At 69.5% G+C, this 112,032-nt stretch carries 99 protein-coding genes, 1 tRNA gene and 1 riboswitch (1 of these 101 only partly in view); of the genes, 36 read left to right on the top strand and 64 right to left on the bottom strand.

What is annotated here, in order from left to right:
- The 3 genes from H0B54_RS20815 to H0B54_RS20805 form a co-directional block, all read right to left on the bottom strand.
- On the bottom strand, positions 1-10 hold the beginning of the coding sequence (locus tag H0B54_RS20815) for an SH3 domain-containing protein (protein WP_188261911.1). Its footprint begins 452 nt before the window's first position; only the first 10 of its 462 coding nucleotides appear in the window; the start codon lies at positions 8-10; its stop codon lies off the left edge, out of view.
- 246 nt (positions 11-256) lie between these two features.
- Complete coding sequence (locus H0B54_RS20810) at positions 257-595, bottom strand: AzlD domain-containing protein (protein ID WP_211109467.1); 339 nt, start codon at positions 593-595, stop codon at positions 257-259.
- Positions 592-1,320, bottom strand: a complete 729-nt coding sequence (locus tag H0B54_RS20805) for an AzlC family ABC transporter permease (protein ID WP_188261910.1) — start codon at positions 1,318-1,320, stop codon at positions 592-594. Before H0B54_RS20805 ends, H0B54_RS20810 begins: the two co-directional genes overlap by 4 nt.
- A 225-nt stretch (positions 1,321-1,545) precedes the next feature.
- On the opposite strand from H0B54_RS20805, the gene H0B54_RS20800 reads away from it, so the two are divergent.
- Together H0B54_RS20800 and trhA are read left to right on the top strand one after the other, a co-directional pair.
- Complete coding sequence (locus tag H0B54_RS20800; protein WP_188261909.1) at positions 1,546-2,433, top strand: phytanoyl-CoA dioxygenase family protein; 888 nt, start codon at positions 1,546-1,548, stop codon at positions 2,431-2,433.
- Between the two features lie 70 nt (positions 2,434-2,503).
- Positions 2,504-3,163: a PAQR family membrane homeostasis protein TrhA gene (gene trhA, locus H0B54_RS20795; RefSeq protein WP_188261908.1), complete on the top strand. Its 660-nt coding sequence runs from the start codon at positions 2,504-2,506 to the stop codon at positions 3,161-3,163.
- A gap of 64 nt (positions 3,164-3,227) precedes the next feature.
- On the opposite strand, the gene clpB is transcribed toward trhA, so the two are convergent.
- Positions 3,228-5,858 (bottom strand): ATP-dependent chaperone ClpB, encoded by a 2,631-nt coding sequence (gene clpB / locus H0B54_RS20790; RefSeq protein ID WP_188261907.1) that lies wholly within the window; start codon positions 5,856-5,858, stop codon positions 3,228-3,230.
- 238 nt (positions 5,859-6,096) lie between these two features.
- On the opposite strand from clpB, the gene H0B54_RS20785 reads away from it, so the two are divergent.
- Together H0B54_RS20785 and H0B54_RS20780 are read left to right on the top strand one after the other, a co-directional pair.
- Complete coding sequence (locus tag H0B54_RS20785; protein ID WP_188261906.1) at positions 6,097-6,648, top strand: NUDIX domain-containing protein; 552 nt, start codon at positions 6,097-6,099, stop codon at positions 6,646-6,648.
- A gap of 57 nt (positions 6,649-6,705) precedes the next feature.
- The gene (locus H0B54_RS20780) at positions 6,706-7,500 is read left to right on the top strand and encodes an MOSC domain-containing protein (protein WP_188261905.1); all 795 of its coding nucleotides are present in this window, start codon (positions 6,706-6,708) and stop codon (positions 7,498-7,500) included.
- A gap of 82 nt (positions 7,501-7,582) precedes the next feature.
- Here H0B54_RS20780 and H0B54_RS20775 read toward each other — a convergent pair whose 3' ends face one another.
- Both H0B54_RS20775 and prmC read right to left on the bottom strand, forming a co-directional pair.
- Positions 7,583-8,020: a DUF4167 domain-containing protein gene (locus H0B54_RS20775; protein ID WP_188261904.1), complete on the bottom strand. Its 438-nt coding sequence runs from the start codon at positions 8,018-8,020 to the stop codon at positions 7,583-7,585.
- A 287-nt stretch (positions 8,021-8,307) separates the two neighbouring features.
- Positions 8,308-9,162, bottom strand: coding sequence for a peptide chain release factor N(5)-glutamine methyltransferase (gene prmC, locus H0B54_RS20770; RefSeq protein WP_188261903.1), 855 nt, complete (start codon positions 9,160-9,162; stop codon positions 8,308-8,310).
- Positions 9,163-9,308: 146 nt separating this feature from the next.
- Between prmC and H0B54_RS20765 the strand changes: the two genes are divergently transcribed.
- Entirely contained in the window at positions 9,309-9,581 is a 273-nt protein-coding gene (locus H0B54_RS20765) for an endonuclease domain-containing protein (RefSeq protein ID WP_246472651.1), read from the top strand.
- Between the two features lie 115 nt (positions 9,582-9,696).
- Here the strand turns inward: H0B54_RS20765 and prfA are convergent, their stop codons facing one another.
- The 7 genes from prfA to H0B54_RS20730 form a co-directional block, all read right to left on the bottom strand.
- On the bottom strand, positions 9,697-10,770 hold the full coding sequence (gene prfA, locus H0B54_RS20760) for a peptide chain release factor 1 (protein WP_094305560.1): 1,074 nt from the start codon (positions 10,768-10,770) through the stop codon (positions 9,697-9,699).
- On the bottom strand, positions 10,745-12,091 hold the full coding sequence (gene hemA, locus H0B54_RS20755) for a glutamyl-tRNA reductase (protein WP_188261902.1): 1,347 nt from the start codon (positions 12,089-12,091) through the stop codon (positions 10,745-10,747). The genes prfA and hemA overlap by 26 nt, the downstream gene beginning before the upstream one ends.
- A gap of 114 nt (positions 12,092-12,205) precedes the next feature.
- Positions 12,206-13,342: a flavodoxin-dependent (E)-4-hydroxy-3-methylbut-2-enyl-diphosphate synthase gene (gene ispG, locus H0B54_RS20750; protein ID WP_094305562.1), complete on the bottom strand. Its 1,137-nt coding sequence runs from the start codon at positions 13,340-13,342 to the stop codon at positions 12,206-12,208.
- A 133-nt stretch (positions 13,343-13,475) separates the two neighbouring features.
- Positions 13,476-14,846: a helix-turn-helix domain-containing protein gene (locus tag H0B54_RS20745; RefSeq protein ID WP_246472650.1), complete on the bottom strand. Its 1,371-nt coding sequence runs from the start codon at positions 14,844-14,846 to the stop codon at positions 13,476-13,478.
- Between the two features lie 229 nt (positions 14,847-15,075).
- Positions 15,076-17,376, bottom strand: coding sequence for a phosphoenolpyruvate--protein phosphotransferase (ptsP, locus tag H0B54_RS20740; protein WP_188261901.1), 2,301 nt, complete (start codon positions 17,374-17,376; stop codon positions 15,076-15,078).
- A gap of 1 nt (position 17,377) precedes the next feature.
- Positions 17,378-18,499: an NAD(P)H-dependent flavin oxidoreductase gene (locus tag H0B54_RS20735; RefSeq protein WP_246472649.1), complete on the bottom strand. Its 1,122-nt coding sequence runs from the start codon at positions 18,497-18,499 to the stop codon at positions 17,378-17,380.
- Between the two features lie 25 nt (positions 18,500-18,524).
- Positions 18,525-19,760, bottom strand: a complete 1,236-nt coding sequence (locus H0B54_RS20730; RefSeq protein ID WP_094305564.1) for an aspartate kinase — start codon at positions 19,758-19,760, stop codon at positions 18,525-18,527.
- 156 nt (positions 19,761-19,916) lie between these two features.
- Here H0B54_RS20730 and ubiG point away from each other — a divergent pair, with 156 nt between their 5' ends.
- Positions 19,917-20,678, top strand: a complete 762-nt coding sequence (gene ubiG, locus H0B54_RS20725; RefSeq protein WP_188261900.1) for a bifunctional 2-polyprenyl-6-hydroxyphenol methylase/3-demethylubiquinol 3-O-methyltransferase UbiG — start codon at positions 19,917-19,919, stop codon at positions 20,676-20,678.
- A 141-nt stretch (positions 20,679-20,819) separates the two neighbouring features.
- Here ubiG and ptsN read toward each other — a convergent pair whose 3' ends face one another.
- From ptsN to H0B54_RS20680, 9 genes are all read right to left on the bottom strand, one after another.
- Positions 20,820-21,278: a PTS IIA-like nitrogen regulatory protein PtsN gene (gene ptsN, locus H0B54_RS20720; protein WP_014198055.1), complete on the bottom strand. Its 459-nt coding sequence runs from the start codon at positions 21,276-21,278 to the stop codon at positions 20,820-20,822.
- Positions 21,279-21,312: 34 nt separating this feature from the next.
- Entirely contained in the window at positions 21,313-21,909 is a 597-nt protein-coding gene (gene hpf, locus H0B54_RS20715) for a ribosome hibernation-promoting factor, HPF/YfiA family (RefSeq protein ID WP_188261899.1), read from the bottom strand.
- Between the two features lie 123 nt (positions 21,910-22,032).
- Positions 22,033-23,610: an RNA polymerase factor sigma-54 gene (rpoN, locus tag H0B54_RS20710; protein ID WP_094305567.1), complete on the bottom strand. Its 1,578-nt coding sequence runs from the start codon at positions 23,608-23,610 to the stop codon at positions 22,033-22,035.
- Between the two features lie 16 nt (positions 23,611-23,626).
- Complete coding sequence (gene lptB, locus H0B54_RS20705; RefSeq protein WP_188261898.1) at positions 23,627-24,451, bottom strand: LPS export ABC transporter ATP-binding protein; 825 nt, start codon at positions 24,449-24,451, stop codon at positions 23,627-23,629.
- A 19-nt stretch (positions 24,452-24,470) separates the two neighbouring features.
- Complete coding sequence (locus tag H0B54_RS20700) at positions 24,471-25,358, bottom strand: LptA/OstA family protein (protein WP_094305568.1); 888 nt, start codon at positions 25,356-25,358, stop codon at positions 24,471-24,473.
- Positions 25,355-26,092, bottom strand: a complete 738-nt coding sequence (gene lptC / locus H0B54_RS20695; protein WP_094305569.1) for an LPS export ABC transporter periplasmic protein LptC — start codon at positions 26,090-26,092, stop codon at positions 25,355-25,357. The genes H0B54_RS20700 and lptC overlap by 4 nt, the downstream gene beginning before the upstream one ends.
- 26 nt (positions 26,093-26,118) lie before the next feature.
- Entirely contained in the window at positions 26,119-27,135 is a 1,017-nt protein-coding gene (locus tag H0B54_RS20690; RefSeq protein ID WP_188261897.1) for a KpsF/GutQ family sugar-phosphate isomerase, read from the bottom strand.
- A gap of 185 nt (positions 27,136-27,320) precedes the next feature.
- Positions 27,321-27,947, bottom strand: coding sequence for a ribonuclease D (locus H0B54_RS20685; protein WP_094305571.1), 627 nt, complete (start codon positions 27,945-27,947; stop codon positions 27,321-27,323).
- 123 nt (positions 27,948-28,070) lie between these two features.
- Positions 28,071-28,157: transfer RNA gene (locus H0B54_RS20680), tRNA-Leu, on the bottom strand.
- Between the two features lie 228 nt (positions 28,158-28,385).
- Between H0B54_RS20680 and H0B54_RS20675 the strand changes: the two genes are divergently transcribed.
- Both H0B54_RS20675 and H0B54_RS20670 read left to right on the top strand, forming a co-directional pair.
- Positions 28,386-29,375, top strand: a complete 990-nt coding sequence (locus tag H0B54_RS20675) for a complex I NDUFA9 subunit family protein (RefSeq protein WP_188261896.1) — start codon at positions 28,386-28,388, stop codon at positions 29,373-29,375.
- 189 nt (positions 29,376-29,564) lie between these two features.
- Positions 29,565-30,740, top strand: coding sequence for an MFS transporter (locus H0B54_RS20670; protein ID WP_188261895.1), 1,176 nt, complete (start codon positions 29,565-29,567; stop codon positions 30,738-30,740).
- 21 nt (positions 30,741-30,761) lie between these two features.
- On the opposite strand, the gene H0B54_RS20665 is transcribed toward H0B54_RS20670, so the two are convergent.
- A complete protein-coding gene (locus tag H0B54_RS20665) occupies positions 30,762-31,562 on the bottom strand; it encodes an undecaprenyl-diphosphate phosphatase (protein WP_188261914.1) in 801 nt (266 codons plus the stop codon).
- A 391-nt stretch (positions 31,563-31,953) separates the two neighbouring features.
- Between H0B54_RS20665 and H0B54_RS20660 the strand changes: the two genes are divergently transcribed.
- The 5 genes from H0B54_RS20660 (at position 31,954) to H0B54_RS20640 (ending at position 39,807) form a co-directional block, all read left to right on the top strand.
- Complete coding sequence (locus H0B54_RS20660; protein ID WP_188261894.1) at positions 31,954-33,402, top strand: NAD(P)-dependent oxidoreductase; 1,449 nt, start codon at positions 31,954-31,956, stop codon at positions 33,400-33,402.
- Positions 33,403-33,510: 108 nt separating this feature from the next.
- Entirely contained in the window at positions 33,511-38,058 is a 4,548-nt protein-coding gene (gene gltB, locus H0B54_RS20655) for a glutamate synthase large subunit (RefSeq protein WP_188261893.1), read from the top strand.
- A gap of 187 nt (positions 38,059-38,245) precedes the next feature.
- Entirely contained in the window at positions 38,246-38,719 is a 474-nt protein-coding gene (locus H0B54_RS20650) for a GNAT family N-acetyltransferase (RefSeq protein ID WP_188261892.1), read from the top strand.
- A 101-nt stretch (positions 38,720-38,820) separates the two neighbouring features.
- Positions 38,821-39,489 carry a glutathione S-transferase family protein gene (locus H0B54_RS20645; protein WP_094305577.1) on the top strand — a complete coding sequence of 223 codons (669 nt, stop codon included), beginning with the start codon at positions 38,821-38,823 and terminating at the stop codon, positions 39,487-39,489.
- Positions 39,490-39,636: 147 nt separating this feature from the next.
- A complete protein-coding gene (locus H0B54_RS20640; protein WP_167525482.1) occupies positions 39,637-39,807 on the top strand; it encodes a hypothetical protein in 171 nt (56 codons plus the stop codon).
- A gap of 42 nt (positions 39,808-39,849) precedes the next feature.
- On the opposite strand, the gene chrA is transcribed toward H0B54_RS20640, so the two are convergent.
- The 4 genes from chrA to H0B54_RS20620 all read right to left on the bottom strand — a co-directional run bounded on the left by chrA (position 39,850) and on the right by H0B54_RS20620 (position 43,716).
- Positions 39,850-41,241 (bottom strand): chromate efflux transporter, encoded by a 1,392-nt coding sequence (chrA, locus tag H0B54_RS20635; protein WP_188261891.1) that lies wholly within the window; start codon positions 41,239-41,241, stop codon positions 39,850-39,852.
- A gap of 92 nt (positions 41,242-41,333) precedes the next feature.
- On the bottom strand, positions 41,334-42,698 hold the full coding sequence (locus H0B54_RS20630; protein WP_188261890.1) for an ATP-binding protein: 1,365 nt from the start codon (positions 42,696-42,698) through the stop codon (positions 41,334-41,336).
- Entirely contained in the window at positions 42,695-43,354 is a 660-nt protein-coding gene (locus tag H0B54_RS20625; RefSeq protein ID WP_188261889.1) for a response regulator, read from the bottom strand. Before H0B54_RS20625 ends, H0B54_RS20630 begins: the two co-directional genes overlap by 4 nt.
- A 5-nt stretch (positions 43,355-43,359) precedes the next feature.
- The gene (locus H0B54_RS20620) at positions 43,360-43,716 is read right to left on the bottom strand and encodes a PepSY domain-containing protein (RefSeq protein WP_188261888.1); all 357 of its coding nucleotides are present in this window, start codon (positions 43,714-43,716) and stop codon (positions 43,360-43,362) included.
- Between the two features lie 168 nt (positions 43,717-43,884).
- Here H0B54_RS20620 and H0B54_RS20615 point away from each other — a divergent pair, with 168 nt between their 5' ends.
- Complete coding sequence (locus tag H0B54_RS20615; RefSeq protein ID WP_188261887.1) at positions 43,885-44,091, top strand: DUF6494 family protein; 207 nt, start codon at positions 43,885-43,887, stop codon at positions 44,089-44,091.
- 121 nt (positions 44,092-44,212) lie between these two features.
- Here the strand turns inward: H0B54_RS20615 and H0B54_RS20610 are convergent, their stop codons facing one another.
- From H0B54_RS20610 to H0B54_RS20585, 6 genes are read right to left on the bottom strand one after another with little or no spacing between them, the layout of a single operon-like run.
- On the bottom strand, positions 44,213-44,980 hold the full coding sequence (locus H0B54_RS20610; RefSeq protein ID WP_188261886.1) for a 3-oxoacyl-ACP reductase: 768 nt from the start codon (positions 44,978-44,980) through the stop codon (positions 44,213-44,215).
- Positions 44,981-44,997: 17 nt separating this feature from the next.
- Entirely contained in the window at positions 44,998-45,975 is a 978-nt protein-coding gene (locus tag H0B54_RS20605; protein ID WP_188261885.1) for an ABC transporter substrate-binding protein, read from the bottom strand.
- A gap of 7 nt (positions 45,976-45,982) precedes the next feature.
- Positions 45,983-46,729 carry an ABC transporter permease gene (locus H0B54_RS20600; protein WP_188261913.1) on the bottom strand — a complete coding sequence of 249 codons (747 nt, stop codon included), beginning with the start codon at positions 46,727-46,729 and terminating at the stop codon, positions 45,983-45,985.
- Positions 46,729-47,499, bottom strand: a complete 771-nt coding sequence (locus tag H0B54_RS20595; protein ID WP_188261884.1) for an ABC transporter ATP-binding protein — start codon at positions 47,497-47,499, stop codon at positions 46,729-46,731. Before H0B54_RS20595 ends, H0B54_RS20600 begins: the two co-directional genes overlap by 1 nt.
- Before the next feature lie 11 nt (positions 47,500-47,510).
- A complete protein-coding gene (locus H0B54_RS20590) occupies positions 47,511-48,959 on the bottom strand; it encodes an acyl-CoA reductase (protein ID WP_188261883.1) in 1,449 nt (482 codons plus the stop codon).
- The gene (locus tag H0B54_RS20585; RefSeq protein WP_188261882.1) at positions 48,959-50,053 is read right to left on the bottom strand and encodes a LuxE/PaaK family acyltransferase; all 1,095 of its coding nucleotides are present in this window, start codon (positions 50,051-50,053) and stop codon (positions 48,959-48,961) included. The genes H0B54_RS20590 and H0B54_RS20585 overlap by 1 nt, the downstream gene beginning before the upstream one ends.
- 76 nt (positions 50,054-50,129) lie before the next feature.
- Positions 50,130-50,259: riboswitch (TPP riboswitch) on the bottom strand.
- Positions 50,260-50,599: 340 nt separating this feature from the next.
- Here H0B54_RS20585 and H0B54_RS20580 point away from each other — a divergent pair.
- Positions 50,600-52,324, top strand: a complete 1,725-nt coding sequence (locus H0B54_RS20580) for a DUF5672 family protein (protein WP_188261881.1) — start codon at positions 50,600-50,602, stop codon at positions 52,322-52,324.
- A gap of 17 nt (positions 52,325-52,341) precedes the next feature.
- Here H0B54_RS20580 and H0B54_RS20575 read toward each other — a convergent pair whose 3' ends face one another.
- The 9 genes from H0B54_RS20575 to H0B54_RS20535 all read right to left on the bottom strand — a co-directional run bounded on the left by H0B54_RS20575 (position 52,342) and on the right by H0B54_RS20535 (position 61,277).
- A complete protein-coding gene (locus H0B54_RS20575) occupies positions 52,342-53,625 on the bottom strand; it encodes an acetylornithine deacetylase/succinyl-diaminopimelate desuccinylase family protein (protein WP_188261880.1) in 1,284 nt (427 codons plus the stop codon).
- Positions 53,626-53,699: 74 nt separating this feature from the next.
- Entirely contained in the window at positions 53,700-54,704 is a 1,005-nt protein-coding gene (locus tag H0B54_RS20570) for a formate dehydrogenase subunit gamma (RefSeq protein ID WP_188261879.1), read from the bottom strand.
- Between the two features lie 159 nt (positions 54,705-54,863).
- On the bottom strand, positions 54,864-55,499 hold the full coding sequence (fdh3B, locus tag H0B54_RS20565; protein WP_014198023.1) for a formate dehydrogenase FDH3 subunit beta: 636 nt from the start codon (positions 55,497-55,499) through the stop codon (positions 54,864-54,866).
- A gap of 25 nt (positions 55,500-55,524) precedes the next feature.
- On the bottom strand, positions 55,525-58,443 hold the full coding sequence (locus tag H0B54_RS20560; RefSeq protein WP_188261878.1) for a formate dehydrogenase subunit alpha: 2,919 nt from the start codon (positions 58,441-58,443) through the stop codon (positions 55,525-55,527).
- A gap of 43 nt (positions 58,444-58,486) precedes the next feature.
- The gene (locus H0B54_RS20555; RefSeq protein ID WP_188261877.1) at positions 58,487-58,702 is read right to left on the bottom strand and encodes a twin-arginine translocation signal domain-containing protein; all 216 of its coding nucleotides are present in this window, start codon (positions 58,700-58,702) and stop codon (positions 58,487-58,489) included.
- Positions 58,692-59,372, bottom strand: coding sequence for a TorD/DmsD family molecular chaperone (locus H0B54_RS20550; protein ID WP_188261876.1), 681 nt, complete (start codon positions 59,370-59,372; stop codon positions 58,692-58,694). Before H0B54_RS20550 ends, H0B54_RS20555 begins: the two co-directional genes overlap by 11 nt.
- Before the next feature lie 135 nt (positions 59,373-59,507).
- Positions 59,508-60,143 (bottom strand): DUF3306 domain-containing protein, encoded by a 636-nt coding sequence (locus H0B54_RS20545; protein ID WP_188261875.1) that lies wholly within the window; start codon positions 60,141-60,143, stop codon positions 59,508-59,510.
- Positions 60,136-60,675: a DUF3305 domain-containing protein gene (locus H0B54_RS20540; RefSeq protein ID WP_188261874.1), complete on the bottom strand. Its 540-nt coding sequence runs from the start codon at positions 60,673-60,675 to the stop codon at positions 60,136-60,138. The genes H0B54_RS20545 and H0B54_RS20540 overlap by 8 nt, the downstream gene beginning before the upstream one ends.
- A complete protein-coding gene (locus H0B54_RS20535) occupies positions 60,672-61,277 on the bottom strand; it encodes a biotin/lipoate--protein ligase family protein (protein ID WP_188261873.1) in 606 nt (201 codons plus the stop codon). The genes H0B54_RS20540 and H0B54_RS20535 overlap by 4 nt, the downstream gene beginning before the upstream one ends.
- 93 nt (positions 61,278-61,370) lie before the next feature.
- Here H0B54_RS20535 and H0B54_RS20530 point away from each other — a divergent pair, with 93 nt between their 5' ends.
- The 4 genes from H0B54_RS20530 to nadC all read left to right on the top strand — a co-directional run bounded on the left by H0B54_RS20530 (position 61,371) and on the right by nadC (position 65,465).
- Positions 61,371-61,718: a hypothetical protein gene (locus H0B54_RS20530; protein ID WP_246472647.1), complete on the top strand. Its 348-nt coding sequence runs from the start codon at positions 61,371-61,373 to the stop codon at positions 61,716-61,718.
- Positions 61,719-61,819: 101 nt separating this feature from the next.
- Positions 61,820-62,830 (top strand): quinolinate synthase NadA, encoded by a 1,011-nt coding sequence (gene nadA / locus H0B54_RS20525; RefSeq protein ID WP_188261872.1) that lies wholly within the window; start codon positions 61,820-61,822, stop codon positions 62,828-62,830.
- Positions 62,831-63,024: 194 nt separating this feature from the next.
- The gene (locus tag H0B54_RS20520) at positions 63,025-64,647 is read left to right on the top strand and encodes an L-aspartate oxidase (RefSeq protein WP_188261871.1); all 1,623 of its coding nucleotides are present in this window, start codon (positions 63,025-63,027) and stop codon (positions 64,645-64,647) included.
- Entirely contained in the window at positions 64,632-65,465 is an 834-nt protein-coding gene (gene nadC / locus H0B54_RS20515) for a carboxylating nicotinate-nucleotide diphosphorylase (RefSeq protein ID WP_188261870.1), read from the top strand. Before H0B54_RS20520 ends, nadC begins: the two co-directional genes overlap by 16 nt.
- A 51-nt stretch (positions 65,466-65,516) precedes the next feature.
- Here nadC and H0B54_RS20510 read toward each other — a convergent pair whose 3' ends face one another.
- The 6 genes from H0B54_RS20510 to uraD form a co-directional block, all read right to left on the bottom strand.
- Positions 65,517-65,684, bottom strand: a complete 168-nt coding sequence (locus tag H0B54_RS20510) for a hypothetical protein (RefSeq protein WP_188261869.1) — start codon at positions 65,682-65,684, stop codon at positions 65,517-65,519.
- Positions 65,681-66,934 (bottom strand): UDP-galactopyranose mutase, encoded by a 1,254-nt coding sequence (gene glf, locus H0B54_RS20505; protein ID WP_188261868.1) that lies wholly within the window; start codon positions 66,932-66,934, stop codon positions 65,681-65,683. The genes H0B54_RS20510 and glf overlap by 4 nt, the downstream gene beginning before the upstream one ends.
- Positions 66,935-67,091: 157 nt before the next feature.
- Positions 67,092-68,135: a GMP reductase gene (locus tag H0B54_RS20500; protein ID WP_188261867.1), complete on the bottom strand. Its 1,044-nt coding sequence runs from the start codon at positions 68,133-68,135 to the stop codon at positions 67,092-67,094.
- Between the two features lie 152 nt (positions 68,136-68,287).
- On the bottom strand, positions 68,288-69,520 hold the full coding sequence (locus H0B54_RS20495) for a M20/M25/M40 family metallo-hydrolase (RefSeq protein ID WP_188261866.1): 1,233 nt from the start codon (positions 69,518-69,520) through the stop codon (positions 68,288-68,290).
- A complete protein-coding gene (locus tag H0B54_RS20490) occupies positions 69,517-70,758 on the bottom strand; it encodes an allantoate amidohydrolase (RefSeq protein ID WP_188261865.1) in 1,242 nt (413 codons plus the stop codon). Before H0B54_RS20490 ends, H0B54_RS20495 begins: the two co-directional genes overlap by 4 nt.
- A complete protein-coding gene (uraD, locus tag H0B54_RS20485) occupies positions 70,755-71,252 on the bottom strand; it encodes a 2-oxo-4-hydroxy-4-carboxy-5-ureidoimidazoline decarboxylase (RefSeq protein ID WP_246472646.1) in 498 nt (165 codons plus the stop codon). Before uraD ends, H0B54_RS20490 begins: the two co-directional genes overlap by 4 nt.
- A 190-nt stretch (positions 71,253-71,442) precedes the next feature.
- Between uraD and uraH the strand changes: the two genes are divergently transcribed.
- Entirely contained in the window at positions 71,443-71,805 is a 363-nt protein-coding gene (uraH, locus tag H0B54_RS20480) for a hydroxyisourate hydrolase (RefSeq protein WP_188261863.1), read from the top strand.
- Here uraH and H0B54_RS20475 read toward each other — a convergent pair.
- Entirely contained in the window at positions 71,790-72,992 is a 1,203-nt protein-coding gene (locus tag H0B54_RS20475; protein ID WP_188261862.1) for a urate hydroxylase PuuD, read from the bottom strand. The genes uraH and H0B54_RS20475 overlap by 16 nt on opposite strands.
- Before the next feature lie 282 nt (positions 72,993-73,274).
- Here H0B54_RS20475 and H0B54_RS20470 point away from each other — a divergent pair, with 282 nt between their 5' ends.
- The 4 genes from H0B54_RS20470 to H0B54_RS20455 all read left to right on the top strand — a co-directional run bounded on the left by H0B54_RS20470 (position 73,275) and on the right by H0B54_RS20455 (position 77,743).
- On the top strand, positions 73,275-74,210 hold the full coding sequence (locus tag H0B54_RS20470) for a LysR substrate-binding domain-containing protein (RefSeq protein WP_188261861.1): 936 nt from the start codon (positions 73,275-73,277) through the stop codon (positions 74,208-74,210).
- Positions 74,211-74,297: 87 nt separating this feature from the next.
- Complete coding sequence (locus H0B54_RS20465; RefSeq protein ID WP_137141549.1) at positions 74,298-75,422, top strand: LacI family DNA-binding transcriptional regulator; 1,125 nt, start codon at positions 74,298-74,300, stop codon at positions 75,420-75,422.
- A 100-nt stretch (positions 75,423-75,522) separates the two neighbouring features.
- Entirely contained in the window at positions 75,523-77,382 is a 1,860-nt protein-coding gene (gene uvrC, locus H0B54_RS20460) for an excinuclease ABC subunit UvrC (RefSeq protein ID WP_188261860.1), read from the top strand.
- A 151-nt stretch (positions 77,383-77,533) separates the two neighbouring features.
- Complete coding sequence (locus H0B54_RS20455; protein ID WP_094305637.1) at positions 77,534-77,743, top strand: hypothetical protein; 210 nt, start codon at positions 77,534-77,536, stop codon at positions 77,741-77,743.
- Between the two features lie 88 nt (positions 77,744-77,831).
- On the opposite strand, the gene H0B54_RS20450 is transcribed toward H0B54_RS20455, so the two are convergent.
- From H0B54_RS20450 to H0B54_RS20440, 3 genes are all read right to left on the bottom strand, one after another.
- On the bottom strand, positions 77,832-78,056 hold the full coding sequence (locus H0B54_RS20450; RefSeq protein ID WP_246472645.1) for a hypothetical protein: 225 nt from the start codon (positions 78,054-78,056) through the stop codon (positions 77,832-77,834).
- A 50-nt stretch (positions 78,057-78,106) separates the two neighbouring features.
- On the bottom strand, positions 78,107-78,397 hold the full coding sequence (locus H0B54_RS20445; protein ID WP_246472644.1) for a hypothetical protein: 291 nt from the start codon (positions 78,395-78,397) through the stop codon (positions 78,107-78,109).
- Between the two features lie 166 nt (positions 78,398-78,563).
- The gene (locus H0B54_RS20440; protein ID WP_188261859.1) at positions 78,564-79,115 is read right to left on the bottom strand and encodes a YcbK family protein; all 552 of its coding nucleotides are present in this window, start codon (positions 79,113-79,115) and stop codon (positions 78,564-78,566) included.
- Between the two features lie 640 nt (positions 79,116-79,755).
- Between H0B54_RS20440 and H0B54_RS20435 the strand changes: the two genes are divergently transcribed.
- On the top strand, positions 79,756-81,486 hold the full coding sequence (locus H0B54_RS20435) for a hypothetical protein (protein ID WP_188261858.1): 1,731 nt from the start codon (positions 79,756-79,758) through the stop codon (positions 81,484-81,486).
- A gap of 46 nt (positions 81,487-81,532) precedes the next feature.
- On the opposite strand, the gene H0B54_RS20430 is transcribed toward H0B54_RS20435, so the two are convergent.
- Positions 81,533-81,721: a hypothetical protein gene (locus H0B54_RS20430; protein WP_094305612.1), complete on the bottom strand. Its 189-nt coding sequence runs from the start codon at positions 81,719-81,721 to the stop codon at positions 81,533-81,535.
- Between the two features lie 62 nt (positions 81,722-81,783).
- Positions 81,784-81,969 (bottom strand): hypothetical protein, encoded by a 186-nt coding sequence (locus H0B54_RS20425; protein WP_188261857.1) that lies wholly within the window; start codon positions 81,967-81,969, stop codon positions 81,784-81,786.
- A gap of 403 nt (positions 81,970-82,372) precedes the next feature.
- On the opposite strand from H0B54_RS20425, the gene H0B54_RS20420 reads away from it, so the two are divergent.
- Positions 82,373-84,364 carry a YgiQ family radical SAM protein gene (locus H0B54_RS20420; RefSeq protein WP_425490066.1) on the top strand — a complete coding sequence of 664 codons (1,992 nt, stop codon included), beginning with the start codon at positions 82,373-82,375 and terminating at the stop codon, positions 84,362-84,364.
- A gap of 160 nt (positions 84,365-84,524) precedes the next feature.
- Here the strand turns inward: H0B54_RS20420 and H0B54_RS20415 are convergent, their stop codons facing one another.
- Entirely contained in the window at positions 84,525-85,151 is a 627-nt protein-coding gene (locus H0B54_RS20415) for a hypothetical protein (RefSeq protein ID WP_188261855.1), read from the bottom strand.
- A gap of 114 nt (positions 85,152-85,265) precedes the next feature.
- Here H0B54_RS20415 and H0B54_RS20410 point away from each other — a divergent pair, with 114 nt between their 5' ends.
- Positions 85,266-86,057 carry a C40 family peptidase gene (locus tag H0B54_RS20410; protein WP_188261854.1) on the top strand — a complete coding sequence of 264 codons (792 nt, stop codon included), beginning with the start codon at positions 85,266-85,268 and terminating at the stop codon, positions 86,055-86,057.
- Here the strand turns inward: H0B54_RS20410 and cobA are convergent.
- The 4 genes from cobA to nirB all read right to left on the bottom strand — a co-directional run bounded on the left by cobA (position 85,980) and on the right by nirB (position 92,533).
- On the bottom strand, positions 85,980-86,933 hold the full coding sequence (cobA, locus tag H0B54_RS20405; protein WP_188261853.1) for a uroporphyrinogen-III C-methyltransferase: 954 nt from the start codon (positions 86,931-86,933) through the stop codon (positions 85,980-85,982). The two genes, H0B54_RS20410 and cobA, sit on opposite strands and share 78 nt — an antisense overlap.
- Positions 86,902-89,508 carry a nitrate reductase gene (locus tag H0B54_RS20400; protein WP_246472654.1) on the bottom strand — a complete coding sequence of 869 codons (2,607 nt, stop codon included), beginning with the start codon at positions 89,506-89,508 and terminating at the stop codon, positions 86,902-86,904. Before H0B54_RS20400 ends, cobA begins: the two co-directional genes overlap by 32 nt.
- 196 nt (positions 89,509-89,704) lie before the next feature.
- Positions 89,705-90,061, bottom strand: a complete 357-nt coding sequence (nirD, locus tag H0B54_RS20395; protein ID WP_188261851.1) for a nitrite reductase small subunit NirD — start codon at positions 90,059-90,061, stop codon at positions 89,705-89,707.
- Positions 90,062-90,067: 6 nt separating this feature from the next.
- Entirely contained in the window at positions 90,068-92,533 is a 2,466-nt protein-coding gene (nirB, locus tag H0B54_RS20390; RefSeq protein ID WP_188261850.1) for a nitrite reductase large subunit NirB, read from the bottom strand.
- A gap of 644 nt (positions 92,534-93,177) precedes the next feature.
- On the opposite strand from nirB, the gene H0B54_RS20385 reads away from it, so the two are divergent.
- From H0B54_RS20385 to H0B54_RS20370, 4 genes are all read left to right on the top strand, one after another.
- A complete protein-coding gene (locus H0B54_RS20385) occupies positions 93,178-94,566 on the top strand; it encodes a CmpA/NrtA family ABC transporter substrate-binding protein (protein ID WP_094305621.1) in 1,389 nt (462 codons plus the stop codon).
- 159 nt (positions 94,567-94,725) lie between these two features.
- Positions 94,726-95,817, top strand: a complete 1,092-nt coding sequence (locus H0B54_RS20380; RefSeq protein WP_188261849.1) for an ABC transporter permease — start codon at positions 94,726-94,728, stop codon at positions 95,815-95,817.
- A 13-nt stretch (positions 95,818-95,830) separates the two neighbouring features.
- Positions 95,831-97,495 carry an ABC transporter ATP-binding protein gene (locus H0B54_RS20375; protein ID WP_188261848.1) on the top strand — a complete coding sequence of 555 codons (1,665 nt, stop codon included), beginning with the start codon at positions 95,831-95,833 and terminating at the stop codon, positions 97,493-97,495.
- Positions 97,496-97,524: 29 nt separating this feature from the next.
- The gene (locus H0B54_RS20370; protein WP_188261847.1) at positions 97,525-98,127 is read left to right on the top strand and encodes an ANTAR domain-containing response regulator; all 603 of its coding nucleotides are present in this window, start codon (positions 97,525-97,527) and stop codon (positions 98,125-98,127) included.
- Positions 98,128-98,321: 194 nt separating this feature from the next.
- On the opposite strand, the gene H0B54_RS20365 is transcribed toward H0B54_RS20370, so the two are convergent.
- Positions 98,322-98,720: a RidA family protein gene (locus H0B54_RS20365; RefSeq protein WP_188261846.1), complete on the bottom strand. Its 399-nt coding sequence runs from the start codon at positions 98,718-98,720 to the stop codon at positions 98,322-98,324.
- Positions 98,721-98,822: 102 nt separating this feature from the next.
- Between H0B54_RS20365 and H0B54_RS20360 the strand changes: the two genes are divergently transcribed.
- From H0B54_RS20360 to H0B54_RS20350, 3 genes are all read left to right on the top strand, one after another.
- A complete protein-coding gene (locus H0B54_RS20360; protein ID WP_188261845.1) occupies positions 98,823-99,731 on the top strand; it encodes a LysR family transcriptional regulator in 909 nt (302 codons plus the stop codon).
- Positions 99,732-99,809: 78 nt separating this feature from the next.
- The gene (locus H0B54_RS20355) at positions 99,810-100,526 is read left to right on the top strand and encodes a YoaK family protein (RefSeq protein WP_188261844.1); all 717 of its coding nucleotides are present in this window, start codon (positions 99,810-99,812) and stop codon (positions 100,524-100,526) included.
- A gap of 52 nt (positions 100,527-100,578) precedes the next feature.
- The gene (locus H0B54_RS20350) at positions 100,579-101,115 is read left to right on the top strand and encodes a mismatch-specific DNA-glycosylase (RefSeq protein WP_188261843.1); all 537 of its coding nucleotides are present in this window, start codon (positions 100,579-100,581) and stop codon (positions 101,113-101,115) included.
- A gap of 40 nt (positions 101,116-101,155) precedes the next feature.
- Here the strand turns inward: H0B54_RS20350 and H0B54_RS20345 are convergent, their stop codons facing one another.
- On the bottom strand, positions 101,156-102,037 hold the full coding sequence (locus H0B54_RS20345) for a ParB/RepB/Spo0J family partition protein (protein WP_188261842.1): 882 nt from the start codon (positions 102,035-102,037) through the stop codon (positions 101,156-101,158).
- Positions 102,027-103,046: a ParA family protein gene (locus H0B54_RS20340; protein ID WP_014197973.1), complete on the bottom strand. Its 1,020-nt coding sequence runs from the start codon at positions 103,044-103,046 to the stop codon at positions 102,027-102,029. Before H0B54_RS20340 ends, H0B54_RS20345 begins: the two co-directional genes overlap by 11 nt.
- Before the next feature lie 1,082 nt (positions 103,047-104,128).
- Between H0B54_RS20340 and H0B54_RS20335 the strand changes: the two genes are divergently transcribed.
- Positions 104,129-105,100 carry a replication protein RepA gene (locus tag H0B54_RS20335; protein WP_014197970.1) on the top strand — a complete coding sequence of 324 codons (972 nt, stop codon included), beginning with the start codon at positions 104,129-104,131 and terminating at the stop codon, positions 105,098-105,100.
- A 142-nt stretch (positions 105,101-105,242) separates the two neighbouring features.
- On the top strand, positions 105,243-106,478 hold the full coding sequence (locus H0B54_RS30310; RefSeq protein WP_188261841.1) for a trypsin-like peptidase domain-containing protein: 1,236 nt from the start codon (positions 105,243-105,245) through the stop codon (positions 106,476-106,478).
- Between the two features lie 98 nt (positions 106,479-106,576).
- On the opposite strand, the gene H0B54_RS20325 is transcribed toward H0B54_RS30310, so the two are convergent.
- Entirely contained in the window at positions 106,577-110,344 is a 3,768-nt protein-coding gene (locus tag H0B54_RS20325) for an AAA family ATPase (RefSeq protein WP_188261840.1), read from the bottom strand.
- Positions 110,344-111,600, bottom strand: coding sequence for an exonuclease SbcCD subunit D C-terminal domain-containing protein (locus H0B54_RS30305; RefSeq protein WP_188261839.1), 1,257 nt, complete (start codon positions 111,598-111,600; stop codon positions 110,344-110,346). Before H0B54_RS30305 ends, H0B54_RS20325 begins: the two co-directional genes overlap by 1 nt.
- Positions 111,601-112,032: the final 432 nt, after the last annotated feature.

Here is a 112,032-nt window from a genome sequence, read left to right as displayed (position 1 = left end):
GTCTGGTCATCACGGACTCTGTTGGGTAGCCCTTTCGATCGGGCGACCATACAGGATGCGCCCCCACCCGCGCCACCGCGCCGCGGCAGAACGGCTATGCACTGTTTGTGGCAGGAAAGCGGCGCCGGCCCTGACGCCCAACGCCTAAAGCGGATTGCAATCCGCTTTGGACCGCGACAGCGGTCCCGGCCGCACATGCGGCCGAAGCCCGCCGGCAAGTGAGGCGATGTGAGTCTAAAGCGAACGGAAGTTCGCTTTAGGCGAGGACGCCCAGCTGCCAGGCGAAGAAGACCCCAAGCGCCACGGCGATGGTGAGAAGCTGCTTGCCGGTCGCCACGCAGGCCAGGACGGCGGCCAGCGCGCCGACGAGCTGCGGGTTCCTCCAGGTCAGCTCCAGCCCCTCGCCGTTCGGAGACAGGATCATCGGCACGATGATGGCGGTCAGCACCGTCACCGGGACGAAGCCCAGCGCCTGCTTCAGCAGCGGCGGGAAGACCACCCGGTCGCCCAGCACGAACAGCGCCGCCTTCACGAAGACGGTGACCGCCGCCATGCCCAGGATCATGACGGTGTTGGTCAGGACGGTCCCGGTCATGCCGCCTCCTCCTCCCGCCGTCCGGCCTCCAGCCCGCCGGAGCGCCAGCGCTGCAGGGCCATCCCCACGGCCACCCCGGCCACCACGGCGGCCATCAGCCCCAGCTTGTAGGGCACGTCCTGCCCCAGATAGGCCACGGCCCCCGCCGCCGCCGCCGCCGCGAAGTTGGGCAGGCTGGCGAGTTGCGGCACGACGATGGCGATGAAGGTGGCGACCATCGCGAAGTCCAGTCCCAGCGACTGGAGTTGCGGGAAGGCCGCGCCGAACAGCAGACCGACCAAGGTCCAGAACTGCCAGTTCGCGTACATCGACAGGCAGGAGCCCAGGAAGTACCAGTGCCCGAGCGGCGCCCGCGGGTGCCGGGCGTAGTAGCCGGCCATCACCGCGAAGGTCTCGTCGGTCAGGAAGAAGCCCAGCGTCCAGCGCCAGCGCGCCGGCAGATGGGCAACGTGCGGCAGCAGCGTGGCGGCGTAGAGGGCGTGTCGCAGGTTCACGATCAGGGTGGTCAGCCAGATCACCGCCAGCCCGGCGTGCCCGGCCACCAGACCCAGCGCGATGAACTGGCTGGACCCTGCGAAGACCGACAGGGACATGAGCTGCCCCTGCCACGCCGCCAGCGGCCCGGCGGCCACCAGCGTGCCGAAGATCACCCCGAAGGGCGCCGCGCCGATGACCATCGGCAGGGTGTCGCGGGCGCCGGCGGCGAAGCTGGATCGTCTGGTCATGATCGTTCTGAAGCGTCTTCTTGAACCGCTCCTTGGAACGGCGTCGGGTTGCGGACCATAGCGCTGCGACGAGCGCGCCGCCCGCCTTTTATTGTCCGGGAGACAAGTCCGTCCACACCACTCCGCGCAAAATGCCGCAGGCGAACGAGCAATAAGAATTTCCCGTATTTAGGGTATTCTTTCGGAACTCTCGCACTCGCTGCGTCTGCCGGGGAGCCCGCTCGCGTGAAGGTACCGTTCAACAACAAGGCCCGTTGGATCGACGACGTCATCTGGCATCAAATCCCGCGCCTGAAGATCGAGCCGCGGCGCAAGCTCGCCGCGTCGCTGGTCGCGCCCTTCCGGCCCCGCACCCCCGGCTTCAAACCATCCGAACAGACGTTGAGCCTCAAGACGCAACTGGAGACGCGCGGCTACACCGACGCGTTCCGCCTGATGACCGACGAGCAGGTCGCGGCGATGCGGCGCTATTTCGAGGAGCAGCCCTGCTTCGACGGCGGCCACCGGCAGTACGGCTCCTTCACCATCGACAAGGTGCCGTCGCCGGACATCCAGATGGCCCGCTATGTGGAGGAGCAGTTCCTGGCCGCCCCCCACCTGCTGGACACCATCAACCACCCGCTCGTCCTGGAGGTCGCGGAGGCGTTCCACGGCTGCAAGCCGACCATCGACGGCATGTCGGTATGGTGGTCGCTGGCCCGGCCCAACCCGCGGATCAGCACGCAGAACTACCACCGGGACTACAACCAGGTCCGCCACTTCAAGATGTTCCTGTACTTGACGGACACCGACATGGGCGGCGGGCCGCACATCTACGTCCCGGCCTCCCAGCACGGGCAGGAGCTTCTGGAGCGGCGCAATCATTCCGACGCCGAGGTCGAGGCGGTCTATGGCGCGTCGGCGCCCGTCGCGCTGACCGGGCGGGCGGGCGACTGCTTCCTGGCCGACAACATCGGGATGCACAAGGCTCTCCAGCCGACGCGCAGCGACCGGCTGATCGTCGTCACCGAATACACGCTGCTGCGCAACCGCTTCGGCCCGCTCCAGCCGGTGCTGCCGAATCCGGACCGCCGTTACGACCCCTACATCAACCGGGTCTATCTGCGGAGTTAACGATTCCGATGGGGCCGGCGTGCCGGGGGGAGGGCTTTCCATCCGCCCGCCTTTCCGGCAGGCTGGTCCCATGAAACCCGATTCCTGCTTCGAGTTTCCCGTCCACACGGCGGGGGAACGTGCGGCGGACGCGGTCATCCACGCCATCGGCGTGATCGCCGGCCTGATCGGCGCATCCTGGCTGCTGGCCGTGACGGCGGGCCATGTTTCCGCGACCGAGATGGTGTCGCTGGTCGCCTACGGCGCCGGGCTGGTCGGCATGCTCAGCGCGTCGGCCGCCTACAACCTGGCCCCGCCGGGCCGGCGCAAGGCGGTGCTGCGGCGGATCGACCATGCGATGATCTATGTGATGATCGCCGGCAGCTACACCCCCTTCACCCTGAACCGGCTGGACGGCGCCACGGGAATCCCGCTGGGCGTCGCGGTGTGGGTGGTGGCGCTGGGCGGGGTGGCGCTGAAGCTGTTCGCCTCCTGGCGGTACGAACGGCTGGGCTTCGTGCTCTATCTCGGGCTCGGCTGGGCCATCCTGTCGGTGGCCGAACCGCTGTGGCGGTCGCTGTCCCCGACGACGCTGCTTCTGCTGGCGGTGGGCGGGGTGGTCTACACGGTGGGCGCCTTCATCCACACGCTGGACCGCCTGCCCTACAACATCCCGGTCTGGCACGCGCTGGTCGTGGTGGCGGCCTCCTGTCACTTCGCCGCGGTGGCGCGGGAGTTCGTGGTGACATGATGAACGAGGGGCCTCGTGAAAGGCCCCTCGCCTGCATCATCCCTGCATCATCCGTGTACCGCCATCAATGAACCGTCGTCACCGGCTGGGTCGCCGCGCTGCGCACCTGGGCGGAGACGGGCAGGCCGTTGATGGTCAACTCGCCGCCTTCCGCCCCCACCTTGACCGTCTGGCCATCGGCGACGCGGCCCTCCAGGATCATGGTGGCCAGCGGGTTCTGCAGCTCCCGCTGGATCACCCGCTTCAGCGGACGCGCGCCGTAGACCGGGTCGTAGCCGGCCTCGGCCAGCCACTGCGTCGCCGCCTCGTCCACCTCCAGCGTGATGTCGCGGTCGGCCAGCATGCGGACCAGCCGCCCGAGCTGGATCGTCACGATCCCACCCATGTGGCTGCGGTCCAGCCGGTGGAACAGCAGGATCTCGTCCAGCCGGTTCAGGAACTCCGGCCGGAAGTGGGCGCGCACCACCTCCATCACCTCGTCGCGCACGGCGCCGCTGTCCTGGCCCTCCGGCTGGGCCGCCAGCACCTCGGAGCCAAGGTTCGAGGTCATGATGATGACCACGTTGCGGAAGTCCACCGTCCGCCCCTGCCCGTCGGTCAGGCGCCCGTCGTCGAGCACCTGGAGCAGCACGTTGAAGACGTCGGGATGGGCCTTCTCGACCTCGTCGAACAGGACGACCTGATAGGGCCGGCGGCGCACCGCCTCGGTCAGCGCTCCGCCCTCCTCATAGCCGACATAGCCCGGAGGCGCGCCGATCATGCGGGCGACCGAGTGCTTCTCCATGTATTCCGACATGTCGAGCCGGACCATCGCCGTCTCGTCGTCGAACAGGAACTCGGCCAGCGCCTTGGTCAGCTCGGTCTTGCCGACGCCGGTCGGCCCAAGGAACAGGAAGGAGCCGATGGGCCGATTGGGGTCCTGCAGGCCGGCGCGGGCGCGGCGGACGGCGTTGGACACCGCCACGATGGCCTCGTCCTGGCCGATCACGCGGGTTTTCAGGCGGGTTTCCATCGCCAGCAGCTTCTCCCGCTCGCCGGCCAGCATCTTGTCGACCGGCACGCCGGTCCAACGGCTGACCACGGCGGCGATGTCGCTGTCGCGCACCTCCTCGTTCAGCATGCGGTTGGCGGCGTGGGCCTCCGCCTCCTTCAGCCGCTTCTCCAGATCGGGGATGACGCCGTAGGCCAGCTCCCCGGCGCGGCCCCAGTTGCCGTCGCGCTGGGCCTGCTCCAGTTCGGTGCGGGCCTTCTCCAGGTCCTCCTTGATCTTCTGGGCGCCCTGGAGCTGGTCCTTCTCGGCCTGCCACTTGGCGGTCAGCTCGGCGGATTCCTGCTCCAGGTCGGCCAGCTCGCCTTCCAGGTTGGCAAGCCGGGCGCGCGAGGCCTCGTCGGACTCGCGCTTCAGCGCCTCCCGCTCGATCTTGAGCTGGATGATGCGGCGGTCCAGCTCGTCGATGGTCTCCGGCTTGCTGTCCACGGCCATGCGCAGGCGGCTGGCCGCCTCGTCGATCAGGTCGATGGCCTTGTCGGGCAGGAAGCGGTCGGTGATGTAGCGGTTCGACAGGGTCGCCGCCGACACGATGGCGCCGTCGGTGATGCGCACGCCGTGGTGCACCTCGTAGCGCTCCTTCAGGCCGCGCAGGATGGAGATGGTGTCCTCCACCGTCGGCTCGGGCACGAAGACGGGCTGGAAGCGCCGGGCAAGTGCGGCGTCCTTCTCGATGTGCTTGCGGTACTCGTCCAGCGTTGTGGCGCCGACGCAGTGCAGCTCGCCGCGCGCCAGCGCCGGCTTCAGCATGTTGGAGGCGTCCATGGCCCCGTCCGCCTTGCCGGCGCCGACCAGCGTGTGCAGCTCGTCGATGAAGACGATGACCTCGCCCGCCGCCGCCTGGATCTCCTGGAGCACGGCCTTCAGCCGCTCCTCGAACTCGCCGCGGTACTTGGCGCCGGCCACCATGCCGGCGAGGTCGAGCGACAGCAGCTTCTTGTTCTTCAGCCCTTCCGGCACGTCGCCCTTGACGATGCGCTGGGCGAGTCCCTCGACGATGGCGGTCTTGCCGACGCCCGGCTCGCCGATCAGGACGGGGTTGTTCTTGGTGCGACGGGCCAGCACCTGGATGGTGCGGCGGATTTCCTCGTCGCGCCCGATGACGGGGTCGAGCTTGCCCTCGCGCGCCGACTCGGTCAGGTCGCGGGTGTATTTCTTCAGCGCGTCGTAGCCCTGCTCGGCGCTGGCGGTGTCGGCGGTGCGGCCCTTGCGGACCTCGTTGATCGCGGTGTTGAGCGCCTGCGGGGTGACGCCCGCGCGCTTCAGCACGGCGGCGGACGGCGTGCCGTCGGCCATGGCGAGCGCCAGCAGGATGCGCTCCGCGGTGACGTAGCTGTCGCCGGCCTTCTTGGCGACCGCTTCGGCCTGCTCGAACACGCGGGAGAGTTCCGGGGTCAGGTACACCTGACCGGCGCCGGCGCCTTCCACCTTGGGCTGCTTGTCCAACTCGGCGTCCACGCCCGACAGCGCCAGGGCGGGGTCGCCGCCGGCCGCACGGATCAGGTTGGAGGCCAAGCCTTCCTTGTCGTCCAGAAGGGTCTTCAGCAGATGTTCCGGCGTCAGCCGCTGGTGGCCGCGCCGCAGGGCCAGGGTCTGCGCCGCCTGCACGAAGCCACGGCTGCGCTCGGTGTACTTTTCGAAATCCATGATGTGCTCCCTTCATCGCCGACCGTCCGCGAGGCAGCCCGGTCAGTCCGATCCACATTACCAGTGCGATCCGCAAGGATGCATGCGTCGCCGTAGATGTGGGTGAGGCCCATCCGTATGCAAGACCCCCCGGCACGCGTGGTTATTGCTTTTGTCGGACCCGCGCCGAAAGGGTGGCTTTCCGCGGCCCGCCGGAAGGGGCTAGGGTTTTCATTCAAAGCCACGGAACCCTTTTTTCATGACGGCGACGCCCACCAGCACCCCGCGCAACCCCTCGCCCACGGCCCTGCGGCCCGCCCTGACTTCCCCCCTGATGCGGCTGGCTTGGCACGGCCGCAACATGTGGCATTGGGTGGCGCGCCCGCTGACCATGGGGGTGCGGGGGATCATCCTGGACGACTCGGGCGCCGAGGAAGGCGCTGGCGGCATGGCCTCGGTCCTGCTGATCCGCCACAGCTACGTCGGCGGCTGGCATTTTCCGGGCGGCGGAGTCGGAAAAGGGGAGTCTCTGGTCGAGGCCATGCGCCGCGAGGTGCGGGAAGAGGTCGGGTTGACCGTGGAGAGCGGCCCGCAGCCCTTCGGCGTCTACGCCCGCTTCCGGCACGGGGCGAGCGACCATGTGGCGGTCTTCGTCGCGCGTGGGTGGTCGGGAACGCCCCAGGCCGACGGGGTGGAGATCCTGGAAGCGCGCTTCTTCCCGCTGGACCGGTTGCCAGAGGACACTTCCCCCGCCACGCGGCGGCGAATCGCCGAGTTCCAGGGTCGGGAGCCTTTGGCCGAGCGCTGGTGACGGTTTTCGATTGCGACGGTTGACAGAAGCGAACCGGTCCCACCATTGTGCGATGCAATGCCCGCGACCGTCGCCGCCATACGCCGCTACCCCGTGAAGGGGCTGAGCGGCCAGGATTTGCCCGCCGTTGACCTCGTCACCGGCCAACCCATCCCCTTTGATCGGCGCTTCGGACTGCTGCACGGCCCGGCTGCCCTGACCCCGGATGTCGAGGGCTGGCGCCCCAACGAGGATTTCTTCACGCTCGACCGGAACGAGAAGCTGGCGCTGCTCGACACCGAGTTCGACGAGGCCACCCAGTCGCTGATCATCCGGCGCGGCGGCAAGCAGGTGTCGCGCGGGCGCCTGGACCAGCCGATGGGCCGGATGCTGGTGGAGCAGTTCTTCGCCGCGTATCTGGCGGGGGCGGCTCCCGGCATGCCCAAGCTGGCCGAAGCCAGGAATCCGGCGCAGGGCGGCGGTTTTTCCTTCACCGACCGGGAAGAGGCCGCGGTTTCCATCCTCAACCTCGCCAGCGTGCGCGATCTGGAGGAGCGGGTGGCCAAGCAGCCGGTCGATCCGCGCCGCTTCCGCGCCAACCTGATGATCGACGGGCTGGAACCCTGGGTGGAACGCCAGTGGATCGGCGCGCTGCTGACGATCGGCGACGTCACCCTGCGCGTTTGCGACCACAAGGACTGCCGGCCCTCCAGCGAGGTCAATCCGGCGACCGGCGCGCGCGACCTCAACACGCTTCCCATTCTGGAACGCGGTTACGACCACACGCAGTGCGGCGTCTATGCCCGGGTGGTGCATGGGGGCCGGATCGCGGTGGGCGATCCGGTGGCGCTGGCCGAAGCCCTGCCGTCCTGAAAAACGCGCAATCCTGAAAAACGCGCAATCCTGAAGCCGGAACTCCCCGGCCTCAGGACTGACGGGCATCAGACTCTTTGTGTCAGGCGCTCATCGGGGTGCGTTCGTCGGTGGCGGCCTCGGACTCGTCGCCCATCTCGCCGCCATCCTCGTCCTCCGCCGAACCGCCCATGCTGGGCTGCGGGCCGAGGCCCGGGGCGCCGACGTTGCCGCGCTGGCGGTTCTCGGATTCCTGGATCTGGTTGATGATGCGGAAATAGTGCTCCGCATGCTGAAGGTAGTTTTCCGCCTGGACGCGGTCGCCGGACGAGGAGGCGTCGCGGGCCAGCGCCAGATACTTTTCATGGACCTGCCACGCGTTGCCGCGGATGCGCACGTCCGGACCATTGCTGTCGAAGGTCTGGTGACGCAGCGGAACGTTCTGCCGGCGGTTGCCGCCGCCCCCGCCGCCGCCACCTCCGCCACCACCGCCGCCGTTGCCACGACCGCGCGAGCGCCTGGAGTTCGGTCCTTGTCTCATTTGGCTCTTATGGCCCCATGTAAGAGAAGTGCAATCCCGCGAACGCCCTGGCTGACCATCCGGTCGCCGGGCCCGCCGCGGAACCAACCGCGGATGGGTCGCAGGGATCAAATCGACGCGCCCAACCGATCAACCGGTCTGCCTTCTCGGACGTCCGCCCAACCGCGCGGGGTTTCCGGAGGCCATGGGTACGCCCTGGGATGATCGTCCCTGGGCCATCGTCGTACCTGCACCCTACTGGGGACCGCGCGTCAATCCAACCTTTTTTTTGGGGGGATGGAGCGAAATCACGCGCCTCGCCGTCCAAGCACGCAACGTTCCACGCCGCCCAGATCCCGGAAAATGCCCGCCGGTTCCAGCCCGGCGGCGGCCAGCAGCCCCGCCACGTCCGCCGCTTGCCCCTGCCCGACCTCCAGCCCGGCCAGACCGCCCGGCTGGAGCAGGTCCGGCATCTGCGCGGCGATGATCCGGTAGGCGTCCAGCCCATCGGCGCCGCCGTCCAGCGCGCGCAGCGGGTCGTGTTCCCGCACCTCCGGATCGAGCGCGGCGATGTCGGCGCTGGGGATGTAGGGCGGGTTGGAGACGACGATGTCGAACCGCTCGGCCAGCCCGGCGCCCCAGTTGCCGGTCTGGAAGCGCGCCCGTTCCGCCAGCCCGTTGCGCGCCGCGTTTTCCGTGGCCGCAGCCACCGCGCCGGGGCTGAGATCGACGCCGAGGCCGGTGGCGTTGGGCAACTCCGCGAGCAGGGCGAGCAGGATGCAGCCGGTGCCGGTGCCGAGGTCGAGCAGCCGCAGCGGGGCGGTCCGGTCGGGCAGGGCCTTCAGCACCGCCTCGACCAGCGTCTCGGTGTCGGGACGGGGTTCGAGGGTGTCCGGGTTGAGGGCGAGGTCGATCGTCCAGAACTCGCGATGGCCGAGGATGCGCCCCACCGGCTCCCGCCCCGCCCGCCGGTCGACCAGGGCGAGGAAGCGGGCGGCATCAGACTCGGGGACGGGGTCGTTGGCCCGGGTGAACAGATCGTGGCGGGTGACGCCCAGCGCGTGTTCGACGAGAAGGCGCGCGTCGAGGTCGGGCGTGTCCACCCCGGCCTCGCGCAGGCGGGTCTCGGCGGTGCGGCGGAGTTGGTGAAGCGTGATGGTCATGGCTTGCCCCCACCCTCCCCATGCGCTGCATGGGTCCCCTCCCTCCCCCGCTGCGCAGGGGAGGGCGATCGATGCGACGTCCTGTTCCCTCCCCTGCGCAGCGGGGGAGGGTTAGGGTGGGGGCCTGTGTTGCCATACGAGCGCCTATGCGAAACTCCAAGCTGAAATACCGCGCTTGTGACCTGCGCACTCAGCCCACCGACGCCGAACGGACGCTCTGGCGCCAATTGCGCAGCGAACAGCTCAGCGGATGGAAATTTCGCCGTCAACACCCCATTCCCCCCTACATCGCCGATTTCGCCTGCATCCAAGCCAAGCTGGTTGTCGAAGTCGATGGCGGCCAGCATGCCGACTCCGCCTACGACTCCGCCCGGGACGAGCATCTTCGGCACCATGGCTGGCGGGTCCTGCGCTTCTGAAACAACGACGTGCTGAACAACGCGGAGGGCGTGGCGCGCATGATCGGCGACGCGCTCGGCCCCCTCCCCGACCCTCCCCCGCCGTTGGCGGTGGAGGGGGAATAGACAAACCGCCCTATTGCAGTTCCGACAGCCGGGCGGCCTCGTCCTCGGCCGTCAGCGCGTCGATCAGCTCGTCCAGCGCCTCGCCGGCCATCACCTTCTCGATCTTGTAGAGCGTCAGGTTGATGCGGTGGTCGGTCACCCGGCCCTGCGGGAAGTTGTAGGTGCGGATGCGCTCGGACCGGTCGCCGGAGCCCACCTGGCTCTTGCGGTCGGCGGCGCGGGCCTTGTCCTTCTCGGCGCGCTCCCGCTCGTAGAGGCGGGCGCGCAGCACCTTCAGGGCCTTGGCCTTGTTCTTGTGCTGGCTCTTCTCGTCCTGCTGGCTGACGACGAGGCCGGTCGGCAGGTGGGTGATGCGCACCGCGCTGTCCGTCGTGTTCACCGACTGGCCGCCGGGACCGCTGGAGCGGAACACGTCGATGCGCAGGTCCTTCTCGTCGATGTGGATGTCCACCTCCTCCGCCTCGGGCAGCACCGCGACGGTCGCGGCGGAAGTGTGGATGCGCCCCTGAGTCTCGGTCGCCGGAACCCGCTGCACGCGGTGGACGCCCGACTCGAACTTCAGCCGGGCGAAGACGTTGCGGCCGGTGATGTTGGCGATGGCCTCCTTGTAGCCGCCGATGCCGGTCTCGCTGACCTCCATCGTCTCGAACCGCCAGCCCTGAAGCCCGGCGTAGCGGCGGTACATCTCGAACAGCTCCGCGGCGAAGAGGGCCGCCTCGTCGCCGCCGGTGCCGGCGCGCACCTCCAGGATGGCGTTCTTCTCGTCCGCCTCGTCCTTGGGCAGCAGGGAAATCTGCACCCGGCGCTCCAGGGCGGGGATGCGGCGGGTGAGATCGGCGAACTCCTCTTCGGCCAGCGCCTTCATGTCGGCGTCGCCCGCCGGGTCGGCGATCATGCCGGCGAGGTCGGCGGCCTCGGCCTTGGCCTTCTTCAGCTCCGCGATGGCCTCGGCCACCGGGGTCAGGTCGGCGTATTCCTTCGACAGCCGGGCGAAGTCCGCCGGGTCCACCGTCCCCGCCGCCATCGCGTCCCGCAGCTCGTCATGGCGGGCCACGACTCTATTGAACTTCTCGTCCAGGCTCACGTCGCTCGTCCTTATCCAAATCACTCCCGGCGCCCAGACCGGTTTCGGCTGGGCCGGTGCCGGCGGGCTCGTCCAGCCGGAACAGCCGGAACAGCAACCGTTCCGCCGCCGCCCGCTCCGCCAGTCCGGCCCCGTCCGGGTCCGCCGCCATGGCGCGCAGCGCCTCCGACGGGCCGTGCAGCAGCCGGTTGACCAGCAGTCGCGTCGCCGACGCCGCGTCCAGCCCCCGCTGCTCGTCCAGCAGGCGCCGCCGCTCCGCCTCGAAATGCGTCCGCAGCGCCGCCACGGCGGGCACCGCGGCGCGCTCGGCCCGGTGGCGGGCGAAGGCCGCCAGGGCCTCGTCCACGATGCTCCAGGCCGCCTGGGTCGCCGCCTCGCGCCCCACCCGCCCCTGCAGCGCCACGCGCTCCAGGTCGGCGAGGTCGTAGACGAAGGCCTCGTCCAGCCCGGCGACGTCCGGGTCGACATCGGCGGGGATCGCCGCGTCCACCACGAACACCGGGCGGCGGCGGCGGCGCTTCAACGCCGCCCCCAACTGCGGTGCGGAGAGGATATAGCGCCCCAGCCCCGCCGCGGTCACCACGATATCCGCGCTCGTCAGCGCCGAATCGAGATCGGCCCAGGGCGCGAAGTGGCTGTCCATGCGCCGCGCCGCCGCTTCCGCCCGGCGGTCCACCGGGGCGGCGACGGTCAGCCGGCCGAGCCCGGCCTCGCGCAGCCCCTCCAGCACCAGGGCGCCCATGTCGCCCAGCCCCATCAGCAGGCCGGCGCAACGCTTCAGGTCGCCGTGCAGGTCGCGGGCCACCTGAACCGCCGCGGCGACCAGCGAGGTGGCGCCCTCGGCGATGGGCGTCTCGCGGCGCACCCGCTTGGCGGCGCCGTAGGCGGCCTGGAGAAGCCCTTCCAGCTCCGGCCCGGACAGGCCGGCGGCGGCGGCGTGGCGGTGGGCGGCCTTGACCTGCCCCAGGATGTGCGGCTCGCCGATGATCTGGCTGTCGAGCGAGCAGGCGACGGCGAAGACGTGGCGCACCGCCGCCGGGCCGGTCAGGGTGTAGAGCTGCCCGGCGAGGTCCGCTTCGGTCAGACCCACCCGCTCCGCCATGATGCCGGCGATGACCAGCGCCGCCTCGTTCGGGCGTTCATGGACGGCCTGGACCTCGACCCGGTCGCAGGTGCTGAGCCACATCGCCTGGGTGATGCCGGCGGCGCTCAGCCGCTCCAGCATCGCCGGCACCTCCGCCTCCTCCGTCGTCAGACGGTCGCGGATCGCGCCGGAGCAGGACCGGTGGCTGGCGCCGATGACGAAGTAGGAAGCGGTCACTCTGACTCTGGCCCAGGCCGCGGCACGGCCGACAAGGATGGTGGGATTGCCGCGGATTTAAGCACGGATGGCACGGGGCGTCCTTAGTTCAATTGTTTGCCCGTGCCGGTTCCGTCATTCGGCGGCCTTCTCCGCCGCTTTTTCCGCCGCCTTGGCGGCCTCGATCTCGGCGGCCTTCTTCTCGACCAGCCCGACGAGGTGATCCACGATGTTCTGGTCCTTCAGCCGGTGGTCGGTGACGCCGGACAGATAGACCTGATGAGTGTTGTTGCCGCCGCCGGTCAGCCCGATGTCGGTCTCGCGCGCCTCGCCGGGGCCGTTGACCACGCAGCCGATGACCGACAGGGTCAGCGGCGTGGTGATGTGGGCCAGCCGCGCCTCCAGCGTCTCCACCGTCTTGATGACGTTGAAGTTCTGCCGCGCGCAGCTCGGGCAGGAAATCACCGTGACGCCGCGCCGCCGCAAGCCCAGCGACTTCAGCATCTCGTAGCCGACCTGGACCTCCTCCGTTGGCTCGGCGGACAAGGACACGCGAATGGTGTCGCCGATGCCCGACCACAGCAGCATGCCCAGGCCGATGGAGGACTTCACCGTCCCGGCGCGCAGGCCGCCGGCCTCGGTGATGCCGATGTGCAGCGGATAGTCGCAGGCTTCGGCCAAGCCCTGGTAGGCGGCCACCGCCAGGAAGACGTCGGACGCCTTCACCGAGATCTTGAACTCGGTGAAATCATGATCCTCCAGGATCTTGGCGTGGTTGAGGGCGCTTTCGACCAGCGCCTCCGGGCAGGGTTCGCCGTACTTCTCCAGCAAGTCCTGCTCCAGCGAGCCGGCGTTGACGCCGATGCGCATGGAGCAGCCGTAGTCCTTGGCCGCCTTCACCACCTCGCGCACCCGCTCCGCCGAGCCGATGTTGCCGGGGTTGATGCGCAGGCAGGCCGCCCCGCTCTGCGCCGCCTCGATGGCGCGCTTGTAGTGGAAATGGATGTCCGCGACGATCGGCACCGAGACCTGCGGCACGATCTGCTTCAACGCCAGCGCCGACTCCTGATCGGGACAGGAGACGCGCACGATGTCGGCGCCCACCCGCTCCGCCGCCTGGATCTGCGCCACCGTCGCCGCCACGTCGGCGGTCGGCGTGTTGGTCATCGTCTGCACCGAGATCGGCGCATCGCCGCCGACGAGCACGTTGCCCACCCGGATCTGACGGGACTTGCGGCGAAGGATCTGGCGGTAGGCGCGCACGCTGCTCATGGGCTGTAGCCTCGGGGCATGGATCGGGTCCGGCGCGGTCTTATAGCGCAGCCGGCGTTACGCCTGAAGTGCGGTCCGCCGCGCCGGATTCAAGGGAAAAAGCCGTCGCTGGCTTGTCTTTGGCGAGCCGTCCTCAATGGGCGGGGGCGCTGCCGCGCAGGGTCGGGGCATGCTGGTCCAGCGACACGTCGCGCAGCACCTGCCCGACCGCGCCCATCGGCGCGCCGTCCACCCCGTCGGTGACGACGATGAGCCCGCCGGCGTTGCCGGTGCGGACGCGGATGCCGGAGCGGTCGGGCACGCGGTAGACGTCGCCCGGCTTCAGCACGCGGGTGAAGATGATCTCGCCGCTGTTGTCGCGCACCTGGATCCAGCTGTCCTGTGTGGCGCGGAGCTGGATGCGCGAGGCCGCGTTCTGCGTGCCGTAGACCTTCGACGGCAGCGCCCCGTCCACGGCGGGCGGCGGCGCCGTCGGAGCCGCGGGCGGCAGGCTGGCGATGGCCGGGGCGGCGGGCGTGAGCGGGGTCGGTTCCTGCGTGGCCCCCTCGGACTCGTCGTCCTCGGCCGGCGGCGGCGGGACGTTCACCATGGCCGATGGAGCGGGAGCCGGAACCGCCGCGGGAGCGTTCGGCTTGGCGGGAACGGCCGGCGCCGGCTGGGCAACCACCGCCGCAGGGGCCGGAATGGGCTTCGCCGGAGCCGCGGCCGCAGGGGCTTGGACGGTGGGAGCCTGGCCGGTGGTGGCCGGAGCGGCGGGAGCCGGTGTCACCGGAGCGGGAGCCGCCGCCGGGGCGGGCACCGCCGTGGACCCACCACCGGCCGCGGGCGGGGCGGCCACTGGGGAAGCCGCCGGGGAAGCCGCCGGAGCGGGCGGAGCCTCCGCCATCACGGTCGGGACCGACGCCGGGGCGGCGGGCGAGCCGACGGGGACCGGCGCCCCGACGTTCTGGCCGCCACCGTTCTGGCCACCCCCGTTCTGGCCACCCCCGTTCTGGCTGGCGTTGAAGGGCAGCGTGTCGAGCAGCGAGACCAGCCGGTCGGGCAGGGTCGGAACCAGATCGACCATCGACCGGTCGGTCGCCGACAGATAGTACCAGCCGCCATAGACGATGCCGGCCAGCACCATCGTGCCGAGCAGGACCGTGCCACCGGGGATGCGGCCTTCCGGCACCGGGGTCGGGAAATAAAGCTGCTGGCTGCGCGTGCGGCCCGCCGCCTCGTCCTTGTAGCGGGTGAGGATGGTGTCCGGGTCGAGCCCCAGGCATTCCGCGTAGGAACGCAGGAAACCGGCGGCGTAGGTGGTGCCCGGCAGGTCCTCGAACCGGCCCGCCTCGATGGCCTGCAGGTAGGGGTAGCGGATGCGCAGCATCGTCGCGACCTCGCGCAGGTCGTAGCCGAGGCTCTCGCGCGTCTCGCGCAGGGTGTCGGACACGCTGGGGCCGGTCTGCGCCGGGCCGTCCTGCGTGGGGTCGTAGGAGCCGAAAACCTTGCGCTTGCCCATCATCTCAACCGTACCGTCGCCTCGGAAGACTTATGGTCGCACCCCCGGCATGGGTACGCCAGCCGCGGGATCGGCGCAACCGGGAATGACCGTGATCCTGCCCTCTTGTATACGCCCTTCGTCCAAACCGCTGTAACAAAACGCCGCCGCGGCGAGAACCGGCGTCGGATATGGCTTCAGGGCGGACGAAGCGGGCTTGGGCGTGACCTTGGGCGCGGTCCCACATGCGGCCTCAGATGATGACGCCGTGGTCCTTGGCGAAGCTGCGCAGCTTGTCGCGCAGGCTGTGATCGCCGCGCAGATAGAGCCCGTTCATGTACTGGCGCAGCGCCGCCACGTCGAGCGAGCGCAGCATGGTCTTCACCGGCCCGACCGACGGCGGCGACATCGACAGGGTGCGGAAGCCGATGCCGATCAGCGCCATGGCGTCGAGCGGCCGGCCGGCCATCTCGCCGCAGATGCTGACCGGGACACCGACGTCACCGCAGGCCTCGACCAGCCGCCGCAGCAGGCTGAGCATGGCCGGCGACAGCGGGTCGTAGCGGCCGGAGGTGCGCGGGTTGCCGCGGTCGCTGGCGAAGATGTACTGGGTCAGGTCGTTGGAGCCGACCGACAGGAAATCCACCCGCGGCAGCAGGGCCGGCAACTGCCACAGCAGCGCCGGCACCTCGATCATCGTGCCGACGCGCACGCGGCTGGGCGGCTCGCCGCCCTGACCCTCCAGACGGGCGATCTCCAGGTCGAGCAGGCGGCGGGCGGCGTCGAACTCCGCCACCTCCGCGATCATCGGGAACATCACCGACAGCGGACGGCCACTGGAGGCCCGCAGCAGGGCGCGCAACTGCTGGCGCAGCAGCGACGGGTGGTCCAGCCCGATGCGGATGGCCCGCCAGCCGAGCGCCGGGTTCTCCTCCCCCTCGCTAGCCGCGATGTAGGGCAGCATCTTGTCGCCACCGACGTCGAGCGTGCGGAAGACCACCGGCTTGTCGTCGGTCTGGTCGAGGATGCGCGCATAGAGGTCGGTCTGCGCGTGGACGTCCGGGTAGGTGGAGCGCACCATGAAAGGGATTTCGGTGCGGTAGAGGCCGATCCCCTCCGCCCCGCTGGCCTTCAGATGCGGCAGGTCGATCAGCAGGCCGCAATTGAGCTGGATGGAGATCGGCACGCCGTCCCGCGTCACCGAGGGCAGCGCGCGGATCGCCTCGTACATCTGCTCCTTGCGGGCGCGCAGGGCCACGGCCTCCGCGAAGGCCATCTGGATGTCCTCCGCCGGGCGGACGAATGCCTGCCCGTGGTCGCCGTCGACGATCACCGGGTCCAGCGGCTCGATCCGGTTCAGCGCGTCGGGCGCTTGCACCACCGGGATGTTCAGCGCGCGGGCCACGATGCAGACGTGGCTGGAGGGGGAGCCCTCCTCCAGGATCACGCCGCGCAGGCGGCGCTGGTCGTAATCGAGAAGCTCCGCCGGCCCCATGGACCGCGCGACCAGGACGATGTCCTCCGGCAGCGTGCCGCCGTCCGCCTCCGACTTGCGCCCGGCGAGGTGCTGGAGCAGCCGGTTGGTCAGATCCTCCAGGTCGAGGAGCCGTTCGCGGATGTAGGGGTCGGTCAGGTGGCTCATGCGGGCGCGGGTGTCGTTCTGCACCTGCTGCACGGCGCCTTCCGCCGTCAGACCCATGCGGATCGCCTCACGGATGCGCGACAGCCACCCGCGGTCCTCCGCGAACATGCGGTAGGTTTCCAGGATGTCCTTGGGCTCGCTCAAGCCCGCCAGCGCCGCCGCGTTCAGCAGGTCGTCGATGGCGCTGTGCATGGTGGCGATGGCCGCGTTCAGCCGCGCCAACTCGCTCTCCGCGTCCTCGGACACCATCTGGCGGATGGTCAGCTGCGGGCGGTGGATCACCGCCAGCCCCATCGCCAGACCGCTGGCCAGCGACGTGCCCGACAGGCGGGCCGGCAGCAGCGCCGGATCGCCGGTGGAGGCGACCTCCTGCGGGTTGACCAGTTCGCCCTGGGCGACCAGCTCGGCCACCACCATGGCGATGGTCTGGAGCGTCTCGACCTCGACCTCGGTGTAGCGGCGGCGGTCCTTGTGCTGGATGACCAGGACGCCGCGGACCTTGCCGCCGCGCAGGATCGGCACGCCGGCCAGCGACAGGAAGGGGTCCTCCCCCGTCTCCGGGCGGTAGGCGAAGCTGGGGTGCGACGGGGCGTTGTCCAGCGCGATGGGCCGCGCGTGGCCGGCGATGTCGCCGACGATGCCCTCGCCCACGCGCAAGCGGGTGTTGTGCACGGCGTCCTGGTTCAGACCGAGGGTGGAGAACAGCTCCAGCACCTCGCCCGCCCGCATGACGTAGCAGGAGCAGACGTCCGCCCCCATCTCCATGCCGATCAGGGTGACGATCTTGTCCAGCCGCTCCTGGCCGGAGCCTGAGCCCGCCATGACGTCGCGCAGCCGTGCCAGCAGCCGCCGCGAGGCGGCGCCGTCGAAGCCCGGCGAACCGGCGGGGATGTCGCCCACGACGCCGTTCATCTCACGCCGCCCCCAGGATCGCCGATCGACCAACGGCCTTCGGATCGGTGGCCGGCCGCTCGCCCGCCTCGGGCGACCGGTCGGCCGATGGCGGGCAGCGGGCATCCAGCGCCGATTCGGCTTGGGCGATCAGATCGCCGATGATCTCGGCCACCGGCTGCTCGCGCGTGACCAGCCCGACGCTCTGCCCGGCCATCAGCGAGCCGCTCTCCACGTCGCCGTCGATCACCGCGCGGCGCAGCGCGCCGGCCCAGAAATGCTCGATCTCCAGGATGCCCGCGTCGCGCGTCGTCTCGCCGCGGTCGACGCGGGCGATGACCTCGCGCTGAAGCTCCATGAAGCGCTTCGACCCGGCGTTGGCGAGCGCCCGCACCGGGATCACCGGGAAACGCGGGTCGATCTGCACCGACGCCTGGGCGTCGCGCGCCGATGCCTTGATGAAGACCTGCTTGAAGCGCGGATGCGCGATGGATTCGGTGGCGCAAACGAAGCGGGTGCCGATCTGCACGCCCGCCGCCCCCTGCTCCAGATAGGACAGGATGGCCTCGCCGCGACCGATGCCGCCGGCGACGAAGACCGGGACCTCGCGCAGGTCGGGCAGGATCTCCTGCGCCAGGACGGTGGTGGAGACGGGGCCGATGTGGCCGCCGGCCTCCGTGCCCTCGATCACCAGGGCGTCGATGCCGAGCTTGACCATCCGCTTGCCGCTGACCAGCGTCGGGGCGAAGGTCATGGCGCGCGCGCCGCCGTCCTTGATGCGCTTGATGGTGGCGCCGCTGGGGAAGCCACCGGCGATCACCACGTGGCTCACCGCCAGCTCCCGGCAGACGTCGATCAGACGGTCGAGGTCCGGGTGCATGTTGATGAGGTTGACGCCGAAGGGCTTCGCGGTCAGCGCCCGCGTGGCGGCGATCTCCGCCGCCAGCAGGTCCGGCGGCATCGAGCCGCAGGCCAGCACGCCGAAGCCCCCGGCGTTGGAGATGGCGGAGACGAGGTGGCGCTCCGACACCCAGCTCATCGCACCGCCCATGATGGCGGTGCGCGTGCCGAGGAAGGCGCAGCCACGCTCCCACAGCCGGTCGAGTCGGGCGCCTGCGACCGCGTCGGACCTGGCGTCGGTCATCGCCGCCCCTCCCCCTTCACCCGGCTCAGGCCGCGTCCAGCCCGTAGGCGGTGTGCAGCGCGCGCAGCGCCAGCTCCGCATACTCCTCGGCGATCAGGACGGAGATCTTGATCTCGGAGGTGGAGATGACCTGGATGTTGATGCCCTTGTCGGCCAGCGCCTTGAACATGCGCTGCGCGACGCCGGCGTGGCTGCGCATGCCGACGCCGATCACCGACACCTTCACCACGTTGGCGTCGGAGACGATGCGCTGGTAGTTCAGCTCGGCCTTGGCGTCCTCCAGCACCTTCACGGCGCGGGCGATGTCGGCCTTGCCGACCGTGAAGGTCATGTCGGTGGACTTGCCGTCTTCCGACACGTTCTGGACGATCATGTCGACATTGACGGCGGCGTCGGTCAGCGGACCGAAGATGCTGGCCGCCACGCCCGGACGGTCGGCGACGCCGATGAGGGTGATCTTCGCCTCGTCGCGGCTGTAGGCGATGCCGCTCACAACTTCCTTTTCCACGATCTCGTCCTCGTCAACAACAAGGGTACCGGGAAGCGCGCTGCCGGCGGCCTCCTCGAAGCTCGACAGAACCTGCACGCGCACGCGGTGGTTCATTGCCATCTCGACCGAGCGGGTCTGCAGGACCTTCGCCCCCTGCGACGCCAGCTCCAGCATCTCCTCGTAGGTGATCTTGGAGAGCTTGCGCGCCTTGGTGACGATGCGCGGGTCGGTGGTGTAGACGCCGTCCACGTCGGTGTAGATGTCGCAGCGGTCCGCCTTCAGCGCCGCCGCCAGGGCGACTGCCGAGGTGTCGGAGCCGCCGCGGCCCAGCGTGGTGATGCGGCCGCCTTCGGTCACGCCCTGGAAACCGGCGACCACGGCGACCTCGCCGGTGTTCATCCGCTTGTCCAGCTCCGCCGTGTCGATGGACACGATGCGCGCCTTGCCGTGCGTCTCGTCGCTGTAGATCGGAATCTGCCAGCCGAGCCAGGACCGCGCCTGGATGCCGAGCGACTGCAGCGCGATGGCGAGGAGACCGGAGGTCACCTGCTCGCCCGAAGCGACGATGGCGTCGTACTCGCGCGCGTCGTGCAGCTTGTCGATGTCGTTGCAGTATTTCACGAGCTGGTTGGTCACGCCGGACATCGCCGACACGACGACGGCGACCTGATGCCCCGCCTTGACTTCCTGCTCGACCTTTCGGGCCACGTTCTTGATGCGGTCGATGTCGCCGACCGACGTGCCGCCGAACTTGAGGACGATCCGCGCCATACCTCACACCATGTCTGGGCCGGCGAGAAAGCCGGCAGTCCGCGCCCCCGCTCTACCGTTGCCGGCGCGGGGCGGCGTATCCATACTCTGTCGCTCACAGCGAGGCAAGTTCGCCCCGCAATTGTTCTCGCAATCCAAGCATACGGGATTTCTTTCATGACCGCGACCGCCGGAACCGCAGGCACCGCAGGCACTGTCGACCCCCAGGACATCGCCCGCTTTTCGGCCATCGCCGCGGAATGGTGGGACCCCACCGGCAAGTTCCGGCCCCTGCACCGGCTGAATCCGCTGCGGCTGGCCTACATCCGCGACACGCTGTGCCGCCGCCTGGGCCGCGATCCGCTGGCGCCGGAGCCGCTGAAGGGGCTGCGCATTGTCGACATCGGCTGCGGCGGCGGGCTGCTGTCGGAGCCCGTCGCCCGCATGGGCGCCACCGTGGTGGGCGTGGACGCGGCGGAGCGAAACGTCCGCACCGCCGCCGCCCACGCCGCGGAGACCGGCACCCCCGTCGACTACCGCGCCACCACCGCCGAGGCCCTGGCCGCCAGCGGCGAGCGCTTCGACGCCGTGCTGGCGATGGAGGTGATCGAGCATGTCGCCGACGTGCCGCTGTTCGTGAAGTCCTGCGCGGCGCTGACGGCACCGGGCGGCGCGCTGTTTCTGGCGACGCTGAACCGCACGCCGAAATCCTTCGCGCTGGCCATCGTCGGGGCGGAGTACATCCTGCGCTGGCTGCCCCGAGGCACCCACAACTGGCGCCAGTTCCTGCGCCCCGGCGAACTGGCCGCCGCCGTGCGCGCGGAGGGGATGGCGATCCGCGACCTGACCGGCATCACCTACAACCCGCTGTCCGACGAGTTCCGGCTGAACCCGCGCGATCTCGACGTGAACTACATGGGTTGGGCCGAGCGGGCCTGAACGTACGGCGCGGCGGCGAGCGTACGTACAAACGTACGCTCGCCGCTTCCGCGTGCGAAAGCGACGGTAGCGGGTGCCGCAAAACAAAAAACGGGAGAGCCGCCGGCCCTCCCGTTTTTTCGTGTTCGCAGAACGCGCGTCTTACGCCGCGTGGCTGGCTTCGTGCTGGGTCAGCAGCGCGTAGATCGCGTCCGCCGAGTCCGAACCGCGCAGCTTCTCGCACATGGACTGGTCGCGCAGCAGGCGCGACACACGGGCCAGCGCCTTCAGATGGTCGGCACCGGCATGATCCGGAGCCAACAGCAGGAAAATCAGATCGACCGGTTGCTCATCGATCGCATCGAAGTCGATGGGCCGCTCCAGCCGGGCGAAGACGCCGTGGACGCGGTCAAGGTTGGGCAGCTTGCCGTGCGGGATGGCGATGCCATGCCCCACGCCGGTGGTGCCCAACCGCTCGCGCTCCAGAAGGACGTCGAAGATCGCCCGTTCGTGCTGGCCGGTCAGCTCGGACGCCTTGCGCGCCAAGTCCTGCAGGGCCTGCTTTTTGCTGCCGGCCTTGAGGTTCGGGAGAATGGCGTGCGGCGTGATGAGATCGAGCATGACGCTATGGGTGTGGTTGGAACAGAGACCGGACTCAGGCGCCGGCCTTCTCCGCCGGGTCCACCCAACCGATGTTGCCATCGGCGCGGCGGTAGACCAGGTTCAGGCGGCCATGGGCGCCGTTGCGGAACATGAGGGCCGGGGCGTCGGCGAGTTCCATGCGCATCACCGCCTCGCTGACCGCCAGGGTCGCGATGTTGGTTTCCATCTCGGCGATCACGATGGGCTGCGCCTCTTCGGCAGCGGCCTCGTCGCTCTCCACATGGGCCTCGTCCTTCTCCGCTTCCAGGATCTGGTAGCGGGCCGGGAAGGCTTCCTGGGCGGGGGTTTCGACGCTGTGGTGGTCGCGCAGGCGGCGCTTGTAGCGGCGCAGGCGCTTGGCCAGCTTCTCGCACGCGGTGTCGAAGGCGGGATACGGCTCGGTGGCGTCGGACGCGCTCTGAAGGACGATCCCACGACCGACATGAACCTGAATGTCGGCCTTGAACAGATGCGCTTCGCGCGTCAGGACGACGTTGGCCTCGATCGGCTTGTTGAAATACTTGCCGACGATGGAGTTCAGGCTGTCCGCGACGTGGGTGCGCAGAGCGTCGCCAACGTCAAGCTGCTTGCCTTTGACGGTCAGTTGCATTTTGGGATGTTTCCAATCTGGTCCGCGGTAGACATAGGACGACGGAAGGCCGCCACGTGCGGACGGGGACCATAGTGACGGCAGTATGGGCTGTCAATCAAGGACGACCCCCTCCCGGCCCGGTTACATGCGTGACATCTTGGCACGGCGTCGCTGCACCGATGACGGAATGCGCATCGCTTCACGATACTTCGCGACCGTCCGGCGCGCAATGTCGATCCCTTCACCACGAAGGATTTCGACGATTTTATCGTCCGACAGCACGTCGTCCGGCTTCTCGGCGTCGATCATCGCCTTGATGCGGTAGCGCACGGCCTCGGCCGAGTGGGCCGCCTGCCCGTCGGCCCCCTGGATGGCGGAGGTGAAGAAATACTTCAGCTCGAACACGCCGCGCGGCGTCGCCATGAACTTGTTTGTTGTGACGCGGCTGACCGTGCTCTCGTGCATGCCGATCGCTTCGGCGATGTCGCGCAGGATCAGAGGCTTCAAATGCGAGACGCCGTGGATGAAGAAGGCGTCCTGCTGCCGGATGATCTCGCTGGCCACCTTCAAAATCGTGGTGGCGCGCTGGTGCAGCGACTTGACCAGCCAGTTGGCCGACTGGAAGCGCTCGGTGATGTATTCCTTGTCCGCCTTGTTGCGGGCGGTGCCGGAAATGCGCGCGAAGTAGCGGTGGTTGACCAGCACCCGCGGCAACGTGTCCGGGTTCAGGTCGATCAGCCAGCCGCCGCCGGGGTTGGCGCGCATCAGGATGTCGGGGGTGACGAGCTGCGCGGGCGTGTGGTCGAAGCTGAGCGCCGGCTTGGGGTTCAGCTTGCGGATCTCCGCCACCATGTCGGCGACGTCCTCGGCGTCCACGCCGCAGACCTTCATCAGCGCCGGCAGGTTGCGCGCCGCCAGCAGCTCCAGATGGTCGAGCAGGGCGGCCATGGCCGGGTCGAAGCGGTTCTTCTCGCGCAGCTGGATCGCCAGACATTCCTTCAGCGAGCGCGCGAAAATGCCCGGCGGGTCGAAGCGCTGGCAGGCGGCCAGCACCCGCTCCACCCGCTCCGGCGCGCAGCCGAGCTGCCCCGCGAGGCTCTCGACCTCCAGCCCGGTGATCCAGCCGGCCTCGTCCAGCATGTCGATCAGCGCCAGACCGATGAGCTGGTCGCCGAGGTCCGGCAGGTCGATCTTCAACTGCTCGGTCAGATGGTCGCGCAGACTCGTCTGACCGGTCAGAGTCGCTTCCAGGTTGGATTCGTCGTCCTCGAAGCCGCCGCGCCCGCCGCGCTCCTGCCAGGAGCCGTAGACGTCGCTGGACCCGTCGGTGCCGTCGGAAAAGCGGTCGTCGGAATAGACATTCTCGAAGTCGGTGTCGAGCGGCGCGTCGGACGCCGATCCCATGGTTTCCGACGCCGTCATCTCCACCGTGTCGCGGGTGCGCCCGTCGGTCATCGGCGGCTGGCGCTCCTCCGGCGCGGCGAGGTCCACCGCTCCCGGCTCGCCCCCGCCGTCACCGACCCCGTCGCCCCCCGCCTCGCCGCCGCCCTCGCCAGGACCGCCGTCGCGCTCCAGCAACGGGTTCTGCTCGATCTCGCGATCCACGAAGTCCGACAGTTCGATGTTCGACAGCTGCAGCAGCTTGATGGCCTGCTGCAGCTGCGGAGTCATCACCAGGGACTGGGTCTGACGAAGATCGAGGCGTTGGCTGAGCGCCATGGGCAGGGAAACCGCACTAGAGGCTGAACCGGTCGCCGAGGTAGACCCGGCGCACGTCCTCGTGCGCCACGATCTCGGCCGGCTCTCCCTCCATTAGTACCACACCATCGTGCAAGATGTATGCCCGATCGACGAGGTCGAGCGTTTCACGCACGTTGTGGTCGGTGATGAGCACGCCGATGCCGCGGTCGCGCAGGTGGCTGACCAGCTCGCGGATGTCGTTCACCGCGATCGGGTCGATGCCGGCCAGCGGCTCGTCGAGCAGGATGAAGTGCGGCTGGGAGGCCAGCGCGCGGGCGATCTCCACGCGCCGCCGCTCGCCGCCCGACAGAGCCAGCGCCGGGGCGCGGCGCAGGTGGGTGATCGAGAACTCCGCCAGCAGCTCGTCCAGCATCTGCTCGCGCGTGTCGCGGTTGGGCTCCACCACCTCCAGCACGGAGCGGATGTTGTTCTCCACCGACATGCCGCGGAAGATCGACGCCTCCTGCGGCAGGTAGCCGATGCCCAGCCGCGCCCGGCGGTACATGGGCAGCGCCGTGATGTCCTGCCCGTCCAGCAGGATGGTGCCGGAGTCGGCGGCGATCAGCCCGGTGATCATGTAGAAGCAGGTCGTCTTGCCCGCTCCGTTGGGGCCGAGCAGGCCGACCGCCTCGCCGCGCTGGACCGTCACGGTCACGTCGCGGACGACCGGGCGCTTCTTGTAGGCCTTGCCGAGATGCATGGCCACCAGCCCTTCGGTCGGGCGCACGTTGGTGGCGGGTTGACCCGCCGGGTGAACCGACGCGTTCGAGGCGGAGAGGGTCGGGCCGCCGAGGTCCCGGTCTTCGATGTCCATGGCCATTGATTCGCTGCCGGGTCGGTCAGGGCTTCGCCGCGGGATTGCCGCCCGATGGGGCTGTGGGCCGGCCGGGGGCGGCGCCACCCGGCGCGCCCGCCTCCTGGCCCGGGATCAGCAGGCCCATCACCCGCCCGCCGGTGGCAGGACCGGCGATCACCCGGTTGACCTTGGTCTTCATGTTCATTTCGGCGGCGTCGCCATTGAGCTGGTTGTCGTTGCGGGTGATCTTGACGTTGCCGAGCAGCACCGCGGTCTCGTCGGCCACCGAGTAGACCAGCTTGTCGGACAGTGCCACGTCGGTCGCGGTGGTCACCACGACGCTGCCGGCGCCGTCGATGCGCTCCATCTGGGTCGAGCCGTCCGGCATCTTCTTGAGCTGGCCGATCAGGATGTCGGCGCGCAGCCGGTCGCCGTTGGCGATGCGCACGGCCACGGCGTCGCCGCGGGCCACGGTCAGGTTCTTGGCCTCGTAATATTCCAGCGTGTCGCGCGCCGTCACGATGTCGGTGCGGGTGACCAGCTTCAGGTTGCGCCCGGTGACCACCGCCACCTGCTTGTCCACGTCGTAGACGCCGCGCTCGCCGAAGACCTCCTGGGTCGGGCTGACGATGCGCACGTTGCCCTCCGCGAGAAGCTGGAACACCTCGTTCCCCTTGCCCGGCACCTCGCGGTAGTAGGCGGTCAGCACGTCGGCGTAGACGGTGCTGTCGTTGCGCTTGGCCGAGGCGTTGCCGCGCGCCACATAGGCGCGCACGTCCTGATGCCATTCGATGGCTCGGTCGGCGTTGACCTCGACCGGGTTGGGGCCGCCGCCGAGGCCGGGCAGCCCCTGGGCCGCCGCCGGGACGGACACCCCCGACAGCAGGAGGAACGCGGCCAATAGCGGGGCCGCAAAGGTGGCTGCACTCAACGCGTCTTTCCTCCCGGGCTTTCGGCGGCCTGGACGTCGGCCTTGGACTGGTTCAGGAACACCATCGTCTTGCCACGGTCGGACAGGCGGAAGCCCTCGGCGTTGATGACGCCCTGCGGACCCTGGCCCACGACATGGACATCGCCCCAGGCGGTGCCCTTGCGGATGTCGGATTCCGCTTCCTCGGTGGTGAATTCGTTGCCGTCGTCGCGCATGACGCGGACATGGCCCCGCATCTTCAGGATGCCGGTGACCTGGTTGTACCAGCCCTTGTCGGAGCGGATGGTCACCCAGGTGCCGTCGGTCTGGGTCATCTCGGCCTCCGGCTGGTCGAGCAGGACGATGTCCGGCTGATCGGCGATGCGGTCGGCCTTGGCGGCCACCAGCGAGAAGGGCTGGTTGGCTTCGTCCACCGCGATGTAGCGCGGCTTGATCATCTCGAGCTGGCCCTTGTCGGCGGAGATGCGCAGGGTCGGCAGTTCGGTCAGCGAGGGCCAGACGGCGATCAGCGCCATCACCGCCAGCGCCAGCGCCGGGAGCGCGAACTTCATCCCGGTGACGAAGCGGCTGTAGACGCGGTTGACCGGGCGGATCTCCCGGCGCCGGTGGACACGCTTGGCCGCCTCGCCGTCAGGGTCCGCTCCCGGCATGGCCATAAGCCGCGCGGCGAGGGAAGGCGCATCGGCGCGCCGCTCCTGCGTGTTCACCGTCCGATCCTTCAGGTCGCTGTCCATGGCGTCAACCGTCCTCCGGCTGCCCGTCACGCCGCCCCGGCGCGCAGGCAATCGTGAATGTGCACAACACCAAGCGGCCGGTCCGCCTCCACCACGAACAGGCTGGTGATCTGCTTCGCGTTCATCTCCCGCAGCGCCTCCTCGACCAGCGCCTTGGGGCGGATCGTCTTGGGCCGCGGCGACATGATGCTGTCGGCGCGCTCCGCCCAAAGCTCCGGCGTCAGGTGGCGGCGGAGGTCGCCGTCCGTGATGACCCCGGCCAGCGCGCCCGTGGCGTCCACCACGCCGACGCAGCCCAGCCGCTTGGCCGTCATCTCGAATATGACGGTGGAAAGCGGCGTATCCAAGGCGCACAGGGGCATATCGTCGCCCTTGTGCATCACGTCGGTCACCTTCAGCAGCGCCCGGCCGAGCTGGCCGCCGGGATGGAACTGCTTGAAATCCGCCGCCGTGAAGCCGCGCCGCTCCAGCAGCGCCACCGCCAGGGCGTCGCCCAGCGCCAGCATCATCGTGCTCGACGTGGTCGGGGCCAGCCCCAGCGGGCAAGCCTCCGGGGCCGGCGGCAGCACCAGCGCCACGTCCGCCTGCTCCGCCAGGGAGGAGCCGGCGCGCCGGGTGATGCCGATCAGCGGGATGTCGAAGCGGCGGGTGTAGGCGACGATGTCCGACAGCTCGTGCGTCTCGCCGGAATTGGACAGGGCGATCACCGCGTCCTGCCGGGCGATCATGCCGAGGTCGCCATGGCTCGCCTCGCCCGGATGGACGAAGAAGGCCGGCGTGCCGGTGGAAGCCAGAGTCGCGGCGATCTTGCGCGCCACATGGCCGGATTTGCCCATGCCGGAGACGACGACACGCCCCGCGATCCCGGCCAGCCGGTCCAGCGCGCGCACGAAGGCACCGTCCAGCCCGTCCGCCAGCGCGGTCAGGGCGTCGGCCTCCATCCGCAGGACGCGCCGGGCGCTCGCGATGTCGCGGTCGGCCGCGGCGTCGGACGGGCATTCGATCAGGCTGGATGCCAGGCTGGATGCGGTCAGGCTCGTCAAGGCGGTGCTTGCCTCTTCTGGTTGGCCCACAGGGCCGAAAATGAGTACTCCGGCTGGCGACGCGCGTATCCGCAACAACGGGCCAGCCGCCGCGCGGGCAGTATGCCCACCCGCGCGCGTCCGGTCAAATCAACGTCCGGACGGCCCGGCCTATTCCACCGGCCCGTCCTTCAGGACGACGGCCATCAATGCGCCAGAATATCCGGCTGCTCCCAGCCGCCGAGGTCCAGTTCCCCGCGGGCCGGCAGGAAGTCGAAGCAGGCCCTGGCGAGATGAGTCCGCCCCTCGCGCGCCAGCATGACGTCCAGCTTCTCCTTGAGGTCGTGCAGGTGCAGCACGTCGGAGGCGGCGTATTTCATCTGCTCCGGGGTCAGTTCCGCGGCGCCCCAGTCGGAGGACTGCTGCTGCTTGGACAGCTCCACCCCCAGCAGGTCCTTCACCAGATCCTTCAGCCCGTGCTTGTCGGTGAAGGTGCGGACCAGCTTGGACGCGACCTTGGTGCAGTAGACCGGCTGGCAGGCGACGCCGAGATAGGCCCGCATCACCGCCACGTCGAAGCGGGCGAAGTGGAACAGCTTGGTGACCTCGGGATCGGCGAGCAGGCGCTTCAGGTTCGGCGCCTCGTACTGGCCCTTGCGGAACTGGACCAGATGGACCGTGCCGTCGCCGGGGGAAAGCTGGACCAGGCACAGCCGGTCGCGGTGGGGGTTCAGCCCCATGGTCTCGGTGTCGATGGCGACGGCGCCGTCGCGGGCCAGGGATTTCAGGTCGAGACCGTCCGGCAGGTCGCCGTCATGGAGGTCGATGGGCATTGGGTGGCTTCCCGCTCAGGTGGACGGCCCCCGGCCACGGACCCCAGAAACGACGAACGCCGCTCTGCTACTTCTCCGTCCCGCTGGGGAAGGTCCGTAGCATGCGGCGCAGCCGGGTAGATATGGTGCCCAGGAGAAGACTCGAACTTCCACGACATTTCTGCCACAGGTACCTGAAACCTGCGCGTCTACCAATTCCGCCACCTGGGCTCGGTGTGGGCCGCTTATGTAGCCGTCCGGCGGGGACCCGTCAACAGCTTTTTTTCACTTTCGCGCGGAAACGGCCGCCGGGCGCGAAATGGGCCGCGGGCGGCGCGTCAGGCCCTAGCCTCCCCAAGGAGGTTTCTATATAAGCAACCCCCGATCCGGTCGCCCCGCCCCTCTGGTGGGCGGCCCGGAGAGAAGAATTTGCGGGCCCAACGGCACGGGAGAAGGTCGATGTCCTATCGCTCTGAAGTGGTCACGGTGTTCGGCGGTTCGGGATTCGTCGGCCGCCATCTCATTCGCCGCCTCGCCAAGACCGGCGCCATCGTGCGCGTGGTGTCGCGCCATCCGAATCAGGCCAATTTCCTGAAGACCGCCGGCTCGGTCGGCCAGATCGTGCCGATGGCCGCCGACGTGAAGGACGACCAGTCCGTCGCGCGGGCCATCCAGGGCGCCGACACCGTCATCAACCTGATCGGCACGCTCTACGAGCGCGGGGCCTGGAATTTCCAGACCGTGCATGTCGACGCCCCGGCGCGCATCGCCCGCATCGCCAAGGCCAGCGGCGTGCGCCGTCTGGTCCATGTCTCGGCCATCGGCGCCGACGCCAAGTCCGCCTCGGCCTACGCCAAGTCCAAGGCGGCGGGCGAGCAGGCGGTGACGCAGGCCTTCCCCGGCGCCACCATCGTCCGCCCGAGCATCGTGTTCGGGCCGGAGGACGGCTTCTTCAACAAGTTCGCCGCCATGGCGCAGGTTTCCCCGGCGCTGCCTCTGATCGGCGGGGCGACGAAGTTCCAGCCGGTCTATGTCGGCGATCTGGCCGACGCCATCGCCGCCGCCGCGAACCTGGACTCGGCGGCCGGCCGGACCTTCGAGCTGGGCGGCCCGCGCGTCTACAGCTTCAAGGAGCTGATGCAGCTCATGCTGCGGGAGATCCGCCGCAAGCGCTTCCTCGTCCCGGTTCCCTGGAACGTGGCGGAGACGCTGGGCGGCCTGCTGGAGAAGGTGCCGCCGATCGTCGCCCCGCCGCTGACCCGCGATCAGGTGGAGATGCTGAAGACCGACAACGTCGCCGCCCCCGGCGCGCCGGGCTTCAAGGAACTGGGCATCACCAACCTGTCGAGCTGCGAGGTGGTCCTGCCGACCTACCTGTCGCGCTTCATCGTCGGCGGCCGCTCCAACACGATGCCGCGCGACGCCGGCAACCATTCCGGCGCGCACTGACCCCACAGGTCTCGCACCAGCGACGCGAAAGCCCCGGCCCACCGCCGGGGCTTTCGCCGTTTCGGGGGGCCGCCCCGCCCCGCATGAAAGCGCCGCGCAAGGGTGCCCTGCGGCGCGCGGCCTTGATTCCCGCGGCTTCCTGCCGCATCTGGCCCCTTCATCAGGACGACGGAAGGGGCACGGGACGTCATGCAGGCCGCAACGCAGGATTTCACCATACGGGAATTCGCCGACCGCGCGCCCGGCGCCCGGCTGGCCTCCCTGGCGGCCTTCTTCGTCAACGGGTCCGTCTTCGGCGTCTGGGCCACCCAGATTCCGGCGATCAAGGATCATCTGGACCTCAGCCCCGGCGTGCTCGGCGTCGCCCTGCTCTGCCTCGCCGCCGGGGCGCTGACGGCGATGGTCGGCACGGGACCGCTGCTCGGCCGCGTCGGCAGCGCGCCGGTGATCCGGCTCACCGCCATGGCCTTCGCCCTGATTCTGCCGCTGCCGGCGCTGATGCCGGACCTGCTGTCGCTGTGCGCGGTGCTGTTCCTGTTCGGGGCGGCGGGCGGCACCATGGACGTGGCGATGAACGCCCATGGCGCCCTGGTGGAGCGTCATCTCGGGCGGCCGATCATGTCGTCGCTGCACGGCATGTGGAGCCTGGGCGGCCTGTTCGGCGCCGGGGCGGGCGGTCTGCTGCTGCAAGTCCTGCCGCCGCCGGTCCAGGCGTCCGTCCTCGCGGCGGCGCTGCTCGCCCTGTTCTTCGCGCTGCACCGCCGCTTCCTGCCCGGAAGTGCCGATCAGCAGGCGGAGCCGACGGGCCTCGCCCTGCCCGACCGCGGCACGCTGCTGCTGGGCGCGCTGACCTTCCTGGCCTTCATGAGCGAGGGCGCGATCCTGGACTGGAGCGCCGTCTATCTGCGCGAGGATCTGGGGGGTGCGGCGTCGATCGCGGCGCTGGGCTTCGCCGTCTTTTCCGGCGCCATGGCGGTGGGCCGCTTCTGCGGCGACCGGCTGCGCCAGCGTTTCGGCGGGCCGGTGCTGGTCCGGGCGGGCGCCGTGCTGGCCTTCGCCGGGCTGGCGGTCGCGCTGACCGGCGGCGGGCCGGTGGTGGCGGTCGCCGGCTTCGGGCTGACCGGGCTCGGCCTGTCGAACGTGGTTCCGGTGCTGTTCAGCGCCGCCGGCGCCAAGGCGGAGGGGGAAGCCGGCCAGGCCATCGCCGCGGTGGCGACCCTCGGCTATGCCGGCGTCCTGACCGGCCCGGCCCTGCTCGGCTTCGTGGCGGAGGCCAGCACGGTGGGCTTTTCCTTCGCCCTGGTCGCCGCGCTGGCGCTGGTCATCGCCGCGGCCTCCTCGCGCGCCGTCGCCCAACAGGGCTGAGGCGCGCGGGAAACCGGCTCTTTACAGATAGAGGAACGCCAGCATCCCCGACCCGATGGCGATGCGGTACCAGGCGAAGGGCGCGAAACCGTAGCGCCCGACAAAGTCCACCAGCACCTTGACCACCAGCGCCGCCGCGATGAAGGCGGTGACGAAGCCGACCCCGATCAGCAGCGCGGAGTCGACGGTCATCAGGCTCCAGTTCTTGTAGAGGTCGTAGACCGTGGCGCCGGCCATGGTGGGGATCGCCAGGAAGAAGGAGAACTCCGCGGCGGTCCGCCGGTCCACCCCCATCAGAAGCGAGCCGAGAATCGTCGCGCCCGAGCGCGACACGCCCGGCACCAGCGCCAGGCACTGGCACAGGCCGATCTTCAGCGCGAGCGGCGCCGGGAAGCGCTCGATCTGGTGGTAGCGCGGGACCGGCACCAGCCGCTCCGCCATCAGGATCGCCACGCCGCCCAGGATCAGCGCGACGCTGACCACCGTCGGGTTGAACAGCGCCGCCTTGATGACCCCGTGCAGCGCCGCCCCCAGCACCATCGCCGGCAGGAAGGCCAGGATCACCGCCACCGCGAAGTGGCGGGCGCCCGGATCGTCCTTCAATCCGGTGACCACCTTCCACAGCCGGGTGAAATAGACCGTGCAGATCGCCAGGATCGCGCCGAGCTGGATCACCACCTCGAACACCTTGCCCGGCGGGCCTTCGAAGCCCAGCAGGGTGTCGAAGATGATCAGGTGGCCGGTGGACGAGACCGGCAGGAATTCGGTCAGACCTTCGATCAGGCCGAGCAGAGCGGCGTCCAGATATTGGTCGATCAACATGCGGCGCGGGGCCTCTGGCAGGATGGCGGTGGCGATGTCCGGCTTATAGCAGCGCAACATGGCGAAGGCGACGACCCATGGGGCGATACCCCGAATTGGGCGATAGTCCCGAATCGGACCTATTTTTCTTGCTTGTTTTTCAGGCACTCCCGACCTTTGCGGAGGTCTCCGCGACATCGAGTCACGGTTTGGTCAGCCATACTGTCCTAACGGTGAAAATATGCTCGCGCAGCGCCTTCTCTTGCGGTATATGACGTTCAGACCGCGTGACCGCGGGCTTTCGTTTTCACTGCGGCCACGCTCCCTTGGCATGCCCCACCGGCATAAGAAGGGTCGCCCGGCCGCCGGCGCCGTCCCCATGCACGGGACACGGGAAGAAGGAGCAGGCGTTATGGCGAACCAGAGGATGTTGGGCTTCGTGCACACCGCGCAGCGGATGCCCGACAAACGCCCGGCCACGGAGCGCCGCCAGGATTTCGCCGAGATCTACGCCCGCTTCAGCGACGAGCGCGCCAACGAGCAGGCCAACCGCTGCTCGCAGTGCGGCGTTCCCTTCTGCCAGGTGCACTGCCCGGTCTCCAACAACATCCCCGACTGGCTGAAGCTGACCTCCGAAGGCCGGCTGGAGGAGGCTTACGAAGTCTCCCAGGCCACCAACAACTTCCCGGAAATCTGCGGCCGCATCTGCCCGCAGGACCGCCTGTGCGAAGGCAACTGCGTCATCGAGCAATCCACCCACGGCGCCGTCACCATCGGGTCGGTGGAGAAGTACATCAACGACACCGCCTGGGATCAGGGCTGGGTGAAGCCGCGCAAGCCGTCGCGTGAGCTTGGCCTGTCGGTCGGCATCATCGGCGCCGGCCCCGCCGGCCTCGCCGCCGCCGAGGAGCTGCGCGCCAAGGGCTACGAGGTGCATGTCTACGACCGCTACGACCGCATGGGCGGCCTGCTGGTCTACGGCATCCCCGGCTTCAAGCTGGAGAAGTCGGTGGTCGAGCGCCGCGTGCAGCTGCTGGCCGACGCCGGGGTGATCTACCACCCGAACTTCGAGGTCGGCCGCGACGCCTCCCTGCCGGAGCTGCGCCGCAAGCACGTCGCCGTGCTGGTCGCCACCGGCGTCTACAAAGCGCGCGACATCAAGGCGCCGGGCTCGGGCCTGGGCAACATCGTGGCGGCGCTGGACTACCTGACCACCTCCAACAAGGTCAGCCTGGGCGACACGGTGGAGGCGTACGAGAACGGTTCCCTGAACGCCGCGGGCAAGCATGTGGTGGTTCTGGGCGGCGGCGACACCGCCATGGACTGCGTGCGCACGGCCATCCGCCAGGGCGCCACGTCGGTCAAGTGTCTGTACCGCCGTGACCGCAAGAACATGCCGGGCTCGCAGCGCGAGGTCGCCCACGCCGAGGAGGAGGGCGTGGAGTTCATCTGGCAGGCCGCCCCGGAAGGCTTCACCGGCGACAGCGTGGTGACCGGCGTGCGCGCCGTGCGCATCCATCTGGGCGTCGCCGACGCCACCGGCCGCCAGACCCCGCAGGTGATCGAGGGGTCGGAGTTCACGGTCCAGGCCGATCTGGTCATCAAGGCGCTCGGCTTCGAGCCGGAGGACCTGCCCGCCCTGTTCGGCGAGACGGAGCTGAAGGTCACCCGCTGGGGCACGCTGCTGGTCGACCACCGCAGCAAGATGACCAACCTGGAGGGCGTCTTCGCCGCCGGCGACATCGTGCGCGGCGCCTCGCTGGTGGTGTGGGCCATCCGCGACGGCCGCGACGCGGCGGAGGGCATCCACGCCTACGCCAAGGCGAAGGCCGAAGCGCCGCTGGCGCAGGCCGCCGAGTAAGCCAAGCAATCCATAATTCCGCGGGTTCCAGTGGGTCCATTTCGGCCCCTGGCGGGGGTGAAGGGGCGAAGTCCCCCTTCCGAACAGACTGATTGAAAGGGTCCACCGATGACCACCGAGTTGAACCAGGGTGAGCAGTTCGTCGCCGACTTCCGCGCCAACGCCGCGGCGCTGACCACTGCCAACGCCTACAACCCGGAGGATGAGCACGACGCCTGCGGCGTCGGCTTCATCGCCGCGATCGACGGCAAGCCCCGCCGCTCGGTGGTCGAGAAAGGCATCGAGGCGCTGAAGGCCGTCTGGCACCGCGGCGCCGTGGACGCCGACGGCAAGACGGGCGACGGTGCGGGCATCCACGTCGCCGTGCCGCAGAAGTTCTTCAAGGACCACGTGAAGGTCATCGGCCACCGCGCGCCGGACAACAAGCTGGCCGTCGGTCAGGTCTTCCTGCCGCGCATCAGCCTGGACGCGCAGGAAGCCTGCCGCTGCATCGTCGAGACCGAGATCCTCGCCTTCGGCTACTACATCTACGGCTGGCGCCAGGTGCCGATCAACGTCGACATCATTGGCGAGAAGGCCAACGCGACCCGTCCGGAGATCGAGCAGATCATCGTCGGCAACAACAAGGGCGTGTCCGACGAGCAGTTCGAGCTGGATCTCTACATCATCCGCCGCCGCATCGAGAAGGCGGTGAAGGGTGAGCAGATCAACGACTTCTACATCTGCTCGCTGTCCGCCCGCTCGATCATCTACAAGGGCATGTTCCTGGCGGAGCAGCTGACCACCTTCTATCCGGACCTGCTGGACGAGCGGTTCGAGTCCGACTTCGCCATCTACCACCAGCGCTATTCGACCAACACCTTCCCGACCTGGCCACTGGCCCAGCCCTTCCGCATGCTCGCCCACAACGGCGAGATCAACACGGTGAAGGGCAACGTCAACTGGATGAAGGCGCACGAGACCCGGATGGAGCATCCGGCCTTCGGCACCCACATGGCGGACCTGAAGCCGGTGATCGGCGTCGGCCTGTCGGACTCCGGCTCGCTCGACACGGTGTTCGAGGTGATGGTCCGCGCCGGCCGCACGGCCCCGATGGTCAAGATGATGCTGGTGCCGCAGGCGCTGACCAGCTCGCAGACCACGCCGGACAACCACAAGGCGCTGATCCAGTACTGCAACTCCGTCATGGAGCCGTGGGACGGCCCGGCCGCGCTGGCCATGACCGACGGCCGCTGGGTCGTCGGCGGCATGGACCGCAACGGCCTGCGCCCGATGCGCTACACCATCACCAACGACGGCCTGATCATCGGCGGGTCCGAGACGGGCATGGTGAAGGTCGACGAGACCCAGGTGATCGAGAAGGGTCGCCTCGGCCCGGGCGAGATGATCGCCGTCGACCTCCAGTCCGGCAAGCTGTACCGCGACCGCGAGCTGAAGGACCATCTCGCCACGCTGAAGCCGTGGGACAAGTGGGTGCAGAACACCACCCACCTGGACGAGCTGGTCAAGACCGCCTCGCTGAAGGGCGAGCCGTCGGACATGGACAAGGCCGAGCTGCGCCGCCGCCAGCAGGCCTTCGGCCTGACCATGGAAGACATGGAGCTGATCCTGCACCCGATGGTGGAGGACGGTAAGGAGGCCATCGGCTCGATGGGCGACGACAGCCCCATCGCCGTGCTGTCCGACAAGTACCGCGGCCTGCACCACTTCTTCCGCCAGAACTTCTCCCAGGTCACCAACCCGCCCATCGACTCGCTCCGTGAGCGCCGGGTGATGAGCCTGAAGACTCGGCTCGGCAACCTCGGCAACATCCTGGACGAGGACGAGACGCAGACCCGCCTGCTGCAGCTCGAATCGCCGGTCCTGACGACCGCCGAATTCCGTGCCATGCGCGACTACATGGGCGACACGGCGGCCGAGATCGACGCGACCTTCCCGGTCGACGGCGGCCCCGAGGCTCTGCGCGACGCGCTGCGCCGCATCCGCCAGGAGGCGGAGGACGCGGTGCGCGGCGGCGCCACCCACGTCATCCTGACCGACGAGGCGATGGGTGCGGCGCGCGCCGCCATCCCGGCGATCCTCGCCACGGGTGCCGTGCACACGCACCTGATCCGCTCCAACCTGCGCACCTTCACCTCGCTGAACGTGCGCACGGCGGAGGGGCTGGACGTCCATTACTTCGCCGTGCTGATCGGCGTCGGCGCCACCACGGTCAACGCCTATCTGGCGCAGGAGGCCATCGCCGAGCGTCACCGCCGCGGCCTGTTCGGTTCCATGCCGCTGGAAAAGGGCATGGCCAACTACAAGAAGGCCATCGACGACGGCCTGCTGAAGATCATGTCCAAGATGGGCATCTCGGTCATCAGCAGCTACCGCGGCGGCGGCAACTTCGAGGCCATCGGCCTGTCGCGCGCGCTCGTCGCCGAGCATTTCCCGGCGATGGTCAGCCGCATCTCCGGCATCGGCCTGAACGGCATCCAGAAGAAGGTGCTGGAGCAGCACGCCACCGCCTACAACGAGGAGGTCGTGGCCCTGCCGGTCGGCGGCTTCTACCGCTTCCGCAAGTCGGGCGACCGCCACGGCTGGGAAGGCGGTGTGATCCACACGCTGCAGCAGGCGGTGACCAACGACAGCTACACCACCTTCAAGAAGTACAGCGAGCAGGTGAACAAGCGCCCGCCGATGCAGCTCCGCGACCTGCTGGAGCTGCGCTCCACCAAGGCCCCGGTGCCGGTGGACGAGGTGGAGAGCATCACCGCGATCCGCAAGCGCTTCATCACGCCGGGCATGTCCATGGGCGCCCTGTCGCCCGAGGCCCACGGCACGCTGAACGTCGCCATGAACCGCATCGGCGCCAAGTCCGACAGCGGCGAGGGCGGCGAGGATCCGGCGCGCTTCCGCCCGGACAAGAACGGCGACAACTGGAACAGCGCCATCAAGCAGGTGGCCTCGGGCCGCTTCGGCGTCACCGCCGAGTACCTGAACCAGTGCCGCGAGCTGGAGATCAAGGTCGCCCAGGGCGCCAAGCCCGGCGAGGGTGGCCAGCTCCCCGGCTTCAAGGTGACCGAGATGATCGCGCGGCTGCGTCACTCGACGCCGGGCGTGATGCTCATCAGCCCGCCGCCGCACCACGACATCTACTCGATCGAGGATCTGGCCCAGCTCATCTATGATCTGAAGCAGATCAATCCGGATGCGAAGGTGACGGTGAAGCTGGTCAGCCGTTCCGGTATCGGAACGATTGCCGCGGGTGTGGCGAAGGCCAACGCCGACATCATCCTGATTTCCGGCAACAGCGGCGGCACGGGCGCTTCCCCGCAGACCTCGATCAAGTTCGCCGGCCTGCCCTGGGAAATGGGCCTGTCGGAGGTGCATCAGGTCCTGACGCTGAACCGCCTGCGCCACCGCGTGCGGCTGCGCACCGACGGCGGCCTGAAGACCGGCCGCGACATCGTGATCGCCGCCATGCTGGGCGCTGAGGAGTTCGGCATCGGCACGGCCAGCCTGATCGCCATGGGCTGCATCATGGTCCGCCAGTGCCACAGCAACACCTGCCCGGTCGGCGTCTGCGTGCAGGACGACAAGCTGCGCCAGAAGTTCGTCGGCACGCCGGAGAAGGTCGTCAACCTCTTCACCTTCCTGGCGGAAGAGGTGCGCGAGATCCTGGCCGGTCTGGGCTTCCGCTCGCTGAACGAGGTGATCGGCCGCACCGACCTGCTCCATCAGGTCAGCCGCGGTGCCGAGCATCTCGACGACCTCGACCTGAACCCGCTGCTGGCCCAGGTCGATCCCGGCGAGAACGCCCGCTACTGCACGCTGCAGGGCCGCAACGAGGTGCCGGACACGCTGGACGCCCGCATCGTCGCGGACGCCCGCCCGCTGTTCGAGGAGGGCGAGAAGATGCAGCTCGCCTACAACGCCCGCAACACGCAGCGCGCCATCGGCACGCGGCTGTCCTCGATGGTGACGCGCAAGTTCGGCATGTTCGGGCTGCAGCCCGGCCACATCACCATCCGCCTGCGCGGCACCGCCGGCCAGTCGCTCGGCGCCTTCGCGGTGCAGGGCATCAAGCTGGAGGTGATGGGCGACGCCAACGACTATGTCGGCAAGGGCCTGTCGGGCGGCACCATCGTCGTCCGTCCGACGACCTCCAGCCCGCTGGAGACCAACAAGAACACGATCATCGGCAACACGGTCCTCTACGGTGCGACGGCGGGCAAGCTGTTCGCCGCGGGCCAGGCCGGCGAGCGGTTCGCCGTCCGCAACTCCGGCGCCACCGTGGTGGTCGAGGGCTGCGGCTCCAACGGCTGCGAGTACATGACGGGCGGCACGGCGGTCATCCTCGGCCGCGTCGGCGACAACTTCGCCGCCGGCATGACGGGGGGCATGGCCTACGTCTACGACCTCGACGACAGCCTGCCGCTCTACATCAACGACGAGAGCGTGATCTTCCAGCGCATCGAGGTCGGCCATTACGAGAGCCAGCTCAAGCACCTGATCGAGGAGCATGTGGCGGAGACGCAGAGCCGCTTCGCCGCCGAGATCCTCAACGATTGGGCGCGTGAGGTGACCAAGTTCTGGCAGGTGGTTCCGAAGGAAATGCTGCACCGGCTGGAAGTGCCGGTCCACCTGCCGAAGGCCATCTCGGCGGAGTAAGCCCCAAGCAATAAGTCTCAAGTGGGATGTGCATACGCGAACGGCGGTCCGGGGCAACCGGGCCGCCGTTTTTCACGCCGACGGCGGCACGGGCGTCCTTTTCATGGCGCCGGTTCCTGGAATAATCTGGTGCGGAATGGGTTGTTAGGACCGCCTGGGGGCATCCGCAACCACACGGGAGGGCGTCATGCCGGCAGAGGACGGCTTGCGCATCAGCATTCGCTTCGCCACGGCGGCGGACGGGCCGCGCTGCGCCGACATCTTCCTGCACGGGCGCCGCAACGCCTTTTCCTGGCAGCCCGAGGACCGGTTCGGCCTGGACGACTATTACGACTGCGTGGACGGGGAAGAGGTGCTGGTGGCCGAGCTGGACGGTGCCGGGACGGCGACCCGGCTGATCGTCGGCTTCGTCTCCGTCGATGCCGGCGACCGCTTCATCCACACCCTGTTCATCGATCCGCTGTGGCGCGGGCGGGGCATCGGCAGCGCGCTGCTGCGCGAGGCGCTGGCCCTGCTGCGCGGCTCCGCCGAACTGGCCTGCGCCTCGCGCAACGCGGCGGCCCGCGCCTTCTACGAGCACAACGGCTGGACTCCGGTCCCCGGCGCCGGTCCGGAGGGCGACGCCGCCCCCCTGGTGGTCTACCGCAAATCCGCCCTTTGACACCCCCTCGGCACGGTTAATCCATAAGCCGAAGGAGCGGCGTCACAGGCCAAAGCGCAGACTGTTTTCCACGCTCCCCATACGCTACAGTCCGGCCCGGCATGCGGACACTCCATCACCACCCCCTCCATCCCTTGTCCCGCGTCGCGCGGGTGATGCTGGCCGAGAAGGGTCTTCCCTTCGACGCGGTCATCGAGAAGCCGTGGGAACGGCGCGAGGATTTCCTGATGCTGAATCCCGCCGGCGAGCCGCCGGTGCTGGTGGAGGAGGACGGAACCGTCGTGGCCGGCGGGCTGCCCGTGCTGGAGTATCTGGAGGAGGCCTATCCCGACGTGGCCCTGATGCCGCGGGAGGTGGCGGCCCGCGCCGAGGTGCGCCGGATCGTCGATTGGTTCACCCGGACCTTCGACCGCGAGGTGACCGAGAATCTGGTCGGCGAGAAGCTGATCAAGCGGCTGTCCGGCCAGGGCCACCCCTACGCCCCGGCGATCCGCGCCGGGCTGGCGAACATCCAGTACCACATGGAATACATCGCCTTCCTGTCGGAACGCCGTCCCTGGCTGGCCGGCTCCACCTTCACGGTGGCCGACATCGCGGCGGCGGCGGCGCTGTCCTGCGTCGATTACGTGGACAACGTGCCGTGGGACAAGGTGCCGGAGGCCAAGGACTGGTACGCCCGCATCAAATCGCGCCCCAGCTTCCGCGCCCTGCTGACCGACAGCATCCCCGGCTGCCCGCCGCCCCGCCATTACGCCGACCTGGACTTCTGAATTTCCCCACGATCTCTGCGGGAAAATTATAGACCAGGCTCTCCCGATCCGATCTGTCCGACCGGGATAGGCCCCGCCAAAAGACGGAACCCCATCCGTACCGGTCTGTTTCGCTTTGGTTGCAGAACGGCTGAGGAGGATGGGGGCATGGCCCAACACGACTACGTGCGTCACACGCTCGATTGCCTGGAGGAGGCGCAAGCGGCCCTGCGGCTTGCCCAACGCAAGGGCCAGATCGCGCCGGAGGACGAGGACCAACTGTCCCGCCGCCTCGACCGCATCACCGAACGCATCGCCCAGGTTCAGGAGATGCACTGATGCCGGCAGGGCCGCGCCGGTCCGGGCGCGGCCTTCGGCCCCCTACGCCACCCCCGCCATGCGCAGCGCCACGCCGGCCAGCGCGCAGGCGGCCAGGGTCGGCAGCATCCCCGCCTTGAAGCGGAACACCGCCAGCACCGCCGCCACGGTCAGCGCCAGGGCGGGCAGGTTGACGCTGGCGAGGATGGGCAGGTCCAGTCTCATCCCGGCGACGGACACCGGTTCCAGGCGGGCGAACAGCGTGTGCAGGGCGAACCACAACGCCAGATTCAGGATCACCCCGACCACCGCCGCGGTGATCGCCGACAGGGCAGCGCCGAGCATCCGGTTGCCGCGCAGCGCCTCGACATAGGGTGCGCCGAGGAAGATCCACAGGAAGCAGGGCACGAAGGTGACCCAGGTGGTCAGCAGACCGCCCAGCACCCCGGCCAGCAACGGCGGCAACGCCCCTGGATCGCGCAGCGCGCCAAGGAAGCCCACGAACTGCACGACCATGATCAGCGGCCCCGGCGTCGTCTCCGCCATGCCCAGCCCGTCGAGCATCTCGCCGGGATGGAGCCAGCCATAGGTCTCCACCGCCTGCTGCGCCACGTAGGCCAGCACGGCGTAGGCGCCGCCGAAGGTCACCACCGCCATCTTGGAAAAGAAGACGGCGATGCCGGTGAACGTGTTGTCCGGCCCCAGCGTCAGCAGCAGCGCCAGCACCGGCCCCAGCCACAAGGCGAGGCAGACCGCCCCGACCCGCAGCGACCATGCGGTGGAGGGGCGCGCGTGGTCCGGCATCCCCTCGCCCAGCAGGCTGGTCCGGTTGGCGGACGGACCCGGCAGATGCGGGGCCGGCCGGAAGGCGGAGACGCCCAGCCGCGCCCCGGCCAGCCCGATCAGGGCGGCGGTCAGGATGATCATGGGAAACGGGACGTTGAAGGCGAAGATCGCCAGGAAGGCCGCCGCCGACAGGGCGACCATCGCCCTGTTCTTCAGCGTGCGCCGCCCGACGCGGACGACCGCCTCCAGCACCACCGCGAGGACCGCCGCCTTCAACCCGAAGAACAGCCCCTGCACCGGGCCGGTGTTTCCCAGCGTCGCGTAGAGCAGGCTGAGCGCCATGATGGCCAGCGCGCCCGGCAGGACGAACAGGACGCCGGCGATCAGCCCGCCCACCGTCCGGTGCATCAGCCAGCCGATGTAAACGGCCAGTTGCTGCGCCTCCGGCCCTGGCAGCAGCATGCAGTAGTTCAAGGCGTGGAGGAACCGCTCCTCCCCGATCCACCTCTTCTCGTCCACCACGACGCGGTGCATCATGGCGATCTGGCCGGCCGGCCCGCCGAAGCTCAGCGCCGCGATCCGCGCCCAGACGCGCACCGCCTCCCACAGGCCCACCCCATGACCGGCGGTGTCGACGCCGGGGTCGTTGGCGCTGTCCGCCTGGGTCATGCGTCGTCTCCGGAGCACGCGAAGGGACGCCATTCAGACCACAAGGGACGGTCCGCCGCCAGCGCGGAGATGTGACGGAATTCTTGCGCCGGTCAGGACGCCGCCGGCAGCACCAGCTCCACCCGCAACCCGCCGAGCGGCGAATCGCCCAGACGCAGGTCGCCACCGTAGAGCCGCGCCACGTCGCGCACGACGGCAAGGCCGAGGCCGCTGCCCGGCGTGCTTTCGTCCAGCCGCACGCCGGGGGCCAGCACGGCATCGCGCCGGTCGGCGGGCAGGCCCGGCCCGTCGTCCTCGACCACCACCGCCAGCATCCCGCCCGCCTCCAGCCGCGACGCGACCTCCACCCGCGACCCCGCCCACTTCATGGCGTTGTCCATCAGGTTGCCCAGCATCTCGTCGAGATCCTCGCGCTCCCCGGCGAAGACATGCTCGCGCGGGGCGCGGACGGTGACCGTCACCCGTCCCCCACTCTGGCCCCCACCCTGGAGCTTCTCCATCACCCGCGCCAGCGCCCCGGCGCTGTCGGCCACCGGGGTGGCGACGCCGGGCAGGCCGCGGGCGGCGGCGGCGCGGGCGCGGGCCATGTGGTGGTCGATGTGGCGGCGCATCTCCGCCACCCGCCGGGCGACGGCCTCCCCCTCCGCCTCGTTCGCCAGCACGGCAAGGTTCGTCTTCAGCGCGTGAGCGAGGTTCCCGGCCTGGAGCCGCGCCCGCACCACGACCTCCTCCGAATGGTCCAGCAGGGCGTTCAGGTCGTCGAGCAGCGGCTGCACCTCGCGCGGAAAGTCGCCGCCGAAACGCTTGCTGCGTCCAGCCCGCACCGCGGCCAGCTCGGCGCGCAGCCGCACCAGCGGGCGCAGCCCCACCGACACCTGGACCACCGCCGCGGCGATCAGCGCCAGCGCCAGCGCCCCCAGCGACAGCCAGAGCACCCGGTTGAAGTCAGCCACCACCGCCCGCAGTTCCGCCTCGTCCTGCGCCACCGCCATGCGCAGGGGCGCCGTCCCGTTCGGGAAGGTCACGGCGCGTTCCAGCACCGACAATTGACGCCCGGCGGGGCCGACGACGCTGTGGCGGTGGATGTCGCCGTCCGCGACCTCGTCCGGCGGCAGGGGCAGCGCCTCGTCCCACAGCGAGCGGGAGCGCAGGACGGGCGCCTCCCCCGGCCCCACCTGCCAATACAGCCCCGACAGCGGCCGGCGGAAGCGCGGGTCGCTGAGCGGCTGGCGCAGCACCGGCGCGCCGTCCGCCCCCAGTTCGATCAGCGCGGCGAGCTGGTCGAGATGGTTGGTCAGCTCCGCCTCGAAGCGGCGGGCCACATGGTCGCGGAACAGGCCGGACAGCACCAGCCCGGCCAGAGCCAGGGCTAGCGCGATCCACACCGCCGCCCCGGCCAGCAGGCGGAAGCGCAGCGACCCGGTCAGCCGCCGCCCACCGTGGACAGGGCCGGTCACGGCGCCTCCAGCTTGTAGCCGAGCCCGCGCACGGTCTTGATCAGGTCGGCGCCCAGCTTGCGGCGCAGACGGCCGACGAAGACCTCGATGGTGTTGGAATCGCGGTCGAAATCCTGGGCGTAGATGTGCTCGGTCAGCTCCGTGCGCGAGACGAGCTGGCCCTTGCGGTGCATCAGGTAATCGAACACGCGGAACTCGTGCCCGGTCAGGTCGACCGGCCGCCCGTCCAGCGTGACCCGACCCGAGCGGGTGTCCAGCACCACCCCGCCGCAGGCGATCTCCGCCGAGGCGTGGCCCTTGGAGCGGCGGATCAGCGCGCGGATGCGGGCCAGCAGCTCCTCCATGCTGAAGGGCTTCGCCAGATAGTCGTCGGCCCCGGCGTCGATGCCCTGGACTTTCTCCGTCCAGGCGCCGCGGGCGGTCAGGATGATGACCGGTGCCGTGATCCCCTGCGCGCGCCAGGAGCGCAGCACCGTCAGCCCGTCCACCCGTGGCAGGCCGAGGTCCAGCACGATGGCGTCGTAAGGCTCGGTCTCGCCGAGGAACTGCCCCTCCTCGCCATCGGCGGCGCGGTCCACCGCGTAGCCCTCGCCCTCCAGCCGTTCGGCGAGCTGGCGGGCGAGCGCCGGATCATCCTCGACGACGAGCAGGCGCATGGCGCTCACCTCTTCCCATGATGGCCGCCCTCCCCTTTCCCGTTGCGCCCGCGCACCCGCAGCAGGTCGCCGGTGGCGGCGTCGTACTTCAGCTTCAGGACGCGGCCTTCGGCGGTGATGGTCTTGATCTCGTAGACGATCCGACCGTCCTCATCCTCGAACTCGACGTCCAGGATGTCACCGGGGAAATCGGCCTGCGCGCGGGCCAGGATGGCCTCCAGCGGCAGCGCCCGGCCCGAACGGAACGCCTCCCGCGCCCGCTCATGGTCGCGGTCGTCGTCGGCGCCCGCCGGCAGAGTGGCGCCAGGGAGGGCGGCGCCGAGGAGGATCAGGGACAGCAGGACGGCGCGGGCGGCGATCATGGTCGGAACCGGCGGGCGAATGGACGTTCCCAGTTAACACAAAGCCGCCTGAACGGCACCTGAATGGGCCGCAACCGGCGCCCATGGCCGGCGGGTGGCGACAGGGACGCGGGACAAAGCGTTGCCGCGACGGTTGTCTTCGGGAGCGATCAGAGAGGGAGGAGCATCATGGACCACGACACCTTCAACATGGGCATCCGGAAGTACCTGAAGGTCGTCGGCGTCACCTCGCAGCGCGAGATCGAGCGCGCCGTGACCGAAGCGATGGAAGCCGGAAAGCTGAAGGGCAACGAGACGCTCCAGGCCCGCGTCGTGCTGACCATCGAGGCCATCGGGCTGGAGCATGAGATCAAGGGGGAGATTGCGTTGGAGTAAGCGTCGGCACCGGTTGCCCCCACCCTCCCGCTTCGCGGGTCCCTCCCTCCCCCGCTGCGCAGGGGAGGGCCAGAATCCCCCTCCCCTGCGCAGCGGGGGAGGGTTGGGGTGGGGGCAAGGGTCACCCCATCACCAACCCGCCATCCACATACAGCACCTGCCCGGTCATGAAGCGGCTCCAGCCTGAGGCCAGGAACAGAACCGGGCCGGTCACGTCCTCCGGCGTGGCGATGCGGCGCAGGGGGGTCTGGGCCACGATGGCGTCCTTCACGTCCTCCTTCGTCGCCCGGCTGGCGTCGGTGGGATAGACCAGCCCCGGCGCCACGCAATTGACGCGGATGCCCAGCGGACCCAGCTCGGCCGCCAGATTGCGGCTGAATCCGACCAGCGCCGCCTTGGCCGTCGTGTAGTCGTGATAGGGCACGGTGGGCCGGGCCACGAGGTCGGTCGCCATGTTCACGATGCTGCCGCCCGGCCGCCGCCGCATCACCGGCAGCACCGCCCGGCAGACGTTGTAGGTGCCGAGCAGCGCCCCATCCACCTGCCCCCGGTAGTCCGCCCACTCGGTGTCCCAGAACAGCTTGCGCTTCTCGGGGTCGAAGGCGTAGGGGCGGAAGGCGTTGTTCACCACCACGTCGATCTTGCCGAATTCCTCCGCCGTGCGCTCCACCATGCGCGCCACCGCGTCGGAGTCGGTCACGTCGGCCTGCACCGCCCAGGCGTCGCCCCCGGCCTCCCGGCAGGCCGCCGCCACCGCCTCCGCGGCGTCCGCATTCTGGAGGTAGTTGACGGCGACCGCCGCCCCCTCCGCCGCGAAGGCCTTGGCGATGGCGGCGCCGATGCCGCGGCTGGCGCCGGTGACGAGGACGGTCTTGTCGCGGAAATCCATGGCCCGGCCCGCCTTCCTTACTCGGGGATCAGATCCGACTGGACCAGCTTACCCATGTCGAGGTCCGTCCCGATCAGGCCCAGCTGCTTGAAGGTGTCGGCGCCCTTCTGCATCAGCGCCGGATCGAAGTGGCCGAGGCCCTTGGCCTTGGTCGTCTCCGACACGCTGGATTCGTTGCGCAGCTTGATGATGGCGAGGTTGGTGGCCTCGTCACGGCCGTTGATGGCGCGGGTCACGGCGAGGCGGGCGGCTTCCTCCGGCTCGGCGATCATCCAGGCGGCGCTGTCGCGGTAGGCGGCGAGGAAGCGCTTCAGAACGTCCTTCTTCGTGCGGTAAGTCTCCTCCGTCACCACGAAGATGTCGGAGGGCAGGTTGAGCGTATCCTTGACCTCGATGACGTTGATGTCCTTCAGCCCCTTCTGCATCCCGACATACAGGCCGGTGTCGGTCGCCGCGGTGGCGTCCACCTGACCCTGGATGACGGGGGCGAAGTTCAGCAGGCCGGTCACCTCGATGGTCACATCCTTCTCGCTCAGCCCCACCTGATGCAGCAGCACCTGAAGGTTCTGGCGCGTGCCGCTGGACAGGCTGTAGACGCCGATGCGCTTCCCCTTGAGGTCTTCGGGCTTGGTGATGTTGCGCTCCTTCGGCGACACCACGTTGAAGACGTTCTGCGGGTAGATGTTGTAGATGGCGATCAGCTTCTCGCCCTTGTCGAGCGCAAGGTAGAAGGAGGCCGGGTCGGTGAAGGCCACGTCGGCCTGACCGGTCAGCATGTTCTGGATGGCCGAGCCGCCGCCGGTCCCCGGCACATAACCGAGATCGATCCCCTTGGCCTTGAAGAAGCCCTTGTCCGGCTCGGCCAGCAGGTTGGTGATCTCGCTGATCGGCTGGCTCCAGCCCGCCACGGTCACCTTGTCGAGCGCCAGCGCGGGAGAAGACAGGAGCAGGGCGGAAACGGCGACGGCACCCAGGGTGCGCAGGAACCCGAACATCGTGTGATTATCCTTTCCACGGACGGCGCAGCAGCCACCGCTCAAGCCCGGCGGCGGCCTGATAAACGATCATGCCCAGCACCGTGATGACGATGAACAGGGCGAACATCATGGTCGAATCCATCATCCCCTGCGCCGCGATGATCGAGGCGCCCAGCCCCTGCCGGCCGCCAATGAACTCGCCGACGACGGCGCCGACCAGCGCCAGCACCACGGCGACGCGCAGGCCCGCCAGGATCACCGGCAGGCCGGAGGGAATCTTGAGGCGCAGCAGGGTCTGCAGGCGCGTCGCCCGCAGCATCCGGAACAGCTCCCGCTTGTTGGGATCGACCTGCTGGAGGCCGGTCATGGTGTTTTCCAGCAGCGGGAAGAAGCAGATCAGCGCCGTGATGACGACGGTGGAGGTCGTGCCGAAGCCGAACCAGACGATGAACAGCGGCCCCAGCGCCAGCTTCGGCACCACCTGGCTGGCGAGGATGTAGGGGTAGAACAGGCGGCGCAGCACCGGCACCTCGGCCAGCAGCACCCCGGCGAGGAAGCCGACGGTGCAGCCGGCGGCGAGGCCCATCGCCATCTCCGCCGTGGTGACCCAGAGATGCGGCAGCAGATAGCCGCCGGCCAGCCCGTCCCACAGCGTGCGCAGCACCGCCGAGGGCAGCGGCACGACCAGCGCCGACACCCCCGCCACCCGGCAATAGACCTCCCACCCCGCCAGCAGCAGGACGAGCAACAGGGCCGAGGCGAGGCGCACCATCACGACGCGCGCTCCAGCGCCACGCCGGAGTCCGCGCCGTCCATGGCGTGGCGCAGCTCCAGGCACAGGGCGTTGAAACGGGGGCTGTAGCGCACGTCGCGCCCGCGCGGGCGGGCCAACGGCACCGGCAGGGCATGGCGCAGGTGCCCGCCCTCCATCACCGCCACCCGGTCGGCCAGATAGACCGCCTCCGCGATGTCGTGGGTGACGAACAGCACGGTGGTGCGGTGCCGGGCGCAGAGTTTCAGCAGGTCGTCCTGCAACTCCTCCCGCGTGATGGCGTCGAGCGCGGCGAAGGGCTCGTCGAGCAGGAGCAGCGGCGGCTCGGTGACCAGCGCGCGGGCCAGCGCGACGCGGCTCTGCTGCCCGCCGGACAGTTGGCTGGGGTAACGCCCTTCGAGTCCGGACAGGCCGACGAGGTCCAGCAACTCCTCCGCCTTGCGGCGGTCCGCCGGCTGCGGGCGGCGCTTCAGCGACACCGGAAGCAGCAGGTTGTCGAGCACCGTCCGCCAGTCCAGAAGCGTCGGCGCCTGGAAGACGAAGCCGACCTGGGCGCCCGGCCCCCGCACCGGCTCCCCCTGGATGCGGACGGCTCCGGTCGAGGGGGCGAGCAGCCCGGCGACCAGCTTCAGCAGGGTCGTCTTGCCGCAGCCGCTGCGCCCGACCAGCGCGTGGAACTCGCCTTCCCCGATGGTCCAGTCGATGCGGTCCAGGATGGTGCCGCCGCTCGGGACGCCGTAGCCGGCCTGTTCGATGCTGACGAAGCTCATGGCCGGGCGCCTCAATCCGTGTAGGGGGCGAAGGATTCCGCCGCCCGTTCCGCCGAGCCTTCGATCTCGGTCATGGTGACGAGGTCCAGCAGGTTGAACCGCCCGTCATGGTGCCAGCCCGCCTCCGGCGCGGTCATGCGGCCGAGCGCGCAGAGGCGCGTCGCTCCGACCGCCCCCAGCGCCCCGGCCAGCGCGAACAGTTCCTCCGGCGCGGCGGCGATGCCCACGGTCTGGAGGAAAGCCCGGTAGGGCGCCAGCCCCGGCACCGCGTCGGCCAGCCGGTCCACCGCCACCACCGTCACCGTGCGGTTCAGCCCGCAAGGGCTCAGGCCGTCCGCGGCGTCGGTGTAGGCGACGGCCCAGCTTCCCGCCGGATCGCCCAGCAGGGCGCGGCTGGGGTCGGCAAAGCCCTTCGTCTCCTCCGCGTTGCGCCAGGACGCGACGCTGCCCGCCTCGCCCATCGACAGCGGGCGGCGCGGGAATTTGCTGCCGAGGGCGCCCAGCTCGTGCGCCAGATAGCCGGCGAACTCGCGCGGCGACACCCGCCCGCCGCGCTCCACGAAGAAAGTCTGCGGCGAGTAGCAGCCCTGCTGGTCGTAGCGCGCCACGTCGTAGGCCGCCTGCCGCGCCGCCGCCCCCGCCTTCCCGGCGTCGAGCGCGGAGCGGGCGACCATGCCGAAGCTGATCTTGTGCCCGTAGGGCAGGAAGCGCGTGGTGATCGGCACCCGCGCCCGGATGGCCTCCAGCGCGTCGTTGCCGCCATAGGCGACCACCGTGTCGGCGCGGCCCAGCCACGCGCGCTCCGCCGCCTCGTCGCCGCCCTTCCACCAGACGATGGCGATGCAGCCGGCCAGTTCCGGGTCGATCTCCGCCAAAATCTGCGCGAACCAGCCGGCGAACAGCGGCTCGGCGCTCGGCAGCTTGCCGACCGTGCCGGCCTTCACCAGCAGGCCGGAGATCAGGCTCCACAGCGGCAGGCCCGGCACGTTGCCCGCCCAGACGTGCAGCAGAAGCTCCGGCCCGAAGGCGCGGGCGAAGCCGCCCTTGGGCATGGGCTGGAAATCGTCGAGCACCGCCGGGTTGGCGAAATCCTCGGCGATGAATTTCCGAAGCTCCGGCCCGCGGAAGGTCTTCAGATAGCCGGTCAGCCCCAGCCGGACCATCTCCGCGTCGTAGCCGGTGACCAGCGGCAGAAGCCGTTCCGCCTTTTGCCGCCACGGGTCGTCGCGATCGAGCAGCCGGGCGACGGCGCGGTCGATGGTGGCGGCGATCTCCGCGACCGTGCGGCTTCTCAGGTAAGTCCGCGCGTTCGTCCGCACCCGCGTTGCCAATTCAGCGATCTGCGCCTCGCTCAGCACCGGCACCGCCACGTCGAGCGTCTCGGCGCCGCGCCGGAAGGTCAGCGTCCGCCAGTCCACCGCGTCGGCGGACAGCCCCGGCAGATGCCCGGCGCGCTCCATCAGGAGGCCCGCGCCGCTTTGAGGAAGTCCTCGACCGCCATGGAGCAGCCCTTGGCGTCCGCGCCGTCGGCCCGGCCGAGAAGCTGGAAACCGCCCTCCACCTCCACCCCCGCGTCCTCGGTCAGGATGGCGGAGGCGCAGTTGAAATGGGCCAGATCGTGATGGACGAGCACGCCGACGCTGCCGCGCGGCACCTCCTGGCCGGTCAGCGGGTTGATGACCCGGCTGCGGATCCAGTGCGGGCCGGACTTCACCGACGGGCAGGTCTCGTTGCCGTCGTCGTAGAACTGGGTGCTCAGCTCGGTCATGCCGTACATGTTGATGCACAGCCGGCGCGGCACGCCGAAGGTCGCGGACAGGCGGCTGTAGAATTCCTCCGCCGCCATCTCGCGCGACTGGCCCTTGAAGCCGCCGGTGTCGAGGATGCGGCTGCCCGCCGGCAGGGCGAAGCTCCTCCCCCGCTCGGCCAGCGCGTCCATCAGATGCACGACGCTGAAGCTCGCCCCCAGCAGGGCGTAGGGTTCGCCGGTTTCCTCGGCGCGGGACAGCGCCTCGATCGCCCCGTCCACGTCCAGCCCGGCGTCGGAGACGAAATAGCGGCTCTCCGCCGTCCCGAACTCGCTCCTGGCCAGCGCCAGATAATGGGCGAGCGAGGAGTTGGGCATCGCCTGCTCGGTCGGGAACAGGATGCCCATGCGCAGCCGCTCGAAGTCACCCCCGTAAGGATTGGCCATGAAGCGGCGTCGGAAATTGACGGTCATGGAGCGGTCGTAGACCGCCAGCGTCGGATGGTGGCTCTTGCCCCGCACCCCCTTGGTGGTGCCGCTGGTCATGAAGACGTACGGGCATTCCTCCGGCGGGCGTCCGCTCAGCGTCAGGTCCTTGAAGGCGCTGATCGGCACGGCGGGCACGTCGCGCCAGCTCTTCACCGTGCGCAGGGTGCGCGCCCGCTGGGTGGCGAAGCGGCGGTAGGGGGCGTTGGTCTCGAACTGGTGGGCGAAGACGGCCAGCGCCATGCGGTTGAACGCCTCCTCGTCCGCCTCTCCGGCGGCGATGAAGGCCAGCAGGTCTTCGACAAGTCGGGCTTCGGTCACGTCCGCACACACCTTTTGCAGCGCCAACAAACTGTTGCCGGGACAAGCGGTGTCTGGATGGAATGGGGGTACGCCGTGCCGCCCTTCAGTCCCGTCCCTACGCCGGTATGACCCGGATCAGGTTCGATGGGTCACCGCGTTGTCCGGATGAAAGCGCCGGACCGGCGGAGTCTCAGCCTCCTAGCAAGGCCCCCCAGGGAACATTCGCAAGCTAAGGGACCGGCCCCCGCCCGTCAAGGAGGTCGGGCTAACGAACGGAGGCATTGCCTTTGGAGCCCCTCTCCCGTCCCGGGAGAGGGAAGGGGCCCACGCGAAGCGTGGGAAGGGTGAGGGTACCGCCGAGAATCAGCGCCTTGATCCTTGCATAACCCTCACCCGCCCGCTTCGCGGGCCCCCTCTCCCGGGACGGGAGAGGGATTTGACGTCGAATGCGACGCCCCCGCCCGTCAAAGGAGGACCGGCGCTCCGCCCGTGGCAGCCCCACAACCGCCGTGATAGGATCCGCGCCCGCGGGCGGCTGAAGCCGGCGGCAGAACGGGGAACGGCATGGTGAGGATCGAGGACTGCACGCTGGTGTTCGCCGACACGGCGAACCACGCCCTGGTCGAGATGGCCATCCGGGACAGCATCGCCGCCTGCCGCTTCTCCAGCGTCCTGCTGCTCTCCGACCGCGATCCGAAGATTCCCGGCGTCGATTTCCACCGCATCGCCCCGATCCATGACATCGACGACTATTCGGACACGATCAACGTCCGCCTGCGCCGGCTCGTATCGACCGGCCATGTCCTGATCGCGCAGTGGGACGGCTTCGTCGCCGATCCGCAGGCCTGGACGGAGGAGTTCCGCGCCTTCGACTACATCGGCGCCCGCTGGGGCTGGTACCAGGACGGCATGACGGTGGGGAACGGCGGCTTCTCCCTGCGCTCCGCCGCCCTGCTCGACCGGCTGCGCGACCTGCCCTTCGAGGCCGGCATTCCCGAGGATCACGTCATCTGCCGGACCGAGCGCCCGGCGCTGGAGAAGGCCGGCATCCGCTTCGCCCCGGAGGCCGTGGCCGACCGCTTCGCCTTCGAGCGGACGCCGGTGCCGGGACCGGCCTTCGGCTTCCACGGCCTGTTCAACTTCGGCAAGGTGCTGGGGGACCGCGCGCTGGAGGAGCGGATCGAGGTGATGGACGGCCCGCTCCTCGACAGGCGGGAGTACACGGACCTGATGACCAGCCTCGCGCTGTCCGGACGCAAGGCCCCCTTCGCCTCCATGGTCCGCAAGCTGGTGGCGCGGCGGGACGAGACGTTCCTGCGCTCCCAGATCACCGAATGGACGGCCGGTGCCGCGCGGGATTATGCGCTGGCCCTGGCCGACGCCGTGCAGACGACGGCGGCGCCGGGGTCGCGCTGGCCGGCGGTGGCCGCGCCGCAGCGCCGCCAGCCGAAAATCTACGACTGCTTCACCTTCCACAACGAACTCGACCTTCTGGAGCTGCGCTTCCGCGAGCTGTACGACACGGTCGACCAGTTCGTGATCGTCGAGGCCAAGCAGACCTTCGCCGGCGCGCCGAAGCCGCTGCACTTCATGGAGGAACGCCATCGCTTCCTGCCCTTCCTGGACAAGGTGAAGCTGGTCGTCGCCCCCGACTTCCCGGAAACCGACAATCCCTGGGTGCGCGAGCGGGCGCAGCGGAACGCCATCGCGCTCGGGCTGGACAAGGTGGAGCCGGACGACATCGTCATCGTTTCGGACGTGGACGAGATCCTGCGCGCGCGGTCGGTCGCGTCGCTGCGCGACAGTTCGGCGATGATCGCCGGGTTCCGCGTGCCGCTGTTCTACTTCAAGGTCAACTTCATGAACGTGGAAGGCGAGAATTTCTCGGTCTTCCCCGTCGCCGTCCGCGGGCTGATGGCTCGGATGACCACGCCGCAGCAGATCCGCGAAAGCCGCGGCACGCTGGACCGCTACACCCCCGAGACGCGTCCGCCCTATGTGGACATCCTGCCCCACGCGGGCTGGCATTTCTCCTACATCGGTGACGACGCCACCATCCGGCACAAGATCCAGAGCTTCTCGCACCAGGAGCTGAACCGCGACGACATCCTTGACGGCATTGACGTGCCCCGCTTCCTGGCGGAAGGCAGCGACATCTTCAAGCGTCCCGGCTACCGCTGGCAGTCCGTGGAGCTGAACGACTATTTCCCGGCGAACCTTCTGGGCGAACGCAAACGCTGGGCGGACTTCATCGCCGAGGAGGTCGGCGGCCGGGTCACCTGGAAGTAAGAGCGGCGTTTTTTCCCCTAGACCTCCCGCCGCAGCAGCGCCAGGGCGGCCATCGCCATAACCTGCGCGGAATGGACCATGTCGTCGATGCCCACATACTCGTCCGGCTGGTGGGCGAGGTCGAGGATGCCGGGGCCGTAGGCGATGCAGTCCTTGAGATGCCCGACCCGCGCGATGTGCTTCTGGTCGTAGGTGCCGGGCGACACCACCTGCGCCGCCGGACGGCCCAGCACCGTCTCGATGGCCGCCCCCACCGCCCGCACCACCGGCGCGTCGGTGTCGGTCAGGGTGGGCAGGAAGGCCAGCACCTCGCGCAGCTCGTAGTCGAAGCCGGGGCGCTCGCGGCGCAGATCCTCCAGAATGCCGGTGACCTCCGCCCGCACCTCCTCCGGGTCCTCCTCGATCAGGTAGCGGCGGTCGATGACCATGCGGCAGCGGTCGGGCACCATCGGGCTGGGCAAGCCGCCGTGATCCTCCGGCTGGCCGCCATGGATGGCGTTGATGTTCAGGGTGGACTGCCGCGCCCCCTCCGGGACCACCGGCATGGCGGTGCGCTTGGCGGCCAGCCGGGGGATCAGCTCCGTCTCGATCCGGTGCAGCACGGCGCCCATGTGGCGCACCGCGCAGTTGCCGAGGAAGGGCATGGAGCCGTGGGCGACGCGGCCCTTCGTCTCGATCTCCGCCCACCAGACTCCGCGGTGGCCGATGCACACCCGGTCCACGTTCAGCGGCTCCGGGATGATGACGTGATCGACCCGCGGGCGGGAAAAGTAGCCGAGCGTGGCGAGGTGCCCGACCCCGCCATAGCCGCCCGATTCCTCGTCCACGGTGCCGGAGATCTCCAGCGCGCCGGGGAAGGGAATGCCCGCCTCCAGGATGGCTTCCACGGCGATGATGGAGGCGGCGATCCCGCCCTTCATGTCGCAGGCGCCGCGGCCGTAGACGCGCCCGTCCTTCACCACGCCTTCGAAGGGATCGACCGTCCAGCCCTGGCCGGCGGGCACCACGTCGATGTGGCCGTTGAAATGCACGCAGGGGCCGGGCGCGCGCCCTTCGATCCGCGCAACGACGTTGGTGCGCGGGTAGCGGTCGCTGTCGCCGGGCGCCCCGTCCGCCCGCACATACTCCACGGCGAAGCCGCGCCCGGCCAGCCGCCGCCCGAGGAACTCCGCGCAGTCAGTGTAGACGTCGCCGGGCGGGTTCACGGTGGGGATGCGGATCAGGTCGCGGGTCAGCGCAACAAGCTCGTCGCGCCGCTCCGCGATCCGGCGGAACAGCGACTCCCGGTGGTCGAGCGGCATGCATCCCCCCTACGCACAATTCGTTGCGCGGAAGGATCGGTCATGCCGGCGCGCCTGTCGAGAGGTTCCGCGCCTCACTCCGCCGCATGATGCCGCAGCCGCTCGTCCTCGTTGGCCCGTCCGTTGCGGAGCTGCTCCTCGTACCAGCGGCGGTGATGGTCCTTGGCCCAGTTCTCGTCCACGACACCGCTGCCCATGGCGTCGAAGGCGCCCTCCATGCCGATGGTGCCGATGTAGATGTGCCCGATGATCAGCGCGATCATCAGCGCGGCCACCACCCCGTGCGCCACATGGAGGATCTGCATGCCGCCGATCCCGGTGACCGCGAAGGGCATCATCAGCAGGAAGCCGGTGAGCGACAGCGCGAAGCCGCCGAACACCACCGCCCAGAAGACGCCCTTCTGGCCGGCGTTGAAGCGCCCGGCCTCCGGATGCTCGCCGGATTTGTTCAGCACGCCGCCGAGCGTCTTCAGCCAGACGAGATCGGCCTTCTCCGGAATGTTGTCGCGCACCCACAGCACGAAGATCATCAGCAGCCCGAGGACGAAGGGCACGCTGAAGAAATTGTGCATGTACTTGCTGGCCTCGGCCAGCATCGTGAAGTTCGGATGGCCGATCAGCGGGATCAGCAGCATGCGCCCGAAGGTCAGGATCAGCCCGGTCAGCGCCATCAGCAGGAAGCTGACCGCCGTCGTCCAGTGGGCGAAGCGGTCCATGCCGCTGAAGCGCAGCACCGGACGCCCCGACCGGCCGCCCTGGATGCGGATGGTGCCGCGGATCAGGTAGAAGATCGCCAGCGCCGCGATCGGCCCCAGGATCAGCGCGCCGGCGATGATCTTCAGCCAGACCATGCGGAACTCGCGCCATTCCCGCCCCTCCGGCTGGACCAGGACGCCCAGCTTCGCGTCGGGAATGCTGACCCGCCCGGACAGCTTGCCGTCCGGCGTCTGGTAGAGCTGCACCTCCTCCTTCGAGGTCGGCGAGGTCGGCCCCGGCGTCTGGTAGAACTGCGCCTGCACCGCCGGGGCGGCGAGCAGCAGAACGAACAGGACCAGCAGGGGGCGCAGGAGCTTCGTCATGGCGCGTCCTTCCCTAGAAAATATGCGCTTTGCGGGGTGCGTGATCGGGGGACGCCTGCCCCCACCCCGGCCCTCCCCCGCTGGGCGGGGGAGGGAGTTTTGTCCCCTCCCCTGCGAAGCGGGGGAGGGTTAGGGTGGGGGCATCACTTCCCCACCCGCTCAGCTCCCGCCCGTGCCCTCGCGGCCCGGGCTGAACGCGTCGCCGCGGTCGTTCTGACCATAGGCGGTGGACCAGCCCCAGGCGCCGGAGCCGTAGCCGCGGCGCACCGTCCGCTCCTTATAGATGTCGGCCAGAACGTCGCCGTCACCGGCCATCAGCGCGCGGGTGGAGCACATTTCCGCGCAGAGCGGCAGCTTGCCTTCGGCCAGCCGGTTGGTGCCGTATTTCTGGTACTCCTCCATCGTGTTGTCCGCTTCCGGGCCGCCGGTGCAGAAGGTGCACTTGTCCATCTTGCCGCGCCCGCCGAAGTTGGTCGCCTGCGGGTACTGCGGCGCGCCGAAGGGGCAGGCGTAGAAGCAATAGCCGCAGCCGATGCACAGATCCTTCGAGTGCAGCACCACCCCGTCGGCCGTCTGGTAGAAGCAGTCCACCGGGCAGACCGCGGCGCAGGGCGGGTCGTTGCAGTGCATGCAGGCCATGGAGATGGAGCGCTCGCCCGGCACGCCGTCCTTCAGCGTGATGACGCGGCGGCGGTTGATGCCCCAGGGGATGTCGTGCTCGTTCTTACAGGCGGTGACGCAGGCGTTGCACTCGATGCAGCGTTCCGCGTCGCACAGGAATTTCATGCGGGCCATGGTCTTGTGTCCTCCTCGCGGCGCGTCAGGCCGGCTCGACGCGGCAAAGCGTCACCTTGGTTTCCTGCATGAAGGTCATCGGGTCGTAGCCATAGGTCGTCACCCCGTTGGCCGGCTCGCCCAGGACGATGGGGTCGGTGCCCGGCGGGTAGTTCTCCCGCAGGCTGTTGCCCTGCCAGTAGCCGGAGAAGTGGAAGGGCATGAAGACCGTGCCGGCGCCGATGCGTTCGGTCACCAGCGCGCGCATCCGCGCCTTCGAGTTGTCCTCCGGCCCGTAGACCCAGACCATGCCGCCGTCGCGGATGCCCAGGCGCTCGGCGTCCTTGGGGTTGATCTCCACGAACATCGACTGCTGCAATTCGGCCAGCCAGGGGTTGGAGCGGGTCTCCTCGCCGCCGCCCTCATATTCGACCAGCCGTCCGGAGGTCAGGATGAAGGGGAAGCGCTGGCGGATGTCGCTGTCCGCGATCTTGAACTGGAGCGAGCGGGCGAGCTGCGGCAGGCGGTAATCGCGCCGGTCCTCGATCGCCGGATACTCCTTTACCAGCTCCGGCCGCGGGGAGTAGATCGGCTCGCGGTGCAGCGGCACCGGGTCGGGCAGGTTCCAGGCGACGGCGCGGGCCTTGGCGTTGCCGTGCGGCACGCAGCCGTGCTTCATCGCGACGCGGATGATGCCCATGGACAGATCGGTCTGCCAGCTCACCTCGTCCACCTTGTCGCCGCCGATGGCCTGGATGACCCGCATCTCCTCGGCCGTCAGGTCCTTGTCCCAGCCCAGCTTGCGCAGCATCGCCATGGTGAATTCGGGATAGCCGTCCTCGATCTCCGACCCCTTGGAATAGGAGCCGTCGGCGAGCAGGCTGACGCCGTTGCGCTCCACCCCGAAGCGGGCGCGGAAGACGCCGCCGCCCTCCATCACGTGCTTGGAGGTGTCGTAAAGAACGGCGCAGCCGGGATGGCGAAGCTCCGGATGGCCCCAGCAGGGCCAGGGCAGGCCGTAATACTCGCCCTTCAGCGGGCCGCTGGTCGCCTGCATGGTGATCTTGTCGAAATCGGCCTGATGCTTCATGTGCATCTTCAGCCGCTCCGGCGACTGGCCGGTGTAGCCGGTGGACAGACAGCCGCGGTTGATCTCGCGCAGGATGTCCTCCGGCACCGGTCGGGTCTGCTCCACCGTGATGTGCTTGAACATCTCGTCGGCGAAGCCGAACTTGCGGGCCAGCAGATAGATGATGGTGTAGTCGTCCTTGGACTCGAAGATCGGCTCCACGACCTTCTCGCCCCACTGCACCGACCGGTTGGAGCAGGTGCGCGAGCCGTCCGTCTCGAACTGGGTGCAGGCCGGCAGGATGTAGGTGCCGTTCCGGCGCTCCTTGAAGGCGGCGAAGGTGGTCGGGTGCGGGTCGGCGATGACGAGCAGGGACAGCTGCTCCAGCCCCTTCAGCATCTCCGGCATGCGGGTGACGGTGTTGCCGCCGTGGCCGAAGACGACCATCGCCTTCAGCGGCGACGGCTGCTGGATCTCCTCCGGCTTGTAGGTGACTCCGTCGAACCAGCGGGTGGTCGGGATGCCCTTGGCCTCCATCAGCTCCTTGGAGGAGAAGCGGCTTTTCATCCAGTCGTAATCGACGTCCCAGACGCGGCAGAAATGCTTCCACGCCCCCTCGGCCAGCCCGTAGTAGGAGGGCAGCGTGGAGACGTCGAGCCCGAAATCGGTGGCGCCCTGCACGTTGCAGTGGCCGCGGTAGATGTTCGCCCCGCCGCCGGCCGTGCCGATGTTGCCGAGCGCCAGCTGCAGGATCGACAGGGCGCGGACGTTGGCGGTGCCGGTGGTCTTCTGGGTGATGCCCATGCACCAGATGACGGTGGACGGCCGGTTCTTCGCCAGCGCCTCGGCCACGCGGTAGAGCTGCTCGCCAGGGACGCCGCTGACCCGCTCCACCGTCGCGGGGTCCCACTTCTTCACCTCGGCGCGGACCTCGTCCATGCCGTAGACGCGTTGGCGGATGTACTCCTTGTCCTCCCAGCCGTTCTCGAAGATGTGCCAGAGGATGCCCCAGGTGACCGGGATGTCGGTGCCGGGGCGGATGCGCACATAGTCGGTGGCGTGGGCGGCGGTGCGGGTGAAGCGCGGGTCGATGACGATGAACGGGGCGCGGTTGTGCTCCTTCCCGCGCAGCATGTGCGGCAGCGAGACGGGGTGGGCCTCGGCCGGGTTGCCGCCGATGATCAGCAGCGCCTTGGAATTCTGGATGTCGTTGTAGCTGTTGGTCATGGCGCCGTAGCCCCAGGTGTTCGCCACCCCGGCGACCGTGGTGCTGTGACAGATGCGCGCCTGATGATCGACGTTGTTGGTTCCCCAGAAGGCCGCCAGCTTGCGGAAGAGATAGGCGCCCTCGTTGGAGAATTTGGCGGAACCCAGCCAGAAGGTGGCGTCCGGCCCGGACTGCTGGCGGATCTCCAGCAGCTTGTTCCCGATCTCCTCGATGGCCTGGTCCCAGGAGATGCGCTGCCACTGGCCGTCCACCAGCTTCATCGGGTATTTCACCCGCCGCTCGCCCTTGGTCAGCTCGCGGACCGAGGCGCCCTTCGCGCAGTGCGCGCCCTGGCTGATCGGGCTCTCCCAGCCCGGCTCCTGCCCGGTCCAGACGCCGTTCTGCACCTCGGCGATCACGGTGCAGCCGACCGAGCAGTGGGTGCAGACGTTCTTGCGGGTGACGACCTCGACGTTGGGCAGGGTCGGCCCGGCCTCGGCCTTCTGGATCATCGCGGCGGGCAGCGCGCCCAGCGCCGCCATGCCCCCGGCGGCGAGGCCGGAGGTCTTCAGGAAGCCGCGGCGGTCGACGGTTTCTCCAAGCCCGGCGGTGCCCGCCGACAGACCGTTCAGGCGGCGGGCGAGGGAGGCGCGGGTGGCGGCGGTTCCGGCGTTGCGCTTGACGAGCATGGGGCGGCCCTTTGAAAAGACGTCGCGGAAAAAGACGTCGCGGTCAGAGTCGGTTCAGCGCGTAGAAACGCTTCACATGGTCGGTTTCGCGGTAGCGGGACTTCACCTGCTCCTGCCGCGATTCCATCGCCTCCGCCGGAGCGGCGCGCAGGGCCGCGGCCGCGGCGGCGGCCCCCGCCGCACCCAGCCCGAGGCCCTTCAGCAGGCTGCGGCGTTCCAGTCCGGTCTTGGCGGCTTTCGGCTTCTCGTCACGGTGCATGGTTCGTGCCCTCCCGCTGGTCGGCCCCGCGAGCCGCACCCGGAGGGGCGTGCGCGATCATCGCGAAGGCGTTGGTCTCGATGTCCAGGAACAGCCGCCCGAAGGTGCCCAGGGGCCGGTAGAGATGCGCCGCCGACGCCTCCTCCAGATCCTGGAAGAAGCGGCCCGCCCATGGGGCGAGGTGGCGCTCGAAGAAGCGCTTCTGTCCCGGCAGGTTCGGTTCGCCGTCCAGCCCGCCGACGGTCCCGGCGGCGAGCGCGCCCATGATCTCGGCGATGGCGGCGATGTGGTCCTCCGGTTCGCTGACGCCGGGCGCGCGCTCGATGCCCAGCGCCTGCATGTCCTCGCGCAGGCGGGCGAGCGGGCGGTCGATCAGGAAGCCGGTGCGGTAGTAGGAGGCGAAGGGAACCAGCTCGCCCCGCGTCACCCCGATGAACAGCTCATGGTATTCGCGTTCGGCCCGCCGTTCGCCGTCCGGGTGGTCGGCGAGCGTACGGGCACGTACGGCCAGATCGCTGATGGCCCGGCCCAGCGGCGAGCCATCCCCGGCCAGAGCGCCGACCGTGGCCAACAAGTCGCGGGACGGCGGGCGCGCCAACAGGTGGGCCAGCAGGCCGTACGCCTGCGCCCGCAGCCGATCCGCGTCGTCGATGATGGCCGTTTCCGCCATGCCCTTGCCCCGCTGCGCCTTTTCCGTGGCCGGTTAAGGTCCGGCTCATCAGCGACAACAGCGGGAATGCCCAAAGGTTGCGCAGTTCAGGCGGGGAGGTGGGGTTGCCTGATTGCTTCAGCGCTTGCCCCCTCCCTAACCCTCCCCCGCTTTCGCAGGGGAGGGGACGGACGCCGCTTCGCAGGATTCTCCCTCCCCTGCGGAGCTTTCGCGCAAACCAAAGGTTTGCGCTGACGCGGCAGGCGGACCTTCGGTCCGCTGAGAGCGGGGGAGGGCCGGGGTGGGGGCAAGACCCTCACCTTCCTCAGACTCGCCCACCCCAGCAACCACCACCTCCTGCGGCTCCTCCTCCGGCGGTTTCTCGTCGGTGGCGATGCGGTCCAGCAGGTCGGCGATGCGGTCGGTGGCGAGCAGCTTGCCGTAACCGGGGGCGTTGCAGTCCCAGTCATACTCGGCGAAGCCACGGAAGCCCGCGATCACCGGGTCGCTGGTCCAGGCCTTGCGCAGGGCCAACCGTTTCAGCTCCTGCGGGACGTTGCTGGCGAGGAAACCGGTGTAGTCGCTGTCCGCACCCAGGCTCTCCACCGGGGGAAGGCTCTCCGGATCGAAGGGTTCCGGCGGCGGAGCGGCGATGGCCTGCGGTTCCTCCGCCGTGTCCCGCTCCTCCTGCGGTTCGGGGGCCTCGACGGGCGCCGTGCGCGCCTCCTGCTTGCGGCGGGACCAACGGGACAGGAAGCCTTCGGACCCGTCGTCCAAGGTGCGGTCATCCATGGCGCTGATCCTTTCCGGGGTGAGCACCTCCGGGTTGGACGGCCGGGGCACGGCGGGCCAGCGCCTCCGGGTCGGCACGGTCGCGCTGGCGCTTGTAGAAGGGGCGTTCGGTGTGATGGCGGGCCACGAAATCCCGCATCCATTCCGCAAGATCGGGCGGCAGGGGGATCGCTTCGATCAGGTCGTCGCCAGCGTCGGAATGGGCGTCGACCTCGCCGGGATCGACGGTGACGGCGAGCAGCCGCAGCCCCGGCTCCTCGGCGCAGCGGCGCAGGATGACGTAGAGCATCGGGTGGCCGCCCTTCAGATTCTCGACGTAGTTCTCCGTCTCGCCGGGATGGAGCACGATCTCGGTGGCGCCCGCGTAATAGCCGGTGCGCTCGCCGTCCTGAGCCAGCACGGTCCAGGGCGCGCGGTCGGGCAGCGCCGGCAGGGCGCCGGTCACCCGCCAGCGCGCGTCCACCCACGGGTTGTCGATGCGCTGGCGCTCCACCGCGATGCCGACGCCGCGCCGTTCGGCCTGTCCGGTCATGGCCGCGTCTCCTCTGCCTTGCGGATCAGCCGCTGTTCCCAGACCCGCCGCACCGGCTCGAATCCCGCGTCCATCCACCGGTCGATCCAGGTCAGGAAATGCCGGGTGAAGCTCTCCAGAACCGCGACGGCGTCGGTGTCGCCGAAGCCCTCCTCGCGCAGAGCCGTGCGGTCGGGACGCCGTCCGGGGTCGGGGTCGTCGGGGTCGCCCAGGACCTCCAGCTCCGCGCCGACCACGGCCCAGGCGGGAAGCCCGTCCTCGGCGCCGGGGCCGAGGGCGACGGTCACTCCGCCGGCCACCGCGCCATTCAGCAGCAGGCGGCCCGCGCCGTCGAAGCGGATGCTCTGGTTCGGCGGCCCCAGCGCCTCCAGCGCGTCGGCCAGCGCGACCAGGGTGACGGCGGCGAGGCCGTCCCCGGCGTCCGGACGGTCGGGAACCAGCACCACCGCCACGTCCAGCCGATCGCGCCGACCGCTGTGAACGAGCGTGCCGGGCGCCGCCCCTTCCGCGGCGAAGCGGCAGGCGGTGGCGAAGGGGCCGCCCGCCTCGGCGGGCCAGGGGCGGAAGATGGGCGGCAGAGTCGGAGCGTCGGTCGGGTCCATGCCCCTGATAACGCACGAACGGGAGGGTTGGTGCCCGCGCCTGTTGGTGGGGGACGGCCTTGTCATCCCCTTTGCCCAAAGGAGTCCGCCGCCTTGCTCGCCGTTCTCATTTCTTCCAGCCTCGTCGCCGGGCTGCTGATGACCGGCAACGTCATCGCCCAGGAAGCCACCAAGGAGTCGCTGTCCAACGACATCAAGGTGCAGCAAAGCCAGGAGCCGCCGCCCAACCAGCAGGGGGTCCGCGCGCCGAAGGCCACCACCAGCGGCGAAACCCAGGGGGCGGAGCTTCAGCAGGCGCTGGCCGACGTCCGCCGGGCACCGCCCGACCTGCAGGGCAACCCGGTGCCGCGCCCGAACCAGTGGGCCAGCGAACCCGACATGGGGCAAGAGCCGACCCGCTCCGAAAACCCGTCCGACCTGTCCAGCCAGGAAGCCAAATAGGGCGAATCACCAACGGTCCGCAGAGCGCATCCTTTTCCGCTTGATATGCTCCAATCGAGCATTTATGGTTTTGCTCACGACGAGCATTAAAGGAATGCGCCATGCGCGATACCACCGGCCTTGCCTACACGCCCGACATCGCCGCGGCGACGCAGCCGATCTACGAGCGCATGAAGCGCGTGGTCCCCGCCGTCGAATGGCCGTTCCACGCCCCGCTGGTCCATGAGATCAACCGCCTGAAGCGGGAGCGCAACGCGGTGATCCTCGCCCACAACTACCAGACGCCGGAGATCTTCCACGGCGTGGCCGACATCGTCGGCGACAGCTTGGCGCTCGCCGCCCGGGCGACCGAGACCGACGCCGACGTGATCGTGCTGGCCGGCGTGCATTTCATGGCCGAGACGGCGAAGCTGCTGAACCCGGCCAAGACGGTGCTGATCCCCGACACCGGGGCGGGCTGTTCGCTGGCCGAATCGATCACCGCCGCCGACGTGCGGCTGCTGCGCGAGCGCTATCCGGGCGTGCCGGTGGTCGCCTACGTCAACACCTCGGCCGACGTGAAGGCGGAGGTGGACATCTGCTGCACCTCCGGCAACGCGGTGGAGGTGGTGGAATCGCTGGGCGCGCCGCGCGTCATCATGCTGCCCGACGAGTATCTGGCGAAGTACGTCGCCACCCAGACCAGCGTCGAGATCATCGCCTGGAAGGGCCATTGCGAGGTGCACGAGCGCTTCACCGGCGACGAGATCCGCGAGTTCCGCGGGCGCTTCGACGAGTTGATCGTCATCGCCCACCCGGAATGCCCGCCCGACGTTCTGGAGGCCGCGGACTTCGTGGGCTCAACCGCGCGCATGGTCGATTTCGTGGCGGACCGCCGCCCGCCGCGGGTGCTGATGGTCACCGAATGCTCGATGAGCGACAACGTCGCCGCCGCCTCGCCGGAGACGGAATTCGTGCGGCCCTGCAACCTGTGCCCGCACATGAAGAAGATCACGCTGGCGAACATCCTGGACAGCCTGCGCACGCTGGAGCCGCAAGTGGCCATCGCGCCGGGGGTGGCCGACCGCGCCCGCCGTTCGGTGGAACGGATGCTCGCCGTCAAACCGCGCTGATCCGCCATCGCCCATTCCCTCTCCCGTCCCGGGAGAGGGTGGCCCGAAGGGCCGGGTGAGGGTCGCGCGAGGATCAAGGCGCTGATCCTTGCCGGTACCCTCACCCTCCCGCCGCGTCGCGGCGGGCCCCTCCCTCTCCCGGGACAGGAGAGGGGATGCTCTCGTCATAATTCCCTCTCGTCGGGAGGCTTCCCATGCCCACCCCTTACACGGTCCGCGATTCGGAGGTGGTCGTCATCGGCTCCGGCATGGCCGGGCTGACCGCCGCCCTGCATCTGGCGCCGCGCGCCGTCACGCTGCTGACCAAGACGCCGGACCTGCCGGGCGGCTCCAGCAACCACGCCCAGGGCGGCATCGCCGCGGCCATCGGACCCGGCGACGGGCCGGAGGCGCACGCCGCCGACACCGTGGCCGCCGGCGCCGGCTTCGTGGACGCGGGCCGCGCCCTGCTGCTGACCCGCGAGGGGGCGGAGCGGGTGCGGGCGCTGCTCCTCGCCGGACTGCCCTTCGACCGCGGTGCCGACGGCGCCCCCCTCCTGGGGCGGGAGGCGGCGCACGGGGCGGCGCGCATCGTCCATGCCGGGGGCGACGCCACCGGGGCGACGCTGGTCGCGGCCCTGGCCGAGCGGGTGCGCGCCACCCCGTCGATCCGGGTGGAGAGCAACGCCTTCGCCGTCGATCTCGCGGCGCGCCACGGGCGGGTCTGCGGCGTGCTGGCCTGCCATTCCGAAGGCTGGGTGTTCCACCGCGCGCCGCGCGTGGTGCTGGCGACCGGCGGAGTCGGCGGGGCCTACGCCCGCACCACCAACCCGCCGGAGGCGACCGGCGACGGGCTGGCGTTGGCCGCGCGGGCCGGGGCGCTGCTCGCCGACGTCGAATTCGTGCAGTTCCACCCCACGGCGCTCGCCGTGGACGCCGACCCCGCCCCTTTGCTGACCGAGGCGCTGCGCGGCGCCGGGGCGGTGCTGCTCGACCGCCGCGGCACCCGCTTCATGGCGGCGGAGCACCCGCTGGCCGAGCTGGCTCCGCGCGACGTGGTGGCCCGCGCCATCGGCGCCCGCGTCGCGGCGGGGGAGCCGGTGCGGCTCGATCTGCGCCCGGCGCTGGCCGCCAAGCCGGACGGCTTCCCCACCGTGCTGGCGCTGTGTGCCGCCCACGGGCTGGACCCCTGGCGGGAGCCGGTGCCGGTCGCCCCGGCGGCGCACTATCACATGGGCGGGGTGGTCACCGACCATGCCGGTCGGACCAGCCTGGACGGGCTGTGGGCCTGCGGCGAGGTCGCTTGCACCGGGGTCCACGGCGCCAACCGGCTGGCCAGCAATTCCCTGCTGGAGGCGCTGGTGTTCGGCGCGCGGGTCGCCCGCGACGTGGTCGGGCGGGACCTGCCCCCCCTGCCGCCCTTCGCCCTGCCCGACGTCCCGGCGGTGGCCGGGGAGGTCGGGGCCGGCCTGCTCGACGCTGTCACCGACGAGGCCCGCCGCACCCTCTACCAGGGCGCCGGGCTGGTGCGCGACGGGGTGGGGCTGTGGACCGCCCGGCGCAAGCTGGACCGGCTCGCCGTGGCGCTCGACGCGCTGTGCGGTTACGGCCCGGCGGACCTCGCCGCCGTCCGCCGCTGGGGCGAGGCGCGCAACCGCCTGCTGGCCGGGCGGCTGATCGTCCACGCGGCGCTCGCCCGCAGCGAAAGCCGCGGGGCGCATTTCCGCACCGACTTTCCGCAGGAAGACCCGGCGGCGCAGCGCCACCGCTTCACCCTCACCGACCTGACCGGGGCCGCCGGCCCCCTTTCCGGAGACGCCGCATGCTCCATCCTCTGACCTATGAACCGATCGTCCGCGCCGCCCTGGCGGAGGACCTCGGGCGGGCCGGCGACATCACGACCGACAGCATCGTCCCGGCGGACGCCGTGGCGACGGCGCGGGTGGCCGCGCGCAAGGACGGGCGCGTCGCCGGGCTGGAGGTCGCCCTGTCCGCCTTCCGCATCCTCGACCCGGCGGCGGAGCTGCGGGTGGAACACGGCGACGGCGCCGACGTGGCCCCCGGCGCCACCATCGCCACCGTGACGGCCCGCGCCCGCGCCCTGCTGACGGCGGAGCGCACGGCGCTGAACCTGCTGGGCCGCCTGTCCGGCATCGCCACCGCCACCCGGGCGCTGGTGCGCGAGGTCGAGGGAACCCGCGCCCGCATCGTCTGCACCCGCAAGACCACCCCCGGCCTGCGCGTGCTGGAAAAGCACGCGGTGCGGCTGGGCGGCGGCTTTAACCACCGCTTCGGGCTCGACGACGCGGTTCTGGTCAAGGACAACCACATCGCCGTCGCCGGCGGCATCCGCCCGGCGGTCGAGCGCGTCCGCGCCGCCATCGGCCACATGGTGAAGGTGGAGGTCGAGGTGGACACGCTGGCCCAGCTGGAGGAGCTGCTGACCCTGCCGGTCGACGTCGTTCTGCTCGACAACATGGACCCGCAGACGCTGCGCCGCGCCGTCGCGCTGGTGGACGGCCGCATGGTGACGGAGGCGTCCGGCAACGTCACCCTGTCCACCGTGCGCGCCATCGCGGAGGCGGGCGTCGACATGATCTCGGTCGGCTGGCTGACCCACAGCGCGCCGAACCTGGACGTCGGGTTGGACATGTAGCGACCCGGATGGGGAGGGGACGCGCTGTCCCCTCCTCCCGGAACGAGGTCGTCAGTGCCCCGTGAAGTTCCGATGCTGCACGGTGTTCTCCTCGCTCAGCCGGACTGAGGGGGCGGCGTAGGTCTCGTCGGCGGTGCGGCCCAGCGTGCCTTCCAGGATCACGCTGGCGCCGATGGCGAGGACGACCGCGGTGGCCAGGGCCATTCCGAACGCTTTCATGACGCTTCCCTCCTGCTGTGGACCGGAGCGGACGATGGAGCGGCCGGTGGAGCGGCGCCGATCCCGGAAATGCCGCGCGCGCCCTCCGCCACGGCACCTTCGGCCTTGGCGATGCGGGTGTAGAGCGCCAGCGCCTGCGCCACCACCTGATCCATGTTGTAGTATCGGTAGGTCGCCAGCCGCCCGACGAAATGGACGTTCGGCGTGGCGTCGGCCAGTTCCTGGTATTTGCGGTAGAGGGCCGCATTCTCCGCGCGGGGGATCGGGTAGTAAGGGTCGCCCTCCGCCGCCGGGTACTCGTAGGTCAGGCTGGTTTTCGGGTTCGTCTGGCCGGTCAGATGCTTGTATTCGGTGATGCGGGTGTGCGGCACCTCCTCGCCGGGGTAGTTGACCACGGCGACGGGCTGGAACCACTCCTGGTCGACCGTCTCGTGCCGGAAGGTCAGGGAGCGGTAGGGCAGCTTGCCGAAGCGGTGTCCGAAATACTCGTCCACCGGGCCGGTGAAGATCAGGTTGCGGTAGCGCACGTCGCGCACCACCTCGCGGAAATCGGCGCCCAGGCGGATGGTGATGTTCGGGTGGTCGAGCATGTTCTCGAACATCCGCGTGTAGCCGTGCAGCGGCATGTTCTGGAAGCTGTCGCCGAAATAGCGGTCGTCGTCGTTGGTCCGCGTCGGCACCCGCGCCGTCACCGCCTTGTCGAGCTGCGACGGGTCGAGGCCCCATTGCTTGCGGGTGTAGCCGCGGAAGAACTTCTCGTACAGCTCCCGCCCGACCGCGCCGACCACCACGTCCTCCGAGGTGCGGACGTCGGCCACCGGTTCCGCCCGGCTTTTGAGGAACTCAGCCACCCCAGCCTCGTCGAGGTCCAGCCCGTACAGCCGGTTGACCGTCGTCCGGTTGATCGGGATCGGAACCAGCTGCCCGTCGACATGGGCGAGCACCCGGTGCTCGTAGGGACGCCACTGGGTGAAGCGGGACAAGTAATCCGCCACCGGCTGCGAGTTGGTGTGGAAGATGTGCGGGCCGTAGCGATGGATCAGCACGCCCGCGTCGTCATGATGGTCGTAGGCGTTGCCGCCGATGTGCGGGCGCCGGTCGATCAGCAGCACCCGCTTGTTCAGCCCGGCCGCCAGACGTTCCGCCAGCACGCTGCCGGCGAAGCCCGCCCCGACGATCAGGTAATCGAAGACCGCCGGCCCGTCCGTCCGCCCCACGTAAGCCGGAGCGGCTCCATCGAAATCACGCATAAGCTCTGCCTTCCTCGTCCCGCCGAAAGGCGGACGAGCGGGGCAAGCCGTCCGGCGCCCCACCCGTCCGCACATCCTGCGAACGGTGGAAGCCGCCGGTGGTTCCGGACGAAGGCGGTGGGGAAGGAGGTACCGATGCAGGGTACCTCCCGTGGCATCACCCCCCGAAGACGGTGTTTAGCTGCGCGCCGACGCGGACGAAGGTGGTCCGCTTCGACACCTCCTTCAGCTTGGTGGCGCCGATGTAGGTCATCATGCTGCGCACGCCGCCCATGATCTCCTGCATCGTGCCGTCGATCGGTCCACGGTAGGGCACCTCCACGGTCTTGCCCTCCGACGCGCGGTAGGAGGCGACGCCGCCCGCGTACTTGTGCATCGCCGTGTCGGACGACATGCCGTAGAAGGTCATCGCCACCGGCACCTTCCGCCCGCCGCGCTCCTCGTAGCGGATGTCGCCCTCGCACTCGTCGTGGCCGGCCAGCATGCCGCCGAGCATCACGAAGTCCGAACCGGCGCCGTAGGCCTTGGAGATGTCACCCGGCACCGTGCAGCCGCCGTCGCCGCAGACCTGCCCCTTCAGCCCATGGGCGGCGTCGGCGCATTCGATGATGGCGGAGAGCTGCGGGTAGCCGACGCCGGTCATCTTGCGCGTCGTGCAGACCGACCCCGGCCCGATGCCGACCTTGATGATGTCGGCCCCGGCGAGCAGCAGGGCCTCGGTCATGTCGCCGGTCACCACGTTGCCAGCCATGATGACCATGTCCGGGTTCTCCGTCCGCAACCGGCCGATGACACGCACGAAGCGCTCCGTGTAGCCGTTGGCGACGTCCAGGCAGAGCTTGGCCACCGGGGCCTTGGCCTTCACCGCCTGGAACTTGTCGTAGTCGGCCTCGGTGGTGCCCAGCGAGTAGAAGACGTTGGCCGTGTCCTCGTCGCGGAAGAAGGGGATCAGGGCTTCGGCCGGGTAGTGCTTGTGCAGCGCGGTCATGGCGCCGAAGCGCGACAGGGCGCGGGCGACGGCCATGGTGCCGACCACGTCCATGTTGGCCGCGATCAGCGGGAAGCCCGTCCATTCCAGCCCGCTGTGGACGAAGCGGAAGGTCCGCTCGATGTCCACGTCGTTGCGGCTTTCCAGGGTGCTGCGCTTCGGGCGGATCAGCACGTCCTTGAAGTCCAGCTTCAGATCGTTCTCGATGATCACCGGCGGGTCGTCCTTGTCGTTCTTATCGTTATGGGAGCGTCATTGCCCCCACCCCGGCCCTCCCCCGCTTCGCAGGGGAGGGAGAATGAAGTCCCCTCCCCTGCGTCAGCGGGGGAGGGTTAGGGTGGGGGCAGGTCAGCAGCAGTGCAGCCTCACCCCTCGCCCAGCAGTTCCAACAGCGACAGCGCCACAACCTCCGTCGCCTTGAACAGGTCGGACAGCGGCAGGCGCTCGTCGGCGCGGTGGGCGTTGGCCTCCTCGATGGTGTGAGGGCCGGCGCCGAACAGGGCGATGGGCACGCCCGCGTCGGAGTAATGGCGCGCGTCGGTGTAGAGCGGCACGCCCTTGGTCTGCACCGGCTCGCCCATCACGCGGCTGGCGTGGGCGCAAAGGACGGCGGCCAGCCGGTCGGTGCCGGGCAGCGGGGTCAGCGGGCGGGCCAGCAGGATGCGGCGGACTTCGACGCGGGCCTTCGGGAAAGCCTTGGCCGCCTCGGCGATGACCGCGCGCAACGTCTCCTCCACCGTTTCCGGCGCCTCCTCCGGGATCATGCGGCGGTCAAGACGCAGCGTCACGCGGTCCGGAACGACGTTGGTGTTGATGCCGCCCTTGATCAGCCCGACCGTCAACTGCGGCGAGCCGATGCCGCCCACCGCCGACACGGTGTCCGCATAGCCCTTGCGGTGCTCATAGAGCGCGCCGAGGATCGCGGTGGTCGCCTCCAGCGCGTCGATGCCGGTCATCGGCAGGGCGGCGTGGGCGGACTTGCCGGTGACCTCGACCTCCAGATGCAGGCAGCCGTTGTGCGCGGTGACGACGCCGTAGCTGAAGCCCGCGGCGATGGCGAAGTCCGGCTTGGTCAGCCCCTCGTCGAGCAGCCATTTCGGACCGATCTCGCCGCCGGCCTCCTCGTCGTAGGTCAGGTGCAGTTCCACCGTGCCGCGGTCCAGCCCGGCCTTTTCCAGCGCCAGCAGCGCGTAGGTGTAGGTGACGAAGTCGGACTTCGAGACGGCGACGCCGCGCCCGTACATCCAGCCGTCCACCACCTCCGCCCCGTAGGGGTCGCGGCTCCAGCCCTCGCCCGGCGGCACCACGTCGCCGTGGGCGTTCAGCGCCACGGTCGGCCCGTCGCCGAAGCGGCGGCGCACGATCAGGTTGGTGGCGGAGATCATGCCGTTGGCCCGCACCAGCTCCGCCGGAACCGGGTGGCGCTCCACCGTCAGGCCCATGGCCTCCAGCAACGCGGCGGCGCGCTCGGCGTGGGGGGCGCAGTCGCCGGCCGGGTTGTCGGAGGGCACCTTGACCAGTTCGGCCAGGAAGCGGACCTGCTCGTCGCGGGTCTGCTCCAGGAACGCGCGGATGGCCTTTTGGGCAATGTCGGTCATGGTGTCGGGGTCTCGTGCTCGAAGTGGCGGATGATGTCCAGGAGGATCCGCACCGACAGGTCGGCGTCCTCCGCGGTGATGGATTCGGCGGGGTTGTGGCTGATGCCGCCCGCACAGCGGACGAACAGCATGCCCATCGGCAGCACGCCGGCGAAGGCCATGGCATCATGCCCGGCGCCGCTGGGCAGCGGCAAGGGACGGACGCCGGCACGGATCACCGCCGCCTCGATCTGCCGCCGGATGCCGGGGGAGCAGGGGGCGGCGGCCGCGTCGTGGGTGGTTTCCACGGCCAGCTCAATCCCGCGGCGGGCACCGATTTCCTCGAACGCGCCGAGGATGGCGGCGCAGGCGTCCCGCCGCACGGCGTCCTCCGGCGCGCGGACGTCGAGGGTGAAGGCGACCTCGCCGGGGATGACGTTGACCGCCCCCGGCTTCGCCTCGATCCGGCCCACTGTCGCCACCAGCCCGGCGTCCGAAGCCGCGGCCACCCGCTCCGCCGCCAGCGTCATCTCGGCGGCGGCGGCCAGCGCGTCGCGGCGCAGCGCCATGGGCACCGTGCCGGCGTGGCCGGCCATGCCGCGCAGCCGGACGGCGAAGCGCGTGGCGCCGTTGATCGCGGTGACGATGCCGACCGGCAGCCCTTCGGCTTCCAGCACCGGCCCCTGTTCGATGTGGACCTCCAGGAAGGCCAGCGCCTCCCCCGGCTTGCGGGCCGCCGCGGCGATGGCCTCGGGGTCGCCGCCGAAGGCGCGCAGGGCATCGGCCATGCGCACGCCGTCGCGGTCGCGCGTCTCCAGCGCCGCCGGGTCGAAGCGCCCTGCCACGGCGCGGCTGCCGGTCAGGGTCACGGGGAAGCGCACCCCCTCCTCGTCGCCGAAGCCCAGCACCTCGATGGCGAAGGGCAGGCGTTCGCCGCGCCGGTCCAGCTCCGCCACCGCGGCGACGGCGGCGAGCACGCCGAGATTCCCGTCATACTTGCCGGCGTTGCGCACGGTGTCGATGTGGGAGCCGATCAGCAGGGCCGGCGCACCCGGCGCGGTCCCCTCGTAACGGCCGACCACCGTGCCCGCCGGGTCGAGCCGGGCGTTCATCCCGGCCTTGCCCATCAGCTCCATCAACCAGTCCGCGGCGGCGCGGTGCTGCGGGGTCAGGAACAGGCGGGTCAGCAGCCCCGGCTCCTCTGTGAAGCCGGCGAAGGCATCCAGCCGCGCCATCAGGTCCGCGCCGAAGCCGGTCATGGCTCGATGTCCTTGGGAAGCAGCTCCTTCAGGCGCAGCCAAGTGATGCGCTCGACCTGGGCCAGCGCCGTGGCGAACTCCTCCTCCGGGCCGTTGGACAGGCGGGTCTCGAACGCCTCCAGGATGTCGGCGCGGCTGCGGCCCTTGACCGCCAGTATGAAGGGGAATCCGAAGCGCGCCTTGTAGGCGTCGTTCAGCTCGGTGAAGCGGGCGAACTCCTCGGGCGTGCAGCGGTCCAGTCCGGCGCTCGCCTGCTCCGCCGTGCTGTCGGCGGTCAGCTCGCCGCGCAACGCCAGCCGGCCCGCCAGATCGGGATGGGCGTTCAGCAGCGCCAGCTTCCGCTCATGGCCGGCGGCGCGCAGGACGGCGACCATCGCGGCGTGCAGCCCGTCCGCGTCGTCGGGCAGGTTTCCGGCATCCCAGGCGCCTTCGGCGACCCAGGGCGAATGTTCGAACACGCCGCCGAATCGGGCGACGAAACTTGCACGGTCCATCTCGCTCGGTCGCATCCCGGCCTTCCCTGATCGGTCCCCTGCCCCGCAGCATAACCGCAATCGCCGAGGTCCGCTTTTTCGATCCGTTTGAAAGTCTTTTTGCGCAGGCCCCGTTCGGACCGCGCGGCGGTGCGGCATGGGGTGCGGTATAAGGTCTCTTCGCGGCATTCCACGGCGAGGAGAGAGACCCATGTCCGGAAGCGGGCGCCTGACCACCCATGTTCTCGACACGACGCACGGCCGGCCCGGCGCCGGGATCGCCGTCACCCTCTACCGCATCGACGGAGACCGGCGGGAGCGGCTGACGCAGACCCGCACGAACGCCGACGGGCGCTGCGACGCGCCGCTCCTCGCCGGGGCCGACCTGACGCCGGGCGTCTATGAGCTGGTGTTCGAGGCCGGCGACTATTTCCGCGCCTCCGGCCTGGAGATCGTTGAACCCGCCTTCCTCGACGTGGTGCCGGTCCGCTTCGGCGTCGCCAACGCGGACCAGCATTATCACGTGCCGCTGCTCGTTTCCCCCTACAGCTACTCGACCTACCGGGGAAGCTGATCGGTCCAGGCGGCGAGCAGGCGGCGCTCCTCCGGCGTGATCCCAGTGACGTTGCCAGGGGGCATCGCGTCGGACAGCGCCGCCCAGTTGCGGATCTGCGGCGCGTGGCGGCTGATCGCCTCCGCGCTGTCCAGCATGACGCCGCGCGGCGCCACGCCGATCCCCTCCCACACCGGCTGCGCCGCGTGGCACATGGAGCAGCGGGAGAGCACCACCTCCTCCACCTGCGCGAACTCCACCTGCGCGAACTCCACCCTGGCCGGTGCGGCGGCGCTCTCGGTCCGCGTGCCGGCGGCGCTCAGGCCCACGATGACGGCGACGCCCGCGGCGGCCACCGCCCAGGTCCACCAGGGCGTCGGCTTGCCGGCGTGGCGGCTGTTGAAGAAGTGGCGGATCACCGCCCCCACCACCAGCACCACCGCCACGATTACCCAGCTGTAGCGCGTGCCGAAGGCCAGCGGGTAGTGGTTGGAGATCATCAGGAAGACGACCGGCAGCGTCAGGTAGTTGTTGTGCAGCGACCGCTGCTTGGCCTGCTTGCCCAGCGCCGGGTCGGGCACCTGACCGGCCTTCATGGCGGCCACGGCCTTGGTCTGGTTGGGGATGATGATGCGGAAGACGTTGGCCGACATCATCGTGCCGATCAGCGCGCCCACATGCAGCATCGCCGCCCGCCCGCTGAAGAGATGGCTGAGGCCCCAGGCGACCAGAACCAGGAAGACGAAGCCCGCCGCCGCCAGCTTCACGTCGTCCTTGCCCAGCGGCGACTTGCACAGCCGGTCATAGACGTGCCAGCCCAGCCCCAGCGCGCCCAGGCTGAGCAGCACCGCCCCCCACCAGGGGATGTCCAGCACCGCCGGGTCGATCATGTAGAGCGCGGCGCCGTGGTAGTAGAGCACCGACAGCAGCGCGAAGCCGCTGAGCCAGGTGGCGTAGGCTTCCCATTTGAACCAGGTCAGCTTCTCCGGCAGCTCCGGCGGGGCGACCGTGTATTTCATCATGTTGTAGAAGCCGCCGCCGTGGACCTGCCACGCCTCCCCCGCCACCCCGTTGGGCAGGCCGTCGCGCCGCCGCAGGGAGAGGTCGAGGTGGATGAAATAGAAGCTCGACCCGATCCAGGCGATGGCCGTGATGACGTGCAGCCAGCGCACCAGAAAGTTGACCCACTCCCAGACGATCGGCTCCATGCGTCGCGGCCTCTTCCGTTCGGTGATCCTCACCCTGAACTCTACGGTTGCCGCAGCGCAGCGGGGAAGCGGATGCGTGCGCCAGCACTTTCAAAAAAAACGGAAAGGTGGGAGGATTCCTCCTCTTATCCCCTCGCCCCCCTGGGGAGAGGGTTAGGGTGAGGGGGCGCCCGCCAGGGCGTCCAATGCACTGCATGGGGCCGGCGTGGTCGGCCTTACGGCCGCCCCCTCATCCTGACCTTCTCCCCAGGGGGGAGAAGGAATTCTTGAAAAGGGCTGGGCGTGGCGCTGCTGGAGAACATGCGGGTGTTCGTGCGGGTGGTGGAGCTGGGCAGCCTGTCCGCGGCCGGGCGCAGCCTGCGCCTGTCGCCCGCCGTGGTCAGCCACCGGCTGCAAAGCCTGGAGGAGCATCTGAACGCCCGCCTGCTCAACCGCACCACCCGGCAGGTGCAGTTCACCGAGGCCGGAAAGGTCTTCTTCGAGCATTGTCTGGAGGTGCTGGAGGCGGCCGAGCGGGCGGAGAGCAGCGTCGGCGCCATCGGCGGGGCGCCGGTGGGCAGCCTGCGGGTGACGGCGCCGCTGGGCTTCGGGCGGCGCATCCTGGCCCCGATGGTGCCGCGCTTCCACGCCGCCTACCCCCAGGTGGATTTGCGGCTGCGCCTGTCCGACCATCTGCTGGACCTGCTGCGCGAGGCGACCGACGTCGCCATCCGCATGGCGCCGCTGAAGGATTCCAGCTTCGTCGCGCGCAAGATCGCCGACCTGCCGCGCGTGCTCTGCGCCGCCCCCGCCTATCTGGAGCGGCGGGGCGTGCCGGCCCGGCCGGAGGACCTGCTGTCCCACCATTGCCTGCTGCTTCGCTTTCCCGGCTCGCAGCAGTTCCAGTGGACGCTGAACTCCCCGCAAGGCCCGATGACCCTGCCGGTGTCCGGCCAGTTCGACGCCGACGATGGCGACGTGCTGACCGGCTGGGCGCTGGCCGGGGAAGGAATCGTGCTGAAGCCGCTGTGGGAGGTGGCCGACCATCTGCGCCGCGGGGCCTTGCGCGTCGTCCTGCCGCACTGCCCGCCGGAGCCGGTGACGCTCGCCGTGCTCTACCCCCACCGCAACCTGCTGCCCGCGAAGATCCGCGTCTTCATCGACTTCTTCGCGGAGCAGGCGCGCGCCGCCCTGGCGGATACGGAAATGGCCGGAGCGGAACCGAATGCCGCGCCCTGACCGTTCCCGCTTTTCCCCCGCTTTTCCAACGGCGTGCTATGATGCCGCCACGCCGCGCGGCGGGGTTCGCCGCAGGGAAGGACGAGAATGACCGCACAGCCGCCCGCCAAGCCGATCCCGCCGAAGCCCGCCAAGCCCATTCGTAAGAAAACCCGCCGCGCCACCCAGCGGCTGACCATGACGGACGTGGCCAACGCCGCCGGCGTGTCGCCCAGCACCGTCTCGCTCTATCTGCGCAAGCCGGAGGCGGTGTCGGAGGAGCTGGCGACCCGCGTGCGGACGGTGATCGACCAGCTCGGCTACGTGCCCAACCTCGTGGCGGGCAGCCTTGCCGCGGCGAAGAGCCGGACGGTGGGAGTGATCCTGCCCTCCATCACCAACTCCTTCTTCGCGGAAACCTACAACACGCTGCAAAGCGCCTTCCAGACCGCCCATTACCAGACGCTTCTGGGCGTCAGCGAGTTCGATCCGGAGCGGGAGGAGGAACTGATCCGCGCCTTCCTCGCCTGGTCGCCCGCCGCGGTGGTGGTCACCGGCCTGCACCACACCGAGCGGACGCGCGCCATGCTGCGCTCCTCCGGCGTGCCGGTGGTGGAGATGTGGGACATCCCCTCCGCCCAGACCCCGGCGGTGGACATGACGGTCGGCTTCTCCCATTTCGAGGTGGGGCGGCGGCAGGCCAGCCACCTCTACGACCAGGGCAGCCGCAAAGTCGCCTACATCGGCGCCGCCGTGCATCAGGACATGCGCGTGCGCAGCCGCACCGACGGCTATGAGGACGAGGTGCGCCGCCGCGGCCTGCACGAGCCGATCGCCTTCACCGCTCCGGACACCGCCTCCACCCCCGTCGGCATCTGGCTGATCGACGAGGTGTTCGCCCTGCATCCCGACATCGACGGGGTGGTCTGCTCCAACGACGCCATGGCGCTGGGCGTGCTGTTCGAGGCGAACCGGCGCGGGCTGAGCGTGCCCGACGATCTGGCGGTGATCGGCTTCGGCGACCTGACCTTCAGCGCCGCCTGCCTGCCGCCGCTGTCCACCGTCCGCCCGCCGCAGCGCGAGATCGGGGAGCTGGCCGCCGGCCAGATCCTGGCCCGGCTGAACGGCACCACGGTGGCCCAGCCGCACCATGGGCTGGATTGCGAACTGGTCGTCCGCGACAGCACCCGTCCCGACGCCGATGCGGGCGTGGAGCGGCAAAGAGCGGGGTGAATCCTGCCCTGAAGGACAGGGCTGACGATTGTCCCTTGTCCATGGTTCGTTCCCCTGCTTCCTTCCGCTCCATCGTGGTTAACACACCGGGTTAGGGAGCATGGCCGGCTTGGCTGTAGATGGAGCCGCGGTGATCCGCGCCACCCTGCCGACGCTGCCGGACACGCCCGGCGTCTATCGGATGATCGGGGCGGACGGACGCATCCTGTATGTCGGCAAGGCGAAGAACTTGAAACGCCGGGTGGCCAGCTACACCCGGACGGACGGGCTGCCCAACCGCACCCGCCGCATGGTGGCGCTGACCCGCTCCATGGAGTTCGTCACCACCCACACCGAGGCGGAGGCCCTCCTGCTGGAGGCGAACCTCATCCGCCGCCTGCTGCCCCCCTTCAACGTGCTGGTGAAGGACGACCGGTCCTTCTCCTACATCGCGCTGGGCCAAGGGCACGAGTTCCCGCGTCTGATGCATCATCGCGGCAGCGCCGACCGCCATGGGAAGAAGCGCGACCTGTTCGGCCCCTACGCCTCCCCCGCCCTCGTCGGCATGACCATCGGGGCGTTGCAGCGCGCCTTCCTGCTGCGCAACTGCGACGACGCCACCTTCACCGCACGCACGCGGCCCTGCCTCCAGCACCAGATCAAACGCTGCTCCGCCCCCTGCGTCGGCCGCGTCTCGGCGGAGGACTACGCCGCGCAGATGCAGGGCGTGCGCGACGTGCTGTCCGGGCGCAGCGCCGCCGTCCAGGCGGAGTTCGCCCGCCACATGATGGACTGCTCCGACCGGCTGGCCTACGAGGACGCCGCCCGCTGGCGCGACCGCATCCGCGCCCTGACCGCCCTGCAGAGCCGTCAGGACATCAATCTGGAAGGCGTGCTGGAGGACGCCGACGTGCTGGCCGTCCATGCCGAGGGCGGGACCGCCTGCGTCCAGGCCTTCTTCTTCCGCGGCGGGCGCAACCAGGGCACCCGCGCCTTCTTCCCCCGGCACGACGGAGAGGAGGAGCCGGCCGCGATCCTGGCCGCCTTCGCCGCCCAGCTCTACGAAGGCACGCCGCCGCCCCGCCACCTGCTGCTCAGCCACGCCATCCCGGAGCGCGCCCTGCTGGCCGAGGCGCTGACGCTGGCCGCCGGGCGGCGGGTGGAGGTGGAGGTTCCCCAGCGCGGCCCCAAGCGCCGCGTCGTCGAACACGCCCTGACCAACGCGCGCGAGGCGCACGGGCGGCGCATGGCCGAACGCTCCGCCCAGGGCAAGCTGCTGGCCGGGGTGGCGCGCGTCTTCGGCCTTCCGAAATCACCGGCCCGTATCGAAATCTACGACAACTCGCACATCCAGGGTGCCTTCCCGGTCGGCGCGATGGTGGTCGCCGGGCCGGAGGGCATCCAGCGCAACGCATGCCGCCGCTTCCACATCAAGGACCCCGCCGCGGCCGGCGACGACTACGCCATGCTGCGCGAGGTGCTGACCCGCCGCTTCGGGCGCGCGCTGCGCGAGGACCCGCAGCGCAGCGGCGGCCAGTGGCCCGATCTGGTGCTGATCGACGGCGGGCTCGGCCAGTTGAACACCGCCCGCGCGGTCCTGGACGGGCTGGGCATCGCGGGCGTGCCGCTGGCCGCCATCGCCAAGGGGCCGGACCGCGACGCCGGGCGCGAGCGCTTCTTCCTGCCGGACCGCGAACCTTTTCGCCTGGAGCCCAACGACCCGGTTCTGTACTTCCTGCAACGGCTGCGCGACGAGGCCCACCGGACGGCCATCGACGCCCACCGCACCCGCCGCCTGAAGGCGATGGACCACACCCGCATCGATGGCATCCCCGGCGTCGGCCCGTCGCGCAAGAAGGCCCTGCTGCACCATTTCGGCAGTTCCACCGCGGTGGCCTCGGCCGGGCTGAAGGATCTGGAGGCCACACCCGGCATCAGCGCGGCGCTGGCCAGGCGGGTGTTCGAGCATTTTCATGGATAGGGGACGAACGCGGCCGAATTATTCCAAGGACACCGATGCAGCCGCCGCTCATCAGTCCTGCGTTCGCGCGATTTTTGGTTAGTGCTTCCTTAACCCGGTGGGGTCATGGTCCGCCCACCACAAACAGAGCATGCACGCAGGGCGCCTGACCATGGGCCAGAAGATCATCAAGTTCTCCGACAAGAACGGCTACCGCGACGTCGAACTCGACAGCCTGCCGCGCAACGTGCGCGCCGCGGTCACCGACATGGCGGCCAAGAACCCCGTCGCCAGCATCATCGTGGACCAGATGGGTATGCTGTACCGGATTCACCTGACCGAGCCGGCGAACGTCTATCTGGACGTGCTCTCGGTCGCCTGAACCGCGGCACTCCGCAAGGTTCAGGAACAACGGCGGCGCACCCGATGCGCCGCCGTTTCCATTTCAGCGTGCTGTCACGATCATGCTGTCACTCGGGCAGAACGGTGACGGTGCGGTCCAGCGCGGCACGCGGAACCGTCGAGCCGAAGCCGGACAGGATCGCGCGGGCGTGCCCCGGCGCCAGCCCCGTCATCCGGGCCAGATCGCCGGCGTCCAGCCCCTGCTGTTCGGCGGCGTGGCGGATGCGGGTGATGGCGTCGCGTTTCTCCGTGCGGTCCATGGCGCTGCTCCGTTTGCGGACGTGGTGGGTCATGCGGTCCTCCTGTGCCGGTGGGCGGAGGGAGAGGCGTGGTTCGCGGCTGCTCAGTGCGGGCGGCCTTCCAGGCGGCGCAACGCGCGATCGAGCGTGCTCACGGGCATCATGAACACGGTGCCGTCGAGAACCGCCCGGACATCCTCGATGCCCAGGCCGGTCGCCGCGGCAACGCCCCGCTCGTCCAGACCGCGGTCTTCGGCGATCACGGCGATCCAGCCCGCCAGCGTACGGGCCTGGGCGATCCGGGCCGGGTCGGCAAGGGAGAGATCGGTCAGCGGGTGACGACCCGCCGATAAACTGCGGCCACGGGGGTCCGCAAGGTCGGTTGGGGTTCGCATGGGCTCCTCCCAAAGAGCGTTGGCCTGATCGTATGGCCTTCTTTTTCGGGCTATCGTGCGCTTCCTCCGTCCTGCGCACAATCCATCCATCGGCGTAATGCCCTTCGCCCGATGTCCCCTGGCAAAAGGTTCTGCGACGAAAAGTCCCGATTCCGCGCCTCCACGCTCAAGCTCCCATCCAGCGCCGCGTCGGCCCGGTGTCCACATGGACGAAGTTGCGCTTGGCGTAGCAGCCCGCCCCGCCGTCGCCGAAGGAGAGGGCGCAGCGGTAGAGGTCCACGGCGCGCCGCCCCTGCAGGCGCAAATCGACCGCCCGTCCCTGCAAATGCAGGCTGCCCGTCGCCGCCCCCTTCACGCGGCGGTTGGTTTCCTGGGACCGGAAGGCCGACAGCACTTCGAACGGATGCTGGCTGTCCATCTTCTCCTGCATCTCCGACAGGCGGTTCAGCAGGGCGAGATCGATGCGGTGGCAATCGTCGCTGCGATGGTCGCGCAGGACCCAGTCGATGCGGGCCATCGCCTCCACCACCGGGCGTCCTTCCGCCCAGTAGACGCCGTCGAAGCTCTCCCCTGTCAGGCAATTGTAAATCCGCAAGCTGCGCTCCGGCGCCGGTTCCCACGCTGCGGCACTGCGGCTGTTGCAGACGCCGACCGCCACCGCGGCCCCCAGTCCGAAGATGCCGCGGCGCGTCAGCGCGGCTGCGGCGGGTTGGTGCATTCGTGATTTCTGAGGAGATGTGTGAAGGGGATGAGGCGGACAGTGGCGGGACGGATCCTTCAGCGAAGACAAAAAGGACGACGACAAAAAAGACATGGAACCACCGGTGCGTTGCGTTACCGAAGCCGAGAACAGGGAAAACCGGGAAATGTCGGCACGCCTTATCGACGGCGGGGGATGCGCGTCGGTGAGCCGGGCGTGCCGCGGGGACGGGAAGGACCTTCAGCCATTGTTCGGGTCCTCCCCTGTCGAGTCCCCTGTCCGGCGGCGGGAAAACCGGTCAAGCCGCCGACCGTTCCGCCGTGGCAGGTAGCATACGGTAGTTTACGCCCCGTTCGGCGGAGGTGGTCCTCACCGCTTTCGGTCGGGCATCCCCAGCCTTTGGATGGGCGGCTTACTCCAACGAACAGAGAAGCCAACGGACTTCGGGAATATGATCCAGCCTAAAAGCACAGGGCCGATGGACATCAGTTTTTCCCGATGGAAGAATGCCGCCAACACATCGACCCACCCCTTTTGAGAAGGATCGCACATCGTCTTTCTCAACTTTCGGGAGATGTCACGAATGACCGAGGAAACGCCGCCCGCGCAGGAGAGGTTATTGAATGATCGTGCTGTCCGGACTCAGCTTGAGCGGATTTTGGCAAGCGATCACTTCGACGCGTCGGACCGGAATCGCCGCTTCCTGCGCTATGTGGTCGAGGAGTGCCTGGAGGGGCGGGCGCAGCAAATCAAGGCCTACTGCATCGCCGTCAGCGTCTTCAACCGGGAGCCGAGTTTCGACCCGCAGTCCGATCCCATCGTGCGGCTGGAGGCCGGGCGGCTGCGTCGCAGCCTGGAACACTACTATCTGACCGCGGGCCGCAACGACCCGATCCGCATCGTCGTGCCGAAGGGCGGTTACGCTCCCCGCTTCGAACGGTTGAGCGACGCGCCATCCCCCGACCTGCCCAACCCTCTCACCGTTCCGGCGACGGAGACATCCCGGCGCCCCGTTTCCCTGCGCATCGCCGGCTTGGCCGCCATGGTGCTGATCGCGGTCGGGTTGACGGGCCTGATGATCGGTCGGAACCTCGCCACACCGCTTGACGTGGAAGAGGCATTGGCACTCGGCCCCCACCCGGTCGTGGCCGGCGCGGAGCCGAGGGGGACGGAGCCGACGCCGCCTCTGTCCGCTGCCTTATCCTCGGCGGTCGACGCACCGATGAGCATCGTTGTCGGCCCCTTCCGGACCACCGGCCAGTCGGTGGAGGACGGCGCTCTCGCCGCCATGCTGACCGACGAGATCGCTGGCGGCCTCGCCAACCGGATCGACCTGCCGGTGAGGATCGATCCGCCGCAGACCGCCACCCTGCCCCATCAGGGTCTTCGCCTGTCGGGAAGCCTTCAAGGGCACGACGCGGCCGTGCGTCTGGTCGTGCACTTGACCGACCTCGCCACCGGGACGGTGCTCTGGTCCACCAGCCTGGACCGGCCGTCCGGACCGGAGGGCATGCCAATGCCGCAAAGTTTGGCGGCTGGCATCATCGATCCCCTCACCGCTGCGCAAGGCCCCCTCCTGCCGGTTGCCGCCGCTCGTCTGCGTGCCAAACCGACCGCCAGCCTGTCGCCGCGAGAATGCGCCTTCCTCGCCTCCGGCCGGCATGAGGTCCCGCCAGCCGAGCGGTCCGCCTTGAGAGGTTGCTTGACCTCCGCGGCCAGCGTTCTGACCACCAGCACCGGGGAGGCCGCCCGCCTCTGGTCGGCGCTGTCCCTGCTTCAGTCAGACGCCTATCGGGCGGAACGGAACGACGACGCCTTGAACGATGCCCTGGCCGCCGCCCTGCGCGCCACGGAGCTGGAACCGGCCTCGCTGCGCCCATTGACGGCGCTTTACACCGCCTATTGCCTGCGCGGGCAGTACACCCCCTGCTTCGCCGCCGGGCAACGCGCGCTGCAGGCATCACCCGGAAACGCCCATGTGCTGGGTGACCTCGGCCTGTGGCATGTCGAAGCCGGGCAGTCCGCGAAAGGCCTGCCCCTGCTGGAACAGGCGATGGAGCGCGATCCCGCGCAACGGGAACGGCTTCTGCCCGCCTACAGCCTCGCCCTCCAGCGCCATGGGCATCCGGACAGCACGAAGCTGGAGTTCGAGGTGACCGCCGCCGCGCCGGCCCAGGCCGCCCTGGCCGTCGCCTTCGTGCAGATGGGCCGGATGGACGAGGCCAAGGCCGCCGCCACGCGGGCGCTAGCGGCTGACCCCGATTTCGCCCGCCGCGCAGCGCGGGAGCAGCGCATCCAACCCCTGCCCCCGACGCTGGACGCGGCCATCCGCAGCAGCTATGCCATGGTCGGATTGGCCGCGCCCGCGAGCGAGAGCGTCACCCGGTAGCTCTCATACGACGTCGTATGATGACATCGACGATGGCTTTCAGGGCTCAGCCGGTGCCCGGCTGGACGGAACCGTCATCCTCTTCCGCTCGCCGCCGCAGCTCGTCCGACGTCGTTCCGGCGGGAACGGCGTCCTGCAGCGTCCCATCGCCGGGCGTCTTGCTCTTGTCCTCCAACGGGGAGTCCTTGCCCGGCCCCGCGTCGGCAGGGCTGTCGGGTGTCTTCTCTTCCGCCATGGCAAACCTCCGGTCTGTTGTGGTTCCAGCGAACAACGTCCGCAGCGCCTGCGGGGTCCGCGTTACGGCCGGGGTGCGCTGTCCGGAGAGTCGTCCGCGCTTGGTGCCTTATCCTTTCTGCTCTCGGCGCCCGGCCCTTCGATGTTCTGAAACCCCATCTTTTCCTCGTCGATCGCGGGGTCGGCGCGGGTGTTCTTGATGTCGAGCGGTTCGTCGCGCTGGTCGCCGTGACGCTTGTCGGTGCTCATAATGACCTCCTGTCGATGGGAAAGGCTTGCGCTTCCGTCCCTCCCAACAGGGTCTCGGGAGACCTGTTGCGGAAGCCCCCTTGCCGCGGACGCCCCGGCTGCACACATCACGGCGTCATAAACGCGTATAAAGTTGACCCCGACGGTCAGGCAATCCTTGACCGCGCCGCGGCACTTCCGTAGGGACTCGCGCGGTGGACCATGCCGGACATTGCCGGTATGAAACCGGCACCCGACCATCAAGCACCCCGCCCCGGCAGCGCACCGCGCACCGGCGGCCCGAACGGAGAGCGTCATGCTCAACGAACCCACGCCCACCGCCGCCCTCGTTCCGGCGGCGCGGGACATCTTCTCCCTCCCCCGGCACCGGACGGAGGCCCGGCGCCCGGCGCCCTTCCTGCCGATGACGCGGGCGGAGATGGACCGTCTGGGCTGGGATTCCTGCGACATCGTTGTGGTGACGGGCGACGCCTACGTGGACCATCCCAGCTTCGGCATGGCGATCATCGGGCGGCTGCTGGAAGCGCAGGGCTTCCGCGTCGGCATCATCGCCCAGCCGGACTGGAGCAGCGCGGAGCCGTTCAAGGCGCTGGGCAAGCCGAACCTCTTCTTCGGGGTGACCGGCGGCAATATGGATTCGATGGTGAACCACTACACCTCGGACCGCCGCCTGCGTCACAACGACAGCTACACCCCGAACGACGAGGGCGGCAAGCGGCCCGATCGCGCGGTGATCGTCTACAGCCAGCGCTGCCGCGAAGCCTACAAGGACGTGCCCATCGTGCTCGGCGGCATCGAGGCGAGCCTCCGCCGCATCGCCCAGTACGATCATTGGAGCGAGAAGGTCCGCCGCTCCATCCTCGTGGACTCCAAGGCCGACATCCTGTGCTACGGCAACGCGGAACGCGCGATCATCGACGTCGCCCACCGCATCGCCGCCGGGGAGAAGGCGCGGGAGATCGACGACGTCCGCGGCACCTCCATCGTCCGCAGCCGCGTGCCGGACGGCTGGACCGTCATCGACAGCAGCAGCATCGACGAGCTGACCCCCGCCGCTCCGCGCGCCGCCGGGGCCGACCGCACCGTGGTCCGCCTGCCCTCCTTCGAGCAGGTCAGCGCCGACAAGGTGCTCTACGCCCACGCGTCGCGCGTGCTGCACCAGGAGAGCAACCCCGGCAACGCCCGCGCTCTGGTGCAGCGGCACGGCGACCGCGAGGTCTGGCTGACCACGCCGCCGATCCCGCTGACCACGGCGGAGATGGACGGGGTCTACGGCCTGCCCTACGCCCGCGCGCCCCACCCGTCCTACGGCGACGCGCGCATCCCGGCCTGGGAGATGATCCGCTTCTCGGTGAACATCATGCGCGGCTGCTTCGGCGGCTGTTCCTTCTGCTCGATCACCGAGCATGAGGGGCGCATCATCCAGAGCCGGTCGGAGGGGTCGATCCTCAAGGAGATCGAGGAGATCCGCGACAAGGTGAAGGGCTTCACCGGCGTCATCTCCGACATGGGCGGGCCGACCGCCAACATGTACCGCATGGCCTGCAAGGACCCGGAGATCGAAAAGGTCTGCCGCCGCCCGTCCTGCGTCTTCCCGGACATCTGCAAGAACCTGAACACCGACCACAGCGACCTGATCCAGCTCTACCGCAAGGCCCGCGCCATCCCCGGCGTGAAGAAGATCAACATCGCCTCGGGCCTGCGCTACGATCTCGCCGTCCGCAGCCCGGAGTATGTGAAGGAGCTGGTGACGCACCATGTCGGCGGTTACCTGAAGATCGCACCGGAGCACACCGAGCCCGGCCCGCTGTCCAAGATGATGAAGCCGGGCATCGGCACCTACGACCGCTTCAAGGAGATGTTCGAGAAGGCGGCCAAGGCGGCGGGGAAGAAGCTCTACCTGATCCCCTACTTCATCGCCGCCCACCCCGGCACCAGCGACGAGGACATGATGAACCTCGCCCTGTGGCTGAAGCGGAACGGCTTCAAGGCCGATCAGGTGCAGACCTACCTGCCCTCCCCCATGGCGCTCGCCACGGCGATGTACCACAGCGACCGCAACCCGCTGCGCCCGATCCGCCGCGAGGGCTCGGAAACGGTGTTCTCCGCCAAGGGGCTGAAGCAGCGCCGCCTGCACAAGGCCTTCCTGCGCTACCACGACCCGGAGAACTGGCCGGTGCTGCGCGACGCGCTGAAGGCGATGGGCCGCAGCGACCTGATCGGACCGGGCGAGCATCAGCTCGTGCCCGCTTGGCAGACGACGGGGGGTGTGGGCAAGGCGGACAAGCCCAAGGCGGATAGGCCGAAGCCGGGCAAGACCTTCTACACCCAGCAGGCCGGCAAGGGCCGCCGGGCGCCGGCCAAGGCCGGCAAGCCGACGGGACGGGCAAAGTAGCCATTCACCCCCTCTCCCGCCCCGGGAGAGGGAAGGGGCCCACGCGCCAGCGTGGGAAGGGTGAGGGTACCGGCAAAGACCAGCGCCTCGATTCTCGCACGACCCTCACCCGCCCGCTTTCGCGGGCACCCTCTCCCGGGGCGGGAGAGGGGATTGAGGCTCAGCAGCCGTTGAGCGCCTTGATCCGTTCGATCAGCGCCAGCCCGTCGCGCTCGGCCAGCGCGACCTCGGCGGCGCCGTCGCAGACGCGGCCGTTCACATAGACATAATGGTAGCGCACGCGCACGGTGTCCCGGCCGATGGGCTCCGCGGCCAGCAGGCGGACGGGAACGCTCATGTTGCCGTAGAAGCGGGTCATCGACGCAATGTCGTAGGCTCCGCTGCCCCGCTTTTCGGGAATGACGTAGGTGTTGGCCCGCGCGGCGTCGGCCTGCCCCAAGGCATCATAGAAGGCGCGCACCGCGGCGATCCCGTCGGTCGGTTGGGGGCGCGGCGTGGGCGGATGGGATTGGGCCGGGTCAGCGCTCGGGGCCGGCTGCGGGATGGACGCAGGGTTGGCCGCGGGCTGACCCGGCCGGACCACCGTGGCCGCCGAGGACGGCTGCGGTGGAACAGGGATCGGCGGGGCAGGGGGCTGCTCCACCGCAGGAGAGGGAATGGACTTCGGCACGAGCCGCAGGGGACCTTCGGTCGCCGTCTCGGGGGCCGTCTGGGCGGCGGCCGCACCAGCCAGCAGACATGCCCCAGTCGCCGCCGCGAGCCCCAGACGCCTCACACGGTTGCCCATCGCACTCTCCTGTCGAAAAGCGTCAAATCCATAGCAAATCCCCATCTCCCGGAGGATTGTTCGGAACGGTCCTCTGGCTTGCATTCCGGCGGGGCGGGCTCTAGCGTGACCGGCATGACCGATGCACAGACCACCCCGATCCGACGCCTCGCCGCCCCGCAGGCCGTTCTTCTGGAACAGCCGAGGCACGGCGTCCCGCAAACCAGCGAGATGCTGTTCGGTGAAACATGTACGCCGCTCGACCGGGATGGCGACTGGGTGAAGGTGGAAAACCGCACCGACGGCCATGTCGGCTGGCTTCCCCCCGGCACGGAGACCGCGGAGCCGGTCGCCCCGACCCACCGCGTGTCCGGACGGGTGGTGAACCTGCACCCGGCACCCACCCACAAGGCGGTGCCGGTGGCGGCGCTGAGCTTCGGCAGCCTCGTCAGGGTGGCGGAGCAAGCCGACACTCAGTGTCCAGGGGGCTGGGTCCGGCTGGACAACGGGCTGTGGACCTTCGGCAAGCTGCTGGAGCCGGTGACCGTGCCGCTGAACCGCGTTCCGGTCGAGACGGCGCTGCGCTTCCTGGAGACGCCCTATGTCTGGGGCGGGCGGAGCGCCTTCGGCATCGACTGTTCCGGGCTCGTCCAGGTGGCGCTGCGCGCGGCGGGGATCACCACCCACCACAGCAGCGGGATGCAGCGCAACGACGACCGGCTGGGGCCGATGCTGTCCACCGACGGGCGGGGGATGGACTATCGCCGCGGCGACATCGTGTTCTTCCCCGGCCATGTCGGCATCATGCTGGACGGCGCCACGCTGCTGCACGCCACCGTCTTCACCATGTCAGTCGTGACCGAACCCCTGGCCGACGTGGCCGCCCGCGCGGAGGGCATCACCGGCGTGCGCCGCCCCGTCTTCTAGCACCCGGGCCTCCAGCGCCCATCCGATCAGGAGCAGAGTTGGCCCGTCGCCCGCCGCCACGCCCCGTTCGGCCATGGCGCCCAGCGTCGTGCGGTGGTGGCGTTCGTCGGGGCGGCAGCCGTTCTCCACCGCCAACACCGGCGTGTCGGGGGACAGCCCGCCCGCGGTCAGGCCGCGCCCGACACGCCGGGCGGCCTCGCGGCCCATGTAGATCGCCAGCGTGCCCTTCGGGTCGGCCAGCCGCGCCCAATCCGGCTCGGTCGCGTCGCCCTCGCGGGCGTGGGCGGTGACGAAGGTGACGGCGCGCGACACGCCGCGTTTGGTCAGCGACAGCCCGGCGCTGGAGGCGCAGCCGAGCGCCGCGGTGATACCGGGGATGACCGACACGCTGATTCCGACACGCTCCAGATGCTCGATCTCCTCGCCGGCCCGGCCGAAGATCATCGGGTCGCCGCCCTTCAGCCGGACGGTGCGCCGCCCGCTGCGGGCCTGCGCCGCGATCAGCGCGTTGATGGCCTCCTGCGAATGGGAATGCTGGCCCGACCGCTTGCCGACGCAGATCAACTCCGCCCCCGGCGGCGCCAAGGCGAGGATGCCCGGCCCGACGAGGTGGTCGTAGAGGATCACCTCGGCCTGAGAAATGGCCCGCGCCGCCGCGACGGTCAGCAGGTCGGGATCCCCCGGCCCGGCGCCGACCAGAGTGACGTGGGGCGTCCGCTTGCCCGCCTCCGGGATGGCGCGGGCGACGCGGCGGGTCGTGCGTGGGCGCAGCGCGGAGCCCAGCGCGGCGCGCAAGGCGACGATGAAGTTGAAACGCTTGTCCCCGGACCGCGAGACAAGACCGTCAAGCCACATGGCTGCGCTGGGCATCGGCAAGGATCTCCTTGAGTTCGGGGATGCAGGAGCCGCAGTTGGTCCCGGCCCGCAGGGCCGTTCCGACCTCCTGGACCGTGGTCAAACGTTGGCTCCGGATGGCGGCGATCAGGCGGTTGACGCCGACGCCGAAGCAGGAACAGACCGTCCGCCCTTCGTCGGCCGTGGGAACCGGCGACCGGCCGGAGAGCAGAGCGCGGCGGGCGGCACCGTCCAACGCCTCCGCCGACAGCAGGTCGACCAGCCAAGCGCGGCCCGGCAAATTATTTACTGGCAAGCCGCCGGAGGTGGACAGGAACAGGCAGGCTTCCAGCCGGTCGTGGGTCACCCAGGCGCGGCGCAGCACGCCGCGGGCCGCGTCGCTGTAATCGACGGTCGCCCCGGCGAAGCCGAACGCCAGCGCCTCCGGGGCGGGCAGGGCGCCCTCGCCGGCCAGCTCGATCAGGTGGCCGCCGGGGACGGCGCGGCGCGACCAGTAGCCGCCATGGGCGGGCTCCACCGGCTCGCGGGCGATCAGGAAGCCGGTCCAGGCGGCGCGGTAGGGGGTGACCGTGACCGGCATCCGCTTCAGGTCGGGCTGGCCGGACACGGGATCCACGGCCATGTCGTCCACCAGCCGCCCGACGACGCAGGAGGCGGTGAAGCGATCGGTCCAATGCATGGGCAGGAAGGCCTCCCCCGCCCGCTGTGCCTCGGTCACGCGCAGGCGGGCCAGCGCCGTGCCGATAGGGCTGGAGAGACTGACCAGGGCGCCATCGGTCAGGCCGCGCGCCGCCGCGTCCTGCGGGTGGAGGTCCAGGCAGGGCTCCGGCGCGTGGGATGAGAGGCGCGGCGACAGGCCGGTGCGCGTCATGGTGTGCCACTGGTCGCGCAGGCGGCCGGTGTTCAAGATCAGCGAACCCGGCTCCACGCTGCGGGGCAGGGGACGGGAGATGACCGGGACGAAACGCGCCCGCCCGTCTTCGGTGAAGAAGCGCCCGCCGGTGTAGAGACGGCGCGTCGGACCCTCGCCGACCCGCCGCGGCCAGGGGGCGGGAGCGAGCGTTTCAAATTCAGCGTCGGACAGCCCGGCGAGGCCGCCGATGTCGAAGGCGCGCGTGCCGTCGTTCTCGAAGGCGGAGAGGGCGGCGTGCTCGCGGAAAAGGTCGGCGGGCGTCTCGAAGGGGAAGGCGTCGGCGAAGCCCATGGCGCGGGCGACCTGGGTGACGATCCACCAGTCGGGCCGCGCCTCGCCGGTCAGGGGACGGAAGGCGCGCTGGCGGGAGATGGTGCGGTCGGAGTTGGTGACGGTGCCGTCCTTCTCGCTCCAGCCGGCGGCGGGCAGGCGGATGTGGGCCAGCCGTACCGTGTCGGTGTCGGCGATGCAGTCGGAGACGATGACGGTTTCGCAGTTTGCCAGCGCGCGGCGGACGCGGGCGGCGTCGGGCATGCTGACCGCCGGGTTGGTCGCCATCACCCAGACGGCGCGTACCGTGCCCGCCTCCACGGCGCGGAACAGGTCCACCGCCTTCAGGCCGGGCTTGTCCGCCACGCGCGGCGCGTTCCAGAAGCGGCGCAGCCGGTCCACCGACTCCGGCTCGAACCCCATATGCGCGGCGAGCTGGTTGGCGAGCCCGCCGACCTCGCGCCCGCCCATGGCGTTGGGCTGGCCGGTGACGGAGAAGGGCCCCATCCCCGGCGCGCCGATCCGCCCGGTCAGGAAATGGACGTTCAGGATGGCGTTGACGGTGTCCGTCCCCTGCGAGGATTGGTTCACCCCCTGGGAATAGACGGTGACGGTGCGGCGGACCGTTGCGACTTCAGCGTAGAAGGCCTCGATGTCGGCCAGCGGCAGACCGCAGCGGGCGGCGACATGGGCGGGGGAGGGCGCGTCGGCGCGGGCGGCATCCAGCGCCTTCGCCAGACCGGCGGTGTGCTCGGCGACGAAACGGGCGTCGAGCAGGCCGTTGTCGGCGAGATGGACGAGCAGACCGTTGAACAGCAGGGCGTCGGTGCCGGGCCGGATGGGCAGATGCCGGTCGGCCCCGTCCACCGCGGCGGTGCGGCGCGGGTCGATAACGACGATGCGGGTGCCGCGCGTGTGCTTGGCCGCCTGCAGCCGCTGGTTCAGGATCGGGTGGCACCAGGCGAGGTTGGAGCCGACCAGCAGGACCAGATCGGCCTCGTCGATGTCCTCGTAGGTCACCGGCACCGCGTCGGCGCCGAAGCCGCGCTTGTGGCCCGCCACGCTGGAGGCCATGCAGAGGCGCGAATTGGTGTCGATGTTGGCGGTGCCGAGGAAACCCTTCGCCAGCTTGTTGACGGCGTAATAGTCCTCGGTCAGCAACTGGCCGGAGACATAGAAGGCGACCGAGTCCGGCCCGTACTTCGCGATGGTGTCGGACAGGCGCGTTGCGACTTCCGCGATCGCCTCGTCCCAGGCGACGCGCCGCCCGTCCACCTGCGGGTGGAGCAGCCGCTCGCCGAGGCCCAGCGTGTCGGGCAGGTTCGTGCCCTTGGAGCAAAGCTTCCCCCGGTTGGCCGGGTGATCGGGGTCGCCGGAGATGGTCACGGTGCCGTCGGCGGCGACGGAGGCCAGAACGCCGCAGCCGACACCGCAATAGGGGCAGGTGGTGCGGACCGTTCCCTTCCCAAATTCCCTCTCCCCTCTGGGGAGAGGGGAGGGTGAGGGGGTTGCACGTGGTGGTGCGTCCGGCAAATGCGCACCCCCCTCACCCCAACCCTCTCCCCGGGGGGGAGAGGGGGAAGAAGGAGGGGGAGAGGGGCTTTCAGCGTCACCCATGGCCGCACCCTCCACGTCCCGGACGGAAGGCCGCCAGCCCGAGCTGCACCGCGCCGTCCACCACCCGCACCGGGCAGTGGCCGGCGCAGCCCTCGTCGGGGCCGACCGCTTCGCCGCTGGCAAGGTCGATCACCCAGCTGTGCAGCGGGCAGGTCACCCGCGCCCCGTGGACGATGCCCTGCGACAACGGGCCACCGGCGTGCGGGCAGCGGTCCTCCAGCGCGTAGACCTCGTCCGTCACGGTGCGGAACAGGGCGATGTCGCCGAAGTCGGTCCGCACCACACGGGACCCCTGGCGGGGGATGTCCTCGACCGAGCCGACGGTGATCCAGGAAATGCTCTGATCCATCTGTCGTTACCCCACCTGAGCGAGCGGCGCGAATTCATGACGGTCCACCGACCCGTTGGCCCGCTCGGCCCAGGGATCGTCCTGCGAAAAGCTCTGGGAGAAGAGGAAGCGGGCGTTGAGGGCCGCGCGGCCTTCCGCGTCGTCGACCAGCCGGCGCTTGATGTGGTCCAGCCCGACGCGCTCCAGCCACGGGGCGGTGCGCTCCAGATAGCGGGCCTCCTCGCGGTAGAGCTGCATGTAGGCGCCGGTGTATTCCAGCACCTCCGCCTCGGTCTCCACCTTCACCAGCAGGTCGCAGGCCCGGACATGCATGCCGCCGTTGCCGCCGACATGCAGCTCGTAGCCGCTGTCCACGCAGACGACGCCCAGGTCCTTGATGGTGGCCTCCGCGCAATTGCGCGGGCAGCCGGAGACGGCCAGCTTCACCTTGTGCGGGGTCCAGGTGCCCCAGGTCATCCGCTCCAGCTTGACGCCGAGGCCGGTGCTGTCCTGCGTGCCGAAGCGGCACCATTCCGACCCGACGCAGGTCTTCACCGTGCGCAGCCCCTTGGCGTAGGCGTGGCCGGACACCATGCCGGCGGCGTTGAGGTCCGCCCACACCGCGGGCAGGTCCTCCTTCTTCACGCCGAACAGGTCGATGCGTTGGCCGCCGGTGACCTTCACCGTGGGGATGGCGAACTTGTCCACCACGTCGGCGATGGCCCGTAGTTCCTTGGCGCTGGTCAGCCCGCCCCACATGCGCGGGACGACGGAGTAGGTGCCGTCCTTCTGGATGTTGGCGTGGACGCGCTCGTTGATGTAGCGGGACCGGCTGTCGTCCTTGTATTCGCCCGGCCATTCGCAGAGCAGGTAGTAATTCAGCGCCGGGCGGCAATGGTGGCAGCCGTCGGGCGTGCGCCATTCCAGCCGCTGCATCACGTCGGGGATGGATTTCAGGGTCAGCGCGGTGATGGCCCGGCGCACCTCGTCGTGGGTGCGGTCGGTGCATTTGCACATCGGCTTGGCCTTCGCCTCGCCCGCGTAGCCGTCGCCCAGCGTCAGGGCGAGGAGCTGCTCCACCTGACCGGTGCAGCTTCCGCAGGAGGCCGAGGCTTTGGTATGAGCCCGCACCTCGTCCAGGTTGGACAGGCCCTTCTCGGTGATCGCCGTGACGATGGTGCCCTTGCACACGCCGTTGCAGCCGCAAATCTCCGCACTGTCGGGGAGCGCCGCAACGGCGGCCTTAGGGTTTGCCGCCCCCTCGCCTCCAAAGCTCTGGCCGAAGATCAGCGTGTCGCGGACCGGCGCCACCTCGGTCCCGTCCTTCAGCATCTGGAAGTACCAGCCGCCGTCCTTGGTGTCGCCGTAGAGCACGGCGCCGAGGATGCGGTTCTCCTTGACCACCACGCGCTTGTAGACACCGCGGGCGGCGTCGCGGAACACGATGTCCTCGCAATCCTTGCCGCCGGTGAAGTCGCCCGCCGAGAAGACGTCCACCCCCGTCACCTTCAGCTTGGTCGAGGTGACGGAGCCGGTGTAAATGGCCTCGCTGCTCCCGGCCAGCCGGGCGGCGGCGACCTTGGCCATCTCGAACAGCGGGGCGACGAGGCCGTAGGTCTGGCCGCGATGCTCCACGCACTCGCCGACCGACAGGATCGCCGGGTCGGAGGTGGTCATGGCGTCGTCCACCTGGATGCCGCGCCCGCAGGCCAGCCCCGCCGCCTTGCCGAGTGCCATGTTCGGGCGGATGCCCACCGCCATGACGACCAGATCGGCGGGAAGCTCCTGCCCATTTTTCAGGCGAACCGCCGAAACGCACTCGTTGCCCACGATTTCAGCAGTGTCGGCGCCGGTCAACACGGTGATGCCGCGACGCTCCAGCTCGTGCCGCAGCAGCGCCCCGGCGGAGCGGTCGAGCTGCCGTTCCATCAGCGTGTCCATCAGGTGCAGGACCGTGACGTCCATGCCCTTGACCTTCAGGCCGTTGGCCGCCTCCAGCCCGAGCAGGCCGCCGCCGATGACCACGGCGCGCCCGCCCTTGGCCGCCGCCTCCAGCATCGTGTCGACATCGGCGAGGTCGCGGAAACCGACGACGCCGGGCAGGGTGGAGCCGGGAACCGGGATGATGACGGGGGTGGAGCCGGTGGCGATCAGCAGCCTGTCGTAGGGAACGGTCAGGCCGGACATCGCCGTGACGGTGCGGTGCGCGCGGTCGATCACCTCCACCCGGTCGCCGGTCAACAGCTTGATTCCGTTGGCCTCATACCAGTCGCGCCCGTTCAGCACGATCTGCTCGAAGGTCTTCTCCCCGGCCAGCACGGGGGAGAGCATGATGCGGTTGTAGTTGGGGTGCGGCTCGGCGCCGAAGACGGTGATGTCGTAGCGGTCCGGCGCCTTGGCCAGCAGCTCCTCCAGCGTGCGGATGCCGGCCATGCCGTTGCCGACGACGACCAGCCGTTCGCGCGGAGTGGATGGATTGGTGTGCGTGCTCATGCTGTGTGCCCTCTTGCGAGGCCGCGAGGCCGAAAAGAAAAAGCGCCCGAAGCCCTGGGGACTCCCGCGGGATTCCCAGGGTTTCGGACGCCGTTGTCCGGGTGGTTCGCCGTCGAACCGGCCATGGCGCCGTTGCCCTGGCCCTGATCTGCCCGTCCTTCTGGCAAGCCGCGTGCCAACACTGGCACTAAGGTATGAGAAAGGGGCCAGAATGGCGGATTTCCGCCGTTTGCACGGCCCCGCCCCCGCTGGCGCGTGGCGGGAATGCCGAGACCGAAACACGCTCTTTTGTCCTGCTTCGAACAAAAAGCGGTCCGAAAGCCGACAAATTGTGCAATGCGTCACCACCAAGGTACTAGCACAAACAATAGGCAATTCGCGTCAAAGCCGCAGAAACAAAGACCTTTGGCCCGTTTCAGAGGGTCATTCAGCCTTTGGCATGGTCCTTGCGAGAGGAACGGCGGGACGCGCCAACGGCGGTGCGTCCATCCCATACGCCCAAGGTTGGGCCCCTCGGCACCGTCGCTGACCCGGTTCGACAGCCCTTCATGGCTGGAGAGCCCTCAACGGCGCGTCGCCGGTGGGGCGTTGGATCGAGGTCGGGCGTGCCGCGGGGTTCCGGAACGAGAGATGGAGCGACCGACGTGATCCGACTTCCCACCTCCCCGCGCACCGCCCTGCTGTCCGCCGCCGCCACGCTGGCGCTGACGCTCGGGTCCGCCCAGGCCGCCCCGCTCGACGTGGAGAAAGACCAGCTCAAGCTGGGCTTCATCAAGCTGACCGACATGGCCCCGCTCGCCATCGCCGCGGAGAAGGGCTTCTTCGAGGACGAGGGCCTGTCGGTGACGCTGGAGCCGCAGGCCAACTGGAAGGTGCTGCTCGACCGCGTGATCTCCGGGGAGCTGGACGGCGCCCACATGCTGGCCGGCCAGCCGCTGGGCGCCACCATCGGCTTCGGCACCCAGGCCAACGTCGTTACCGCCTTCTCGATGGACCTCAACGGCAACGGCATCACCCTGTCCAACGAAGTGTGGGAGCGGATGAAGCCCAACCTGCCGAAGGGGCCGGACGGCAAGCCGCTGCACCCGATCAAGGCCGACGCGCTGAAGCCGGTCATCGCCCAGTACCGGGCGGAGGGCAAGCCCTTCACCATGGGCATGGTCTTCCCCGTCTCCACCCACAATTACGAGCTTCGCTACTGGCTGGCCGCCGGCGGCATCAACCCCGGCTACTACGCGCCCAACGACGTGTCGGGCCAGATCCAGGCCGACGCCCTGCTGTCGGTCACCCCGCCGCCGCAGATGCCGGCGACTCTGGAGGCCGGGACCATCTTCGGCTACAGCGTCGGCGAGCCGTGGAACCAGCAGGCGGTGATGAAGGGCATCGGCGTGCCGGTCATCACCGACACCGAGATCTGGAAGAACAACCCGGAGAAGGTCTTCGGCGTCACCGAGGGCTGGGCCGCCAAGAACCCCAAGACCCATCTGGCGCTGGTCAAGGCGCTGATCCGCGCCGCCATGTGGCTGGACGAAAACGGCAACGCCAACCGCGCCGAGGCGGTGAAGATCCTGGCGAAGTCGGAGTATGTGGGGGCGGACGCCAAGGTCATCGCCAACTCGATGACCGGCACCTTCGAGTATGAGAAGGGCGACAAGCGGGCGGTTCCCGACTTCAACGTCTTCTTCCGCTACAACGCAACCTATCCCTTCTACTCCGACGCCGTCTGGTACCTGACGCAGATGCGCCGCTGGGGCCAGATCGCCGAGGCCAAGCCGGACAGCTGGTACGACGAGACCGCCCGCAAGGTCTACAAGCCGGACATCTACCTGAAGGCCGCGCGGCTGCTGGTGGAGGAGGGCAAGGCCAAGGAGGCCGATTTCCCCTGGGCCAGCGACGGCTACAAGCCGCTGGACGAGGGCTTCATCGACGGCATCGCCTACGACGGCCGCAAGCCCAACGACTACCTGACGAAGCTGCCCATCGGCCTGAAGGGCGGGCAGGCGGTGCAGGGCGGCCAACTGGTCGGCGGTTGAGCGCTTTTTCCCCGGATGACCTGCGCCGTGGTCGCGACGGGCCCCCTCCCTAACCCTCCCCCGCTGACGCAGGGGAGGGGACAGACACCCTCCCCTGCGAAGCGGGGGAGGGCCGGAGTGGGGGCATCGGCGCCCCGCGCCAAACAGAAAGATCACCCCATGACCAGCGTGACCGAAGCCTCCACCCTCTCCACCGCCGAGGCGATGCGCGCCCGGCGCAAGGCCCGCCTCGCCCATGGCCTGAACCGTGCCGCCGCGACCCTGCAGATCGTCGGGCTCGGCTGGCTCAGCCCGTTGCTCCGCATGGCCGCCGGGGACAGCCCGCGCCAGCAGGGGCGGGAGCTGTGGCAGCAGATGGGCGTGCCGCTGACCGCCCTGATGCTGTTCCTCGCCGCCTGGGCGTGGCTGGCGCCGCAGGTGAACACCAGCCTGGGCGCCATCCCCGGCCCGGCCCAGGTGTGGGAGCAGGTGGGCGTCCTCCACGCCGACCATAAGGCGGAGCGCGCCAAGGAGGCCGCCTTCTACGACCGGCAGGCCAAGCGCAACGCCGAACTGCTGGCCAAGGACCCGACGGCGGAGGTGAAGACCCGCCCCTACGCCGGCAAGCCGACCTATCTCGACCAGATCGTCACCAGCCTGAAGACGGTGTTCACCGGCTTCCTGCTCGGCGCGCTGGTGGCGGTGCCGCTGGGGGTGGCCTGCGGCCTGTCGCGCACGGTCAACGCGGCGATGAACCCGCTGATCCAGATCTTCAAGCCGGTGTCGCCGCTGGCCTGGCTGCCGCTGGTCACCATGGTGGTCAGCGCCACCGTGTCGAGCGACAACCCGACCTTCGAGAAGTCCTTCCTCACCTCGGCCATCACGGTCACGCTCTGCTCGCTGTGGCCGACGCTGATCAACACGGCGGTCGGCGTCTCCTCCATCGACAAGGACCTGATGAATGTGGGCAAGGTGCTGCAGCTCTCCGGCCCGACGATGGTGCGCCGGCTCGTGCTGCCCTCGGCGCTGCCCTACATCTTCACCGGTCTGCGGCTGTCGCTGGGCGTGGGCTGGATGGTGCTGATCGCGGCGGAGATGCTGGCCCAGAACCCCGGCCTGGGCAAGTTCGTGTGGGACGAGTTCCAGAACGGTTCCTCCTCCTCGCTCGCCCGCATCATGGTGGCGGTCTTCACCATCGGCCTGATCGGCTTCCTGCTCGACCGCGTCATGCTGGCCTTCCAGGCCGCCGTTTCCCACACCGGCACCCGCTGAGGAGTCCCCGAGCATGGTCATCCTTGAGCTGAAGAGCGTCGCGAAGTCCTACGGCGGGGCCGAGGTGCTGCGCGGAATCGACCTGTCCATCGCGGAGGGCGAGTTCGTCGCCATCGTCGGCTTCTCCGGCGCCGGCAAGACCACGCTGGTCAACCTGATGGGCGGTCTGGCCGAACCGGACGCGGGCGAGGTGTTGTTCCGCGGCGAACCGGTGCGCGGGCCGGGGGCGGAGCGCGGCATCGTGTTCCAGAGCTACTCGCTGATGCCCTGGCTGAGCGTGAAGGACAACGTGGCGCTGGCCGTGGACGCCGTGCACAAGGGCAAGCCGTCGCCGGAGCGCGGCGTGCTCACCCGCCGGGCGGTGGAGACGGTCGGCTTGGGCCACGCCACCGACCGCCGCCCCAAGGAGCTGTCGGGCGGCATGCGCCAGCGCGTCGGCTTCGCCCGCGCGCTGGCCATGAGCCCGGAGATGCTGCTGCTCGACGAGCCGCTGTCGGCGCTGGACGCGCTGACCCGCGCCAAGCTCCAGGACGAGATCGAGGCGATCTGGCGCAAGGACCGCAAGACCGTCGTCCTCATCACCAACGACGTGGACGAGGCGATCCTGCTGGCCGACCGCATCATTCCGCTGACGCCGGGTCCTGGGGCGACGCTCGGCCCCGCCTTCGCGGTGAATCTGCCGCGCCCGCGCGACCGCACCGCCGTGAACCACGACCCGGACTTCAAGCGCCTGCGCGCCGAGGTCACGGCCTGGCTGATGGAGGCCGGGGCCAGCCGCGCAGCCGCCGCGGTGGACGAGACCCTGACCCTGCCGTCGGCGACGCCGATCACCGCCGCGCCGCCGCCAAAATCCTATCTGGCCGGGCAGCCCGGCGGTCTGTCCGACGACCGCTACGTCGAGTTCAGCCGGGTCACCAAGACCTTCGCCACGCCGAAGGGACCGCTGACCGTGGTGGACGGCTTCGACCTGAAGATGCGCAAGGGGGAGTTCATCTCCCTGATCGGCCACTCGGGCTGCGGCAAGTCCACGGTGCTGTCGATGGTCGCCGGGCTGGCCGACGTGTCCAGCGGCGGCATCGTGCTGGACGGCAAGGAGGTCGTCGGCGCCGGCCCCGACCGCGCGGTGGTCTTCCAGGCACCCAGCCTGTTCCCCTGGCTGACCGCGCTGGAGAACGTGATGCTGGGGGTCGACCGCGTCTACCCGCAGGCCGGCCGGGGGGAGCGCAACGACATCGCCCGCTACTACCTGTCGCGCGTCGGGCTGGGCGACGCCATGCACAAGACGGCGGCGGAGCTGTCCAACGGCATGAAGCAGCGCGTCGGCATCGCGCGGGCCTTCGCCCTGTCGCCGAAGCTGCTGCTGCTGGACGAGCCCTTCGGGATGCTGGACAGCCTGACCCGCTGGGAGCTTCAGGAGGTTCTGATGGAGGTGTGGGCGCGCACCCAGGTCACCGCCATCTGCGTCACCCACGACGTTGACGAGGCCATCCTGCTGGCCGACCGTGTGGTGATGATGTCCAACGGGCCAAACGCCCGCATCGGCCACATCCTGGAGGTGGACATCCCCCACCCCCGGACCCGGCAGGCCCTGCTGGAGCACCCCCGCTACTACGCCTACCGGGAGGATCTGCTGAACTTCCTGGAAGGCGGGCATCACGGGACGGTGAAAGCGGCGTAAGGCGGCGTGAAGGGGAAGGCGGAGCGGTGATGGCGAACAAACCCCTGACCATTCTGGTGGCCGGCGCCGACGCCGACGCCACGCGGCCGGTGGAGGACGGCTTGGCCGGGGCGGGGGGCCGCGACCGGATCGCCGACCGGATCGCTGTGGTCCATGGCTTCGCCGACCTGCCAGCCCGCGTCGCCGCGCTGGCCCCGGACGCGGTCGTCGCTGTTTTGGAAACGCCGGCCCCTGCGACGCTGGACGGCGTCTTCCGGCTGGCCCGGTCGGGAGCCTGCGCGGTCGTCCTGTTCGCCGACAAGGCCCCGCCGGGGGCGGCGGCGCAGGCGGCGGAGGCCGGGGTGGCCGCCTTCGTCCTCGACGGGCTCCACCCCGCCCGTGTGCGGCCCATCCTGGAAACCGCGCTGGCCCGCTACGCTGCATTTGAAACGCTGAAACGCGAACGCGACGAGGCTCGCACGCAGCTCGCCGACCGCAAGCTGATCGAGCGGGCGAAGGGCATCCTGATGCAGCAGAAGTCCTTGACGGAGGAGGCGGCCTACAACGCCCTGCGCAAGGCGGCCATGAAGCAGGGGCGCCGCATTGCCGACATCGCGCAAAGCGTCATCACCGCCGCCCAGATTGAGCTGTGACGCGTTTCAGATCAAAGGCTTCAGGCAGGAATGATACCGAACAGTCATTTCACTTCCTAGACTGGAAGGTTGGTGTTCGAGCGGTCTTGTGACGGTGCGTCCCCACAACAATGCCAAAGCTTGCGAGTCGCGACAAGCCGTCCAATGAGCGCGATGCATGGCGTGATGAGAAGGACGTTGTCCCCCATGTCGGCTCAGACGGTTTGTGGAACCCGAGCGATCACCTTGATCTCGAAGTCGAAGCCGGCGAGCCAGGTCACGCCGACCGCGGTCCAGTTGGGATAGGGCTTCTGCGGAAACATCCGGTCTTTGACCGACAGGACGGTCTCGAATTGGGCCTCCGGATCGGTGTGGAAGGTCGTCACGTCCACGATGTCGTCGAAGGTGGCCCCGGCCGCCTTCAGGACCTCGCGCAGATTGTCGAAAGCCAGTTGAACCTGTTTCGCGAAGTCCGGCTCGGGCGAACCGTCCTCGCGTCCGCCGACCTGCCCCGAGACGAAGAGCAGATCGCCGGATCGGATGGCCGCAGAGTAGCGGTGGATTTCGTAGAGCGCCTGCCGGCCGGTCGGAAAGAGGGCGTCGCGCTTGGACATCGGTGTCTCCCGTTCGGATTGGAACTGGAGAAGGAGATAGCAGCCGAAGAGGTGCGCGATTAGACGTTGAAATCGACACGGGCTGATGCAAGATCGCCATCAATGATGCGTCCCTCCCTGAATGACCTCAGCGCCTTCGTGGCGGTTGCCACCCACCGCAGCTTCCGGCGCGCGGCGGATGAACTCGGAACGGCGCCATCCACGCTGAGCCACGCGATGCGGGGCCTTGAGGATCGGCTGGGCGTGCGCCTCCTCAACCGCACGACCCGCAGCGTCTCGCCGACGGAAGCAGGGCTCGAACTGCTCGGCCGCCTGCAGATTGCCCTGACATCGCTGGACGAAGCGCTGGACGCCGCCTCGGCTTACCGCGGCAACGTGGCCGGCCGCGTCCGGATCAACGCGCCGCGCGTGGCCGCGGCGGCTCTCGTCCGCGACGTCCTCCCGCGCATGGTCGAGCGGTTTCCCGACGTGACGGTCGATCTGGTCGTCGAGGGGCGGCTGATCGACATCGTGTCCGGCGGCTTCGATGCCGGCGTCCGCCTGATCGACTCCATCCCGAAGGACATGATCGCGGTGCCCTTCCCGGCCCCGATCGGCTTCGTCTGCGTCGCCTCCCCCGCCTATCTCGACCGCGCCGGTGAGCCGACCACGCCCGACGATCTCCAGCGTCATCGCTGCGTCGGCCACCGCCTGCCCGGCGGACGGCTGTACCGCTGGGAGTTCGAGCGGGCGGGGCAAGAGTTGACGGTCGACGTCAACGGACCGCTGGTGCTCGACGACGAGGAGCTGATGGTGGATGCCGCCGCGCGGGGCCTGGGAATTGCCTATGTGGTGAGTTGGGCCGCCGAAGCCGCCCTTGCGGACGGGCGGTTGCGGACCGTTCTGCCTGCCTGGATGCACAAGCCGGAGCGGGCGGCGGTGTATTATCCGGGGCACCGCGCCGTGCCGCCGGCCCTGCGGGCGTTCCTTGATGTCGTCAAGACCATGCCGACCGCTCGGGAAACGCATTGATGCCCCCACAAACCAGCGGGTCCCCGACGCTTGCGGCCGCCACTATGATGGCGTCCCGTTTGGTTCAGGGAGTGGGGCATGCTGGTCCGGCAGGGTGAGCATCGTGGCGTGTCGGCGGACCGCAGTCTGGCCTGGTCGCTGGCGGGAATCGCCGGCGCCGTCAACGCCGCGGGATTCTACGCCGCCGGCCTCTACTCCTCGCACATGACCGGCACCGTCTCGACCATGGCCGATCATCTGGCGCTGGGCGAGATGGGCGCCTTCGGCATGGCGCTGGCGATCGTGGCGACCTTCATCGCCGGGGCAATGGTGTCGGCCATGCTCATCAACGCCGGGCAACGCCGCGGCCTGTCGGCGATCTACGCCTACAGCGTCTGCCTCGAAGCCCTGCTGCTCGCCGGGCTCGGCGCCGCCGACGTCTGGCTGCACGAGCTTCGCGGCGCCGCGCTGGTCATGGGCTTGAGCTTCCTGATGGGGTTGCAGAACGCCATCGTCACGCGCATCTCGAACGCCCGCGTCCGCACCACCCATGTCACCGGCATGATCACCGACATCGGGATCGAGCTGGGCAACCTGATCGACGATCTCTACCACCGCAATAGCCGGGATCGGGTCCGGGTGACGCTCGACAAGCTGAAGACGCACCTGCCGACCGTCGGGTCCTTCTTCCTGGGCGGCGTGCTTGGGGTGCTGGGCTACAGCGCCTGGGGCGCCATGCTGTTCGTGACGCTGGCGGTCATCCTTGCCGGCTTCGCCGCCCCGGTGATTGTCGCCGAGTGGCGGACCGCGGAGTAGGGGCGTTTCAAATTCAGCGTTGCCAGACGCCGCTTTCGAGTGTTGACGCAGCATGACCGATTCCGAAGGCCCAATCCCCGACATCATCGCCCCCGGCTTGAACGTCCTGTTCGTTGGCTTCAACCCTGGAACGCGCTCCGGACGGCTCGGCCACAATTACGCGGGGCCGGGCAACCAGTTCTGGAAACTGCTGGCGGCGGCCGGTCTGACACCGCGCCTGCTGCGTCCGGAGGAGGATCGGCTGTTGCCGGAGTTCGGGCTGGGCTCCACCAACCTCGTGGCGCGGGCGACGCCGAGCGCCGCCGATCTCAGCCGGGCGGAGCTGCGCGGCGGCGTGCCGCGGCTGCGCGCCCTGGTCGCGGAATTCCGGCCCCGGGTGATCGCCTACACGGGGAAGGGGGTCTATCTCGCCGCCGCCGATCGCGTCCGGGCGGAGTGGGGCGTGCAGCCGGACAGCCTGTTCGGTGGTCCGGTGGACGTCGTGCTGCCCTCGCCCAGCGGGCTCGCCCGCCTGCCCTTCGCGGAAAAGCTGCGCTGGTTCCGCGAGGTCCGGCGGGTCATCGACGCTGAAGTTGACACCCGCCGCTGACGTCAGCGGGTGTCCGTTACAAATTCAGCGTTGCTGACGGTCAGGCCAGCAGCTCGTCGAGAAGGGCGTGAAGGCGGCGCAGTTCCTGCCATTGCGCCTCGCTGAGCTGCTTGCGGTGCGCCCGCAGCTCCCCGGCATCGACGGCGGAAAAGTCCTTGGCGATGCGCTGGACGGCGGAGACGAAACGCACCGCAGGGGCCGGCTGAACCTTCGCCGACGCCGCAGAATCCGGCTCGCTGCCGCCCATCTGGGCGCGCTTGGCCTCGCGCAGCGCCTTGACGGTGCCGCCGTCCTTGATCGTGTCCCACAGCTTCCTCTGCAGGACCGGATCGTCCACCGCGGCGATCTCCGTCAGGATGCTTTTCGGGACGGAGCGGTGGCGCGTTTCAAATTCAGCGACGATATCGGCCGGCAGACGCAGCAGCGACAAGGTGCGGGTGACCTCCGCTTGGCTGCGCCCGATGACCTGCCCCAGCGCCTCGTGCGTGTAGTCGTGCCGCTCGATCAGCCGGGCGAAGGCGCGGGCCAGCTCCATGGCGTCGAGGTCGACGCGCTGGATGTTCTCGATCAGCGCCAGCTCGTCCGGATCGCCGTCGGTGACGATGGCGAAGATGGTCTGACGCCCGGCCAGCCCGCAGGCGCGCAGGCGCCGCTCACCGGCGATCAGCCGGTAGTCGCCATCGCCGAGATCCTGCACGAGAACCGGCTGCTTCAGCCCGTGGCGGGCGATGGAGTTGGCCAGCTCCTGAAGCGACTGGTCGTCGAAATGGCGCCGCGGCTGGTCGGGATTTGGGTGCACCCGGTCGAGATCGACCTCGATCAGCCGCGGGAAGTCGGCGGACAGCCCGAACAGCGCGTCCCCGCCGCGCTGCGCCGCCTTGTCGAAAATGCGGGTGCTGGTCCGTTCGAGTTTACGAGACATGGGCGTCTTCCGCAGTCTGGAGGTGGGCGGCCAGTTCACGCGCCAGTTCGCCGTAGGCCTGGACGCTGTTGGAATTCGGATCGGCCTCGATGGCCGGACGGCCGGCGCCCGACGCCTGGGCGAACAGGGTGGCGCGCGGCACCGCGTTCAGAACGCGGGTGCGCCCCTCGTAATGCTCCTGAATCTCGCGCAGGCTGGCCTGATCTTGCGTCAAGCGGGACGAGAACATGGTCGGCAGGATGCCGAAGATGTTCAGCGACGGGTTCGAACGGCGGCGGATCTTGGCGATGGTTTCCAGCAGCAGCGGCACGCCGAGCCCGGCGAACACCTCCGTTTGCACGGGAATCAGCACGAGATCGCTGGCCGCCAGCGCGTTGATGGTCAGAAGGCCGAGGTTGGGCGGGCAGTCGATCACGATGACGTCGTAACGGTTCCGCACCTCCGCCAGCTTCTCCTTGAGGACCAGGGAATTGTCCGGCTCGGCCACCAGCTCCGTCTCCGCCGCGGCCAGCCCGATGCTGGAGGGGGCGAGCATGACGGCGCCGCCGCACACCGGCTGGAGGATGCTGTCGAAGGACGCCCCGCCGCGCACCACATTATAGATGCCCTTGCGCTGGGTTTCGATCTCGCCGGGGTCGAGCCCCATATGGACGGTGGCGTTGCCCTGGGGATCGCTGTCGAGAAGCATCACCTTCAGGCCCAGCGTCGACAGCGCGTAGGACAGGTTGACCGCCGTCGTCGTCTTGCCGACGCCACCCTTCTGATTCGCCACCGCCACCACGGCGCGCTGCATCTTGGGCACCCCGGCGTTCTGCGGCACGGCGGCCATGCCGCCCTGACCCGCCAGGAAACCGGCGACCTGCTGGGGGATGCGCTCCGCTCCGCTCTCCCACCGGCTGATCCGGGAGCGGTCGTAGCGGCGGTTCAGTGCGCCGTTGAGCCATGTCGCGAAGCTCAACTGGTCTTCGGCACGCCGTTCGCGGATGGCGCGCAGTTCTTCCCCGTTCATCGGGCCTCCGGCTTTCCCTGTGTATGGCCCTTTCTTGCAAAATGTGACGCAACTGGTCAAGCCGGAGCGCGCCGAATTGCGTCAAATGCCGGCGGGAAGCTGTGTCATGCGACGTCGTATGGGACTATGGTCATAGAAACCGCCGGCTTCTGCGGGCCGCTCCGGGCGGCGCAAAACCATTCCGGAGGCGAATCGACCGGGAGCCCGTCAAGGCCATTTTCCAAAGCGTTACCAATTCAGCGTTGGCTGGCAGGAGCGGCTTCGATTCGGTCCTTGAATCGCCTGGATTCCGTTGTATCAAATTCAGCGTCGTATGCCGATTCGTCGGTCCGCGCAGCCGTTGCAAGATCTGCGCGAGACTCGCCGAGTCGGCTAAGCCCTGGAAAGCCTTGGGTTTCCGAGTCGAATGTTACCAATTCAGCGTTGGGCCCGAGTCGCCTTTGTATCAAATTCAGCGTCGGGTTCGGTTGACAGTTGACGGTCTCGACCTGGAACCCTTGTCCCTGGTCGGTGCTCGCTCCGGTGGAGGATCGGGGGCGGGATCACCCTCGAATGCCCGGTTGGCGATTCTCGACCCCCACCAGCGTTGCGTTTTCAGCGAAGGGGGTCGCGCCAGCACCCGCGCAACCGGTCTAACCGGAGAATCCTATAGGGACTCATATAGGACATGGTTGCGAGTTCAGCGTGGATAACCGCCCTTCGTGACTCGTCTTCAGCGTGGATGAGCGAGTCCCCGTTGCGACTTCGGCGTCCCCGCCGTTGCGGAGTCAGCGAGCCGATCGGGCCGGTTTCGCCCGGTGCGATTCCAACTCAGCGTGGACAACCCCGTCCGGCTGTGGACAAGCGGCTCTCCGGCCCCGAGCGCTCCGTTGGCGACGCTGATTTTGAAACGTTGGCTTGGCGTTTGCCGGCAGGGCAGGGGACGGCCGGGTTCCCAAATGGCCGCTTCGCTGAAGTTGAGTCGGAATCTGCAGCTTCCGTTGCAACTTCAGCGATTCGTGGGATGGACGCGCTTCACAGCCACCACATTTTGTGTTTTCTGAAATGACAGGAACGTGACCGAACGAGGCCGGAGGGGTCCCATGGCGAAAATCCACGAGCAGCTTACCCTGGAGGGATTCGAGGCGGTTCTTGCCCGCACCGAAGACCCCAAGGAGCGCCGCCGTGTGATGATGGCCCATGAAGCGCTGTCCAACGAAATGGACGCGATCGGCTATCTCCACGCCGGCTTCTGCCAAGCCTCCCTGCCGCACCGCAAGCCCAAGGACGAGACCGCTCCCTGGGTGCGCAACAACGGCAAGTACCAGCTCGTCGTCCGCCCCGGCATCCTGCCGCTGCGCGACGGCACGGTCCTGGACGTCGGCGTTCCCTACGGCGCCAAGGCGCGCCTGATCATGATCTACCTGCAGACCGAGGCGCGCAAAACGCGCAGCGCCCATGTCGATCTGGGACCCAGCATGAGCGCGTGGTTGCGCCGTCTCGGGCTGGCCCCCACGGGCGGCGAGCGCGGGAACTACAAGCCGGTGCGCGAGCAGGTGCTGCGGATCGCCCGTAGCGAGTTCACCCTGCGCACCACCACCGGCCCCTCGACGGCGGAGATTTCCGACCAGCGCCTGATCGACGGCATCAAGCTGTGGCGGGACGAGGAGGACACGCCCGACCTGTTCCGCACCGGCGGCGAATGGGTGCGCTTCGTCCGCCTGACCCAGAGCTTCTTCGAACATCTGATGGAACACGCCGTCCCGTTGGACGAGCACGCCATCGCCAAGCTGAAGAACTCCGCCCTGGCGCTCGACGCCTATGTGTGGCTGGTCCACCGCCTGCACCGGCTGGACAAGCAGACGGTGGTTCCCTGGCACGCCCTGTCGCAGCATTTCGGCTCGGTCAGCGAGCACCGCGTCCTGGCCTTCCGCCTGAAGGAAGCCTTGAAGGACGTCATGGCCGTCTATCCCGATGCGAACATCGAGCCGACGTCCAAGGGACTCGTCCTGCGCCCCTCGGCGCCGGCCGTGCCGTCGAACAAGCATCTCGTCCTGCGGCCCGTTCGCGGCTGATGAAGGTTGGTTGAGCGCCGAGGGAGAAGATTCCCTCAGGCGCGGCGCGCTGTTGAAATGCACCCCTCATGCGTGACATTATCAACCGGTTGCAACCATCCAGTGCGATGCCGTGCCGGATGCAGCGGGGGAACCGGTTCCAATGTCCTATAGGGTCGATGACGATCAGTATCCGGCGCGCGCCGTGGTCTCAATCGAGGCCACCTGGGGAAATCGCACCTATGTCGGCTCGGGCTTCCTGGTCGGTCGCAACGACGTCATCACCGCGTCCCACGTCGTCTACAACGCCGGTCTCGGCGGCAAGCCGAGCAGCTTGAAGATCTATCCGTCCTACAATCCCGGCAAAACGGACAACGTAGCCTACGGCGTCGCCAAATCGCAGTTCTTCACCAACTTCGACCCGGATTCGGACGGCAGGCTCATCGCCGGCGATTTCTACCGGACCACCCAGAGCGGGTCGGAGATCGACGTCGCCCTGCTGACCCTGTCCCAACCCATCGGCGACACCTACGGCTTTTTCGGAATCGACTGGAACTACGCCGGCGGGGCGGCCAATGTCCTGGGCTATCCCACCAAGTACGGGCGCTACGAAACCTTCGACAGCGGCACCATCCGCCGGTCGAGCGTCGATTCGGTCTACTACGTGAACTCCGACTTGGAGATCAATCCCGGGAATTCCGGTGGTCCGATCTATTACAGTTCCGGGGACAAGGTTTTCGCCGTCGGCGTCGTGTCGACCGCAGTCGGGGCCACCGCTCTTGGCGGCCACGCCTATTGGCTGAAGGACGCCCTGTCGGCCAACGACTCCTACATCTCGAACACTCCGCCGGCCCCCGAATCGGAGCGGCGCGCCGTGGTGAACAACGGCTCGTCCAGCCGCGACTTGCAGATGGACGTCTATGTCGGTCCGGTCGCCACGCTGAAAAACCTCTTTCTGGGCACCAAGTCCATCGAGATCGTCATCAGCAGCGAGATTGGCGACTTCCTCAACCTGGGCGCCGGCGACGACGCGGCGGACGGCAGGGGCGGCGATGACGTTCTGGATGGCGGCACCGGCTCGAATTTCCTGACCGGCGGTTCCGGCACCGACACCTTCTTCCTGGACGGGCGCGGTGGGGGGGTGACCTGGTCCACCATCACCGATTTCGAACCAAACGAATGGGCCACCGCCTGGGGATGGAAGGAGGGCGTGTCGACGCTCACCTGGGAGTCCATGGCGGGGGCCGAGGGGTTCAAGGGCGCCACGGCGCACATCGACTTCGACGGCAACGGCAGCGTCGACGGCAGCATCACCTTCACCGGAAAAGCCGTCGGTTCGGTCATCACCATGCCGGGGCAGGTCGGCGCCGACAGCTACCTGGCCTTCCGTCTGGCCTGATGGCGTCTTCACCATGGAGACACGGAGAGGCTCATCTCCGTGTCTCCATGCCTCCGTGGTGATCCAAGGCCGGCTGGAACGCCTTGTGCTGGAGCGCTTTACAAGGGCACCAGCAGTTCCTGCTGAGCCGCCGCGTCCGGCGCCGGCGCCGCCAGGGTCCCGCGGGTCACCGTCACGGCGCTGCGCCCGCCGCCCTGCGGGGTGACGCGCACCTGCACGCCGATCCGCTCCACCAGCGCCGGGACGTGGCTGATGACGCCCACCTGCCGCCCGGTGGCCTGAAGCGCCTCCAGGCAGGACAACGCCAGATCCAGGCTGCCGGGGTCCAGCGTGCCGAACCCCTCATCAATGAACAGCGTGCCGATCCCGCCGCTGCCGCCCCCCGCCATGGCCGACAGACCGAGCGCCAGGGCCAGCGACACCAGGAACATTTCGCCGCCGGACAGGCTGTGCACGCCGCGCCGCTCGTCGCCCATCTCGCCGTCCACCACCTGGATCTCCAGGTCGGCCCCACCGACCCGCTCCAGCCGGTAGCGGCGGGCGAGATCCGCCAGATAGCGGTTCGCTTGCACCAGAAGCAGGTCGAGGCTGAGGCTTTGGGCGAAGTTGCGCAGCTTCCGCCCGTCGGCGGAGCCGATGAGCTGCGCCATGGTCGCCCACAGTCCCTGCGCCTTGCGCTGCGCCTCCACCCGGTCGAGCACGGTGGCGAGGCGACCGCGGTTCTCCGTGTCGGCGCGCAGCCGGGCCTGGGTCTCGCCCAGCCGATCGCGGGCCTCCTGAAGGCGCCGACCCATCTCGGCAACGGCCGCGCCGGCCTCCTCGGCGCCGAGGGCGGGATGTCCGGTGGCGTGGTGCTCCTGCCGCGTCCGCGTCCGCTCGGCCGCCCGAAGCGCGTCCTCGCGCCGCGCCGACTCGAGGGCGGCCAGCGCCCGCTCCTCCCCGGTCAGCCACTCCTCGTCGCGGACCAGATGGGCGCGCGCCTCCTCCACCGTCACGCCGCAGCGCTCCGCCGCCGCGGTCAGGGCATCGGCCGCCGCTTCCGCCTCGGTGGCGCAACGGCGTGCGGAGTCGCCGCGCGTGGCGACGATCTGCTCCGCCCCCGACAGGCGGGCCGCCGCGTCCTGCCGGGCGACCGTGGCCTGTTCGACCAGAGCTTCCGCCCGTTGGCAGGCTTCGGCCAACTCCTTCTTCACCGCGGCCACCGTCCGTCCGCCCAGCAGGGATGCCCGTGCCGCGCGCCGGTCCTCCAGCGCCGCGGCCAGCCCCTCGCACCGCCGCCGTGCCGCCTGTTCGGCCAGCCGCGCGCCGTCCACTTCCGCCGCCTTGGCGCCGGCCTGCCGTTCCAGGGCCTCCACGTCGCGCAACGCCCGGGCCAGCCCCTCACGCTGGCGCAGGACCTCGGCGACCCTCCCGCCGAGGTCCTTGCGGAATGCGTCGGGATCGCTGTCCAGCCGGCCGTTCCAGCCCGCAAGCCCGGCAAAGGGCTGGACCAGTTCCGCCCGCACCGCCTCCCGTGTGTCCGCCGCCTGATCGCGCCGTGCCACGGCCAGGGATTCCGCATGGCGGGCGGCGTCACGCTGACGGGCCCGCGCCTCGATCGCCCGTTCGGCCTCGGTCAGCGCCGCGTCCCGCTCCCGGCACGCCTGCACCGCGGCGTCGAGCCGCGCCTTGTGGTCCAGCGCCTTGGCCTCGGCCCGTCCGGCCTCCACCAGTTCCGCGTCCACGCCGGCCAACCGCCGGGTGACGGTCTCCACGTCCGGGGCGGTGGGCAGTCCGAAGCCCGGCACCTGCTCCGCCCAGCCCTCCGCCGCGGCCGTCCGGTCGGCCGCCAGGGCAGCCAATCGTCCATCCAGGGCCGCGGCCCGCTCCCGCGCCGCCTTCGCCGCGGCGGTGTGGGCGCCCTGGTCCGTGGCCAGCCCGGTCACCTCGGCGCGCAGGGCGGCGACGTGGCGTTCCTGATCCTCGGCCAGCCGGTCGAGCGGGGTGTGCCCGGCCCCCCAGGGATGCTCCGTGGCACCGCAGACCGGGCAGGACTCTCCTTCCGTCAATTGAGCGCGCAGCGACGCCACATCCTCGCTGCGGGCGAGGCGCAAGCGGTGCAGGGTGGCATCGGCCTCCGCCAACGCCGCCCGGCGCTGGTCCAGCCGCGCTTTCGTCTCCGCGGCGCGGGTCTCCCCGTCCATGGCGGCGGTCCGCCGCTGCTCCCGTTCCGCCTCGGCCTCGGCGGCGTCCGCCGCCAGCCGCGCGGCCCGCTCCGCCAATTGAGCCAGGAGGGACAGCCCGTCGCGGCGCTCCGCCAACGTCGTGCGGCGCCCGCGCAGAGTGTCCAGCGACTCCACCGCTTCGGCTTTCAGCGCGGACAACGCCCGCTCGGCCGCGTCCCGCCGCGCGGCGCTGTCCTGTCGAACGGCGAAGAGGCGGGCCAGCTCCGCCTCGTGGGCCATGGCCTCCGTGGCGGCGCGGCCGCCCTCTCCCTCCGCCTCCCGCATCGCCCTTGCGGAGTCGCGGTGGCGCAGTAGCAGCGCGTCCCAGCGCGCCCATTGGTCGGCCACCGGCAACAGTGCCGTCTGACCGGCCAGCCAGCTCTCCCGCTCCGCCGAATCGGCACGGGCCTGCTCCAGAGCCGTCCGGGTGGCGGTCCAGCTTTCCCGAATTGCCTTGGCGTCCGCTTCCGTCGTTGCCGCGTCCGCGAGCGCCCCGGCCTGTTGGCCGGCCAGCGCGGCGATCTCGGCGTCCAGGGCGGCGGCCTGTTCCAGCTCCGGCTCGGCGGCGTCGACGGCGCCGCGGGCCGTCTCGTAGGCGCCGCGCACCTCGCGATGCCGGGCCTCGGCCTGGACCAGCCGGTCCTGTGCGTCCGTCACCGCGGTCTGAGCGCGGGCCAGAGCCTCCCGGGCTTCCGCCGCCGCCGCCGCGCAGCGGTCCGCTTCGCTCAACCGCACCCGCAAGGGCTGGAGACGGCGCAGCAGCGCGGCCTCCTCCCGCCGCGCTCCGGCCTCCTGCCAGACCCGCTCGGCCTGCGCGCTCGCCATGGCGGCGTCCGCCTCCGCCTTGGCCAGTCGCGCGTCCTGCTCATGCCAGGCGACGGCGGCGCGGGCCTGCTCGAACGCCGTTTCCTCCCGCCGGACCGCCTCGGCCGCCGCGCCAGCCTCGGCGGCCAGGGTGTCGCGATCGTCGTCGGTCAGCACGCCGATTCCCGCGCATTGCGCCTCCAGCGCCTCCAGCGCCCGCTGCTCCTCCCGGGAGCGCTCATGCGCGGCGACGGAAATGCGGGAGTAGATTTCGGTGCCGGTCAGCAGTTCCAGCAGGGCGGAGCGCTCGGTCGCCGGAGCCTTGAGGAAATTGGCGAAATCGCCCTGGGCCAGCAGGACGGCGCGGCGGAACTGCTCGAAGCTCAGCCCGAGCCGGGTGGAAATCTCGTCCAGCACGCTGGTCTTGCCGTCGCCCAGCCGTTTGCCGTCCGCCAGCGCGGTCAGGCTCATCGTCTGCTTCTGCAACTGGCCGCGCGCGTTCTGCCGCGCCCGCCGCAGTTCCCAGCGCGCCCGGTAGGCGGCGCCGCCGATCCCGGCGAAATCCACCTCGGCCCAGCCGGACCCGGCGCCGCGGCGCAGGACGCTGCGCACGTCGGTGGTGCTGATCGCGTCGGTGTCCCCGCTGGCGCCCAGCGCCACGCCGCGCCCGTCCGGCAGCCGGGGCATGCGGTCGAACAAAGCGAGGCACAGCGCGTCCAGGATCGTGCTCTTACCCGCACCGGTCGGGCCGGTGATGGCGAACAGGCCGGCGTGGCGCAGCGGTCCGCCGGCCAGATCCACCGCGAAGGTTCCGTCCAGGCTGGCCAGATTGCAGCCGCGAACCGCCAGAATCCGCATCACGCACCCTCCTGAACGGTCGCGACCAACTCGTGGAAGGCGGTGAGCAGCGCCGGTTCCGGCTCGCCCTCATGATGGCGGCGGTAGAGCCGCAGGAACACGTCCTCCGGGGCGAGGTCCGCCAGATCGGCCAGCGGCACGGACTCGGCCAGCGTCTCGCCGCTGCCGGTCAGCCGCAAGGCCAGCTTCACCAGCCGCGCCGGGCGCCCGGCCAGCGCCGCGACCACCTCCTCGCGCAGGGCCGGCCGGGGCGCCGGCAGTTCGACCGAGACCTCGACATAAGGCCAAGCCTCGCGTGGCAGCTCCTCGTCCAGCTCCAGCGCCGCCAGCGCCGCCAGGGCGTCCTCCGGCGCCGCGAACCGCCCGCCGCCGGGGATGCGCCGGATGGCGACGAAGCGGGGCACCCGCAGGGCCTCGACCCTGACCAGCCGTCCCTCCGTGAAATCGGCCAGCACCACCTGATGCGGGTAGGGCTCCTCGTCCACCGCCAGCGGGAGGGGCGAGCCGCTGTAGCGCACCGATTCGCACCTTCCCACCGCCTGCGCCCGGTGCAGATGGCCCAGCGCCACATAGGCCGCGTCCTCGGGAAAGACGTCCACCGGCAGCGCGTGCTGGTTGCCGCCGAGGATCTTGCGCTCGCTGAGTTCGGACAGGGCGCCGTCGCGCATGTAGCAATGGCCCGTGAGGATCAGCGCCTCGCCGGGCAGCAAGGCGCGCCGCCCGGCCTCCGCCGCATCCGCGTAGACGCGGCGCACCCCTTCGACCAACGGGTCGGCGCCAGCCGCGATCTCCTCCTCGCTCAACGGTGGCAGGTCGGCGGGGCGGAGGTAGGGCACCGCGACGCAGCGCGCGGCGACCGCTCCGTCACGGCCGGTCAGCGGAACCACCAGCTCCTCCGACGCGAAGCCGCCTTCCTCGTCCACCGGCAGGGCGCCGACCACCCTCACCCCCATCTCCGTCAGCAGGGGAGAGGGCGCCTCCAGACGGCTGCCGCTGTCGTGGTTGCCGGCAACCACCACGATGTCCAGCGCCGGGCAGCGTGCCTTGGCCTTTGCCAAAAACCGGTAGAACAGGCCGAGCGCCGGGATCGGCGGGTTCTGCCCATCGAACACATCCCCGGCGATGACCAGCGCATCGACGGCCTGCTCTTCAAGCCGGTCGAGAAGCCAATCAAGGAATCGCGCGTGCTCGTGCTCGCGCGCGAAGCCGTGCAGAGTCTGCCCGAGATGCCAGTCGGCGGTGTGGAGAAGACGCATGGAGGGAAACAGGTCCATCGGAAAGGGGACCGGCATTCTACGAAAGCATGGCGGCGAACGCGCCGTGTGAAAAAGGCAGCGGGAGAAAAATCGCCTGGGGTCGAAAAAAGTGCTTGCCACCCCCGGGGCACCCCGCATATAAAGCGCCTCCCGACGCGGTGGCCGCCAACGAGGCGCCGACGGGTCGGGAACACAGAGACATTCTGGCCCTGGCGGCCCACTCCTTCAAGGGAATGGGCGCGGGGTGTTGCGGTTCTCCTGGGGCCGCGGGATCTTGGATATCGTTGATACCGTGTTGTGAGAAGGGATGCGCAGGCGGCGGTTTTGGCCGTTGGCCGCGGACCGGTTCCGGATGGGACTGGCATCGCGGGTCGCTTGAGCATCTCGGTCAAGCAGTAAGAGACTTCAGTTTCGAAAGCTTGGGTGAGGTCG

Origin of the sequence: Azospirillum tabaci (assembly GCF_014596085.1) — a bacterium.
In the GTDB taxonomy this organism is placed as follows: Bacteria; Pseudomonadota; Alphaproteobacteria; order Azospirillales; family Azospirillaceae; genus Azospirillum; species Azospirillum tabaci.
The sequence above is the reverse complement of the archived record's forward strand: the minus strand, read 5'-3'. Positions and strand labels throughout refer to the sequence as shown.

What these genes read in the sequence shown, in the direction of transcription:
- H0B54_RS20810 (WP_211109467.1), bottom strand. Translation starts at nt 595, where the DNA reads ATGACCGGGACCGTCCTGACCAACACCGTCATGATCCTGGGCATGGCG.
- H0B54_RS20805 (WP_188261910.1), bottom strand. Translation starts at nt 1,320, where the DNA reads ATGACCAGACGATCCAGCTTCGCCGCCGGCGCCCGCGACACCCTGCCG.
- trhA (WP_188261908.1), top strand. Translation starts at nt 2,504, where the DNA reads ATGAAACCCGATTCCTGCTTCGAGTTTCCCGTCCACACGGCGGGGGAA.
- clpB (WP_188261907.1), bottom strand. Translation starts at nt 5,858, where the DNA reads ATGGATTTCGAAAAGTACACCGAGCGCAGCCGTGGCTTCGTGCAGGCG.
- H0B54_RS20785 (WP_188261906.1), top strand. Translation starts at nt 6,097, where the DNA reads ATGACGGCGACGCCCACCAGCACCCCGCGCAACCCCTCGCCCACGGCC.
- H0B54_RS20780 (WP_188261905.1), top strand. Translation starts at nt 6,706, where the DNA reads ATGCCCGCGACCGTCGCCGCCATACGCCGCTACCCCGTGAAGGGGCTG.
- H0B54_RS20775 (WP_188261904.1), bottom strand. Translation starts at nt 8,020, where the DNA reads ATGAGACAAGGACCGAACTCCAGGCGCTCGCGCGGTCGTGGCAACGGC.
- prmC (WP_188261903.1), bottom strand. Translation starts at nt 9,162, where the DNA reads ATGACCATCACGCTTCACCAACTCCGCCGCACCGCCGAGACCCGCCTG.
- H0B54_RS20765 (WP_246472651.1), top strand. Translation starts at nt 9,309, where the DNA reads ATGCGAAACTCCAAGCTGAAATACCGCGCTTGTGACCTGCGCACTCAG.
- ispG (WP_094305562.1), bottom strand. Translation starts at nt 13,342, where the DNA reads ATGAGCAGCGTGCGCGCCTACCGCCAGATCCTTCGCCGCAAGTCCCGT.
- H0B54_RS20745 (WP_246472650.1), bottom strand. Translation starts at nt 14,846, where the DNA reads ATGATGGGCAAGCGCAAGGTTTTCGGCTCCTACGACCCCACGCAGGAC.
- ptsP (WP_188261901.1), bottom strand. Translation starts at nt 17,376, where the DNA reads ATGAACGGCGTCGTGGGCGACATCCCCGCCGGTTCGCCGGGCTTCGAC.
- H0B54_RS20735 (WP_246472649.1), bottom strand. Translation starts at nt 18,499, where the DNA reads ATGACCGACGCCAGGTCCGACGCGGTCGCAGGCGCCCGACTCGACCGG.
- H0B54_RS20730 (WP_094305564.1), bottom strand. Translation starts at nt 19,760, where the DNA reads ATGGCGCGGATCGTCCTCAAGTTCGGCGGCACGTCGGTCGGCGACATC.
- ubiG (WP_188261900.1), top strand. Translation starts at nt 19,917, where the DNA reads ATGACCGCGACCGCCGGAACCGCAGGCACCGCAGGCACTGTCGACCCC.
- ptsN (WP_014198055.1), bottom strand. Translation starts at nt 21,278, where the DNA reads ATGCTCGATCTCATCACGCCGCACGCCATTCTCCCGAACCTCAAGGCC.
- hpf (WP_188261899.1), bottom strand. Translation starts at nt 21,909, where the DNA reads ATGCAACTGACCGTCAAAGGCAAGCAGCTTGACGTTGGCGACGCTCTG.
- rpoN (WP_094305567.1), bottom strand. Translation starts at nt 23,610, where the DNA reads ATGGCGCTCAGCCAACGCCTCGATCTTCGTCAGACCCAGTCCCTGGTG.
- lptB (WP_188261898.1), bottom strand. Translation starts at nt 24,451, where the DNA reads ATGGCCATGGACATCGAAGACCGGGACCTCGGCGGCCCGACCCTCTCC.
- lptC (WP_094305569.1), bottom strand. Translation starts at nt 26,092, where the DNA reads ATGGACAGCGACCTGAAGGATCGGACGGTGAACACGCAGGAGCGGCGC.
- H0B54_RS20685 (WP_094305571.1), bottom strand. Translation starts at nt 27,947, where the DNA reads ATGCCCATCGACCTCCATGACGGCGACCTGCCGGACGGTCTCGACCTG.
- H0B54_RS20675 (WP_188261896.1), top strand. Translation starts at nt 28,386, where the DNA reads ATGTCCTATCGCTCTGAAGTGGTCACGGTGTTCGGCGGTTCGGGATTC.
- H0B54_RS20670 (WP_188261895.1), top strand. Translation starts at nt 29,565, where the DNA reads ATGCAGGCCGCAACGCAGGATTTCACCATACGGGAATTCGCCGACCGC.
- H0B54_RS20665 (WP_188261914.1), bottom strand. Translation starts at nt 31,562, where the DNA reads ATGTTGATCGACCAATATCTGGACGCCGCTCTGCTCGGCCTGATCGAA.
- H0B54_RS20660 (WP_188261894.1), top strand. Translation starts at nt 31,954, where the DNA reads ATGGCGAACCAGAGGATGTTGGGCTTCGTGCACACCGCGCAGCGGATG.
- gltB (WP_188261893.1), top strand. Translation starts at nt 33,511, where the DNA reads ATGACCACCGAGTTGAACCAGGGTGAGCAGTTCGTCGCCGACTTCCGC.
- H0B54_RS20650 (WP_188261892.1), top strand. Translation starts at nt 38,246, where the DNA reads ATGCCGGCAGAGGACGGCTTGCGCATCAGCATTCGCTTCGCCACGGCG.
- H0B54_RS20645 (WP_094305577.1), top strand. Translation starts at nt 38,821, where the DNA reads ATGCGGACACTCCATCACCACCCCCTCCATCCCTTGTCCCGCGTCGCG.
- H0B54_RS20640 (WP_167525482.1), top strand. Translation starts at nt 39,637, where the DNA reads ATGGCCCAACACGACTACGTGCGTCACACGCTCGATTGCCTGGAGGAG.
- chrA (WP_188261891.1), bottom strand. Translation starts at nt 41,241, where the DNA reads ATGACCCAGGCGGACAGCGCCAACGACCCCGGCGTCGACACCGCCGGT.
- H0B54_RS20625 (WP_188261889.1), bottom strand. Translation starts at nt 43,354, where the DNA reads ATGCGCCTGCTCGTCGTCGAGGATGATCCGGCGCTCGCCCGCCAGCTC.
- H0B54_RS20620 (WP_188261888.1), bottom strand. Translation starts at nt 43,716, where the DNA reads ATGATCGCCGCCCGCGCCGTCCTGCTGTCCCTGATCCTCCTCGGCGCC.
- H0B54_RS20615 (WP_188261887.1), top strand. Translation starts at nt 43,885, where the DNA reads ATGGACCACGACACCTTCAACATGGGCATCCGGAAGTACCTGAAGGTC.
- H0B54_RS20610 (WP_188261886.1), bottom strand. Translation starts at nt 44,980, where the DNA reads ATGGATTTCCGCGACAAGACCGTCCTCGTCACCGGCGCCAGCCGCGGC.
- H0B54_RS20605 (WP_188261885.1), bottom strand. Translation starts at nt 45,975, where the DNA reads ATGTTCGGGTTCCTGCGCACCCTGGGTGCCGTCGCCGTTTCCGCCCTG.
- H0B54_RS20600 (WP_188261913.1), bottom strand. Translation starts at nt 46,729, where the DNA reads ATGGTGCGCCTCGCCTCGGCCCTGTTGCTCGTCCTGCTGCTGGCGGGG.
- H0B54_RS20595 (WP_188261884.1), bottom strand. Translation starts at nt 47,499, where the DNA reads ATGAGCTTCGTCAGCATCGAACAGGCCGGCTACGGCGTCCCGAGCGGC.
- H0B54_RS20590 (WP_188261883.1), bottom strand. Translation starts at nt 48,959, where the DNA reads ATGGAGCGCGCCGGGCATCTGCCGGGGCTGTCCGCCGACGCGGTGGAC.
- H0B54_RS20580 (WP_188261881.1), top strand. Translation starts at nt 50,600, where the DNA reads ATGGTGAGGATCGAGGACTGCACGCTGGTGTTCGCCGACACGGCGAAC.
- H0B54_RS20575 (WP_188261880.1), bottom strand. Translation starts at nt 53,625, where the DNA reads ATGCCGCTCGACCACCGGGAGTCGCTGTTCCGCCGGATCGCGGAGCGG.
- H0B54_RS20570 (WP_188261879.1), bottom strand. Translation starts at nt 54,704, where the DNA reads ATGACGAAGCTCCTGCGCCCCCTGCTGGTCCTGTTCGTTCTGCTGCTC.
- fdh3B (WP_014198023.1), bottom strand. Translation starts at nt 55,499, where the DNA reads ATGGCCCGCATGAAATTCCTGTGCGACGCGGAACGCTGCATCGAGTGC.
- H0B54_RS20560 (WP_188261878.1), bottom strand. Translation starts at nt 58,443, where the DNA reads ATGCTCGTCAAGCGCAACGCCGGAACCGCCGCCACCCGCGCCTCCCTC.
- H0B54_RS20555 (WP_188261877.1), bottom strand. Translation starts at nt 58,702, where the DNA reads ATGCACCGTGACGAGAAGCCGAAAGCCGCCAAGACCGGACTGGAACGC.
- H0B54_RS20550 (WP_188261876.1), bottom strand. Translation starts at nt 59,372, where the DNA reads ATGGCGGAAACGGCCATCATCGACGACGCGGATCGGCTGCGGGCGCAG.
- H0B54_RS20545 (WP_188261875.1), bottom strand. Translation starts at nt 60,143, where the DNA reads ATGGATGACCGCACCTTGGACGACGGGTCCGAAGGCTTCCTGTCCCGT.
- H0B54_RS20540 (WP_188261874.1), bottom strand. Translation starts at nt 60,675, where the DNA reads ATGACCGGACAGGCCGAACGGCGCGGCGTCGGCATCGCGGTGGAGCGC.
- H0B54_RS20535 (WP_188261873.1), bottom strand. Translation starts at nt 61,277, where the DNA reads ATGGACCCGACCGACGCTCCGACTCTGCCGCCCATCTTCCGCCCCTGG.
- nadA (WP_188261872.1), top strand. Translation starts at nt 61,820, where the DNA reads ATGCGCGATACCACCGGCCTTGCCTACACGCCCGACATCGCCGCGGCG.
- H0B54_RS20520 (WP_188261871.1), top strand. Translation starts at nt 63,025, where the DNA reads ATGCCCACCCCTTACACGGTCCGCGATTCGGAGGTGGTCGTCATCGGC.
- nadC (WP_188261870.1), top strand. Translation starts at nt 64,632, where the DNA reads ATGCTCCATCCTCTGACCTATGAACCGATCGTCCGCGCCGCCCTGGCG.
- H0B54_RS20510 (WP_188261869.1), bottom strand. Translation starts at nt 65,684, where the DNA reads ATGAAAGCGTTCGGAATGGCCCTGGCCACCGCGGTCGTCCTCGCCATC.
- glf (WP_188261868.1), bottom strand. Translation starts at nt 66,934, where the DNA reads ATGCGTGATTTCGATGGAGCCGCTCCGGCTTACGTGGGGCGGACGGAC.
- H0B54_RS20495 (WP_188261866.1), bottom strand. Translation starts at nt 69,520, where the DNA reads ATGACCGACATTGCCCAAAAGGCCATCCGCGCGTTCCTGGAGCAGACC.
- H0B54_RS20490 (WP_188261865.1), bottom strand. Translation starts at nt 70,758, where the DNA reads ATGACCGGCTTCGGCGCGGACCTGATGGCGCGGCTGGATGCCTTCGCC.
- uraD (WP_246472646.1), bottom strand. Translation starts at nt 71,252, where the DNA reads ATGGACCGTGCAAGTTTCGTCGCCCGATTCGGCGGCGTGTTCGAACAT.
- uraH (WP_188261863.1), top strand. Translation starts at nt 71,443, where the DNA reads ATGTCCGGAAGCGGGCGCCTGACCACCCATGTTCTCGACACGACGCAC.
- H0B54_RS20475 (WP_188261862.1), bottom strand. Translation starts at nt 72,992, where the DNA reads ATGGAGCCGATCGTCTGGGAGTGGGTCAACTTTCTGGTGCGCTGGCTG.
- H0B54_RS20465 (WP_137141549.1), top strand. Translation starts at nt 74,298, where the DNA reads ATGACCGCACAGCCGCCCGCCAAGCCGATCCCGCCGAAGCCCGCCAAG.
- uvrC (WP_188261860.1), top strand. Translation starts at nt 75,523, where the DNA reads ATGGCCGGCTTGGCTGTAGATGGAGCCGCGGTGATCCGCGCCACCCTG.
- H0B54_RS20455 (WP_094305637.1), top strand. Translation starts at nt 77,534, where the DNA reads ATGGGCCAGAAGATCATCAAGTTCTCCGACAAGAACGGCTACCGCGAC.
- H0B54_RS20450 (WP_246472645.1), bottom strand. Translation starts at nt 78,056, where the DNA reads ATGACCCACCACGTCCGCAAACGGAGCAGCGCCATGGACCGCACGGAG.
- H0B54_RS20445 (WP_246472644.1), bottom strand. Translation starts at nt 78,397, where the DNA reads ATGCGAACCCCAACCGACCTTGCGGACCCCCGTGGCCGCAGTTTATCG.
- H0B54_RS20440 (WP_188261859.1), bottom strand. Translation starts at nt 79,115, where the DNA reads ATGCACCAACCCGCCGCAGCCGCGCTGACGCGCCGCGGCATCTTCGGA.
- H0B54_RS20430 (WP_094305612.1), bottom strand. Translation starts at nt 81,721, where the DNA reads ATGGCGGAAGAGAAGACACCCGACAGCCCTGCCGACGCGGGGCCGGGC.
- H0B54_RS20425 (WP_188261857.1), bottom strand. Translation starts at nt 81,969, where the DNA reads ATGAGCACCGACAAGCGTCACGGCGACCAGCGCGACGAACCGCTCGAC.
- H0B54_RS20420 (WP_425490066.1), top strand. Translation starts at nt 82,373, where the DNA reads ATGACGCGGGCGGAGATGGACCGTCTGGGCTGGGATTCCTGCGACATC.
- H0B54_RS20415 (WP_188261855.1), bottom strand. Translation starts at nt 85,151, where the DNA reads ATGGGCAACCGTGTGAGGCGTCTGGGGCTCGCGGCGGCGACTGGGGCA.
- H0B54_RS20410 (WP_188261854.1), top strand. Translation starts at nt 85,266, where the DNA reads ATGACCGATGCACAGACCACCCCGATCCGACGCCTCGCCGCCCCGCAG.
- nirD (WP_188261851.1), bottom strand. Translation starts at nt 90,061, where the DNA reads ATGGATCAGAGCATTTCCTGGATCACCGTCGGCTCGGTCGAGGACATC.
- nirB (WP_188261850.1), bottom strand. Translation starts at nt 92,533, where the DNA reads ATGAGCACGCACACCAATCCATCCACTCCGCGCGAACGGCTGGTCGTC.
- H0B54_RS20380 (WP_188261849.1), top strand. Translation starts at nt 94,726, where the DNA reads ATGACCAGCGTGACCGAAGCCTCCACCCTCTCCACCGCCGAGGCGATG.
- H0B54_RS20375 (WP_188261848.1), top strand. Translation starts at nt 95,831, where the DNA reads ATGGTCATCCTTGAGCTGAAGAGCGTCGCGAAGTCCTACGGCGGGGCC.
- H0B54_RS20370 (WP_188261847.1), top strand. Translation starts at nt 97,525, where the DNA reads ATGGCGAACAAACCCCTGACCATTCTGGTGGCCGGCGCCGACGCCGAC.
- H0B54_RS20365 (WP_188261846.1), bottom strand. Translation starts at nt 98,720, where the DNA reads ATGTCCAAGCGCGACGCCCTCTTTCCGACCGGCCGGCAGGCGCTCTAC.
- H0B54_RS20360 (WP_188261845.1), top strand. Translation starts at nt 98,823, where the DNA reads ATGATGCGTCCCTCCCTGAATGACCTCAGCGCCTTCGTGGCGGTTGCC.
- H0B54_RS20355 (WP_188261844.1), top strand. Translation starts at nt 99,810, where the DNA reads ATGCTGGTCCGGCAGGGTGAGCATCGTGGCGTGTCGGCGGACCGCAGT.
- H0B54_RS20350 (WP_188261843.1), top strand. Translation starts at nt 100,579, where the DNA reads ATGACCGATTCCGAAGGCCCAATCCCCGACATCATCGCCCCCGGCTTG.
- H0B54_RS20345 (WP_188261842.1), bottom strand. Translation starts at nt 102,037, where the DNA reads ATGTCTCGTAAACTCGAACGGACCAGCACCCGCATTTTCGACAAGGCG.
- H0B54_RS20340 (WP_014197973.1), bottom strand. Translation starts at nt 103,046, where the DNA reads ATGAACGGGGAAGAACTGCGCGCCATCCGCGAACGGCGTGCCGAAGAC.
- H0B54_RS20335 (WP_014197970.1), top strand. Translation starts at nt 104,129, where the DNA reads ATGGCGAAAATCCACGAGCAGCTTACCCTGGAGGGATTCGAGGCGGTT.
- H0B54_RS30310 (WP_188261841.1), top strand. Translation starts at nt 105,243, where the DNA reads ATGTCCTATAGGGTCGATGACGATCAGTATCCGGCGCGCGCCGTGGTC.
- H0B54_RS20325 (WP_188261840.1), bottom strand. Translation starts at nt 110,344, where the DNA reads ATGCGGATTCTGGCGGTTCGCGGCTGCAATCTGGCCAGCCTGGACGGA.
- H0B54_RS30305 (WP_188261839.1), bottom strand. Translation starts at nt 111,600, where the DNA reads ATGCGTCTTCTCCACACCGCCGACTGGCATCTCGGGCAGACTCTGCAC.